Source organism: Clostridia bacterium (assembly GCA_034926675.1).
Taxonomy (GTDB): Bacteria; Bacillota; DTU025; order DTU025; family DTU025; genus JAYFQW01.
In genome coordinates, this window is sequence record JAYFQW010000002.1 from 1 (window position 1) to 98364 (window position 98364).

Sequence of the window (98364 nt, forward strand, 5' to 3'; positions counted from 1 at the left end):
GACGGCCCGTTCGTCGTAGTCAACTGCAGCGCCATTCCTGACACGCTGCTCGAAAGCGAGCTGTTCGGGTACGAGGAGGGCGCCTTCACAGGAGCGCGCAAGAAAGGCAAGCTAGGCCGGTTTGAACTTGCAGACAACGGCACGCTGTTTCTGGACGAGATCGGCGACATGCCCCTCCACTTGCAGGGGAAATTGCTGCGCGCGCTTGAGGACAGAATGATAGAACCGGTGGGAAGCGTCGAGTCGCGGCCCATAGATGTCCGCATAGTCGGGGCAACCAACAGAGACCTAGACGCAATGGTAGAGAGTCGCGAGTTTCGCAAAGACCTGTTCTATAGGCTTAACGTCGTCCCAATTTGGATGCCTCCTCTGAGAGAACGTAGAGAGGACATCCCAATGCTGGCGCGGTTCTTTCTAGACAAGCATTGCCGCACCACAGACAAGCGCATAACCGCCTTCAGTGACGAAGCACTCCGATGCATGTTAGCATATGAGTGGCCGGGCAACGTCCGCGAACTATCCAACAGCGTGGAGTACGCAGTGAACATCGAGTCTGAATCTACAGTGCAAACAACCAGCCTTCCGCAGAGAGTATGGGTCATCAGCAACACACCGCGACAAGGCGCCGTCGGCGACTCACAAGGCCTGGAAGAGCTGGAACGCAAGGCGATACTCGAAGCGCTCCAGCACCACGAGGGCGAACCGCACGCCAAGGAGAAGGCAGCCCGGGAACTCGGAATACATGTGACTACACTGTACAGAAAGCTTGCCAAGTACAGTCTGGCCTAGATATCATCCGCGGCCCGCGCCCGCAGCTCCTCAGCTCGCGTAGAGATCCTGAGCAACGTCTTCCATGCCCAGCTCCGAGAGCCTCTCCTTCGACGGGCGCCCGTCTTCATGCGACCAACGCATGGCATCGAGATACTCGGACAGGATCAAGTCTGAGTCGACCGAGAATCCGGCCGTGGGGCCTCCCTCCAGCGGAGGGGTTCCAAGGATCCGTGGCGGGAAATGCGTTTTTACCAGGTTCACTCCTTCACGGACATTGAAGGCTTGCCTCATGTTCGAGATACGCTCACCGATCTCAATCGCTTCCGGCACTCCCGTCGCCATCCCTGTGACGGCAGATAGGAACTCAGGCACGCAATCCACGTTGGTGGAGAGGTATCCGAACAGGCATACACCCGCGCAGTTGGCCACGTTGCAGAGGCATTCAAGAGACTTGAGCTGGGCGCCTCTACCTGCTTGGCGCTCGCGGTCGGCCCCATAGCCGGGGATCTCATCATCAAAGGCGGGCGGTTTGCAGAACTGAGACGCCTGTATGTGCTTGCCGGGAAACATCCGGTATATGACGCTCATAGCGGGCTCGTATCTCGGGTCATGCATGGCTATTGCCTCGCCTTGCACGTGAATCGCAAATGACTCGGCGCCCTTGCCTATGGCCTTCGCTGCCCTCTCAGGTCCCATAGACAGGACTTCACCCAGTCCGCGGCCCAGCGCAATGTCCTCTGTGAGTTTCACAACAGCGTCGGGGTTGCCCCATGATAGGTCAAGGCCTCCGGCATCCTCCGCGCTGATGAGGCCCTTTTCGTATGCCTCCATGGCAAACGCCACCATCGATCCAGTCCCAATCGTGTCCAGTCCGTACCGGTTACAGATGTCGTTTGCCTTGATGATAGATTCGGGGTTGCTGTTCATACAGTTGGATCCAAAGGCAGATATCGTCTCGTACTCCGGTTGATGACTGTCCTCTACAGCATAACGTCCCTCAGGGATGTTGAACGTGCCGCTGCATGCAATCGGGCAACCGAAGCAACCGTACTTCTTAGTCCTGAACTTGTAGAAGCTGTCCTGATGCAATGACTCGATCTGAGACTGGTCAAAATCAGCCAGACAGGCTCCAGCCCAATTCTTCACAGGGGCATCGCCGCCAAATGCGCACAGCGCAAACAGGGCAGGCGTTCCAACCATATAGAGCTGCGACGAGCCCACATGCTCAACTCTAATCTGTCTCATGTACTTGGTCCTCAGCTCGCTGGCCTTTCCGCTGTCTGCAACCGGAACAGGCTTATCTCCGCGGACCACAATGGCCTTGACCTTTTTCGAGCCGAGTACTGCCCCGAAACCGGATCGTGCGGCAGCCCGGCCTCTGTCGTGAATGATGCAGGAAATCAGGCTTCCTCTTTCCCCGGCTGGACCAATACAGGCTACCTGAGCGTCGCGGCCGTACAGCCCCTTTAGAGTGCTATCCGCTTCGTATGTCGTCATTCCCCAGAGTTCTGATGCATCCTTGAGTTCAACGCGTCCGTTATCGATGGAGAGATACACCGGAGCATCCGATGCTCCGGTAAAGAACACCATGTCGTATCCGGCACGCTTCAGTGCGGGACCAAAGTATCCTCCGGAGTTTGCGTCTCCCCAAGTATGCGAGATCGGCGATTTCCCCATTACGGTGAATCTGGAACCGACCACGGCCGGACTTCCGGTCAACGGTCCGGTTCCGAATGCTACTATGCTGTCGGGATCCAGCGGATCCAGGCCAGCCTTCTGATTGTCGTATATCATGCGCATCCCAATGCCATACCCACCGAGATAGTTGCGGCACATCTCATCGTCTAGGCACTGGTCTGTCAGCTTTCTTGCGGAAAGGTCTATCCATAGCGTCTTGCCCATGTATCCACCGAGCATAGCTAATCCCCCGTTCGCACTCTCATAGGACTCGTAGATACGTAAGTCGACCTCCTGGCACAACCTCTATCCCTTGACCGCTCCTCCAGTAAGCCCGCTGACCAGGTGCTTCTGGATGAACATGAATAACACTATCGGAGGAATGGTGAACAGCACTGCGGCCGCCATCATGTCGCTCCACTCAATGGTGAACTCCTCTCGGAAGGAACTCAGGCCCACCGATAGCACCCAGTTTGCCTGGCTGCTCACGAGCGTGCGCGCAAAGAAGAACTCGTCCCAGGCAAGGATGAAAGCGAATATCGATACAGCCACCATTCCCGGGAGCACAAGCGGCATTATCACCCGATATATCATCTGTCCAACGGTGCAGCCATCTATCATGGCTGCTTGATCCAGCTCCTTGGGAATCCCATCAAAGAAGCCTTTCAGTACCCATATGCTCATCGGCAACGTGAAAGCTGTGTTTGCAACTATCAGCCCGCCCAGCTTGTCGTGGAGCCCGGTCCGTCTGAACAGCACATATATCGGTATCGCCAAGAGCGATGCAGAGAGCATCTGAGTCCCCAAGATCGCGAGTCCAGTGATGGAATTGAGCCTTGTCTTGTAACGTGAAAGGCTGAATGCTGCGCCCGCAGCCAGCGGCATCGACAGGGCGACAGTGCCCACTGCAACAATGAGAGTGTTGATGAACCACTGCCCTATTGGCTTGGCTTCGCAGATCCTCCTGAATGCCTTAAGCGACGGGTCCCTGGGCAGGAGACTGGGTCTCTCGCTGAACATACTCTCACCCGTGATTGACTGCACGAGCATCCAGTATACCGGAAAGTTGAGGGCGAATACTACGATTATCGCAACCACTAGAACGGCGATTCTTCCTTTCGGCGTCCTCATGCTGCCCTCAAGCCTCCTCTCTCAGGAAAAGCCTTGAATAGACCAACGTGATCAAGAAGGTAAACGCCAGCGCCAGTATGCCGATGGCGGATGCGGAACCGAGGCGGAAGTACTTGAAGGCCTCCAGATAAGTGCTCACCGGGAGTATCTCGGTGGCTCGGGCAGGCCCGCCCCCCGTGAGAAGATAAATTATGGAGATCCTCTTGAATGTATAGAGTATCAACAGCATGACTAACACGGAGTTCACTGGTTTGAGCCCCGGCAAAGTAACATGGATAAACTGCTGTAGTCTACTTGCTCCATCCGCATTAGCAGCCTCGTACAGTTCCCGTGGAATGGCCTGCAGCCCCGCAAGCAACACGACCGTGGCCAGCGGAAACTGCTTCCATATGGTCACCATAGTCACAGTCCAGAGCGCCATAGCTGAATCAGTAACCCATCCTACCTGCGAGCCCAGAAGGCTGTTGACGACGCCGAACTGGTAATCAAGCATCCAGTTCCACGTCATTACGGCTGCGACCTCGGGGATGGCCCATGGCAACAGCACAAGTCCTCTCAGTATCGCTCTTCCCGGAAACTCCATATTCAGCAGCAGGGCAGTGATCAACCCGATCGCGTAGGAGCCAATGGTTACTCCAAACGTGTAGATAAGAGTGATCCACAGTGAGTGCCAGAAATCCGGATTGCTCAGCCAGTTGGCGTAGTTGGACAGCCCTGCGAATGATGGCGGTGAAAGCGAAATCAAGGGCGCATCCGTCAAGCTCAGCCCCATAGTCGTCAATATGGGGTAGATCACCACTGCACCCATTATTATTGCAGCAGGCAAGATCAGGGCAGCTGAGGCCCTGGTCATGGCGCTGTTGGAGCATATCATTCCCGTTGTAGCGGCGTTAGGCGACGCTTTTCGCATTCGGCTCACCAAGAATGGCCTCCTAACCTATGACTAGCTACGACTGATGATGATTGTGGGAGGGCGGGATGATCCGCCCTCTCCATGTGTCATCTCGCTACCGTTTCAGTGTGGCAGCCCACTTCACCATTTTCTGCTGTACATCGTTCATGGCCGCCTCCACGGTGGTCCGCCCGCCCCATACGCGAGCGATGCCGTCCACTGCCATGCGCTGGACTTCACCTGCATACTCCTCAAAACCAGGGGCAGAGTAGCCGAATCCAGCGGGATACTTGGCAGCCACATCCACCATGCCTGCGATCCACGGATGCTCTTTGAGAAGAGCAGGGCTTATGTCAGCCTTCTGCCCCGGGATCTGCAACAGATCCTCGAGCCATCTGCTCTGCCATTCGGGCTGGTTGTAGATGGAGAGGAGCGCAAACGCCTCCTGCTTGTGCTTGGCCCGAACAGGAATGGTGTAGAAAGCCCCACCTGTGATCGCAGCATGCGTCGGAGTTGGCGGAGCGCCGAATCCTATATACTTGTAGAGGTCTGGGGCTGCTTCCTTCACATACGTGATCGCCCATGGCCCGTCTATGAGCATGGCGATCTTCTCCTCGACGAACATCTTGCGGAGCATTGGGCCATCAAGGCCTTTAGGAGTCAGATCTTCATCGAAGAAGCGCTTCAGGAATGACAGACCCTGTATGGTCTTGGGATCGTTCGCGGTGGGCACGCCATCCTTGGAGAAATCGCCCCCGAAGCCGATAGCCCACTGCATGAGCGGGATATATGCCTCAAGGACATCAGCCGTTCTGGTAGTGAAACCGTACCCGAACGCGCCCGTAACCTGCTTCACTTTCCGTGCGGCAGCGAGCATCTCCTCAGGGGTGGTGGGGACCGCAACCCCAGCTTTGTCAAGCAGTCTCTTGTTGTAGATCAAGCCGTTGGGCGAGGCTGTCAGGACGACTCCGTACGTCTTCCCTTCATACTGGGCCACCTTCTGAACCGGAAGCAGGTTGTTCTTCCAGTTCGCCTTGGCGAGGTAGCTATCCAGGGGTTCCAGCAAACCCAGGCGCATCAGTTTGGGCATCATGTTGGTAAACACAGGCGCTAGGTCAGGGGCGCCTCCACCTGCCATATCGATGAGTAGTTTTTCCTCGTACTGACCCGCTGGAACGAGAGCGGGGATCACCTTCACTCCAGGGTTCTGGGATTCGAAAATGGCTACGCCGTCTTTAAACCAATCGCCGGTTCCAGCTTCGCCCCACATCCAGCTTGGGAACTGAATCTGCGTGTCTGCACCGCGAGCAACTCCAAGCGGCGCCATGACCAGAGCTATCAGGAGAGTGGCCAACATTATCCGTTTCATCGATCGAGAGCACCTCCTAAGTAGTCGTTTGGATCTGCATGCATTCGTCCCGCTGTCTTACCTAGAGCTCAGGTCGTGCTGTATGGCGCCTGCATCACCTCCATCTCTGGTCCTCGGCATCCACCGCTTCAGCCTGCCCACTCGTCTGAAGTGGTGAAAAATCGGATAGGCTCTCCAGGTCAATCTCTACAGCCATCAGGTGGGCTCGCATTGCTCTCTCAGCGCCTCTTGAATTTCTCTCCTTGACGTTTCTGAATACTTCGTTGTGTGTATCGTAATAGCCATCTTGCGGCCCCACAATCCCTACTGCGGGATAGTAGATTCTCTGCATCAGGTCGAGTATCTGCCCGAGCGTTTTGATAAGGATCCGGTTATGTGTCGCCTCAGCCATGCATATGTGAAACTGCTTGTCGGCCGTTGTTAGTGATTCGGCATCTCCTGATGCCACGTGCAGACGCTCCATCGCGCACGCGAGCCTGGCGATGTCCTGCGCGGTGGCCTTGCGCGCCGCAAGAGACGCTATGGCCGGTTCGATGATCTTCCTGGACTCCATGATCTCAAATGGGCTTCCCTCTTCCACTAGGAGCAAGTCAGACCTGGCAATTCCCCCGGGACTCATCTTGGCAAGATACGTTCCGGCGCCCGGCCGTCCCTGTATCACACCACTCAGTTTGAGTGCACCCAGAGCCTCACGCACGCAAGTCCGGCTCACTCCGAACTTCTCGGCGAGGACTCGCTCAGTGGGGATGCGCTCCCCCTCCCTAATCTCACCGCTCTCGATCATCTTGCGGAGACCTTCCAGCACCTCAGAGTAGAGGTTCCGGGGCTGCAGCACCATTTCTGAACACTGCCCTTCTCAATCTCGAGGCCAATTGGTCTGATTATCCTACCAAGACAATTCGACGCTGCAGACCCGAGTCCTGCCTCCGTCATCAAATTGACTCATTGATCATCCGACTGGTCCCTTGCAGAACTCCATGCATAGTCGCGCCATGACGGCGCATGCAATAGGCAGTGCATCCTCAGACGGGGAAAAGTGTCCATTGTGAAGTGGGTAAGCCGCGTCGCCCGCTGCTCGGCACCCAAAGAACAGATAGCATCCGGGCACTCTCTCGGCGTATAGAGAGAAATCGTCAGCAGCCATACTAGGCGTCATGTGTTCGATGCACTCGGGTCCGAGCACTCCCTGAGCTGAACTCGCAGCAATCCGGCACATCCGCTCATCATTTACGAGCGTGGGGAGGAGTCGGTCATATCTCAGCGTCGACTCCACGCCGTACGCTCCTGAGCACATCGCTGCTACTTTTTCAATCCGCGCCGCCACAAGCTCTCTGACTGGCTCTCCGAGCGTGCGGACGGTCCCGGTGAGAACGGCTCGGTCGGCGATGATGTTCCGCGCTTCGCCTGAGTGCAATGTGCCCACCGTGACTACCGCCGCTTCCATCGGGTCTACATTCCTCGAAGCAATCTGCTGCAAGCCGATTACCACCGCCGACGCTGCCAGAATGGCATCACGCCCCTGATGAGGCATCGCGCCATGCGCCGTAACACCAGCGAGCTCAATATCGAAACTATCGAGCGACGCCATGACGGGGCCTATGCCGATTCCGACCTTGCCCACCTCGAGATCAGGCCACATGTGCATCCCGAACACCGCATCAGGCTCGTGCTCAGTGAGTACGCCCGCATCGATGAAAGCCCTTGCCCCGCCATCTGTCTCCTCTGCAGGCTGAAACATGAAGACTACTGTCCCGGGCAGCTTGGAGACGTTTTCTTTGAGAAGTGCAGCTACACCCAGCAAAACCGCACAATGCATGTCATGGGCGCACGCATGCATCAAGCCCGGACGTTCGGACGAGTATGGCAGGCCAGTCTCCTCGGAAACCGGCAGGGCGTCCATGTCAGCCCGCAGCCCCACGACCGGACCAAGCTCGGCGCCTCTCAAGATCGCCAACACGCCTGTTCCACCCACTCCGGTTCTGACCTCGAACCCGAGATCTCGAAGCCTGTCCGCTATCAACCGGGCGGTCGCGCGCTCCTCAAACCCCAGTTCAGGATGGCGGTGTATGGCCCGCCTCGCTGTAACCATGGCTTCTCGCATGGCAATGGCTCTGTCGAGAATGTCCCCGGTCTCGCGCATCTTCATGTGACTCCATTCTCAAAGCATGATCTGCCTCGCACCCAGCTCAGTTGATATGCACAATCTTGCCGGGGTTGAGGATCAGGTTCGGATCCAGTGCTGTCTTGATGGACTTCAGCACCTGTATCTGGGCCTGGTCTACGAAGCGTTCCAGCGGCTTCAGCCGCTTCGCGCCTATCCCGTGCTCGCCCGACAGGTTTCCGCCATGTCGGTAGGTCGCACTGTACATCTCATGAAGCGCCTTTTCTTTAGTGGCCTCCCAGGTCGCATCGTCCATCCCCTCCCTCAGGAGAGTCGCATGGATGTTCCCATCTCCGGCGTGCCCGAAAGCTGGGATTTTGACGTCACATTCCTCCGCTATGCGGGAGATTATTGAAAGCAGTTGGGGTATCTCCGAAATCGGGACGGTGATGTCCTCCATGCAGTAGACCGGGCTGACCACGCGGAGAGCCTCTGCAACGCACTTGCGCGCCTTCCATATGCGGTCCTGCGTGGCAAGGTTGTCCGCCACATACACCTCGAGCGCTCCGCACTGCATGCACATGTTGCCAATTGCCTCGTATTCGGCTTCAATCTGCTGCTCGCTGCTGCCTTCGAGTTCGACTATAAGGTAGGCGGCGGCATCGCTGTGCGGAAGAGACGAATTGAGGTACAGCTCGGCCGCTTTAATGGACAAGCTGTCCATGAACTCCACTGCCGTGGGGACAATCCCGCTCTCGGTCATCACCCTCGGCGCCACTTCAATGGCCTTCTGCATGTCGTCGAACGGGGCCAAGAGATCCACTCGGAACTTGGGCAGTGGGAGGAGCTTGAGCCAGGCCTTTGTGATCACGCCGAGCGTTCCCTCCGACCCCACAAACAGATGCACCAGATCATAACCTGTAACATCCTTGACGCACTTTCCGCCCGCCGTTACGATTTCGCCAGTGGGCAACACCACCTCCAGCCCGTACACGTGCTTTGAGGTCGTGCCGTATTTCACCGCCTTGTTGCCGCCGGCGTTCTCTGCAAGGTTTCCGCCTATCTGCGAGCTCTCTGAGCTACACGGGTCTCCGGCATACAGCAACCCTTGCTCCCGCGCGATCCTCTGAATCTCGCCGGTAGTCACGCCGGGTTCCACAACCATGAAAAGGTTTCGCCGGTCGACCTCGATTACTCGGTTCATGTTCTCAAGGGAAAGGACTATGCCCCCGTGCATCGGCACACACCCTGCCGATAGCCCCGTCCCTGCTCCTCTCGGGGTAACCGGTATCGTCTCTCTGTTGGCCAGTCGCATGATCTCGGAAACCTCGGCCGTTGTGTTCGGCTTGACCACAACATCGGGCATGCGCACGTATGCTGCTTCCGACACCTCGTCGTGGGCATACGGAGCGAGTTTCTCCGGGTCCGTCATCACTCGAGCAGGGTCCAGAATCTGCACGAGTTCGTCGACTATCTTCCTTGTTACAGCTGCATATCGTCCCATCGTTTTTCACCTCGCTCCGGACAGACGCTCATTCTTCGCGTGCTTGATCTTGTCAATCAGCTCAGGCGCCACATCGAAGAGATCTCCTACGATGCCGTAATCGGCAACCTTGAAGATCTGGGCGTCTTTGTCTTTGTTGATCGCTACGATGGTTTCTGACGTTTGCATACCGGCAAGATGCTGTATGGCGCCGGATAGTCCGATCGCCACATAAAGGCGCGGCGACACCGTCTTGCCGCTCAGCCCTATCTGGTGCGGGTACCCGATCCATCCCAGGTCCACCGCGTCCCGCGTCGCGCCAACGGCCGCGCCGAGCAACCCGGCGAGCTCCTCCACCAGCTTGAAGCTGTCGCGGTTCTTCAGGCCCTTGCCGCCCGCCACGACAATCTCCGCGTCTTGCACGCTCACATCCTGCGATGTGTCGCGGACGAATTCCAAGAGACGCTCTCCAGCAAACTGCGCATTATCGCATACAGCCGTTCTGACCACAATATCGCCGTGTCGCCCGAGATCCCGGGGAAGGGGCCTCGCCGATTTCGGCCTGACCGTCGCCATCTGGGGTCTTGCAGAAGGCGTCTTGATTGTCGCCATGACATTTCCGCCTATGGCAGGCCTAGTTTGCAGGAGCAGTCTTTCCTTGTCGTCTATGTCAAGCCCAGTGCAGTCTGCCGTCAGCCCCGTGCCGAGTTTCGCGGCGACATGCGGCATCAGAGTCCTGCCGGCAGTGGTGGCAGCAGCCAGAACGATCTCTGGGCGAATCTGACCGATCAGAGCCGCCAGTTCGGCCGAGTAACGCCTGGGAATGAACCACTCGAGGCTGGGATCATCCACCAGATAGACGACGTCGGCGCCTCGTTCTACTATCTCACGCCCAGATGCCTCGAGGCGATGACCAATGACCACGCACGCGAGGCTGACTCCCAACTTGTCGGCGAGCGTCCGCCCCCTTGCCAGGAGTTCGTATGTCACAGAATGCACTGATTCGCCTCTTTGCTCACCTACGACTAACACACCTGAGTAATCCACGGACTCACCCTCTTTCGGGAAACGCAAGGACTAGATGACTTCTTTCTCTATCAGCAGATCGACAAGCAAGCCCACAGCGGCGCCTCCCGAGTCCTGCTGGCGAAGGACAGTATCACGCGTGAATTTCGGCCTGAAGACCTGTACTACGCGAGTGGGCGACCCCGAAAGGCCAACTATGTCTTGGGTCAACCCCAGATCATCAGGGGTCAGCAGCGGAATCGGAGCGGTCCTGGCGGCAAGCTTCCCTGAAAGCGTGGGAAAGCCGGGCTCGTTCATGTCCTTCACTACCGTGACGAGGGCAGGCAGCGGGATCCTAACACGCTCGAAGCCCTCTTCGACCACCCGTTCAACGACCGCATGGCCCTCCTTGACCCGAATCCCCCTCACATAGGTGGCAACCGCTATATCCAACATGGCAGAGATCATAGGACCAACCTGCCCGGTTTCGCCGTCAGTCGCCCTCTCTCCGCAAAGGACGAGGTCGCTCGGGCCCAGCTTCCTGCCTGCCACGTGCTCTATCGCCAGCGCCAGCGCTCGCGCTGTGGCCAGGGTGTCGGATCCGGCGAATCCCCGGTGACACAGGAGATGCGCCTCATCGGCCCCCATGGCTATGGCCTCTCTGAGGGCCCGGGACGCCGGAGGAGGTCCCATGCTCAGAACCGTGATCTTTGAGCCATCGATCGACCTCTTCAACTCAAGCGCCGCCTCAAGGGCATTCTCGTCTAGCGGGTTGATGACGTTTTCATGATCGGTTCTTACCATGGTCCCGGTCTTCTCGTCCATCTTGACGTTGGAGGTGCCGGGCACCTGCTTAAGCAGTACGAATAGATTCATATTGACCACGCGCCTCTTCAGTGTTCTCCGTCATCAGTGCTCGGAGCCGTGGACTGCTGTTTGCAGAGCATGCACAGCAGCCTCGAGATCCGGACGTTGCCATACGTTCCTCCCGAAGACTATGCCGCGCGCGCCAAGGTTCGCTGAGCGTCTGGCGCCTTCAACTACACTGTCAAACTCGGGTCGAGTCTGTCCTCCAAGAACTGTGACCGGCACAGGCGACCAGCGTACGACCTCCGCGAACTCGTCGTCAGTCCCAACGAGCGGGGCCTTGAGAATGTCGGCGCCCAGTTCGACGGCGATTCGCATCATGTGCCGTAGTACGTCTACGCTGGCCATCTCCTCCCGGGTGGAGGTCATGCCCCATAGGACCGTTTCAAGCATGACAGGCATGCCAAGCCTGTGCGCCTCCTGTATCGAGGCTGCAACGATCTCAAGATTGTAGGCATACAGATCCAGTTCGCGCTGGCCGAAGACCAGAACCATCTTTACGGCGTCCGCTCCAAGTCGAACAGCGTCCTCTACCTCAAGGATCTTCCGGTAGTCTTCTGTCTCCGCCTTCCGGCCGGGGACAGTGCTACCCATGAAGTAGTCAGCAGCCAGCACGACTCCAGGGGCGTTCCGGCGTTCCCAGAGCCCACATACCCGTTCGAACAGCCCTGGGTTGAGCAGCAGCGCATCTACTCCTGACTCGATCAGTGCTTGAACCTTCTGCCGCGGATCCTCAAGCCCGCGCGGAACGCCCTCGATTCCGTGATCGACCGCGACTATGACCGATTTCCCTGTGACGGCGTTGAATAGCCTGCTCATGCGGATCTGGACTCCAGTATTCATCCGCCGGCGCCCCCTCTCCATATGTGCACAGCGTCTACCTGTCGGTCAGCAGAATGACCTTCAGAGTGCCGCCGGCCTTAATCGTATTGTAAGCATCATGTATTTCGGTGAGCGGAAAACGATGCGAGATCAAGCGCCGCACAGGCGCCTTGCCGTCTGCTATCCACTCCGTGGATATGCGATACAGGTCCTTCTCTTCCTTGCCGCCCACCCCGATCCATTCGCTTCCGATTATCGATATCTCGTTGTAGTGAATCCAGTTGGGATCTATGGTGATGGCCTGCCCCGCACCGCCGCCGCCGAAGAGCACCACGCGGCCGCGTTCGCCGACAAGCGTCATGCATGATTCCATGACCTGGCTGATCCCAACAGTCGCCATGCATACGTTGGCTCTCCGACCACTGGTCCACTCGAGCACGGCTTCTTCCACTGATGCCGCATTCGGATCGATTGCTGCTTCAGCGCCGAACTCCAAGGCTAAGGCGCGTCTTTCGGGAATTGGCTCTACAGCCATGACATTGGCGCCCGATCGCGCGGCGGCTGCCGTGATTCCCAAACCCATCGGACCCGCGCCCACAACTACAACTCGGTCGCCCGCGATAACGTTTGCGCGCTCCCTGACGGCGTGTATGCAGTCTGACAGGGGTTCCACGAACGTGCCCTCTTCATAGCTGACATTGTCGGGCAGACGATAGGAGTATTGCAGGTTGGATGCAGAGATCTTCGCATACTCGGCGTATCCGCCCTCTCCCTCAGCCACAACGCGCCAACCGGCCTCAAACCGCTTGACCTTCGACCCCACGGCCACCACGTCGCCTGTCCATTCATGCCCCGGATTCACAGGGAAAGGAATCGGCTTGTAGTTTGGCACAGAGAACTTCCGCATCTCTGTTGGGCATATCCCGCAAGCACGCACCCGGACCAGTGCCTCATCGGGTTCGATGGTCGGAACGGGTGACTCAACTATGCGAAGATCTCCGATTCCGAACAGTTTCGCTTCCTTCATCGTTGATGGCAAACTCACGTCCAGAACACCCTCCTAGCAGCATCTGTTATTACTTAACCTACTGTTTTGGCGTCTGTGCATTCCCCGCGAGCAGACTTACATATCTCATGAAGCGGTCATAGTGATGATCGTACGCGTTCGCATAGTCCTCACGCACACTCACGATGCTCCGAAAACCGACCCATCTCTCCCGGAGATCGCGAGCGTCAACAATGCCCACAGCCCGCCCGGCCAGAAATGCCGAGCCTATGGGGGCTCTCACCGAGCCCGAAGTGAGCCTCTGGGCATGGCGGCACACATCTGTGACGATCTGCGTCCAAAGCTCGCTCTGGCTTCCGCCGCCCGCCGCCCTTATCTCGTATTTGTTGAGAAGCCCTTCGCGGGATAGCTCGGCCAAAGACGATCGAAGCGCGAACGCCACTCCCTCAAGGGCTGCGCGGTACACGTGACCAAGGGAGTGGCCCTGGTTGAGCCCCAGCAGAGCCCCTGACATGTCCGGACGGACCTCGGGGCTTCTCTGCCCGGTGAGGTAGGGGATGAACACCAGTCCATCGCTGCCCGCAGGCGCGCGGATCGCCTCACCCTCCAGGGTAGCGTGGTCCGGCGTAGATCCGTCCCACGCCAGCACTCCGCGGATCCATTCGATCAAGGCGGACCCCGTCCCGAGCACGCTGCTTACCAGGTAACTCCCTGGCAAGAGGCCCGGAGTGAGGATGAACCCAGGGTGAACCCACATCTTCGACACAGGAGACATAGTTGCCAGAGTGGAGCCGTAGAGCAACGCGAGTGATCCTTCATCTATTACGCCTGTGCCGACCATTTCGGCCGCGGCATCGCCCGTGCCCGCAATGACCGGTGTTCCTTCCGGCAGGCCCGTCTCGCGGGCCGCCTCGCTGTGTATAGTGCCTACTACATCGGTTGCCCACCTAAGAGGAGGGAGGATGGAGGGATCGATGCCCATCCTATTGAGGGCATCGATATCCCATCTGCAATCACTGAGTTGGTATCCATAGCCGCCATCGCCGGCGCAGAAATGGTCCCAGCACGCTTCCCCGGTCAAACGCCATACAACGTAACTCGTCGTACCGAGGACCCATTGCGTATTCTCATACACCTCAGGTTCGTGCCGTTTCAGCCATAACAGCTTGGGAGCAATACACTGTGTGGAGAGAACATTTCCACTGCGCGCCACAATCTCATGTTCGCCGACGTCGGACACGATCTCGTCGATTTCTGCAAGTGCGCGACGGTCGATGCTGTATAGAATGCCTCGACGAAGCGGCCTTCCATCATGGCCTACCGGCACCAGCGTAGGGCATGTGCCGCTCACTCCGATGCTTGCTACTTTCGAGCCTGCCGGCGCCTGCGACATGAGAGCGCGCGCGATCTCAACGAAGTCTCCCCACCATACTTGGTCAGCGTCTTGCTCCGCCCACGCGGGGTTTGGTCTGGCGACCGCGTGAGGTACAGTGTGTGATGCGATTATCTGCCCCGACTTGTCGACCAGAACGCCTTTAGTCGACGATGTGCCTATGTCTACCCCGACCAGAAGCACGTCTTCCATCCTCCAAACCAGATAGTGTCGCCTAGTCGGCGTGCGCCGGTATGGCCGGCTCGGCGAACCTATCACGCAGCAGCCCGACATCGCCAGCCACCGGAGTCCCCCATTTCACCCCGGTGTAGGCGCCCGGCTGCAGACCGAATATCGTTCCGTATTGGAATATGGCGACTCCCGGAGCGCCTGCCTCGCGGGCCATGTCAACGAGTTCCGCCACATACTTCATATCCGGAGCTCCCGGCAGGAAGTTGCAGTTCTCACCTGCCAACGGATGCGGCACGCCAAGTGCGGATATGCCTGGATACAGCTTGGTTCCTTCGCGCATGGCGCTCTGGAGTCTGCCAACGGTCTGTTTGTAGTACTCAGGCGAGTACCAGTAGACCATGGGGCATACGAAGTCCAAGAACTTCGAGAACCCTATCCAGTCGCAGTACACCTGGCTCGGGGCCGTCCTCGGATTCGGGAACACCGCCGCCGACAGTTTGGCCTTGGGCGAATGGCCTTTGACGATGCCATGAATGTATTCCACTGTGTCGTGCACGTTCTGGTTGTAGTAGTTGATCACTGCGCCAGCCCTGTCGAGGGCTGCCCCAAGATCTTCGTAGTTGAGCGAGTCGAAACCCTTGGCCGTGAGCAGGTCCACTACCTGATCGAGGGTGAAGCCGTAGCGCTCCCTGATGTTCTTCTGGCAGTTGTCGCAGAAACAAGCCGAACGCGGATAGCGGATGAAGTCGAGATTGATTCCGTCCACCGGGTACTTCTCAAGGACCTCTTTAACCAGCGAACCAAGGTATTCGCGGTACCCTACGTGGCTTGCGCACACGAATTCGCTGCGTTTGCCCAATCTATCCACAACGGCCCATTCAGGATGCTCAGCCAGCGGGGGTTTCTTGCCCTTTACGGCTTCCGCCTCTATGTCACCCTCGGTGAACACGGAGAAGTAGGCATGAACCTCAATCCCGGCCTCATGCGCCATCCTGACTACGTCTCCGAAGCTGTCGTATTCGTAGCAGTGCTCATGGCTCAAACCTATCTCGCTCGGATACCACAGAGCCGGCGCTGCGTCGGCCATGCGCGCCTTTACAAGCCAGAGGAGCATGTTAGCTCCGAGGCTCTTTGCATTGTCAACGATCTGCTTTACGTCTTCGGGGCCATAGTGCCCGCTCAGAATCCCATCCTGCTGCGATTCCACCCAGAGAGCGCGTCCTTCTCTGATTGCCATTTCGTTGCCATCCCCTTCCACAGTAGTCTGGTGCACTGCGCATCCGCATAATCTTCTGCGACGTTTTCCGTCTTGGTCGCTCACCCCTTTGCGGCTCTACCTGAACGTCTTGGAGCACCCTCAATCCGCCTAGAGCGATCTAATGATATGGAAGCTGATCACGTCACTCCGGTGGAACGTCCTGGAGTACCACATAGGACACCCTTCAGGAGTGTAGTGGGTATGCTCAAGGAGCATCAGTAGATGCCCCACAGGGACTCCGAGTTTCTCGCTGACTATGGCATCAGCGGTGTATGGGTACAAGTAGGCCAACGCCTGGCGTATCTGGCCGTGCCTCTCCGACAAGTAGTTCAGCAGTGACTCGCCGATGCTGTCCTCATCCTGTTCGGTGATGTACTTGGCGGGTATGAAGTTGATGTCGTAACAGAAACGAATTCCATTGGCAGTACGGACGCGCTCAATGACGGAAACTTGGTCTCCAATGGCAATGCCAAGTCTCTGGGCTATCAGGCTGTTTGCGGTCTCGCACCGCCAATCCCGAAACGCCGTCCCCGGCGTCATGCCGGCGCCCTGTACAATCTGAGTAACCGAGTTCAGCCTCTCGAGCCCAGCGTCCAGCTTGAGCCGGTTGGCCAGAACAATAGTGCCCACTCTACGCCGTCTCACAATGTAGCCTTCGGATTCCAAGCGCTGAAGCGCCTCTCGAAGAGCAGTCCGACTCACTGCGAGTTGCTCGGCCAGGACTGTTTCCGGAGGGAGTTTCCCGCCGACGATATCGCCTTCGGCGATGTACTCCATTATCCGCTCGTATGCGCGCGATGGGACCGATTGCCCACTTCCGACTGGCTCTAGAGTTCTCACCTTAGACCACCCTTTCACTTTTGGAGCGAAAGGTATTACGTAATACCATTTCGCTCTGTAATGACAATATCCTGCTGACCACGAATATTTTCTGCGGACATGCGATTTTGCAGCCATTTCCACTCCTGACGCCCCTCACTGAGTCCTCGGTGTGGAGATCCAGGAACTGCACGATGTCCTCACGGAGAACGATATTGACACACCGAATCGGTGTGATTGTACTCGACATCTCGGCATCTTTCTACTCAGAGACAATCAAAGGCATCAAGAATTAAGCTAGAGCCGCATCATCTCCGCGGAGACGAAAACGATATCAAAGGGAGGAATGACAGGGATGTCATAGGAGTGAATCCCCCTGCGATCTGTTGGTGGTGGGGCTTCGACCCTGATGGGATCAGGAAGAACGAGTGCGCAATGTCTCGAAGAGCGTGTACGCTGGCGCTGAGCACTTCCGAATAACCGAAAGCCCCTGCGGAGGCCCTTGCTCTAGCGCCCAGTAGTCCTAGACGCTGCTGGGTCCGGAAGGACTGCCCTGGGAGCAACCTAGGGAATTCCCGGCGGTTTCCTGGCGGACCTGCGAGAACACCCACAGGCTGCCGCTATCCTACCATACTCCCATCAGACGCCAACGACAACGGCGGACGCAATCGCCTTCGCCATGCCTTTCAGCGCCCTCGCCCTGGTGTCCCCGGACCTATCCTTGTTCACAAGATCGTCCCTCATCGCTCCAGCAGCAAGCATCTGGGCAGCAAGGAGTCGCCTAGGCATGCAGAATCCCCGATCTGCTGTGTCAGAGGCCTACACTACCCGTTTGCCAAACAGCGCAAGCGATAATGCGGTCAGCTTGAGAACCTGTATAGCGAAAGGCACTTCCATGATGGTTGCCGTAGGAGCACATTCTGCGTCGGTCGGATTGCTCCTGCCGGGCGCCTCGCGGGGAGCTGAATGCGGCCAAAGCCAGTATTCAGCTCCCTCATCCACGCCGCTCCCTGAGTTTGGGGCCTCCGAGCTCACTCTCTGCGGTTCGAGGCGGTAGTTTTGTGCGTACCGTGAGTACTGTACGTACTGTACGGAATCCGTACTGGTTCGCCGCGCAACCTGTACGGATTCCGTACAGCGCTTGGTCTAGTCCGCCGCCAGCGGGACCCAAGAGTGCTCGTTTCATCCCAAATTCTGTAATTCATGCCTCCTGCTGTTGGTATTTGGTGCTCTTATTGGTGGAATAGTTCGCGCTTCGAAGGCCATCCGCCGGTTTCGCCTTTGGCGTTGTACGAAATCCGTACAGGTACTCAGCGTTCCCGGTACGAAATCCGTACTGCCGCCCCATACGACTCACACTTCGATGTGAACTAGGCCTACACCGACATCGCATGGCACAGGTTGCACTGAAGGAAAGAGAGAGAGAGAGAGTCTTCTCCATTCGGTTTCATCTACAGCGCTACACTGCCTCAGGCAACAGGCTAATCGCATTCGCCACGAATGCCAAGAACAACCTGACCTGTGCGTTCTGCAGCATATCCCCGCAAAGCAAGTCACATTCGACGTAAGTTCAAACCCATATTCAGCACCCTGGCGGCACAGGATTGAAGGTTTTTCCAGCCGATTGGCAGGCCTGCAAATGGAGATTGCTTCCTTGTACTCTTGGCGTGATTATTGTATGCTCAACGTAAGAGCCGAGGATGATGTCACTAAGGGCTTTCTCGGCGGCCTGCAGGTTGTGGTCATCCCTGCGTACAGAGGCCGAGGACTCAGTTCGTCTATCATTCTGGAGATAATCTCGCTTGCCAGGCGGGATGGGCATAGCACACTGATACTGCCGGTGAGGCCAAGTCTGAAGAGCAGGTGTCCTCTGACATCTTCGCGATGAGAGCAAGGTCTTGATAGACGGTCTCGATGCCGAGGCTTCTCGCGTCCTTGGGAGACGCGAGGTCCACGCGCCTGCCACCGATCGCGTCATTGGGGCATGTTGACGATTGCGTCAAGATCCCCCGCCCTAAAGGACCCGCGTGGCAGCGCGTCACAACGTCAAACTGGGTTTGCGCATACGCGCATTCTTCGCGATTACGCTGCCGCTGGCAGTACCCGGACGCAGGGCGAGACCGGGAATCTCAGCGTCATCATCTACACGCGTGAGTAACCGGCTGAACCTATCTGGACAGGCGGCGCAGGTGTACACGCTGACTTGCTGAACGTCTCCACGCATACACATGTTGGAGGCGTGCAGTTCTATGTCAGAGAGCGTTTCCGAGCGCACTCGCAAGTTGCTCACCGACGTATACGCCCTTCTGCTGGCGCTGAAAGATCGCAGAGTACCGTGGTATGCCAAAGCCGTCGCAACCATGACAGTGGGCGACGCCTTCATGCCCTGGGGACCCGTCTGCCCATCCCTAGATTGGCAGTGCCCTAGACTGCCTTCGACATCACGGCGTTGAGGAGTGCATGTATGCGGGGGAGTACTCCAGATACGGAAATGGCCGTATAGATCAGAAGCAGCGCCATGGCGGTGTTCAACGACCTCCTGTGCTGGGCGAACAGCCTCTGGAGCCCCATGCCGAACATCGCCCAACAGGACGTTGACGCAAGAGAGACGGACCCGAGCAGGACCGAGAAAAGCAACAGACTTGCCGTAGAGTGGTAGTATGGCGTGATGAAGTTGGCCGTGACCGTGAGTCCGTAGAGGATGGCCTTAGGGTTGATGAACTGCAGCGCCACGCCTGTGGGGAAGGAGATTAGGTGGGCTTCTTCATTCGTCGCTTCCACATTACTCGCCAGTACGCGCGCGGCCAGATAGAGCATGTACGCCCCGCCGACGATCTGGGCGATAGGCTTCATCTTGGGCACAGCACTGAACAGGAACAGGTTGAGGTAGCTGGAAGCCACCATGACCACAGCGAAACCTACGGCTACGCCCAGACGGAATGGCCATGTGCGGCGAAAGCTGAATTCACTGCCCATGACGAAAGACATGATGTTGTTGGGCCCAGGAGTGAACGTGACGACTAGCACATATGACAGGAATGCAATCGGATTCGGCATTTAACACACCTCGAACCGGCCATATCCTTGGCTGATCTCATCCACCGTGTTAGGGGGCCCGAACATGCCCTCAGGTATGACCCGTATAATTCTACGAGGTGGATGAATTCCCTTTCTGCAACAAAGGAGCGCTCCGTACTGTCGCAAGTGTTGATCCATCTGGCAAACTCAGGGGGGCCTGCCATCGCAGGAATGCGTGAGGCAGCCCCGAATACTTAGCGCCAAGGGGTGATCCCATGGCCAATCGCAAACCCTTCGAGGAACTGCAGACTCAGATGTTCGATCTCTACGCTGCAAAGGACTTCGCTGGAGCATTCGCAGTAGCCGAGTCGGCGTCTCGATCCTACCCCGACCGGGCAACAAGGACAGCCTATTGGAAGGCATGCCTTCTCAGCCTGATGGGGAGACCTGAACAGGCCGTGTCTGCCCTGATCCAGGGGCTAGCCCATGGTGCGTGGTGGGCTCAACCTGCCCTCCTTCAGGACCCAGACCTCGAGGCAGCGCGAGCCCTGCCACGGATGGCAGAGGTTCTATCGGAAAGCGGCAGGCGGTGGCAGGAGGCGCAGGCAAACGCCAGGCTTGAGGTGTTCACACTCAGCCTTCCAAACCGGTCCGGCCCCCCAAACCGGTCCGGCGCCGCAGACGGGCACAACGCCGCAGACGGGCACAACGGCCCAACCGAGCAGGCAGCCCCGCCGCTGATGCTCGCGCTCCATTGGCGTAACGGGTCTGGACCCGAGTTTATCGAGCGATTCCGACCGGCAGCGGAAGATCTGGATTTTCTGCTGGCTTCGGCGCAGTCCTCGCAGATATGCGCAAGAGGCGAATACTGCTGGGACGACCAAGCCAAGGGCGAAGCGGAAGTGACGGAAGCCTTCGCCGAACTCCGCGCGTCGCACCTATTCGAGGCCAACCAGGTGGTGCTTGCAGGCGCCTCTCAGGGTGGAAGGCTGGCAATCGCCATGTCGCTGGCAGGTGGCCCCCGGGAGTCGTATCGTCCCGAACAGGCGTCCCTGCCTTCGCGTGGATTCGTCGCTGTGGTCCCCGCGGTGCGTGATATCGACATGTTCATCCCCTACATGAAAACCGCAGCCGAGCGCGGTGTTAGGGGATACATAATCACCGGCGAGCGAGATCAATTCCTCGCGAAAACGTCGGAGCTTCAGTGCATCCTGGACAACAACGGAGTGCCCTGTCGCATGGAAGTGGTAGAAGGCATGCCGCACACCTTCCCCAAGGACTTTCCTGAACGCCTTGCGCGAGCCGTGCGTTTCGTTATGGGCGAAGGCTGACTAGAACCCATCTTCGGCGCCCTTGACGGGATCGGGACGGAAATGCGCTCGGGCCACCTCGGGCTTCCGGGGAGCGCTCAGGTTTGCAGCCGTCGTGTGGCTCGCTTCGTCGTGATCGCCGCGGGCGTTGCTGCCAGACTGCCAGACTGCCAGGCCAGAGGCGTGTGCAGTGTTGCGCGCGGGCTGCAGCTGAGAGCTGAATATGGGGCTTCATGGCTGCGCGACCGAGTTCTGGGGCGATGATGTCGACGAATCCAGCAGTGAGACGAGCTCAATGTCGATGGAATCGACGTTGAAATGCGTGCAATGTCGACAGATCCAGCATTGAGGCCCTCCGAACGTGCGCCCAGGCGGGATCGGTGACAGAGAGCGTGACAAGGTGAGATCATGGCATAATGTGGCGCGGCTTACTCGCATGTAGACGCGTTTTCAGTGATGGGTCGAGCGCGCGATGCAGTTCACGTGAACCTCGACAGCTGGAGCCGGACCGTCAATGTCGACGAAATGGACACTGACCCCGTGGTCAATGTCGAATTGAGTGGCATTCAGCGCGCGACGATGCCGGTTTGGTCGGCATTGACCTCCCGTGAGACCGGAATCTCAGGAACCGCAGATTCGTTTCCGCGTCTATAAGCGACGAGCAGATGAGCGACGGGCGGGATGTTGCCCTCTGCGCAATCCCCTTCTCTGAATTCCCTGCCTGTCATCTGCTCAATGAGTATCTTCCCCATGCAGATCACCCTTTCCCCGTATTCGCTTGTCACTTCCTCTTGCCTGGCACGCCCCGTATGACCGGACGGCCTTGATGCCTTTGACCAATTGCTGCCGTAGTTGATCGACCTGTTACAGGAATACGTGCATCAACGTAGAATTGGCGACAGAAACCTCAATGAATCCGGGCTGGCAATAGGAGGCATTTGGCTTGGGGAAGTTACTAATCACACTTGTTGTAGCCGCAGTGGGCGGTCTAGTCGGGGTCAGGCTAAGAATTCCAGCGGGAGCCTTGCTAGGTGCAATGATAGCGGTAGGAGCGTACAACATCGCTTCCACCCAGGTTTACGTGCCTGCAGCTGTCAAGATCGTAGCCCAAATCCTTGCAGGAGCCGTAATCGGGGTCCAGATCAACAGAGACACTATAGTCGGCTTCAAGGACCTCGCGCTGCCCGCAATCATCCTGGTTCTTGGCATGTTCTTCGTTAATCTCGCCGTGGGACTACTGATAGCCCGAGTATCGAAGCTAGACCTCGTTACTTCTCTCTTCGCCAGTTCTCCAGGAGGGATAACGGAGATGACCCTGGCCGCGCAGGCCCTCGGTGCAGATACGCCTAAGGTTGCCCTTCTTCAATCGCTTCGGCTGATCAGCATAATATCGTTCATGCCCATCGTGCTTCGCTACTTCGTGCGTGTGTTTGGTAGGTAGGGGGCGGACACATCCAAGGTTCATCGGGCTCAGCTAGTCCCTCTTTGCCCGATGCAGACATGGCCCGAGCGAATACGGCTTGCTCGCGGCGATAGCCCAGCTGTAGCTTGAGCCTGGTTTCTTCGGTTTCCTCTGCCTCCGGTGGTCCTCAGGCCCCTACAGGCTCACTTCACCCTTCAGCAATGCATGACTCTCCGGCCCCGACTCATGTTCAGCACCATTGGCGCCATAGGGTTGAAGATGGGTTCTGCTGTAGCCACGAGCAGTATCCCGTGACAGATAACACGGCAAGGCGGCGCACTTGTCTTTGCTTATCATCACTTGCCTTTAGTTGAATTGTTCCATATACTTTACATGAAGGGAGGGTATCATCATGAATGAGCCGAAGCTGCTAACCGCTCAGGAGCTGGCTAGGATGCTTCAGCTATCGGTGGAGACCATATGGCGCTACACCCGCAACAGCACGATTCCGTTCGTGCAATTGTCCAGCAGAAAGTATCGTTATGATCCAGAGAAGGTCCTGCAGCATCTCGGCAAGAACACCAATGAGCAACCGGCCTCCTCGGTACGGGAAACCGGGCCCGAGTACATTACAGACAAGGCATATACCTATGATGACTACCTCCAGCTGCCAGAAGACGAATGCCATCACTATGAGATCCTAGACGGCGCGCTGATCAAGGAGCCTGCGCCATACGTCCACCATCAGCGGGTATCCAGGCGCCTGCAGCGCCTTCTGGAAGACTACTTCACCCCGCGCGATCCAGCCGGCGAGGTGTTCAATGCGCCGATCGACGTGACCTTGTCCGACACGAATGTAATCCAGCCGGACCTGGCCTACATACCCGGCGATAAGAGCGGAATTGTCGAGGAAAGGCGGATAAACGGCGCCCCGCATCTGGTTGTGGAGATCCTTTCGACCTGGACCCGCTCCAAAGACCGCCTGCGAAAGCGAAGCATATACGAACGCATGCACATACCGCATTACTGGATCGTTGACCCGCATGATGAGACCATCGAGGCGTATGCCTTGCACGACGACGCCTATGTCCTGCGAAGCTCCGCCCTTGACGCCGAAGACTTCGTCCATCCCGATTTCCCCGGCTTCGTAGTCGACCTCGCAGCACTGTGGAAGCAGAGCGCGTGCAACCACGAATCAACTCCTGATCCACAGCCGTGAGAATCGACGGGGCCCTTGTCCGCGGAATCGGGGATCTGGATTGAGCAGCCGAGTTGTGTGAGATGAGCTATGGATTTCGCGGCGCGGAGTCCGCAAAGATGTGTACGGGCATGAGGCTGGGTATCTGATCCTGAAGGAAATCGCCTCGCTGCGCGACCACATACTGGCGTAGACTGCCGGCGCCGCTAATCGATTGTTCTGAGAACGCTTAGCACCGCAACCGCTGTCGTGTCTCCCTCTCCTAGCGTGCACTCCAACGACAGAAAACTCTCCGCGATGCGCGGGGCCTTGATATCCGTCGACTCCTCGGGGGTAAACCCGCCGACAGCAAACTCATCCGCATCATCCGCGTTGTCCTGAACTGTCTTGATGCAGGCATCATAGTACTCGTGTCCAAGGAAATTCACACAGAACTCCCCGGTCCGCATGATGCTCCTGTATGTACGGGTATCCCGTCCGAGTCCGGGCATGATTGCAAAGAAGCCGCCTTCGTCCCCGGAAAATGAGCTCCACGAGTGGAAACATACATTGGGCTTGCCGTTTTCCTTCAGTCCAGCATTGTTGTTCCGCATTTCCAGGCGCATGCCTTCTCAGATAAGCAATGGCGGAAGGAGCCACGATGGCATTGGGCGAAATAGGGTCTATTCCATTCAGCGCCATTGGTCTTGGGCACATCACACATTCCGAATGGAGGAGGGTCCACATGGATCGAGTTGACCGCGCATTGGCCAAAGCCGCTGGCATGTACGACATCGACGGCCTGTTCCTCGTCAAGCATGAGGCGGTTGCCAGGAAGAATGTGCAGTACCTCACGGGTTTTTCGGGATCGTCGGCATACGTGATCGTTACCCCAAAGGCACGAGTCATCCTGACCGATGGCAGATACGCAGAGCAGGCTGGGAAACAGTGCCCTGGGTTCGAGGTGATCCAGCACAGCCCCGCTTTCGCCGAGGATGTGAGAGAGGTTGCAGCGAGGCTTGGGCTCAGGAGACTAGGGTTTGAGTCAGACGCCGTGCTTTTCAGCGTCATAGATGAGGTGCAGCGCAGCATTCCCCATGTTGATCTCGTCGCAACCATGAACGTTGTCGGAAGCGAGCGTGCTCTGAAAGAAGACCTGGAGATAGCGGCGATCAGACGCGCCGCCGACATAACGACTGATGGATTCGAGCATATCCTGGGCTTCATAGAGCCGGGCGTGACGGAGCAGGAAATTGCCATGGAGCTGGAATATCACATGCGACGGAACGGCGCTTCCGGCCTGGCTTTCGATATGATCGTAGCATCCGGCGCGCGTGGATCCATGCAGCATGGCGCGCCATCGACGAAGATCATCCAGACGGGCGAGTTCGTCCTGATGGACTTCGGCGTGCAAGCGGACGGCTATCTGTCGGACATGACAAGGACCGTGATGGTCGGTCGAGCCTCAGACGAGCAGCGAAAGGTGTACCACAGCGTAAGGCAGGCGCAGCAGCATGGTCTGGATATCATCAAAGCAGGGATGCGAGGCCATGACGTCTGGGACGAAATGCGCAAGGTCGTAGCTGATGCGGGTTTCGGGGAGTACGCCGGTCGCCGATTCGGGCACGCCTTCGGCCTTGAGATACATGAGTCGCCGTACCTCATCGAGGGCAGCCGCGATGTGCTCGCAGCGGGCAATGTGGTGACAGTTGAACCCGGCGCCTACATTCCGGGGTGGGGAGGAGTACGGATAGAGGACATGGCAGTCGTAACTGCGACAGGCTGCACAGTGCTGAACGGAGGAACCAAAGACCTGGTTGAGCTATAGTCTGTGCAGCAGGACGAGCCTCGGAACACGGAGCATGGGGTCTTCCGGCCGAGGAGTGCATGCATGACGACTGCGTTGCGGTCATCTCGCCAGGATCGTGGGTATTAGGGCAGACCATAATGACGCCGAGTAGGCGCTGCCGCAATTATGGAATTGCGCCCTTTGCCACAGTAAGCGCAAGGGGTTCAAGGTTATTCACCTAGCACACTCTCCGCCTGCGCCGCCCAGTATTGTGATGGCGTGGGGGAGTGCGGGCATCAACACTTCCAGGCATTCCTGAACAGCTCGGGGGCTGCCCGGCAGATTCACAATGAGGGTGCGGTCGCGTATGCCTGCAACAGCTCTGCTCAACATGGCGTGTGGGGTCTTGGCCAGGCTGGCCGCTCTCATGGCCTCGGGAATGCCAGGGGCCAGCTTGTCAAGAACCGAAAGAGTCGCCTCAGGGGTCACGTCGCGAGGGGCGAAGCCGGTGCCGCCGGTGGTCAGAATCAGATTCACCCCGAGCTTGTCGGCCATGCGGCGCAGTTCCTCGGCTATGATGTCGAACTCGTCGGGCACGATCTTCCGCTCAACTACAACTCCTATGCTCGACATGATCCTCTCTATCACGGCGCCGCTCAGGTCTTCTCTCTCGCCCCGGGAGCCCTTATCGCTCACAGTCAGCACTCCGACGTTAACAGCAGGTATGACGCAGATCCGGTCGCCGCTCGTGACGCCGCCGCCGCACAAGACCTTTGCAAATATGCCCTCCAGGGGCATTACGCACTCGCCCACTTGCTGGAAGATTGCGCACTTGGCGTGGCACTCCTTGCCGATTTGGGTTACCTCCAGCAGCACTTCTGAGCCCACCTCAAGACGGGTTCCGATGGGAAGGTTCGGAAGATCGAGCCCGCGCGTTGTGATGTTCTCTGCGAAAGCGCCTGGGCCCACGTCCAGGCCTTTGGCGCGCATCTTGGCGATGCTCTCTTCGGCCAGCAGGCTGACCTGCCTGTGCCACGGGCCGGCGTGGGCGTCGCCGTCAATGCCGTAGTCCTCTATGAACTTCGCGCAGCCCACGGCTTGCTTGGGCACTCCCTTTGTCTGACTGGTGCAAACTGCTGTGACTATGCCTTCCATTACTGCTCCTCCTCACGGCCGTCCTCGCGACAGAATGCGCCGCTCTTGCCGCCCGACTTGAACACCAGCCTGAGTGGGCCTATGGTCATTGACTTGTCAACCGCCTTGCACATGTCGTAAACGGTGAGGGCGGCCACTGCCGCTCCGCATAGGGCTTCCATCTCCGCGCCTGTTCGGCCCTGTGTGCGCACTGTGACCTGGATATCCACTGCGCTGGCCTCATCATCGGTCGCGAAATCCACATCTATACCTGTAAGGGCGATTGGATGGCACATGGGGATCAGTGAAGACGTGCCCTTTGCACCCATGATCGCTGCCACTCGGGCCACTCCGAATACCTCGCCCTTGGGACCTTCGCCTCGCTGGATCAATGCCAGTGTGTTTGGATCCATCATGATTCTGCACCTGGCCACGGCTTTGCGGGCGGTTTCAGGTTTGCCCGATATGTCGACCATGCGCGCCTTACCCGACTCGTCGACGTGGGTGAGGGCTGGGGCCGAGCCGCCGTTTTCTTCGTTCGAGATCATTGTGTAGTCTCCTTATTGATGCAACCTGAGTTGCCTCAGTCAGCCGCCTATCTGCGAGAGAGGGCGGGCCTTCCAGCCGCCGTCGGCGCCTCGTGTCCTGCCGCTCTCAGGTTTCGCTGCTACCGCCCTGCGGATGAGATCAGCTATAGTATCGTCGTCGGCGCCGCTGCGGAGGGCTGTTCTCACATCTATCGTTGTCTCTGAAAGCAGGCATGGTCTGAACATTCCGTCAGCAGTGAGACGGATTCTGTTGCACGAACCGCAGAATTCGTCTCCGTCTCGTGAGATGAAACCCACTTGGCCCAGCGCGCCGCGAAGCCTCAGATAGCTGGCAGGGCCGGCGTCGCCCTGCCCCGCTGTGCGCACGGCGCCAAGCGCCAGCACACGCCGTCTGATTTCGTTTATGGGGACTACGTATTCCTGCCCGTAGAGACCGCCGTTTCCCCAGAATGGCATGAATTCTATGAACCTAACATCCCATCGGTGCTTCTGAGTGAGGGCAGCAAGGCTCTCGATCTCGTCGGAATTGATGCCCCTGAGCACCACCGCGTTCAGCTTGATGGGGCGAAGGCCGGCGCGCTCCGCAGCGAGAATGCCGGCAAGAGCCGACGCCAAGTCGCCTCGCCGCGTCAGGCCAGCATATGTGTCGACCCTGAGCGAATCCAGGCTGATGTTGACCCTGGCAAGCCCTGCGCTGGCCAGTTCATCTGCCATCGGCTCAAGCATCGTCGCATTGGTTGTCATTGATACATCGCGTATCCCCGGAACCGCCGCGACAGCGCGCACCAGCGCGACTACGCCCTTCCTTGCCAGAGGTTCGCCGCCTGTGATCCGCACTCTGGATATGCCCAACATGGAGGCTATGCGCACCACTCGGGCGAACTCCTCCACGCTGAGCATCTCATCATGCGTCCTGGGCTTGATCCCCTCTTCGGGCATGCAATACACGCATCTCAGGTTGCACTTGTCGGTGACTGAGACTCGCATGTAAGTTATGGTGCGCCCGAACCCGTCAACTAGCTCGCCCAACCCTGCCACACAACCTTCCCGGTATCAGAGACATCATATCCGCCCAGCCCGAGCACTGTCTGCTTGAACTCATCGGATCTCACCACGGCCAGCAGCGCATTCATCATCTCAGACTCCAGGAACTCCCTGGTGGTAAGCAGATCGTATCGCTCAGTCGACACCGGGATGAAGTCGAGCCCTAAGGCAGAAGCCGCGCTGTGAATACCTAGCCCCACGTATGCCGCTCCATTGGCTACTGAAGCCGCTACTCCCATGTGGGTGTATTCCTCGTGGGAGTAGCCCTTCACCGCACCGGGGTCGATGCCGAGTTTGCCAAGCTCCATGTCGAGCAGAACCCTGGTGCCGGCGCCTCTCTGCCTGTTGACGAAGACAACGTCGGCCCGAGCAATGTCGCCGAACCCAGTGATGTTCTTGGGATTGCCCCCAGGCACGATGAAGCCCTGTTCACGGTGGACCAGGTTCACCAGGGCATAGTTCTCCGCATCAAGCATCCGCTTAACGTAAGGGACGTTGTAGTCGCCGGTCTCCTCGTCGATGAGGTGTGTGCCCGCTATGTGGGCCTCGCCCCTGCGCATCGCCATGAGCCCGCCCATGCTGCCCACATGTGCCGACGAAAGGCTCATGCCGGGGTACGCACGGGCCAGGAAAGTCGACAGGATGTCCAGAGCCAGATCATGGCTGCCGATGGCCACCACAGTGCGCCGTATCTCGTCTAGGCTGCGCAGCAGCTCCACCTGCACCGTGGCGCCTTCGTCGATGCCCTGGGCCGAAGGAGGCACTCGCACGATTCCATCTGCCTTCACAAGCGACATTATGGCGCCCGCCCCGCGCGCAAGCGGGGTCACTACCAACTTGCCGCCTACATCGCCCACCTTGACCCTGACGAATTCCTCAACGCCCGGCGTAGACAGTATGCGCCGCGTGGCAGTGGCGTTCACCCTGGGCAGGGGTTGCTCCGGGCGCGCTAGCAGCCTGGCCATGAGTGGCCTCAGAAACAGCTCACACGCAAGGGAGGCCGACACGGGGTAGCCTGGCACGCCAATGAAGGGCCGGCCATCCACCGTGCCCAGTATTGTGGGCTTGCCTGGCTTGATCGCCACGCCATGCACGATAACCTCGCCGAGCCTCTCCACGACGGCGCTTGTGTAGTCCTCGCTTCCCGCAGATGAACCGGCGTTCACGATTACGATATCGCCGTGCGCCGACGCCTGCTGCACGGCCTTGGTGATCTCGTCGAATTCGTCGTGCACGATCTCATTGAACACGGGCTCTCCGCCCCACTCGCTCACGAGCCCACCGATGATCCTGGAATTGAACTCGACAATGTCGCCGATTTGCAGTCTCGAGCCCGGAGCGACGAGCTCATCTCCGGTGGGGATGATCACGACTTTCGGGCGCCGTCGCACTTCTACATGGGTCACTCCAGAGGCAAGCATAGCGCCCACATCAGCCGCGCGGATTGCGTGATTCTCGGGAAGCACGAGTTCAGTGGCTACGATATCCTCTCCCACACTGCGCACGTTTTGCCAAGGCTTTGCCGGCGCGATGATAGTGACAGTGTGGTCAGTCGTTTCCACCAGGTCTTCAATCATGATGACCGCATCGAATCCGAAGGGGAGAGGATCGCCTGTGTCTACCATGATCGCGTTCTCGCCCAGGCTCAGCGTTACAGGCCGACGTTCGCTGGCCGCGAAGGTTGAGGCCGACTTTACGGCCACTCCGTCCATGGCGCATGCGTGGTAGTGAGGCGACGAAATCCTGGCGAACACTGGCTGCGCGGTGATGCGCCCCAGGGCTGCGATGTCTACGGCAATTGACTCTCCCGGGAGTGCTGCGGCTGCGCCCTGCTCCTCCAGCGCGTCAAAAAACTTGCGCACCGCTTCATCAAGCGGCACTTCACTCAAATAGACACTGCGTTTCGCAGCACTCACCTCCATGCCAGCACGGTGACGGTGTCACCCTTCTGGACCCCTTCTGTTGCCGCAGGTATTCTCACCACGCCGTCCGCTCTGACCAGACCTGATATGAGCGCAGACTTGCTGAATACCGGATCGGCCCATATCTGCCCGTCGCGCCATGATATCTTCACCGACACGTATTCCTCTCTGCCTGCGGCGCTGGCTACATTGGCTCCTATGCGCGCGGTCAATTCGCGCCTCTCAGGCTCGGCTCCCATCCACCTGGCAATGGTAGGCTCAACGAAGAGCCTGAAGATGGTGAGGCACGATACGGGGTGGCCCGGCAGGCCGAACACGGGCACGCCGTCGGCCACAGCTATGATCGTGGGCTTGCCCGGCTTTATGGCAACACCGTGCACCAGAACGCCCGGTTTGCCCAGGGCATCAATGGCCTGGCGGGCGAAATCCCGAGTTCCTATGGAGCTGCCTCCCGACACGATAAGCATGTCAACAGAGGACAGGTGTTCGCGCATTGCCTGCACGAGACCGTCGTAGTCATCACGGACGATGCCGAAGGCTTCGGGGCGCGCTCCTGCTAAACTGGCGGCGGCGTAGAGGGCGCAGGAGTTCATGTCGCGAATCTGGCCCTGTGCGGGCGTGTCGGCCACGTTCACCAGTTCATCGCCTGTGGATATGATGCCCACCCTTGGGCCCACCGCGACCTCGACTTCCGAAACCCCAATGGCGCCCAGTGCTGCGATGTCGTGCTCTCGCAGCCGGCGCCCGCGATGGAGAACGGTTTCGCCGCGGGCCACGTCCTCGTCCGAGGCAACCACGTTCTCGCCCGGGGCCACGGGGCGCAGAACTGCGATGGTGGTATCGTCTAGCTTCTCAGTGAGTTCCACCATTGCCACTGCATCGGCGCCGCCCGGGAGCATTGCGCCGGTAGCCACGCGTATGCACGAATGCCGGGGCAGCTCGATCTGGGGCATTTCGCCCATGTGAACCTCCCCGGCTACAGTGAGAAGCGCAGGCAATGCATCTGACGCGCCGAATGTATCGATGGCGCGCACGGCGCATCCGTCCATTGTCGACCTGGCAAACCCCGGCAGATCAGCAGGGGATGCCACATCGCGCGCCAGAACTCGGCCTGCTGCGTTCAGCAGGGATACCTTTTCAGTGGCATGCGGTCCTTCGTCCAGATGGTCGCAGAGCCTCCGCCATGCCTCATCGCCGGGTGTGATCGACAGAAAAAGCGACATCGACGTCACCATCACCATCACCGTACTTGCCAGAAAGCCATCTGGCGGAGCGCAACAAATCCGAGAGCGCGTTGCGCGTCTCATCTGCGAGCACGTCGCGGATGCTGCCGTCTGCCACGATGCGTCCTTCGTCCATGACAATCGTCCTATCGCCGAGGAATGGGATCTCTGTTACGTCGTGAGTCACGAAAACGGCAGCAGCGCCGGTAGCGCGCACCGCTTCGCCAACCTCGCGCAGAAGCGCTGTTCTGGTTCCCAAATCCAGCGCGTTGAAGGGCTCGTCCAGGAACAGTATCTCCGGCTCAAGCGCAAATGCTCTGGCCAGGCTGACCCTCTGGCTCTCGCCGCCTGAAAGCGCCCGGGCGGGTCGCCTGGCCAGATGCCCCACGCGGAACATCGCCAGGGCGCTGGCCACACGCTCGCGGATCTCGACCTCGGGCATCTTTCGGATCCTCATGCCCAATGCCACGTTTTCGTACACCGAGGTGTTGAGCAGGCATGCCCTCTGGAGCACCATCGCTGTGCGGCGTCTCACACCGATAAGGTCGGCGCCACGCCTGATATGCTCGCCGATAACTGTGAGTTCACCCGAATCAATTGGGAGCAAACAGGCCATGACCTGGAGCAACGTGCTCTTGCCGGCGCCGTTGGGGCCTATGACGGCGACGGATTCGCCTCGCCTTATCGTGAGGTCGGCAACATCGAGCACAAGCCGTCCGCCGCGTCGAAGCTCTACGTCTTTAAGGCTGATCATTGTGTCGTCGGTCGACCTTTCTGCTGTAGGTGCGTAAGCCAGGACGTTATGGCAAGCATGATGCCCATCAGTATCAGCGACAGCGCGATCGCTGTGCCAAAGTTGCCTCTCCCGACTTCCATAGACGTTGCCGTTGTGAGCACGCGGGTTTGCCCCACAACGTTTCCGCCTACCATCATCGAGGCCCCGACTTCAGCTATCACTCGGCCAAACCCTGCCATTACCGCCGCCAAGATCGCAAGCCTTGCTTCGCGCACGAGCAACCATACGAGTTGCCAGCGTGTAGCGCCAAGCGACAGGATTTGAATACGAATGCCCGGGTCGAGCTGCCCTATGCCCGACATAGTGAGACCGGTGATAATGGGTAGGGCTATGAGTGTCTGGGCGATCACCATGGCTGCAGGGGTGTACAGAAGGCGCAGCGAGCCGAGGGGCCCGTATCTCCAGAGCATGATGCTGACCCAGAGCCCCACAACCACCGGGGGCAGGCCCATGCCGGCGTTAACTACGCTGGCTACTGCGTTACGGCCGCGAAACCGCCCTAGGGCAAGGGCTGTACCTAGCGGAACGCCTGTTGCCAGGCTGATCAGGGTGGCCAGGCCTGACACCTTAAGGGTGAGAAGGGCGATCTGAGAAACATCGCGATCGCCCTTCAGCAGTAGCCAGAAGGCTTTTGCTACACCTTCGGCAATGAGGTCCAAAGTCGCCCTACTTTCCGAGATCGTCTATGTTCTTGCCGGCATCGGGGAAGAACAGAGGGTCTCCGTACTTGTCTATACCGAAAGCGCTGATGATCTTCTGCACTTCAGGCGATACCATGAACTCGACGAAGGCCAGCCCGCCAGGGCCGTTCACCTTGGAGAATTTCTCGGGGTTCACCTGCATCACGTGGTAGATGTTGAGCAGAATCGAATCGCCTTCAACTAGTATATCGAGGGCCAGGTTCTTCTTGAGCGCCAGGTAGGTTCCGCGGTCGGTCAGGGTGTAGCCTTCCTTCTCTGAGGCGATGTTGAGGGTTTGACCCATGCCGGCGCCAGCCTCCACGTACCACTTGCCGGAAGGCTTCAGGCCGAGCTTGGTCCAGATCTCCTTCTCCTTCTTGTGAGTACCGGAATCGTCGCCACGAGACACGAATACCGACTGCTTGCCGGAGATTCTGGAAAGCGCCTCAGCCGCCGACTTGAGCCCGCGGACACCGGCGGGGTCAGTGGCGGGACCTGCGATGACGAAATCGTTGTGCATGACCAGCTTGCGCTCGATCACGTCGCCATTTTTTACCAGCGCCAGTTCTGAAGCGGGGGCATGGCAGAGCAGCACGTCGGCCTCGCCGCGGCTGCCTAGAGCTAAGGCCTGTCCGGTTCCAACAGCGATAGTCTTCACCATGTATCCGGTTTTCTGCTGAAAGATCGGGATAAGCACGTCGAGCAGGCCGGTATCGGCCGTGCTGGTAGTCGTAGCCAGGATTACCTCACGAGCAGGGGCGGCGCCGACGGAAATGGTGAGGGCTGTAAGCAACAGAGCAGTAAGCAAGATGCGCAAGGTTGACTTGACATGTGACTTGGACGACATTAGTACATCTCCTTTCCAAACATGGGAGGCCTGCCAGTTTCCCGACAGACCCTTGAGTCGCCAGCCATGCCGGCGACTGCCGGTCAGGCGCCATCCCAGGCGGGTAAGGCACGCTGACTCGGAGGGCAACCCAATATGTAGTTAATGAGGAAGGCTGAGCATTGGCCGCGGCGGGCCGTGATTGGCCGCGGCGGGCCGTGATTGGCCGCGACGGGCCCGGGCAGGCCGCGGCGGAGCGCCTGCTAATGCCTCATCTCATAGTCTAGACGGGCTGAGGAGGTAAGTCAACTTGTGCCGCCCAATCGGCGATTTGTCTGTCGCTGACCGTTGCGTTTGCCTACGCGGCGTGGAGTTCGGGTATTCTCAAGCGTACGGAGCGTCGCCTAGGGAACACACTGGCGACGCCCCAACGAAGAAGGCCGCCCTGTGGAGGCGGGTTAGGCGCTGCGGGGTCGAGCAACTCCGGCATCTTTGCCCACACGGGCCAGAAGGTACACCAAAGCCAGAAGCGCTAGGCCTCCGAGGTCAGTGGCCCATCCGGGGACTATGAGCAGAATCGCCGCCGCAAAGGAGATGATCCGTTGCCACCAGGGAAGCTGCCTTCGGAGCCATCCTTCGATGGCGATGGCCAGGGCGAAGACGCCCAGTATTGACGTAGCTGTCGCCAACAACAGCTCATACCACTGCCCTTCCAGAAGCAAGGCCTGATTGTATACGAACATGAACGGAACAATGAACCCTGCCATGCCCAGTTTCCACGCACTCCAGCCAGTCTGCATCGGGTTGGCGTCCGCTATGCCGGCTGCAGCGTAGGCCGCCATGGCCACGGGAGGCGTGATGAACGACAGACACGCGAAGTAGAATACGAACAGGTGCGCGGCTAGGGGCTGAACGCCCAGTGAGATCAGGGCCGGCGCGCCGAGCACCGCGGTGATGATGTACGCCGCCGTCGTCGGCAGGCCCATTCCCAGGACTATGCAGGCCAGCATCGTGTAGAGAAGCGTCATCGGCAGCGATCCCCGTGCCAGGTCGATTACTACCTGAGAGAACCGAACGCCGATCCCCGTAAGAGACACAACTCCGATAACGATGCCCGCTGCGCCGCATGCCGTGGCGACAGGAACCAACGTCTTTCCGCCGACCTCGAGCGCCTCTACGAGTTCCTTCCATGGGAAACGCCGTTCGCGCAGGTAGTAGTTGAGGCAGCTCACGGCGACAGTGACAGCCACCGTCCAGATCCCGGCCTTCATAGGAGACCACTGCAATGCGACGAGCATGATGACCAGGCAGACCAGTGGCACTAGAAGGTACCAGCCCTGCTTGAGAGTGGGTCCAACTTTGGGCAGTTCCTCTTTGGGAAGGCCCTTGAGGCCAAGCCGGTCGGCGCGTAGATACACCTGAACTGATGCCGAGATATAGTAGAGTACGGCTGGGAGAAGTGCGGCAATGCATATCTTCCAGTATTGCACCTCGATCATCTCGGCCATGACGAAGGCCGCCGCACCCATAACCGGCGGCATGATCTGCCCACCTGTGGAGGCTACAGCCTCGACCGCCCCCGCAAAAGCAGGCTGGTATCCAAGGCTCTTCATCAGAGGAATGGTGAATGTGCCAGTGGTTACTACGTTCGCCACGGCTGAACCCGATATTGTGCCCATCGCCGCGCTGGAAATCACGGCTACCTGAGCCGGGCCGCCCTTACGGTGCCCCGCCACGGCAGATGAGAGGTCAAGAAAGAACTTGGCCCCGCCGAGTGTCTCCAGAAACGAGCCGAACAGTATGAAGACAGCGACGAATGTGGCCGACGCAGCCATTGGAGTGCCCAGTATTCCTTCTGTAGTCCATGACAGTGTCTCGACCAGGCGCCAGACATCGTAGCCCTTGTGGGCGATGACCTCTGGTAGGTAAGGGCCGAGAAGAGCATAGGCCAGGGCAACTAGAGCGACGATGACCAGAGGCCAACCCACGGTTCGGCGCGTTGCTTCGAGTACCAATACCATCAACAATAGGCCTGTCCACTGTTCCAGTCTGGTAATCCCCCAGATACCACGGTTCAGCACTAAGTCCGGGTTAAGTTGTGCGATGAAGTAGACTCCAAGAACTGCGGTCACTGCTGCAATGAGGAGATTCCACCGCGAAACCGCGGTGGAACCTCTGTGCTGTTTTCCATTGGCGCCATACAACAAGAACGTCAGCAGCAATGCTCCGAACAAGTGCACGAACCGCTGTATCATGGGGGAAAGGGTTCCGTAGAACGCTGTCAGCAGTTGAAACGCTGCAAGCGCCAGGGCTACTGCTGTTGCTGCGACTGCCGGATAGGTTCTAAGCCACGACTTGCCCGACGGACCCATCAGATTCCCCTCCGTTAAGACCTTTTCTTACCGCGCGTTCCGCTCCTTGTGCCCTTTGTGCTCACCTATTCGGTTTGAGCGCGTCGGGCACTTTCATACCCTTCGACTCAAAGAACTTGACAGCTCCAGGATGAAGCGGAACCGCTATTCCGTCGAGCGCGTCATCCAGGGTTACCTGCCTGTCTACCGAGGCGTGCGAGTTGCGCCATTCGTTTCGGTTGGAGAAGATCACGTCGAGAAGATGAAAAACGTCGTCATCGGAGAACTTGGCATTCTTGTGCGTGAACATGATGACCCGGCTATAGGGGGTGAAGACGTCGTAGTTCACGCCAGAGTAGGTCCCTGCCTCGATCTTGGCCTTCAAGAAGTACGGATGTTCTTTGTAGAACTTGTCATCGGCTATGGACAGCATCCGAACCTTGAACGAAGTGGTGAGATCGAGCAGGGCAGCCGATTTCAGCGGATGAGTGCATATCATAGCGTCGAGCGTGCCGTCCCGTAGTGCGCTGACCATCTCAGAGTCAGTGATGTACGACGGTTTGACATTCTTGTAGTCCAGGCCGTAGTAGGCCAGAACCATGCGGGCATCCACCTCGCCGCCGGAGCCTGGGGAGCCCACTCCGACCCGCCTGCCCTTAAGATCGGCCACCGATTTGACCGGGCTGCCGGCGGGAACGAAGATCTGAACCCATGACCCGACAGTTGCGAACAGCGCCTGGAGCCCTTCGGCTTTCTTTCCCTGGAATATCTCAGTGCCTGTGTAGGCGAAGCTTGCTATCTCGCTCTGGGATATTCCCCATTCAACCTTGCCCTCGTCCATGTTTCTGATGTTCGCAACAGATGCCGCGCTCGACTCCGCGCTTGCAACGAACCTGTCGGAATGCTTGTTGATTGTCTCCGCCATTGCAACGCCCATAGGATACAGCGCGCCCGCCGTGCCTGCAGTCGCGATCACGAACCGACGCTTCGGGGCCGCCATCGCAGCGGTTCCCAGCAGTGTCATGCTTGCGAGGACCATTACGCAGATGAGCCTTCTTGTCATGCCATTCATTCTCATGGAATTCCGCCTCCTACTAGTAGTGCATGTGGTGCATGCTTACTCCACTGTGGACTGACTACTGTAGACTGACTCCAGTATTGGCCTGCCTCAACATGGACTACCTTGCGTACTCCGGTTCCCCCTCAAGTTCAAACGGCGCTCCCAGGGAGGTCATGACCTCGAAGAATGTGGGGAAAGACACTCCTACATACTCAGCATTGCTAATGGTCGTAGTTCCGCTGGCGACCAGAGCCGCGCAGGCCGAGGCCATCACAATGCGATGATCATGCCTTCCATCTATCTGCGCGCCCTTCAGTTCGCTTCGCTCGATGACCAGCCTGTCATCAGCCTCCCAGTATAGCTTGCCGCCCATCTTGAGCAGCTCTTCGTAGATCGACCTTGGGCGGTCAGTCTCCTTCAGCCTTGAAGCGTGCAGGTTATAGAGCACGGTGCGCCCCTCGGCCTGGGCGCCCAGCACCGCCAGGATGGGGGGTGCATCTGGGATATCGCCACAGTCGATCTCCATGCCATGCAGGGTTTTGCCGCCGCGCACACGTATGCCGCCCTGGCCATCGTTCTTGACCTCTACATCGGCGCCCATATCTCTGAGAATGCGGATAATGTCCTTGTCTCCCTGTGCATCGAACATGTCCAGACCGTGCAGGGTGATATCCGAATCCGTGATCGCCGCCGACACCAGTGGGAAGCATGCCGATTCCCAGTCGGAGGGAACAGATCCTTCAAAGGCCTTGTATCTCTGGCCTCCAGGCACATTGAAGAGCTTCCAGTCGGTGTTGGTGAACTGCACGCCGAGACGATCAAGCCAGCGCAGGGTCATGTCAATGTATGGCTTTTCCTGCAGGTTGTCGACTTCGACAGTAATGCCCTTCTCGGTGAGCGGACCGATCATCAGCAGGGGAGTGAGCCACTGCGAGTTGACCCCGGGAAGACTGGTCGAGCCGCCCACTACAGGGCCGCTGCAGACGATAGGCGCCGTGCCCGAATTGGGTCGTGTCGTGAAGGATCTAGCGCCCAGATCATTCAGGGCCTTCACCAGTGGGCCCGAAGGTCTGCGCCTTATCTGATAGTCGCCGGTCACCACGGCCCAGCCGTTCCTGACGTGGCTTGCCACCGCAGTGATGATGTAGAGAGTGGTGCCGCTGTTGCCCACGTTCAGTATGTCGGACGGAGCATCGAGATCCGGGCCTACGCCGTCGACAACCCAGGCGTCGCTGCCAACTTCGATCTTGGCGCCCAGAGTGCGGCACACCTCAACCGTTGAATAGCAATCCACACTGTGTACCGGGTTATGGATCACAGATCTTCCTGGAGCAAGCGTTGCTAACACGACAGCCCTGGTGGTGTTGGACTTGGAGCCCGAAATGGTAGCCTCTCCGCGTAGGACTCCGGACCTTGCTGTACACTGCATTGCTGCGGACCCTCCTGTCTTCTGGACTGTGTTTGATGCCTTTTCGGTTGTGCGCCTATTCATGCAGTTGCCCGCGGACGAGCACTGCCCGGTACCCCATGAGCTTTGACAACTCCGCCGCGGAAGCACGGACCGCGTTCAGATCCCTGGCACAAACGTCATCATTCCACGTAGCGGTGGGCATGAGCACGGCGAGACCCGCGACCACTCTTCCGTCGACCCCCATGATCGGCGCAGCAACCCCTGCGACTCCATCGGTCGTCTCATCCACGGCGATGGCGTAGCCAGACTGACGCACCCTGGCCAGTTCTGCGATGAACTCCTCCTCCGAAACAAAGGCCCGGCGAGCGCGCTTCACCAGTGGGCTTGCCTTAAGCACCTCACGAACATGTTGTTCAGGCGTGTAGGCCAAGAGGAGTTTGCCGAGGATTCCGTAGTTGATGGGCCTCACCTGACCCACCTCGGATACTACTCGCAACGGGGCCCGACTGTCGCGTCGGTCCACATACACCAGTTCGCCATCTTCAATCACGCCAAGGAGAACAGTTCCAGAGGTGCTGGCTGCCAACGCGTCCAGCACTGGCTGTGCCTTTTCCCTGAGAGTAAAGCCCGATAGCACGATGGCTCCACGCTCCAGCACATGAAGGCCTAGGGAGTAGATTCCAGTTCGCTCGTCTTGCCTCAACCATCCTCGCCGCTGCAGCACCCTGATAAGTCGATGAGTGGTCGGCACAGGCAGATCAACAGCCCGCGCGATCTCAGTCAGTGTGAGTTCCCTCTGCTGGAAGCTGAAGCAATCCAATATGTCAAAAGCGCGTTCAACCGAGCGTACGGTCTTAGCGCCAGTTTCATCCGGAGATACGGCTACGCTTGATCGACATTCCGCTGTTCCCGATTCCCTGTCATCCCTGGCGGACATGCTCACCACCGACTTCCACTCTGTGAAATAGCCTTTCGCTCTGTGACATTCTGATATTTCGATTCGTCTTCTCAAACTCCTTCTATCCCCAGGAATTTTCGCATACTCACTCTTGGCCGGTTCTCTGGCAGCGCTGATGGGTTCCTGTAGGGCAGGCTGATTCCCGCGACGGCATCGGGGCAAATTGGCTGGATTCAGGAATGGAGAACACCCAGCCAGGCATGATAGGCATCCAACTCCGAGTGAACCCAACCAAGCTCGCGCGGTATGGAGTGAAGATAGCGACGCAGGGCATAGGCCGGAAGGCATGCACCTGGCCTTACTTCTATACTGTGAGTAATATAGAGAGTCAACTAGGTTCCGTAGGATGGGAACCAGATTGGAGTCTCCTGGTCCAAGTGGTCGAGGCAGCTCCGCCGAAACAGACAGACGATCAATTGGGGCAGCATTGCTCAAAGGCTGCCGTAGAGAAGCTGCAGACCAGGATGGCGAGTTGCCTGCTGGCTTACCCTACCATCTGTTCCTCACCTTCTCGGCAAATCCTAGGAAGTCCGCAACCTGAAGAACAGCGCCGTCATCCAAAACCGCCTTCCCGGTGAACCTCCCGAATACCTGATGCTGCGTGGACTCGATGAAGACCGCGTTCGTGCTCGCGAACCTATCCACGATAGGCAAGAAGTCCATTTCGAATCTGTGATCGTTCGATGTGAACGTCCACGGCGCCAGGTAATCATCGTGTGGAATCAGGAACTCCACCTGGTCAAGCTTGTGGGCCTTGTTCTTGTAGAAGATCATATTCTCCGACGCGGCGGACGTATCTCCGAACCCGTATCCAATGTTGAAGCCGAATGGTTCGCCGTCCAGGACTCCCGAGGCCGAACCCCAATACCAGGTGTTAGAGTATGTCCACACTCCTCTGCCCCAGTCTAGGACGCCGAAGGCCTTTCTTGCCTCAAACACCCTCTCCTCGCTGCCGATCGTGATGCGCCCCTGCGCCGGCATGCAGTTGATCTTCTGGTTATAGTAGAAGGCGCGCGGCGCTCCAGCGAACGGAGTCACGATCGCCATGGAATCCGATGGATCAGGTTGCGTCAGTTCGATGTGCGCAATCAGGGATCTGCCGTGGTCGAAATTCGGGAAGTCGGCATCTATCACCCTGCGCTGGCCGTCCTTCTCGAAGCGCACCTTCGCCGCCTTGTTCTCGAAGACGACATCTCCATCTGTCGATGTGGGCGGCATGTTGAATCTGCCGAGCGGAAACGCCGTGGTCACGGTCTTAGTGACATTGTACGGTCTATCAAAATCCAGATAGCTGGCTGATGCCGTGCCCATGAACCCGATGTCGGCAACCGTGAACGCCACGCCAAAGGAGTCAGAGAGAACGCAGTAGTAGTCCCACTCCTTGATCCGTAGCCCCGACGCCTTGATCCGTCGCCGATCATACCGCAAGAGCAAGTCCTTGGCCCAGCCCACCTGCATCAGACGTCCAGTATCGTCGTGCAAGTCAGACGCTTTGGTGATCTCCCTCTGCATGCGCCCACTCTCCCCCTCACTTGGATTCAGTTGTACAGCCGCCGAGCGCCGCCAGGCGAGGCAACTGCACCGCTAAGGAAAATACTATCATTGGCGCCGACGCAACGCCACTCACCATCTGGAGGCACGAGTAGATGCACATAGTAACCGATAGTGGGGCGGACTTCCTGCCCGAGCAGCTCGGCGGCAGCGAGATGAGCATGGCTTCTCTAACCCTCACTATTGCAGGGCGCACCTACAGAAGCGGTGTGGACATCACATCTGAGGAGTTCTACCGCCTGCTGCGCGACACCCAGAGTTTCGCAGCGACATCTCAACCGTCGCCAGGCGACTTCTCCGACATTTATCGGCGGTTGGCAGAGTCCGATAGGGAGATCCTCTCCATCCATATGTCATCAGGGTTGAGCGGCACGCTGAACGCTGCCCGGCTGGGCGCTGCGGCCGTGCCCAAAGCCGACGTTGCCTTCTACGACACGCGCACCCTCTCGGCAGGTTTGGGCTGGCACGTTGAAATGGCCCTCCGCGCAATGCGAGCCGGCTGGAGCAGAGAGCGCATCCTGTCGATGCTCGAGCAGGTCTCATCCGCCACGGAAACGCTTTTCACCCTCCCGACGCTCAGGTATCTGATCCATGGGGGACGCATCAGCCATCTCAAAGGCCTTCTAGCTCAGGTGCTCGACATCAAGCCCGTGATCGGCGTGGAGAAGAAGGGCGGAACCTACGTCACCCGGGGCCAGGCAAGGACCTTCGGCAGAGCATTGATTCGCCTTGTGGACATCGCAGCGGACATGGTTGAGAAAGAAGCCGAGATCAGAGCACAGATAGTGCACGGCTACAACCCCGAGGGCGTGGCCAAGCTCCGAGCGGAAGTTGAGAAGCGTTTCACCGTCAGGTGGGTTGGAACAACTCAGATCGCTCCCGTGCTCGGTGCGCATACAGGCCCGGGCGTAGTCGGGCTGATCTTCGCGCCCGAGAAGGCGCTGCCATTCATCCCATAGCAGGAGGCCAACAGCAAAGGCAGCAATGATTTGGGGATCTACTGCCTAGCATATAAGGCACATGGGCCATCGTTGTCTGCCCTACTCTGCGTCAAGTTGGTGTTCCAGGATCTCTCTGATTCGTCGTTCGAGCTCTTCCAGATCAAGAGCAGCCTCTTCTTTGATGCTCTTCCGTAACATTGGGCCAATCTGCTCAATGTCATCTAGGAGGTCCTGAATAAGCTCAAGGGCAGCCGTAGCTTCCAGGACTTCTGTTGGGGTCTTCACAATACTTGCGAGAATCGAAGTTTCGGTTCTTGAGGCGATAAGAGGGGTGGGCAGCTGTTCAACGTACACCTTGGTACGACGGCCGGGTCCTCGTTCGTCTTCTATGGGATCGAGGGCGATGATTCTGTCCGAACGTACATATTTGCCATAGCCCAAAGGAACGATAGCCTGTTCCCTGATTTCCACATAACTCACGCTCCCTGCCTGCTCCCGATTAGGCTTTCCAGGGCCCACATGCACTAATCGTCGCAATCCGTGTTCTTCGTCAGTGATAAGACAGCGCAGGTCATGTGCCATGGCAAAGTGGCGATGAGTCACATGGACTCACGTGGGTCAGCGCCGCTGCTTGGTTTCGACAAGTGCGTTCTCGACTGCCTTGAGAAAGGCCTTAGTTGTGATAGTCGCTCCACTGACCGTGTCCACCTGGAGAGACTGGGCTTCGATGACTTCGTTGATGGCCTTGCGCGTCACCTCGGACTGGTACTGGATGTCCCGAACGACATCAATTGCAGTCACCCTGCCCGACGCCACCGTAACCTTAACCTTGTTGGACCAGCGCCCACCCTTGTACTGCCCTGTGTATACGCCATCCCTGAGCCCTGAAAAGTCCACGGCACTAATGAGAAGGCTTTTGATCCCCCTCCTACCGACCATGTCGCGTATGACCGCTCCTCCGATTACGGCAACCAATCCAGTGACAATCCAGAACATTATCTTCAGCATCTTGTCCTCTCCCCTCTGTAAATGGATAGTGTTCAATCGCGCCCCTCTTACCAGCAGGAAAGCAACCTTTCAGGCATCTGTCCCGCCTCGGGCGCCCGCGCAAATGCCTTCAAGCTAAGCAGCATTTCGCTCGATCCCGGAGGAGCGTTCCTGTTCACTGTCTGCGTACTGCTATGCCACTATTCGATGTTCGTCGGTCTGCACCTTTCGTCAACCGCCCTCAAGAAGCGAAATTGACACACAATCCCTCCTGCCTCACTATAACCATGCTCCAGTAATCCAGCCTTTCGACTGTAAACTCGATGACGCGTCCATGTTCGTGAGGCCTCTCGTGATATGACACAGCCTTCAAGGATGCGTCCTGGAAATCGGGGGAGGCAAGGAGCACGTCTTGGATGCCCTCATCCAATAGCCATCTGATCGTCACATTGTGCAGAACTGTAGGCGGCTTCTTGGGCTCGTTCCATCTGGGATCATCCACTCCCACAAGGTTAACTAGCTGAAGCAATTTGTACCCGTGACCGTTCCTCACAGTGGCCCACACCTTGCCCGCCTCTCCCCAGGGGCCGTAAGGGTATCCCACCACCTCCAGACCCTGATCGGTTCCACCTACTTCAATGCCATGCGTGTCCCGTGCGTCCAAGTCGAACAGGAACTCCTCGTAGCGCACTGCGAACTCCCAGTAGTTCTTCATTGTCTGCATGAACTCATCACGCAGGCGCACATACTTCGGGTAGTACCCGTCGGTGAGCACCGCATTCCCCTCGCCCAGAACAAGGTGGAACCCTCCCGACGACATTATGGCGGCAGAAGTCAACCTCAACGCTATCTCTGCCGGCTCATTCGCAACGATCGTCGGATAACTCGCAGCTCCCAGCCTACCATCGCAGGCGCCGTCGCAGTGGTCAGCAGAAGCTGCCGCCGCAGCGAATGGCCTCATATAGGCTGCAAGGATCACCTGCTTGTGAAATCCAGCCTCCCGACGCCCACGGAGTACGAGTTCGCGCAGGTCACGGTAGGTATCGTGCGGCGGCCACACTTCAATGTACACTATGTCCTGCGGCGCCGCGGCGACCTCCTGCACAGGCCAGCTATTCACTGCGTTGAATATCAGTCCTGCATCATCGCCAAGTCGGTCTCTGCACACCTGGATGAAGGGAGCAAGCTCCTGCTCCGTGTGCACGCAGCGTCCATCGTAGGTGTAGTAGACCTTGGGAAACCCATACTGATCCACGTGAATGCCCTCGAAGCCTAACATGTCTATGGCATTCGCGTATTGCTCGATTATGTGGTCTTGCCACGCTGAGCCCCGTGCGATGTCCATGATCCAGATGAAGCCCGCAAGACTGTGCAGCGTTCCGTCCCTCTTGTAGGCGCCCATCTCGGGGTGTGTATCCAGGAACTCCTGCTCTGCACCGTACATGGCCCCGTAGGCTATTGGGGCAATACCCAGCGACCGAGCCAGTTCAACCTGCCTGCGCACCTGACCAAGGTCAAGGATCCTCCCGAGTGGATCGCAGAATACGTTGGACTCAGGGATGAGCTGATGATGTCGGTACATCCAATCGTAGAACTGCACCACATTGATGTGTATATCCGCCATACGCTGCCACTTCGCGGGGTCTGGCGCGACGCCGGGGCCGAACTCGCACACGAAGCCATATCTGGGAGCATACCGCCAATGGGGCGCCACATCGAAACCAGCGCTTACTCGCATGGCCGAGGCACGATCCGTCGATTCGTCGGAAGGCCCGGTCGCGGCTTCTGTGTCCAGCTTCGTCACAATCTCCACCCGAAGCCCGAAACCTATTGCCCGGTCGAGTCTGCCTGTGGCGGCAAGGCGCTCCTGTAGCACATGTCCTGGTATTCTAAGCTTCACCGATGAGGTTTCCGGCTGAAACGCTACGGAGTCCTGGAACACCGTAGTCACCACATCAGTGACAGTAACGCTGAGTACGGCAGAGTCCATGAGTAGATGGCATGCCTCATCTGTGTCAGCGGCGCGCTCCTCGACAGCGTTCGCACCGGGGCCGGCGGCGCTCAGACGCACCTCTAGCAATACGTCTTCACCTGGATGGTATTGCGCCTTATTGAAGTGTATCGCATCGATCTTGACCATGGTCCTCACCCCTTCAGGGCTCCGGAAGCCAGCCCCTTGATAAACTGCTTCTGGAACAGGATGAACACGGCAACCGCAGGTGCGGCCCCGATGGTCGCCGCTGCAGCCATCATGTTCCACCTAGCTCCGTATTGTTGAAAGAACATCGACACGGCGAGGGGAATAGTCCTTACTGCCGGCTTTTGCAGGAAGAACACGGCCTGCGCGTAGTTGTTCCAGATACCGAGGCCGTTGACTATCACAACTGCGGCCGTTACAGGCTTCAGGAGAGGGAAGGTGATTCGCCAGAAAGCCGAGAACCACGTGCATCCATCCACGATAGCTGATTCCTCTATCTCTCTGGACATGGACTTGATGAAGTTCGCGTAAAGGAACACTGAGAAAGGCAGTGCATTTGCCGCCAGAACTAGCGCCATGGCCCACCTCGAGTTGATCCCTCCAATTCGACGCATCAGGGTGTACAGAGGAACCGTGTTTATGATTCCAGGGATCATCATGGAGAACAGGAATACGTTCAGCACAGCGAGGTGGAACTTGCCGGGGAACCGGGCGATAGCATATCCTGCTGCCGCCGCGCACACTACCAGCGTGACTAGGGCGCTGGCCGTAATTGCGAGAGAATTCATGATGGCCACGCCCATGCGCGAAAGCTCCCAGGCGCGGGCGAAGTTGGCGATCTGGAACTCGGGCACAGCGAGGGCTCTTCCACTGGACATGCCCGCAGGCGTGCTCAGGGCAATACGAAGCAGCACAATGAACGGGACCGCTGATGTGATGCCCATCAGGGCTGCAGCCGCCCTAACGAGCACAGAATTCCTACGTTTCACGTCAAAACCCTCCTGAGCTACGCCTCAAATTCCGCGGAGCGGAAGAACCCAAGTGAGATTAGGACCGGGATGAGCACGATCACGAACAGGACGAGCGCGACTGCAGTTGAGTATCCGGTGAAACTGCCGTAACACATTCTCATTATGTATATGCTCAAAGACTCAGTGCCGTAGCCCGGCCCTCCTTCTGTGAGCGCCATTATCACATCGAACACTGAAAGCGATCCAATTATGTTAGTGATCACGTTGATCTTTACAGACGAGGAGAGCAAAATCGGCAGGACGACGTGGCGGAGTGTTTGGAAGTACCCGGCGCCATCGATGGCGCACGCTTCGATCACTTCAGACGAGATGGATTGCAGTCCCGCAAGGTACACCACCATGGTCATACCTACGTACTGCCAAACGTTCACCAGTATCAGCACCACCAAGGCTCCCCGTGGGCCTGCAAGCCAGTTGCCCCCGGAGAAAGCCGGGTTGACGCTGGTCGCAATCTGCCACAACACACCCCGCTGTGGCTGCAGGATGAAGTACCATATGTAGCCCATGATCAGCGGGCTGATGATGGCTGGAAGGTAGACTATGGTTCTTACTAGGTTTCTCCCGCGGAACTCGTGATCAAGCACTAGCGCATAGGCCAGGCCGAACAGGTTGAGCAAAGGAGCGCTTCCCAAGGCGAACAACACGGTAATCAGCACATCGTGTAATGCCCGAGGATCACGAAAGAAGTCAACGAAGTTCTGAAGACCCACAAAGCTTGCCTTCGATACTCCATTCCAATCAGTAAGGCTGAGCCAAATGCCCCTAGTAAGTGGAAGGATGAAAAAGAATCCGAACAGCAGTAACGCCGGAACGGCCATGAGTAAGTGCAGGTGCGAGCCTGCCTTTCGCAACATGGCTGGAGCTGACGCAGGTCTTTTCAATTCCCTCACCGTCCTGGGTCGATACTGAGCTGTGCCGGGTTGCACTGCGAGGAACGCCCGCGCCAGCCGACGCAGGCATTCCTCGCTTGCGGGCACGCATGCTGCTTACTTGTTTGCGGCCTTCCAGGCCTTATCCCAGGCAGCCTTGTAGGCCTTCGCGAACTCGATTGAGGTCCGGTACTTGCCCATATACAGCTCCTGAACCATCCTGCCGGCGTCGTCTCCCGAGAATCCGGACGGGCCCTCAGTGGTGAACCCGATGTTGATACCGTTCTTGAGTGCTTGCGCCACCGAGTCTTTGATCGGCCCCCAGTCGGCCTGTACATCAGTAAACGAGCTCGGCGCCTTGAGGAACTCACTGTAAGACTTGAGGTTCTCAGGCCTGAACAGATAGTCTAGGAACTTCTTGGCCTCATCCTTGTGCTTCGACTCCGCCATTATCAGATAGGCCGAGTCTTCGGCCGCCAGTACCACAGGCTTGGCGCCGTTGACGATGGGCGGATATGGCGAGAAGCCTATCTCCTTCATGTCGGGGTTCTTGTCAAGTACTCCGGAGAGCGCCCACATCCCCTGGCTTATCATGGCAGCTTTGCCTGTGGCGAATGCTTCAAGCTGGTTGTCGTAGGTTGCAGTCAGGAAGTCGCTGTTGAGCAGGCCCTCATTCTTGAGCTCCAGTATCCGACTGGCGAAGATGTCCATTGGGCCGCCTACGGCATCGAATCTCAGCTTGGAGTCGTCATTGGCGAGGAAGGCCTGTCTCGATCCCATAGCGCCGTACTGCTGCTTGATAACGCCATGAGCCATGAACTCGATGAGATGACCCAGCATCCACGATTCTTTTCCACCCATGAACAGCGGCGCGACGCCCGGTCGCTTCTGCTTGATGGTTTTGAGGTTTGCCTTGAACTCCTCCCAGGTGGTCGCTTCCTTCAGGCCTAGCTCGGCGAAGATGGCCTTGTTATAGAAGAGCCCGGCCATGGTCATATTCGTAGCGATTCGGTACTGTTTGCCAGAACGGAGATCCGTGCACATATCGCGGATCGCAGGCTGAATGCGCGACCACCATCTCGCCTCATTGGATAAGTCCAGATACTTGCCCATGTCCGCGAATCCCTGGTCCCACACTGTCGTGATATCCGGCACATCTCCCGAAGCCAGTTTTACCTTAATGACATTGGATGCGTCCTTCTGATACTCCTGCTCAACTACGATCCCTGGGTTCTCTTTGTTGAACCTCTTGATCAGGTCATCCATCCATTCAACTGTCTCCACTTTGCCGGTGAAGAGCTTAACAGCAGCCCTTTTCTCCGCGCCAACAGCCAATGATAGGCCTACGATGAGCAGCACTGCCATAGTGAACGTGGCTATCCTCTTGAGCATCCTTCCCCCTCCTTCTGTGTGTCCAGCCTGCCCCTGTGCTCGCCGCACCCTGAATGCCTCTTTGCCATCGACCTATCTCCCCGATTCACCTTCTCTCCCCAGGCTCCACCTCCATTGCGCATGACCTGGCTTCGCAAAGCTCCGCACATAGAACGAGGTACATCGCACTGGACCATAGTAGCGGCGTCGCCACTGGCCCCCAGCGTTTGCACCATGCCGAGTAGTGATCTGGATCGTTTACGTGGACGTTGATCTGCTCAGGGATTTCGCCAGCTTCATTTGCACAGCTCTCCACCCATTTCAGGATTGGCTCGGCTCGCCTGGGCTCTCCCGCGCGGCAGTAGTGCCATCCAAGCCAGCACGCAAGCAAAGGCCATTCTCCGCCTCCGTAGTATGTATCCTCGGGGTATCGGTGGACTCCGCCATGGTAGAGCCTGCGTTCTATCTCCGCGACTGTATTCCTAGCGATCGGGTTGTGGGGATCAACCACGCCAAACGGAACCGTAATCCATAGCAGACTGGCATCGATGCTGTCGTTGCCGATGGACTTGACGAACCTGCTCGAACACGAATTGTGAGTGCCCACACATCGGCTAAGTATGAAGTCCCGAATGGCACTGGCGGCGCTTCGCACGTCAGTGCGGTTTAGATACTGGTTGATAGCGGTCAGACCGCCCCATATGCAGGCGAGAGTCGCCGGGTGCACCCGGTCGCCGAATTCCTCCCAGCAATCGTAGTTGGGCATCTGCCAGCAATGAACGAGGTAGTCTATGGTCACGTCGATTGTCTTTTCCATGTCCGAAACGATGGAATCAGAACCTGTTATTCGGGCATGTTCAGCAAGGCCCCACAACCACGCTCCATATCCGTCCAGCTGGAAGTTCGTCCACTCATCATCGTTGACTGCACCGTCGAGCGTGTAGCGCGTTGGAGGCATCTCCCGATGATCGGGAACGTGACCCGATTTGACCAGCTCAATAATCCTCTCGATACGGCCTGCTTGCGAGAGTATCACACCATGGACCCACCTGTAGAAAGCCAGCGCAGACTCGTGAGCGCCTGACCTATCCATGGCATAGGCAATGAAAGTGCCGTCCCTGAGCCAGCAGTAACTGTACTGCTCGAAGTTAGGGCAGGCAACATATGCCCCATTGGGGGACTGATAACGGCGTATGATATCGATGCTCTTCTTCTGCAAGTCCTGCACTACAGATCCCCACTTCCCAGTTGATCGGCAAGGTTGCCATTTGGTTTCCCGGTAAACTGCCATTCTTACTTTAGCACCGGCTGAAGTCCGTGTCAACTCATAGCCCGCAGGCATGCATGAGGTGGACTGGGCCTGCACGACTTTGAGTTCTTGTTGTTTCCAGGTTGACAGTGGAAACCATGCGGTGTAACATGTGGCTGTGATCTCATGCAGGGTGAACTGATGTCCGCTTGATACACGGCCATCTGGAATCGGAGGAATGACGCGATGTCGGCCACTCTTCGCGATGTAGCACGCAGAGCGGGGGTATCCCACACCACTGTCTCGAACGTCTTGAACAATGTTCCAAAAGTTGGGGAAGAAACGCGCAAACGGGTGCTACAGGCCATGGCTGAACTTGAATTCGAGCCTAATCTGGCCGCGAAGAGCTTGTACACCAAGCGTTCCTACATCGTAGGCTACATGGTTCCCGCCATCACCAACGAGTTCTTCATGAACGTGGCAAGGGGAGCAGAGAGGGTGTTCTATCGCGAGGATATCGGCCTGTTTCTGTGCGATACAGGACTAGATCCTAAACGCGAAGCTGACTATGTGCGCCGGCTAGTCCGTCACCGAGCAGACGGCATTGTTGTGAACTACGCTGCAAGCAAAAAGACTATCCGAGACGCAGTTCGAGCCGGAATACCAGTCGTGGCAATTGAGTCGCCAGTGGACGAACCTTCCGCATCCCTGGTATCCATGGACAACCACAGTTCTGCAATGCTCGGAGTTGAGCACCTGTGTGGACTGGGGCATCGCCGTATCGCAGTGATGTCCCTGGACTTTGAGAGCAACGTAAATGAGGAGCGTTTGAGAGGATTCCGCAGTGGGCTCAAACTCCACGATATCGAGCCTGTACCTGAACTAGAGGTGTCGCTCGCCACTTCAGAGAGGGAGAATGGCTACTTCGATTACGGGGCTGAACTCGACAAGAGCCCGGTAACGGCGCATAGGCGGTTCTCCGAGATCGTGGGAGGGCTCATGGCCTCGGTCAGCCCTCCCACTGCCGTGTTCTGCTTCGACTACCATACTACACTTCTTCTCATTCAGAGCCTCATGAGTCTGGGCCTCACACCTGGACGGCAGGTATCAGTGGTAGGATTCGACGTCCCGAAGATTGCTTGCGTTCCCCGGGTAACAAGCGTCAACCAACCAGCTCTGGAGATGGGCGCCATCGCGGCGAACTTGCTCTTAGAGCGCATTAACGATCCCGCGATCCAACCACGCACGGTGCGTCTATCCGCCCAGCTTGAAGTGGGTGAGACCACAGGGCCGCCCTCGGCGCCCTAGCCTGCGCAGCATGTCAAATGCGCTCTTGCGATCCCTCCCGCCCTTGATCCACATGCCCCGTGGAGAATCGACTATCGTTGGCGGCAATCCACACCAACACCAGTGTGAGCTGCTCCTGCCCTACGTTCACCACATCGTATGGCCCCAGACGCGCCCAGCCAGACACCGCCGCGACGGGGAGCTTTCGCGGCGAGGTGATCGAACGCATCATTGTGCTGGTAAGGGCATCCCTCATTTCTTTGATCTTCCAGAAGGAATTCTCCGCACTGCATCGAATCAATGGGTCAATGATTCTAACAGTCAATCATTCTACCTTTGCTGAGCGATGCCCCGTCCCTCATTCCATGACAAGAGGTTGGTGTTCTATGAAGCCTGTAAAACGAGTCCGTGCTGGCGATGCCGTTGCTGACATGCTCTTTTCGGCAATAACAAATGGTGACTACAAACCAGGCGAAAAGCTTCCGCCCGAAAACCAGCTGGCGGCCATGGCCAACGTGAGCAGAAACGTGCTCCGCGAAGCCGTGCGCCAGCTTGAAGGCCTAGGCCTTCTCACCGTTCGCCAGGGCGACGGCACCTATGTTAACGACATGACAGTCCCTTCGCTCATAAACAAGGCTGCGGAGTACCTGGTTTTCGGAGACATAAGCCTCATTGATCTAGTGGAAGCGCGTCAGGCACTGGAGGTGAGGGCAGCCAGTTTAGCTGCTGAAAGGGCCAAGAGCCATGAAATTGACCGACTGCAAGAGCTGGTTGAGGCAATGGAGAGCTCACAAGATTCCAGGAGCGCCTACTTCCAGCTAGATCTGGAGTTCCATCGCACCGTAGTCGCTGCAGCGCACAACGTTGTTTTCGCAAGGTTATTTGCAACAGTGCAGCAATCCATAGTTGCACAGTTGGAGCGGCTCAGCGAAATTGAGGGGATAACTGGGGTGTCCAATGAGTACCATCGGCTGATAACCGACGCAATCGCCGCGCGTGATCCCAAAACCGCAGGTTGCCTCATGGATGAACATATAGCCCGTGCGCGCAGGCGGCTGTATGAGGAGACTGCCCGCCGGGCCACGCAACCCTAGGGCGCGGAGAAGGGGGGTGGACTAGCCACACAAAAGTAGAGCGCGCAATTGCCTGAGTAGTGCGCCCGACTCGATCCCTAAACCAAACTGAGAAAGAGGATGAAATCTACATGAAAAAGTCATCACTGCTACTAGTCGCCGCCCTGATCATGGCGCTAATCGTCAGCGGATGCGGCAAAAAGGAAGCCAAAGTAGAGAAGATAACGATCAGGATCAACAGCAGTTTCAATGATGCGGCTTTCAAAGAGCATCCAGCGGCCATGGCAATTGGCAGATTCATCGAGCTCATGGAAGAGAAGCTAGGCGACAGGGTCGAGATTAAGCTGTTCCCCGGCGGTCAGCTCGGCGGCACTCCCGATGACATCATTGGGGGCCTGCAGAATGGCTCATTCGAAATGGCGAACCTCGCTCTGGGGAGCTACGGCGAGTTCACCAAGGCTTTCATGCCCTTCGACATCCCGTACCTCTTCACCAATGCCGACGTGGTATACGCCTTCCTCGATGGGGAAATGGGCGACAAGATGGCAGCAGCGCTGCTTGAGCAGACCGGTGTGAAGCTTGTGGCGTATCTGGATATTGGTTTCAGGCAGACCACCAACAGCAAGAGGCCCATCACATCCCCTACTGATATGAAGGGCCTGAAGATCCGCACCATGACCAATCCTCTTCAGATGGCAGTCATGAAGCAGCTGGGCGCCGCTCCTACCCCTCTTGCCTACTCCGAACTGTTTACAGCGCTGCAACAAGGCACAGTCGACGGGCAGGAGAACCCGATTCTCAACATCTACGACATGAAGTTCTATGAAGTTCAGAAGTACATGACCATCACAAACCACAACTACACCTCCACCAGTTTCGTCATCGCCGGCAAGTTCTTCGATGAGCTGCCCGACGATGTCAAAGAAACCCTTCTGGAATGCGCCAGCTCTGCCGAGCTCTACTCCCGTGAGAAGCTAGCAGAGGTGGAAGCCGAGATCCTCAAGACCATCTCTGAGCGCATACAGATTACGTATCTCACTGATGACCAGGCTCGTGCATTTAATGAACAGTCTAAGGGTGCATGGAGCGAGGCTGCTGAAGCGATCGGCCAGGATTACTTCACCGAAATCGTCGCCGAGGTGGAGCGAATCAAGTCCGATCTCGGGTTGTAGGCCGTCATCTCGTAATCTTGGCAAGAGAAGGAGCCGTATACATGAAGTCAGTGCTGAAATGGCTGAATCAGGACCTGGAAGTATTTCTGGGCACTATATGCAGTGTCGTTATGTTCGCGCTACTGCTAGTTCAGGTCGTTTCCAGATATGTGTTCAAGTACGCAATCCCGTGGTCTGAAGAGATAGCGGTAATCCTGTTCATCGCATCTATATACTTCGGGTGCGCGGCAGCAGTTGTTAAGGACCAGCATCTCAAGATCGAACTGGTATCATTTCTGCCCAAGAAGGTCCAGCGTATTCTGCTGATCGTCGCCAATCTGATATTCATCGGTTTCTGCATCTACATGTGTTTCCCATTCGCGACTCTCATTCAGAATCTGCATCGTTCCGGCGCTGCCACAGCCGTGACCCGCATTCCCAAGTGGATGATCTACTGTGTAATGCCTCTTGGAATGCTGCTCACGTCCTTCAGGGTAGTCCAGGCAACCCTTAGGATCCTTGCTGATCCCCATATTCTCGACAAGCCAAAGAAGAAGGGGCTGCTGGAGCTGGACGCCTAGCACTGGATGATAAGGAGGGGGAAATCACTGTGGCTGCAACACTACTACTAGTATCATCCGCTGTGCTGCTATTCATAGGAGTTCCTATAGGAGTAGCTCTCGCCGTCGCCATGCTCGTCACCAACATGGCGTTCCCCGTGACCACGGCAGGATTTGTCGCACAGTCGATGTTCTCAGGGCTCAACTCATTCCCACTGCTTGCAATACCCGGTTTCATGATTGCGGGCAGCATAATGGAGACTGGTGGGCTATCAAAGCGCCTAGTTAAACTGGCAAACACCCTTGTCGGCAACTCCCCGGGAGGACTGGGAACTGTCACCGTGCTTGCATGCATGTTCTTTGGAGCGGTCTCTGGATCAGCGCCTGCCACGGTGGCGGCCATCGGAACCATCATGATTCCCGAAATGGTCAAGCATGGCTACGACAAGGTATATGCCACTGCTTTGGTGGCAGCCGCAGGCGGCCTGGGCATAATCGTGCCGCCCAGCATCCCCATGGTCGTCTACGGATGCACTAACAACGTTTCAGTAGGAAGCCTGTTCATGGCTGGCTTCGGCCCCGCCCTGGTAGTTGGCGTCGGCCTGATGATCGTGAACTGGATCATCGCCAAGAAAAAGGGCTACCGGGGATCAGGTGAAGCAACCGGAATCAAGGCAGTAGGAAGAGCGTTCTGGGACGCCAAATGGGCGCTTCTGATGCCCGCGATCATACTTGGGGGCATATACGGAGGCGTGTTCACTCCTACAGAGGCTGCAATTGTGTCGCTCTTCTACGGGTTGATCATTGGACTGTTCGTGTATAAGGAACTGTCGTGGAGAGAGTTCCTTGTCGCTCTCAAGAACAACACGTCACTGGTTGGCGGCATAATGCTCACCTTCGCCCCTGCATCCGCCCTAGGCGCGATGCTCTCGCTCATGGGTGTGCCTGCTAGGATCACTTCCGCCATGCTTTCCTTCACGAGCAGCCCGGGCGTCGTGCTGTTCCTGATTCTGGTGTTCCTGTTGCTAGTGGGAATGGTGATGACTACATCGCCAGCCATCATCATCTTCTCGCCGATGCTGCTCACCATCGTTAAGGCTTTCGGGATGAGCCCGGTTCAGTTTGGAATCATCATGACGGTGAGCCTGGCAATTGGCTTCGTCACACCGCCAGTTGCACTGAATCTATTCGTGGCGTCTGGCATGACCGGACTGGAGGTAGGCGCCATTGCCAAGAAGGCTACCCCGTTCATAGTGGCCCTCTTCGTGGCAATGGCAATCATCACGTATGTGCCAGGGATCAGCATCGGCCTTCTCAGGCTTGTTGGCGCCAGCCTGTAACCCCATAACCACTGGAGGTATGCATCTTGAAAATCACCAGCGTCGACATAATCGAAGTAGCAAACTCCCTCAGATCGGCCAATAGCAAGTGGCGGCCGGTTGTAGTGCGCATTAACACCGATGAAGGCATATATGGATATGGCGAGGTTGGCCTGGCTTACGGGGTGGGCGCATCTGCAGGCTTTGGCATGGCAAAGGATCTGGCCAGGACCATCATAGGCAAGAATCCCATGAACAACGAGGCAATCTGGCACGACATGTACAGCAAGACCTTCTGGGGCCAGGGCGGCGGCGCCGTGGTATACGCAGGCTTCAGCGGCATCGACGCCGCATTGTGGGACATAAAAGGCAAGGCCCTTGGGGTTCCCCTCAGTGTTCTGCTGGGAGGCAAGTGCCGCGAGAAGATCAGAGCCTACGCAAGCCAGCTGCAGTTCGGGTGGGGGCGCAGCAAGGAAAAGCAGACCCTCATTGAGCCAGAGCAGTATGCCGCGGCAGCTCTCACAGCCATGGCCGATGGCTACACAGCCATCAAAGTGGATCCGCTAGGAATGGATCTGAACGGCAAATGGATTGGCTGGAATCTCACGGGCGTTCTATCTGCACAGCAGGTGCGCACTGGCTATAATCGCATCAAGGCAATCAGAGAAGCTGCAGGCCCTGATCTCGACATCATCGTAGAGATGCACGCGTTTACCGACACGACCTCGGCAATCCAGTTTGGCAGGGCAATCGAGGAATTGGGCGTGTTCTACTACGAGGAGCCCGTTACGCCTCTCAGCGCTGAGCAGATGAAGAAGGTAGCCGAGAAAGTAGACATACCTTTGGCAGGTGGAGAGCGAGTCTTCACGCGCTGGGGTTATCGCCCATTCTTCGAGAATGGCTCAATCGATGTGATCCAGCCTGACCTCGGAACCTGTGGAGGTGTGACCGAGGGCAAGAAGCTATGCGACATGGCTCACACATACGACGTCACAGTGCAGGCGCACGTGTGCGGAGGCCCCATGGCCACCGCCATTGCACTGCAGCTTGAAGCGGCCATACCCAACTTCATCATCCATGAGGTCCATCGCTATTCACTGCTTGAAGACAACATCAAGTCGTGCATATACGACTACCAGCCTGTAGACGGCTACTACGATGTTCCCAACCTGCCCGGCATTGGTCAGGATCTATCGCAAGACGTGCTCAGAGAGTCAATCGTCGAGACAGTCAAATAGTCCACAATGCAAGCTCAAGGGCCGTGGAGTCCACCTCCGCGGCCCAAACAGCGGCTCAAAGAGATCTCCCGCGTCGCCTATGAAGCAGACATAGCATCCTTCACTCAGGGCCATGTCAGTCTGCCCGTCCATTAGGCTATCGTAGATGATCTCCCCTTCGTTGGAGGACACGAGCACTCTGCCTCGAGATGGGATTTCGGTGCTGAACACGCCCTCCGTTTCGATCTTCCGCCATTCGTTGTATCCGTCTTTTCCTATGGAGATCTTGTCGCCGCGGTGCAACGGTGTGGTTCCAGACGCATCCGAGAACACTAATCCGCCTGCCTTGAGCCACAGCTCCCCAGCGTGTTCGAACATCGTGGGCTCAACCAGATCTCGTGCGTGCGGGAGCGCCATGGACGCAGTATGTGAGGCTTCGCGGAAGCCACGTTCGGTTTCCGAACGCACTGCCAACAAATCCCGCATCGCTTCGTTTGAGCTCCTCTGCGCAGTCGGCAGCGCTCCCATTTGATGTTGACTGTATGTGAGTGGTGCAACAGACGGCCGAGGATTGCGCCTGCTGTCACCGGATCTCCAACACATTGGCGATCCGGCGCCCTGAGTCCTGGGCATCCTAAGCCATCTCATCATTCCCACAGCCAATCCTGTGTGTAGTACGGAATTCGTACAGGTTCGCCGTGCAACCAGTACGGAATTCGTACCACCCTAGGCCTCATTCGTCGAAAATCGGGATCTAGAGAGCGCGGCAACACCTATATAGCGGTAGTATATGCTTATAATGTATGCGGATAGGCTATATTTGGAATCACTGAGCAGCTTTTGAGGCTTGTCCGCCGGTTTTGCCTTCAGCGTTGTACGGAATCCGTACTGGTATCCGGTGTTGGCAGTACGAATTCCGTACAGGTCGCTCCATAAAGCTTGCCTAGGGAATTCTGTCCGGGTTTCGGTTAGCGCAGCACCCACGGCACGCCATGGCACGATGCAGTGTGGGGCGGAGAAGCAAAGCGCCAGCAGTTCAGCACAATGCGGCCCAGCCAGCACAGTGCGGCAAATCAGGTCTATTATGAGGTCTTCGTCTCATCGCAATCTCGCTTTGCAGATTTCGACTTTGAGGGCATCACTTACGGGTTCATTCCCTCGAAATTCGACGACGGAATGATTGAGCCAAACGGCACTGAAGGTATTCGCGTGATTGACCTGGAGCGTACAGTGGTTGATAGCACAGGCAAGAGTACGCGCTATCTTCAGCCGGAAACGTCAAGTGAGAGCACCTATAGCCGGAGGCGGAGATTGGCTGCCCCGAAGGATCCATTCCACATGTACGAGCAAGTAGGCGATGAACCTGTCTGGTTACAGCAAGAATCTCCTTGCCAAGCGCTCGGAGGACACTGGTTTCGTGCGTGACACCCTCATTCAACTTGCCTCGCCTACCTGTTGACATTTCTCGGCGCATTTTGGGTAGATGAACTGACTCACCACAGAATTCGCACCGACCTGCTCCCGGTCTTGCGGCGCACAGAACACTTCGCCGTGGACGCCGCCAAGGCTCGGGTGATCGGTTTCATAAAGGAGCTTATGGTGCTGACGCCGCAGGAACAGGGGTTCGTGACTTCTGACAGTCTCAGAATCACACCAGATGACACGCGACGGAGTGACCACCCTCGATCTCCCTTAGAACGGGCCGAACCTCCCGGCACACGGGCTTCGCTCTGCTGCATCTCTTCTCGAATCTGCAACAATCCGGAGGGTTGATGGGGCTCGGAACATCGCCTTCGAGCAGGAGCCGCTGCCGTGATCTCTCCGTTCGCGGATCCGGGGTAGGCGCCGCCGACAGGAGAGCCTGCGTATATGGGCGAAGCGCGTTCACGTACAGCTGATCAGAGTCGGCGATCTCCACTATGCTCCCAAGGTACATCACAGCCACCTGGTGCGATACATACTTCACCATTCTGAGATCGTGCGAAATGAACAGGTAGGTCAGGTTGAACTCCCTTTGAAGGTCCATCAGGAGGTTCACGATCTGTGACTGGATGGAAACGTCCAGGGCGGAGATAGGCTCGTCGCACACTAGGAACTCCGGTTCGACGGCGAGCGCTCGCGCGATGCCAATTCGCTGCCGCTGCCCGCCGCTGAACTCGTGAGGGAATCTCCCTGCATGATCCCTACTCAGGCCCACGAGGCTGAGGAGTTCGTTCACTTTATCCAGTCGTTCCCGTCGCCCGCCCATCCTGTGAATATCCATGCCCTCGCCGATGATGTCCCCAACGGTCATCCTTGGGTTGAGGGAGGCGTAGGGATTCTGAAAAATCATCTGCGCCCTCTTGCGGAACTCCTTAAGATCCTGCCCACGGAGGGAATGAATATCCTTGCCATCGAACATTACTCTGCCGCCTGTGGCCTCGTACAGCCTGACCGCCACCCTGCCGGTCGTGGTTTTCCCGCATCCGCTCTCGCCAACGAGACCCAGAGTCGACCCTTTATGGATTGAGAACGACACGTCATCTGCGGCTTTGAGGACCCTGTTCCTGCCGCAGCTGAAGTACTTCCTCAGGTTCACTGCTTCAACGAGAGGCCCTGATGCATCCATCACTTAACGAGCACCTCCCGCGGCGCCATCAGTGGCATTGCCTCTGGGTGCGCAAGCCAGCATGCCGCCTTGTGCGGCGTTGCATCCCCAGTTCCAGTTTCCACGCCATACTCACCTGGGTATCTATCGTAGCACACTCTCATGGCTTGCTCGCACCTTACCGCGAAGGCGCAGCCAGCCGGGGGCGCAAATAGATCCGGGGGGGTTCCGTCCACTGAGATTAGCCTCTGAGTCTTGTCCGAATCCAGTTTGGGCACCGACTTGAGGAGCCCCCAGGTGTAGGGGTGAGCAGGGTGATAGAACAGCTCGTCCGATGAGCCAGATTCGATGATCCTGCCAGCGTACATTACGAGGACTCTATCGGCGAGGTTCGCCACGATGCCCAGGTCGTGGGTGATAAGGATGATTGCAGTGCCGAATCTGTTCTGCAGATCCTTCATGAGTTCCAGGATCTGAGCCTGGATGGTGACATCAAGCGACGTTGTGGGCTCGTCTGCAATAAGCAGCTTGGGCCGGCACGCCAGCGCGAGAGCTATCATCACCCGCTGTCTCATGCCCCCGCTGAACTCGTGAGGGTACTGTCCGCCTCTGTGGGCAGGCTCTGGTATGCCAACCATCTCCAGCATCTCCACAGCGCGCATCTTCGCCTGCCTGCGCGAAAGGCGTTGATGCCTCGTGAGCACCTCCGCGATCTGATCGCCGATCCTCATCAAAGGATTGAGCGAGGTCATGGGGTCCTGAAAGATCATACCGATCTCGGAGCCGCGGTACTTCTCCATTTGCCTATCGGAGAGCGCAGTCAACTCCACCCCGTTGAACCTGATGGAACCGGCCCCGATCTTTCCGGGCGGGATCGGTATCAGGCTCATCAGGGTCTGCGCCGTGACCGTCTTGCCGCATGCGGATTCACCGACTATTGCTACGGACTCTCCGCAGTCTACATCGAACGATACTCCTCTTACCGCCCGCACTTCTCCGCCATATGTCCTGAAGGAGACCTCCAAGTCTCTAACTTCGAGCAATCGCTCCATTTGAACATCCCCAGTGCAATCGCAATGTTCTCACTCGATTGTCCCACGCAGAGTCGGATCGAGAGCGTCTCTGAGGCTATCTCCGAGTAGATTGAGGGACAGCATGGTCGTACTGATGAAGAAGGCCGGTATGAAGAGCTCCCACGGGTAGATGCGGAAACACTCGGCGCCGTATCTCGCAAGCTGACCCCAGCTGGGGTAGGGTGGCTGGACACCTAGGCCGATGAAGCTAAGGAAGGCCTCGGAGAAGATCGCCCGCGGGACTGCCATTGTGAGGTTCGTGATCAGCAGGCCGGATACGCTCGGCATCAAGTGCCTGAAGATGATCCGCATGTGCCCGGCGCCGAGGACCTCGGCGGCCAGGACGAACTCCTGTTCCTTCAGTTGGAGAATCTGACCTCTAACCATCCGAGCTGTGCCTATCCACCCGACAAGAACCATGGCCACGATCAGGCTTGTTATGCCGGGTCCGAGCACGAGCATGGCGAGGATTGCGATGATCATGTATGGGATGCCATACAGCACGTCGATCAACCTCATGATGATCATGTCGATGGCGCCGCCGAAATAGCCTGATACTCCCCCGATCACGACTCCCACCACTGAGTTGATGATAGCGGAGATGAACCCGATCGACAGCGAGACCCTTGCTCCGACCCACACCCGAGCCCACATGTCCCGTCCTAATGTGTCTGTTCCAAACCAGTGGGCGCGGGACGGAGGAAGGTCCATGTCCATGCTGTTGGTCCGGTAATCCCACTTCGCCATCACGGGGCCGATTAATGAAAGGACGACGTACAGGCATACGAGCACCAGCCCTGCCATCGCCACCTTATTGCCCCTCAGACGACGCCACGCGTCCTGGTAGTACGTGAGGCTCGGCCTTACTATTGCCTCCATGTTCTCCGCGTTCCTGCCCACTCGCGTCAGCATCTCCACGGTGATGGGCTCGGCCTGCTGTCGCATGTACATCACCGCCCTTCGCGCACGACTTTGATTCTGGGGTCTATGAACCCGTACAGGACGTCGACGATGAAGTTTGCGAAGATCAGGAAAATGCCGTAGAACACGGTCATGCCCAGGATCATTGAGTAATCGAGATTCTGAATGCCGAGGACGTACCACTTTCCCATGCCGGGAACGGCGAATATCAGTTCCACCACGAATGTGCCGGTGAGCACTGAGGCAGTGATCGGACCCAGCAGGGTCACCACCGGGAGAATGGCGTTTCGCACCTGGTGCCTCATTACGACCTGAAATGGGGACAAGCCCTTCGATTTCGCGGTCTTTACGTAATCTTGCGATACGACTTCGAGCATGCTTGACCGCATGATCCTGGATATCAGGGCCAGGGTGTAGAGGCTAAGAGCGAACACTGGAAGGATCGTGTGCCGGAAACTCTTCCACTGAGCTACCGGCAGAAGGTGCAGCTTGATCCCGAAGACGAACTGGAGCAGGTACCCGACCACGAAGTCTGGAACCGACACTCCAATGATGGCTATGATCATACACAGATAGTCCCATGCCTTGCCTCGGTTCAAAGCAGCGGCTATTCCCAGAATGAGTCCTATCGCAACTGCCAGAAGTATAGAGCGTATGCCGAGATCCGCAGAATATGGGAAAGCCTGAGCAATGATGTCGTTAATTCGCCGATTGGCGTATTTCATCGACGTTCCAAGGTCGCCTCTTGCCAGGTTGCCAAGGTACCGCAAGTACTGGATGTGAAGAGGTTTGTCCAGCCCATAGTAGTTCATCATGTTGTTCCTGACTTCGGGAGTCATCTTCTCACTGGTGAACGGATCGCCTGGCAAAAGCCTCACGAGAAGGAATACCAGCGTAACCAGGATGAGCAGTGTGAAGACTGACACGATGAACCTGTTGACGATGTACCTGAGCATGTGATCCCTCCAGTCAGGGCGGGCAGCGCCGCTCGGGAAGGGCGCTGCCCGCAGCTTACTGCCGCTCTCCACCGCTTGGCCGCCGCCTGCTTGGCCGCCGCCTGCTTGGCCGCCGGCTGAGCGCTACTTTACGGGGTCGAGATACGCATATACCAGGTCTGGGTCGGCGCCGATGTATGTCCTGACGACTCCCTTGAGGTTGTCGCTGCACAGCCACGCATCGCGACGGAACTGGAGGGGCACGAACACTGCCTCTTCGAGCAGGATCTTCTCTGCTTCGAACATGGCGTCGGCGCGCTTCTTTACGTCTGTAGTCGACCGGGCGAAATCCACCAGATCATCGTACTTCTTGTTGGACCAGCCAGCGTTGTACGTGGATGAGCTGATCCATAGTTCGAGGTAGGTCATGGGGTCATCGTAGTCGGGGCACCAGCCCTGGTAGACGCCTTGATAGTCGAAGGCTGTGTCCTGGGCCAGTTTCTGCTTATAGGGAACCTGCTTGATCGCGAAGTTGATGCCCAGGTTCTGCCTGTAGATGTCCTGCAATGCCTCAGCCATCAGTCTGGTGTAGGGGTCATCCTGGATCAGGAACTCTATCGTGATGTCCGATGCGTTCTTGATCCCCATCTCCTCCATGGCCTTCTTCAGATACTGCTGAGCCTTGGGAATGTCCCCCTTCTTCGGGTAGAAGTCAAGGGGGTATTCCTGCACGAACTTCTTCTCGATTCCAGAGACCACGGGGAGGATGTACCTGGTCGCCGGGTCATACACGCCCTTTGTGGCGCGATTGATGTAGGCCTCTCTATCGAGACCGCAGTTGAGGGCCTTGCGGAAGTTCTTGTTCTTGAGAATGGCCGGCCCGCTCTTGAGGTTGAGCTTGATCCAGTCATTCGCTCCGTTGTAGCGAAGTTGCGCCTTTCCCTTGGCCAGGTAGGTTGGTATCAGGTTGAGAGGTATGTTCACGATGTCGAGCTCGCCGTTCTCGAACATGTTGAATGCGGTGTTCGGATCGTTTATGATGGGGATCCTGATCTCGTCGAGCTTGATTGCATCCTTGTTCCAGTACTTCGGGTTTTTCACTAGGATCAGTTCCTCTTCGTGTTTCCACTCCTTCAGGATAAACGGGCCGTTGTACAGAAGCTTGTCGGCATCAGCTCCGTAGGCGTTGCCCCACTTAGCGACAAATTCACGTTTGGCGGGGTAGAAGAAGTAGAAATCCAGGTACCCGAGATAGTACGGGGCCGGGTTGATCAACCTTATCTGGAACGTCTTCTCGTCTATGGCCTTCACCCCCAGCTTGCTGGGGTCCTTCAGCTTGCCGGTGTTGAACTCCTCTGCGTTTTCAATATAATAGGCGGCCCATGCGTACTCGGCCGCGGTCTTCGGGTCGAGGAGCCGGATCATGCCATACTCGAAGTCGTACGCAGTAATCTTGGAGCCGTCGCTCCACGCCGCGTCCCTCAGATGGAATGTGTAGGTCTTGCCATCCGGCGAGATGTCCCAGCTCTTCGCGATGCCAGGCAGAATCTTGCCATCGTGCACTCTCACGAGGCCTTCCATGAAATGAGTGCCGATCGTGTTCGTAACGACCGACCAGGAATGCTGAGGATCGAGAGGCACCTCGGCCCCGATCGGCCACACAATCCGCTGCGCCTTTGGGGCGGCCCCCGCACTTGAGCCGCTCACGAGAGCGAGAAGGAGCATGCCCACGATGATCCAGAGAGATCTACCTTTCATCTGTCCGTCCTCCTTTCGATTCCGAGAGAGCCAGCCTGGTCCGGGTATCTGTGTGAGTCCTCACTTCCATTCGTTGCCTTAGTCTCGCCCCCTACCGCCTAGGTTGTGCCTAGAGCACTATGAGTTCCTTGGGCGAAAGCGTAAGCGGCTCACAGCCATCCTCCTTCACGACTACAGTGTCTTCTATCCTAACGCCTCCCCACTTTGGCAGGTACAGTCCGGGCTCCACGGTAATGACGTTTCCAGCTGCAAGCGTCTTGTCGCATTTGGGCGACATGAATGGCTCCTCATGGATCTCAAGCCCCACCCCGTGCCCCAGACCATGCCCGAAGAAGTCCCCAAAACCGGCAGCTATGATGACGTCCCTCGCGGAGCGGTCAGGATCCGTTCCCTTCACACCCGCACTAACATGGAGGAGCCCTTCCTCCTGCGCATTCCTCACAATCTCGTAGATCTGCTTCTGCGTGTCGTTGGCTCGCCCCATGACCACCGTTCTCGTCATGTCGGACCTGTAGCCGCCGTACAATGCCCCGAAGTCCATTGTGATGAAATCGCCGTATTCGATCTTGCGCCGGGATGGAACGGCGTGGGGCAGGGACGACCTGGGTCCAGACGCAATGATTGTAGGAAAGCCGACCGCAGAGGCGCCGGCCCTCCTCATGAAGTAGTCCAGTTCGACTTCTATCTCTTTCTCCTCAATTCCCACCTTTACGATCTCAAGGATATAACCGAACGCTTCGTCGGCAATCCTGGCCGCCTTCGCAATGAGCTCGATCTCATAGTCATCTTTCACGTACCGCAGATCCTCCACGATTCCGACCGTGGGGATGAGCTGCGCTTCAAGGCCTGCATTCACCAGCTTCTCATGGAAACCGAATGTGACTGAGCTTTTCTCAAAGCCGAGCCTATGCACCCCATGTTTTGCTGCCAACTCCTTCAGGATCTCCTCCAACGCAGGATACGGGAACCTGTGGCGCACGATCTCAAAACCTTCGCATTCATCCTCTGCCTGCTCTGTGAAACGGGAATCGGTTATGAACACCCTGGCCGCAGATGACAGGAAGACATATGACTCCGAACCCGTGAATCCGCTCACATATCTGATGTTTGGCTCACTCGTGATAAGCAGGGCGTCAACACTGTACGATTCCAGGCTGCTTGCTGCTTGTTCGCATCTCTTCATAGACGATCAATACTCCCCTTACGGCGTGTTTGCGACCGCGCCTGGCATCGGCGCGACCCTCACAAGACTGGGGCTGGGGCGCGAGCCTTTCCCGTTTTCCTATTGCAGGATCCGTGCCATCCCGGGGCAACTGCACACTTGTTGAGGAAGGAGCGGCAAGACGTGGCAAGAAGCGACGGCGAGGGAACGCGAAGCGGTCCACCGCAGCCGCATGTTTCTCACGTGAGACGAGATTCGGTCTCACACGAGAAACTGAGAAATCGGAGGGCGCTTGGGAACGGGGGATTACAGGTTGTACTCTCGGAGTTTGCGATAGAGCGTCGCTCTGCTTATTCCGAAGGCGGCCGCCATGGCCTCCTTCGCGTGAGTAGAGCGACCGTAGCGTGAAAGCGCCTCTTGCAGATCACTCCGGGTTATGGCGCACCTCGACGAACGGAGTCCGTTCGGGCATGCCGGAAGGCCTGGATCCAGTCTGGCGGCAGCGGCGGGGTCTGCGGAAGAGGAGCATAGGATCTGGGGCGGCAGGCAATCGACATCGATGACCGGTCCCGTCACAAGGTTTACAGCGTATTCCAGGGCATTTGACAGCTCTCTGATGTTGCCCGGCCAGCTGTAGCGCGCGAGCGCGGCCATGGCTGCGGGCGACACGGACATTGCCGCCTTACAGAGGGCGCGGGAGTACCTGGCGACAAAGTAAGCCGCGTACTCGCGGATATCCTCCTTATGCTCACGGAGCGGCGGCATGACTATTGGGATCACGGCCAGACGATAGAACAGGTCGGGCCGGAACTCGCCAAGCAACGACATCCGGCGCAGATCCCTGTTGCTGGCTGCGATGATCCTTATGTCGATGGGCACCGTCCTCCTGCTGCCAAGACGGTCCACTCCTCGCTCCTCAACGGCCCGGAGCAGCTTGACCTGAAGGTGAAGAGGCATGTCTCCGATCTCATCGAGAAACAGCACGCCCTCATGGGCCAGTTCAAACTTGCCGGGCTTCCCGCCGCGCTTTGCCCCGGTGAATGCGCCCTCCTCGTATCCAAAGAGCTCGCTTTCGAGGATCGACTCTGGGATAGCGGCGCAGTTCACAGCGACGAATGGGCCCTTCCGACGGGCGCTTTCAAAGTGAATGGCCCGGGCGAGCAGTTCCTTTCCAGTCCCGCTCTCTCCTTGAATCAGGACTGTTGAATCGCTCGAGGCGATGCGGGCGGCAATCTTCTTCACATGAGTGATCGCAGGGCTTGAGCCGAGGATGTCATCGAAAGTGGAGTGCCTTTCACTGCGAATGTAGTTTGCGACCATCCTGGGAATCTCCTCGATCCCGCGGAAGGTGAGAACATGTCCGTGGGGGTACGAGTCGTCCGCTATCGGCCTCACCGTCGCAAGCCAATACTCCTTCTCCCCCCGGATGCACGAATACGTCTCGCACTCGGACGAATTGGAGTCTCGCAGCGCATCGATGCCTAGCTGGGGAAAGACATCACTCACCGGGCACGAAACGAGCCGCTCTCGTGTAACCTTGAGAAAACGCGCGGCGGACTGGTTGGCGTGGAGCACCACTCCGGAGCTGTCGATAGTGAGCATGCCGTCGTTCACAGAGTTAATTACAGTGTCGAACTGCCTTGCCAGGCTCGCAGCCCTGTCCGCCTGTTGCCTCTCGTTGAACGCACGGGAGATCAGGTCGGTCATCCTCTCGAGGAAATTGACCCACCTTTGGATATCGCCCAGGAGGATCTCCTTCTGCGGCGTTGAGCAGGCCACGAGGATGACGCAGCCTGCCGGCCGACCCCCGATGATCATGGGACAGATGATGTCGGCGACGTCGGTGCATTTCTCCTTCTGTGTGCACGGGAGGCATATCTCGTCGTGAGGCGGATTCGCGATAACCATGGTCCGCCCCTGGGAGAGCGCCCGCGCCGACACGGTGCTCCTCTCGAGTGTCCGCCCTATGTGCCTGGCGTACTTGCCTGAGCCTACCACAGTCAGCAGGTTCTCATCGACCATGCCGACCTCTACTCCGATCACGGCGCCGATTGCGTCCGCAACCGCCTGCGCGAAGCCTTGCACCTCCATGAGAACGGTCATGGCCATCAGCCCTCTCTGGCAATGCAGGGAAATCAGTCCACCTGAATAGTATGGTGTTCCATGTGTATTGACTATTTCCTTCCGCTTCTATGTGAACAGGTGGTTCTTATGCCCGCCAGTGGATCCCTAACGCCCCAGCACCTCTGAAACCGCTCTCAACAGGCACTCATTCTCTGCCCTCGTGCGAACGGCAATACGCATGTGGTATTCGTTCAGAAACGGAAAATCGCTGCAATCGCGCACCAGAATGCCCCGGGCCGCCAGGGCTTCTCCTGCCTTCCGCGCCGTCATCCCGCTGATCTCGAGGTCAAGCAGTATGAAATTGGCAGCAGACGGGAATGCTCTGATGCCGAATCTCTTGCCCAGATCGTGCAGGCCATCCATGAAGAATGCCCGCTCCACCTCAACATATGCTCTGGTAAAATCGATGTATTCCTGGTCTCGCAACGAGGCTACAGCTGCAATCTGGGCTAAGCAGTTTACGCTCCACATCTGCTGCCTTAGTCGCAGTTCGCGAGCGACGCCTGGCTGGGTAATGGAGTATCCAACCCGAAGGCCTGGAAGGGCGAAGAACTTCGTGAGAGAGCCGATGATGGCTAACTTGCGTCTGGTAGAAACCTCTTGGCGCACCGAGTACATCTCGGGATTGTCGACAAAGTCCATGAAAGACTCATCCACTACAACGGTGACGTCGCGCTCGTCTGAAATATCCAGTAGTTGCTCAACGGCATCTCGTCTCACTATGTTTCCTGTAGGGTTGTTGGGGTTGCATAGAAAAATCATATCTATTGCTTTGCAGTCCAGGTGCGCCTCAATGTCCGACAGGCCCAGCGTGAACCCGCCGCCGTCTTGCTTCTTGCTGAGCGGAATTCTGGCCACAGATCCTCCAACTTCCTTGACGGCGACCTCATACTCTGAGAAAGTGGGCGCCAAGACTAGAGCTGTGCGTGGCTTCGCAATGTTGGTCAGGAGATGGATTATCTCAACCGCGCCGTTCCCCACAACCAGGCAATCCGGATCCACTTGGAGATGCCGCGAAAGCTCCTCCCTCAGCTCAACACAGTCGGGGTCAGGGTAATGGACTATGTTCTCAAGGCTGGCTCCTATGGCCTGCAACGCCTTTGGAGACGGGCCCAGGGGGTTGATGTTTGCACTGAAATCCATCAGTTCTCCAATAGAAACTCCCAAGCCTCGAGACTGCTTGTAGACGTTTCCTCCATGCACACTTGGGCCATCATTGCCCGTCGCGCCGCGAGTCTGACCCCACGTTTGACCCATTCTCAGCTCACCCCTCTCCGGTCCGAACACTAGCACTTCGTCACGCTAAAGCCGAAAGCCGCAATGCGGATGGCCACTCCCGTCAACATCGTCATGGCAGACGCGATATACATGAGCTTCACCGATTCCACGATGTGCTCGGGCTGCAGAGGTTCAGCTTCGTCTCCCATATATGAACGAAATGAGACTACACCCCTGTAGCTGTTGAACCCTCCCAAACGCACACCTAGGGCGCCTGCAACCGCTGCCTCTCCAATACCCGAGTTGGGGCTGGGGTGCTTTCTTCCGTCTCGGCGCATGACCCGCCATGCGCGTCGCCAGTCCTTCCCAGCAATCAAAGCTGCAGCAACCAGGAAAAGCCCTGTGATTCGGGCTGGAATGCAGTTCGCCACGTCGTCTAGCTTGGCTGACGCCCAGCCGAAGTCGATATAGCGTTCATCCTTGTATCCAACCATGGAATCCAAGGTGTTTACTGCCTTGTATGCCAAAGCCAGAGGCGCGCCGCCTATCAGGCCGAACACAAGGGGGGCGGCCACCCCGTCCGACGTGTTTTCCGCCACGGTCTCAACCGCTGCCCGGACAATCTCCGTGGTAGATAAGTCACAGGTGTCGCGTCCCACTATCATGCTCAGTGCTTTCCTAGCCTGAGGAATATCTCCGTCGGCCAATGGCGCATGCACCGCGCCTGCGGCGTCTGCCAGGCCCCGAGCCGCCAGGGTGGTGGAAAGCAGCCAAATGTGCAGAGCGCCGCCGGCGATGGGAGAGAGTGAATAGACTGCATCCAGCAGAGCTTTAGAGATGACATAGACCGCGGCGACGACGACAAATGCGAGCAGGGCCCCCATCAGCTTCTCCCTTCGGGGATTTACGGCATCATCGCGGCCATGACGCGGAGAAGAAGGCCGAAGGATCAGTTCAAGCTCGTGAATCGCCTGTCCCATCAGCACGACTGGATGTGTAGGCCTGCGCGGGTCTCCGATTAGCAGGTCTATCATGAACGCCACGACAACACGAGCGCCCAGGTTCATACGCGACCCTTCACATCCCCATTATTCGCATGAGCTCCGCCACATCAACACTCTCACTCACAACATCAGCCAGCCTATCACACGTTTTATCCAGCCCCGAAACATCACTGAAGGATCCTCCGCCATTGCCGCCCAGCGAATCCTCTTCTATCATTTTGAGATCGTGAACATATGGCAGCACTCCAAGGATCGGCTTGCCGGTCCGTTCCTCCAGAAACTCCAGTCCAGGCTGAAGCAGTGAGAAATCGCCTCTGAACTTGTTGATCACTAGCCCTCTGACCCGGTCCCTCTCATCGGGCTCTAGTAGATCAAGGGTGCCAACTATGGCAGCCAACACTCCTCCGGGGTCGATGTTTCCAACGAGTATCACTGGCGCGTTTGCCATCTTCGCAATTCTCATGTTGCAGATGTCCCTGTCTTTCAGGTTCACTTCGGCAGGGCTTCCGGCGCCCTCTATCACAACAATGTCATAAGCATCAACAAGCCGCCCAAGGGATTTCTGAATCTGCTCCAGAGCTGTCTTCACATATTTGTCCCTGTATTCCCTGGCTCCGGTTACTCCCACACTCCGACCTGCCAGTATTACCTCGCTGGTCATATCTCCCAGTGGTTTCAGCAACACAGGATTCATATCCACCGATGGCCGCACTCCTGCAGCAAGCGCCTGAAAAGCCTGAGCTGCGCTTATCTCACCGCCCCTGCCCTCCTCCTCAATCTCAATCACAACTGCACGTGTGGACATATTCTGGGATTTGAAAGGCGCCACGTTAAATCCTTCCCGGCGGAACACACGGCAGAGACCAGCGCACAGCGTGCTTTTCCCCGCCGATGACGTGGCGCCTTGAACCATAATGGTCACTGCAGGCAACGCTATCACCACTCTTTGATCTTATACTTACGAAGCAGATATATGAAAAACGGCCCACCAGCAAGTGATGTGATAATGCCCACTGGCAACTCCATCGGGGGAATGATGGATCTAGCCACAGTATCAGCTGACAGCATAAACACCGCACCCAGCAGGCAAGTGCTTGGGATGAGACGCCTATGGTCAGGTCCCACCAGCATCCTCATAAGGTGCGGAACTACCAGACCAACAAAGCCTATAATCCCGCCAGCCGCCACCGAAGAAGCTGTGAGGAGCGAGGCGGCCGCTACAAGCCATCTTGTGACTCTTGGCACATCAACCCCCAGGCCAAGCGCCTCTTCTTCTCCCAAAAGGATGGCATTGAGCTCCCGGGAGTAGAATAGGATAATCGCAAGCCCCACCACAAACCCTGGAAGCATCGAAAGAGTATGATCCCAATTTCTCCCTGAAAACCCGCCCATGAGCCAGAACACCAGCCCGTGGACTCCCTGCTGAGGCATGAGGAACATGAACAACGAAACCAGAGACGACAGAATCGAGCTGACCGCCACCCCGGCCAGGATCAGGTTCACCATCGAAGTCCTCTGGCTATTCCCTACCCTGGCCAGGTTTAACACCAGCGCCACAGCGGCTATAGAGCCGATGAAGGCAAAGAGCGGGATAGTCCCGGCTTTCAGAACATGGAAGGTCAGCGGCATCACCATGGCCACAGTCGCCCCGAAAGACGCGCCTGCCGAGGCCCCGATAACGTACGGATCTGCCATGGGGTTCCGGAAAAGCGCCTGATAGACGGTGCCTGATAGCGCCAGCGACGCGCCCACTAGGCCCGCCAGCACTATGCGGGGCATGCGGATCCTCAGTATGATCTCTTCTAAAGGGGTAGGATCGCCCCCAGACGCTCCACCGGTCATACCGGCACTGCCGATAGACGAGGTCAACCAACCCCATATCACATTGACAATCTCCCGTCCCGATATCTCCACCACTCCTATCCGCAAGGATAGCACGGAGACAAGGATCAAGGAGACTATCAACCCTGGCAGAAGCCATTTCCCCACATTCCTGCTGAGCCCGTCCCGCACTCGCCATCACCTCGCCATCACCGCGCGCTCGCCAAAGTCCCAGCCCAGTCTACCTAAAGAGATCAGGGTAAAGGGCCCTGGCAATCTCCAGAACGCCTTCGCCAACTCGCGGACCAGGCCTGGACACCAAGTTGTCGTCTACCAGGACAACATTCCCCTTCTTCACTGCGCTGATCGCCTGCCATCCCGGCTTGGCCTTGATTGTAACTGGATCTAACCCGCCTCCGCCATGCACCCGCGGCGCCATTATCACGTCGGGGTTCTTGGCAACTATGGCCTCAAGGCTGTAGGACGGATAATCCGAACTGGCGTCTTGGGTAATGCTGACTCCCCCAGCGCGGGAGATCATGTCGTTAAGCAGGGTTTTAGGGCCAATGCTCATGATTGGCTCATCCCAAACAAGGTAGAGAACCTTAAGCCGCTTGCCTTCAGGCAGCTTTGCAACGGCTTTCGTCACCTGGTCCATGGTCTTCTGAATCTGAGCAATCACCTTGTCAGCCTCGCCTTGAACTCCGGCGACTCTCGCAGCCATCCTGATGTCCTCCATCACGCCTTCCACAGACGACGCATTCTGGCACACGAACCTGATTCCGCGCTTCTCGAACTCCTGGGCAACCTTCATGTGCATCGTTGTGCCGAACACCACATCAGGAGCGAGCGACACGATCAGCTCCATGTTAGGGTCAGAAAACCCCCCGACCTTCGCCTTCTTAGCGGCCTCCGCAGGATAATCACAGAAAGTGGTTACGCCCACAACCTGATCTTCAAGGCCCAGCGAGTACAGGATCTCAGTCCAGCTAGGAGCGAGCGACACGAAACGCTGCGGTTTCTTGTCAATGACTACCTTCCGCCCCATATCGTCGGTAATCGAAAGTGGGTAGGGATCCGCAGCGCTGATCCTTGGCCCACCGACAACCGACATGGCGATAAGGACAATCAGGAGCGCCGATGCGAGTCTAGTCCATTTCTTCCCAGACATGTGAAACCACCCTTTCCTTCTTGCCTTTATGATCCTCGTGAGAAGACGTCAGTCCATTTGCCAGGCGGAATCGCGTTCACGTCTTCCACGACAACCACTCCCAAGACGAACCTCAGTGTATTGATGGCGCCCATAGCCTGCTGAATTGCTCCAAACTGCTCCAGGTTCCCGCTTAGATACATGGAAAGCGCAGCCCTTATGGGTCCTCCATGGGCAACAACCGCGCAAGACCCAGGTCTACTGGGCAACTCCCGTGCCAAGAGGTCGATGCATGGCAATACTCTGTCAGCGATCTGCTGCACCGACTCGCCTTGAGGAGGAACGAAGTCTACAGGATTCTCAAACCATCGTTCAACCTCTTCGGGGTAATTCGCCTGTATTTCGTCGAAGGTCAGCCTCTCCCAGAGCCCAAAAGAGCCTTCCCTCAAGTCAGGTTCGACTTTGAGCGCAACCCCAGCCCTTTCTGCGATTATCCTGGCAGTTTGGGCAGCCCTTAGCAGAGGGCTGGCATACACAATGGAAATCTCCTTACTTGCCAGGGCATTCGCAACCATCAACGCCTGGAACACTCCCTTGGATGTAAGCGGAGATCCCAATCCACTGACTAGGCCGGACCCCTCAAACTTCCTGAGCCTGGTTGCTTCAGTCTCGCCGTGACGTATCAGATAGATCTTGTGCATCATGTGCCTCAATCGACCTCAATCAGCCCAGATTAGCCCAAGTCAGCCCAGATTGGGCGAAGATCGCCAGTGATGCGAGCTCTGCAATCTCGCACAGAGTCCCATACACGTCGCCATTCACTCCGCCAAGGAATACGGAGATTCGGCAGCCCACAATCAGTGCCGCGCCTACTGCGCCTGCTGTGACTGCAATGGATATGGGACCTGCTGCCACATAGCACAGGGCAACAATGTACGCCGAGGCAACCCCGGCTTCTCCCAACCCCACCCTCTTGGCGAAGAGGCTCCCCATGCCTTGCCCGGGTGTGACAGGTGGAAAAGCAGTAAAGGCCCACACCAATGCCAGCCTTGACATGGCCGGCGAAAACACAAGCGACATCCAGCGCACACTGCCGCTCGTGGAGGCTATGAGGGCAATCTTGGCGGCGATCATGAACACGCAAGAGGCGGCCCCCATGGGCCCAACTCGGCTGTCATGCATGATCTCGATGGTCCGCTCACGCGTTCTGCCACTCATCATCCCATCGGCGGTATCCATCAAACCATCGATATGCATGCCCCCTGTGAGGAGAAACTCCACGAACAGTGCGACAATGGCAGAAAACCAAGGGCCCAAAGCACGCGCAGAGACTGCATCGGAGACCGCCATCAACAGCCCAATAGCAATTCCAACAGTGGGAAAGAAGATTGCGGAGCGGGCAATCTCATTCTCCGAAGGCAAGTCCCCCTGTCCCGCCGGCAACCTAGTCAAGAGAGAAAAGGCCATAACAAACCGGTTCGCAAGAATCCTCAAGGTCCTCATGGCCTAACCACCCGCCCCACATGGGCAACTGGCTTGCCAACACAGGCAGCCAGTTCCCGCCATTTTCGGTCTTCGCATGCAACCACGACGCACGTGGCTGGGCCAGCAGACTTGGTTACATCCACGCCAGCATCGTGCTCGAGTTCAGGTTCAGATTCCAGGCGAAACTCGAGGCCAGAGCCCTTCGCCAAGGCCTCCGCTTCAGCACGAATCCCCTGCGATCCCACGGGCACAATCTCATGAACCCAGTCGATCCCACCGAGAGCCCTGACTGCCTTGAGATCGGCAATCTCTGGATCATCCAGATTCACCTCGTCTCCTACCTTGGGCAGACCTACACAGACTACGGCATCGCCATCCATGGCGCGAGCAACCTTCAGTCTTGATCCTTCCGCGATTCCGATGGCAGTGATACCCATCCCAGTCTGGGATGTGGGCATGTTTTTCTCCATGCTTCCGATCACAGCGAGTTCAGGGTCGAGTCCGGCAATGGTTGCTTCCTCCCGAATCCCCCTCAGAATCTCGTCGCCCGTCGGCTCTTTCTCCACACATAAGGTATCTACCAGTAGCATCGCCTCTGCTCCACATGCCACGATCTCCATCAGGGGCACCCTGGCGGTGAACCGTCCTACGACGTACCCAGAGGCCTTGACCACATCCGCATCCTTGGGGCCGATGGCGCCGCACGAGTCACATGCCACAACAAGGGCCTGTCCACAAGGCATGTTGGATATCAGGAGGTCTCTGATCCGTTCCAGACTGGGAAGCACTCCTGCAGCAGCAGCCGAAGCGTTGCCGCAACCACCCCTCACCTTTATGGGGATCCCCGCTACACACATGTAGACCTCGTCGGCATGGGCAGAGACTATCTGGTTTGCCCACCCGAGAATGTCCCTGAACAGACGACCCAAGGGATATGCCGGCACAACTCCGCTGCCCACCTCGTTTGTGACCATCACAACATGCGAACCCGCCTTGGCAGCCGCTGAAGCCGCCTTTGCCAGCCTGGTGACTTCCTTCAGCACATTCTCCGTCTTGGCCGCATCAGACAGGTCTTCCGCCTGCCTCAGGAGGTGGTTGCTTGCAAATACTCCTAAGCAATCAATGAGGATAGCATCGTGCTCGCCCGTCTCAGCCTCTATAACACTCGCGACATCCAGGGGTTCCTCCACAGTAACCCACGACACAGGCCTTCGTTTCCTGTGCATCTCAACTCGGGCACGCATCTCGTCGTCTAGGGCCTCGCACGTAGCTGCGTAAAGCACCCTGTCCCCTGCGCATGCCGCCAGCTTCTCACCAAATGCGCTCTTTCCGCTTCGAGCGCCCCCGGTAACGAGAGTCAGTCTCCCATACTTGCCTTTTTCCACAGCACTTCTCCTTGTCTTAATGCCAGAACGCGGCGCCATCAACGGAGTCTTGTGGACGGGATGGTCGGTCACAAAGACCCTATCCCCGTACACACCAGTGACGTTCTCCTGGGTGAAGACGCTTCCGGGCGCGCCATGTGAATGGACTCCCCCATCTGTAATCATCAGGATTTCATCGCAATACATAGACGCGAGGCTCAGGTCGTGAAACACCCCGGCCACGGTTATTCCACACTCCGAACTCATCTTCTGCACCAAATCCAGGATCTCAACTTGATACCCCATATCAAGGTGTGATGTGGGTTCATCCAATAGCAGTATCTGCGGTTCCTGGGCAAGGGCGCGCGAAATGGCAGCACGTTGCCGCTCTCCTCCGCTAAGCGATGTAACGCGTCTTTGGGCCAAGTTGCCAATGCCAGTTGCTTTCATGGCCCACCCAACAGTCTCCCGATCGCCGTTGGTTTCACGCGCGAATCTGTTGAGATGGGGAAGCCTCCCCAGCATTACGAACTCCTCTAGCGTGAAGTCAAATTGTACCTGAGTGTCTTGGGGGACCACGGCAATGACCTTTGCGATCTGATCACGCTTCAGGCTTGCGATATCGCGTCCACTGGGCCCGCCCAGAAGAACCTGGCCACGCGATGGCTTGAAAAGCCCAGCCATACACTTCAGCAATGTGGTCTTTCCGGCCCCATTAGGACCCACGATTCCGAGGAAATGCCCGGATTCCAGGCTAAACGACACGTCGGAAAAGACACTTTGAGCGCCATATGAGAAGCTGAGACCGCGTACAACAATGCCCCCGTCCAATTGCCTCACTACCCGCTCACAAACTTTGCTAACCAAGGCCTCTCCGATATCTCGGATGAAAAGCAAAAGCCAAAAACCCCTGCCTCAAGAGAAGGCAGGGGTTGCGATCTTCATATGACAGACTCGTTACAGGAATGTCATAGAAAGTACCCACCTTTGCCCCGAAGGTCGATGGTACTTCCAACACAGGCAGGTCTCCTGACTTCCGGATCATGGCACTTGGCAGCGGCAGATGTCGACCCTCAGTTCTGCAGTTTCGTCAGACTGAGTCGCTGTAATGCTGCAACGCCGTGGCAACCTTCCCATCTCCCGCTTCTATCTCCCGTTTTCCATACCGCGCAAGACACCTACAGATCAGCGTGGACTTGGTTTTGGAGGTTGAAGCTTAAAGACAGTGGCTTATGCCGTCACTCCCCGGTTACAGTGGCGGGACCGTCCAGGACTTGCACCTGGTTCCCTATTATCCCACTTGGGGCGCCTAGTTGGCGCTTATTTACTTGTCCTCCAAAACTATACCCTAAGTGTACGAAACGCGCAAGGAGGGGTTTTTGATCTGGGTTCTCACCGATCATGCGCGAATCCGGTCTGGCTTCGCGCCGCCGTCGCGACTCGGTCTACCTCAGGAGTGACTTCTGGTAGTCGGAGAATACCTGCTCATTGTGGTTCGGGGGCGCCTCGGCCACGTTGGGTGACACAAACACCGAAAGCTTGTGCCCTCTCTCCACGAGCTTTCTCGCGGTCTCAGAGAGCAGGGACATGGTTATCGCCACTGCGGCGAGGGTTGACCCCGCTCCCACAGGCTCGATCTGCCCCTCGATGCGTACGAGGGCGTCCTCGAGGGGCACGCAGTTGTCGATCATCACGTCAGCGATATCGCCAAGCTTGTGACCGCTTGAGTGTATGGCCCTGGCCGACCTCTGGTTGTCGCCCGAGGTCACGGCAACGACGGAGAGCCCACGGTCTTTGGCGTAGAGCGCTGCTTCAACGGGAGCAGCGTTCACGCCGCCGTGGGAATACACCAGCATCACGTCACCCGCTCTGAACTCGAAGCTCTTCAGGAAGTTAGCCACATATCCCTCGCGCCGCTCGATCCACAGAAGCTCCGGGGCGCCGCCCGGGCCTATTACGTTAAACCACATAAGCCTAGGATCCATGAGCGGATGGACCCCTACGAAGCTCCCGTAGCGAGGGAATATGTCGAGAACTGGTATCACCGAGTGTCCACTGCCGAACACATGGACGAGGCCGCCGGAGGCTATCGCGCGCGCCATAAGCTCCGAGGCCTTCATGATAGTGTCACGTTGCGTGTTGTGGATCCTCTGCAGCACGTCGGTCGCCCGATCCATATAATCGACCCTGTTCGACTTGCCTGACATCTGCTGTACCCCCTTACACCCTTTCATCAGTGGCGCAGAATGTGTCTAGCGCTATCTTCGCTGCTCCTACTACCCCTGCCGCTGGTCCCAATGCAGCTGGCCCTACTCTCACGGCCGCGGCGGCCGCTGGCTGCGCGAGACCTGACACGCAGTTGAGAATCTCTTTGAACAGGTCATCATGGCGGCAGTACTCAAGCCCCACGCCGCCCCCTATTACCACGACATCGGGGTTAAGAGTGCTCACGATATTGGCCACTCCCATCCCAACGTATCTGGCAGCCTGCATGAGAACACAGGCGGCGTGCTCGTCCCCTGCCTCGTATGCAGAGAACAGCTGCCGTGCGTCGGAATACTCTGGCGTCGCAGGTTTGCAGCTACTGCCCAAGCCAGGCCCGCTCCTAGCTCTGGTGTTCGCGATCCTCACTATGCCTGGCCCTGCGCACATCGCCTCGAAGTGAGGGGTTCTGCGCTCCAAGGCCTCGCACACGGCGTCTGGATCAAGCGCGAACCATCCCACTCCGCCCGGCATTCCCGACGCTCCCCGGAACAACCGCCCGTTCAGTATCAAGCCCGCCCCCACGCCCGTGCCGATGATCAGGAATACCACATTCTCCTTGCCAGCAGCAGCTCCAATCCACGCTTCACCAGCAACGGCGGCGTTGCCGTCGAAGTCCATGGCTATCTGCTCCCTGCCCAGTAGCCCTTTCAGAGCGTCCACGAGCCCGAAACCCCGGAACCCGGGGATATTGGGCGCCCACACCACTTCTCGCCGCGTACTATCGAGCACCGCGGGGATGCCTATGCCAACCGGGAGCGTGGCGCGGCGCCGCATCCCGTCCGGGCGGACGCCGATGCCCATGGCCTGTTCCTCCGCAGACCGAATCAGGCCCGCTACCTGTTCCGTAGTGACGTTCGGATCTGCCTCCGAGGATGCTATGAGTGCTCGTGCGCGGCTCAGCATGTTGCCGTGAGAGTCCACCACACCTGCTGCGATTTTAGTGCCACCTATGTCAACGCCGACAGCCAGATCCGTCGCCATAGCCTTTGTGATCACTCCTTGACTCCTGACATGGTGATGCCTCGGACATAGTACCTCTGAAGGGATGCGAAAATGGCCATAACAGGGAGTATACCCAAGGTCAGGCCGGCCAGCACCAGGTGGGCATTCCTGTTGGGGTCAAACGAGGTCTCCAGCATCTTCAGTCCCACCGTGAGGGTAGAGAGTTCAGGCGCGGAGGTCGCCACCACCAGAGGCCAGAAGAGGTTGTTCCATTGGGAGATGAAGGTGTATATGCCCACGGTGACAAGGGCAGGCCTGGTGGCTGGCATTATGATGCTCCAGAGTATCCGGGCCTCTGAGGCCCCGTCTATCCTTGCGGCGTCGATTATACTATCCGGAATCCCAATCATGAACTGCCTCATCAGGAACACTCCCCAGGCGCTCACGGCAAACGGGAGTATGAGGGCCAAACGCGAATGAAGCAGGCCTCCGCCTCCCTGACCAAGCCAGTTGTTGCCCCCCGCAAAGGGCATGTGTCTCATCATGTAGTACACAGGTATTATGAAGAGGAACGAAGGCAGCATCATGGTTGCGAGAATGCCCCTGAAGATCAGATCGCGCCCGGGGAAACTGTACTTCGACAGGGCAAACCCCGCCATTGCGCTGGTGATGACCACAGATACGCTTATCCCTCCCGCCACGATGAAACTGTTGAGGTAGTACCTCCCGAGCGGAACCTCTGTTACGGCGGCCTTGAAGTTGCGCCACTGTGGCACTTTGGGAACCCATACAGGCGGCGCCGCCACCAACTCCGCGCGGGTCTTCAGTGCGGAAAGGGCAAGCCATGCAAAGGGGAGAACCATTGTGGCCGCAAGGAGCACCAGAAGTATGGTCCCTACCAGAGTCGGCTTACTGTATCGGTCCACAGGCAACACCCCCGAAAGATCAATAGCTCTCCACCCCGCCGCGCCCGAACGCACGGAGTTGCAGGAGGGAAATCCCCATCACGATGAAGAACAGGACGTACGCCATGGCAGACGCGCGTCCCATCTTCATGTACTCGAACGCAGTCTGATACATGTGCACCACCAGGGTCATCGTGCTGTTGACAGGGCCGCCGGCCTTGCCGAGAGTGGGAGCGGTCATGGCCACGATGAAGTCGAATACCTGCCAGGCTACGATCGTGTCGGTCACGAACACGAAGAGCAAGGCGATACTCAGAGGCACGCTCGTGACCACGAACACCAGGGTGTTCAGCAGTGTCTTCAGGAATACCGGATCCTCTCGGAATATGTGGGCGTAGTTGCCGAGCCCAACTGACTCCGCCCTAAATGGCGGAGTAAGCATGTTCCACTCGCGAAAGCTCAGATACAGGGAGCTAATAACCGGGAATATGAGGAACACGGCATAGAAGATCAGAGTAGGCAGGAGAAAGAGCCATGCCGCCTTTGTGCGTGATCTCACGTGGCGCCACCTCTCATTTCAGGAGCTCAGATCATCCTCGAATCCCCGAGAGGGGGCCAGCGGCCGCCTGATGGATTTGGAGCGCCTCGGCCGCTGGTCGTCTGGTCGTTCGAGCATCACTTGTAGTACTTGGCCAGGATGGAGTTGATCTGTGCTGCTGCAGAGTCGAGAGCCGACTTAGCGTCTTTCTTCCCATACCAGGCCGCCATGATCTCGTTCATGAGTATGATCTTGATCTCCGCGCCCTGCGCCACATTGGGCTCAGCAATGGAGTTCTTCAGTTCTTGCACGAAGGTGGATGTGTACTGGTCATTCAGTTCCTTCGGGTGATTCTCTAGGTCGATCTTCCGGCTTGGCATGGCTCCCACGCCCTGAACCAGATAATCACCCATGCGAGTGGTCTGATTCGGCCCCTGTACCTGGGCCGTCATCCAGGTGAGGAAATCCCAGGCTTCCTTCTTGTGCTGGCTGTCCTTCCCCACCCCGGCGAACCATGTGTAAAGGGCGGTTGCGGGCTTCTTCATCACGGGAATCGGGGCAACGCCCACGTCGGAATAGCGCTCACCCATCGTCGTCTTGAGGTTATTCTCATCCCAAGGCGCCATTATCATCATGGCTATGTTGCCGTTCGGGAAATCCCAAACGCTCCCGTTCACATCGCTGCCTTTCTCTCGGAACAGCCTCAGTTGGGCTTCGAGCGCCTGCACGCCCTCTGGGGAGTTAAACAGGGCCTTCTTGAAGTCGGCGCTGAGGAATTCCCCACCGTTCGACCAGAGCATGGCCAGGAACGGGTGGACCACCGCCGACTCCCATCCCGCCAGGAACGTGAACCCGTACTGCCTTATATTCCCCTTGCCGTCGAACTTGGTAAGCTTCTTGGCCATCTCCACTAGCTGATCCCATGTCTTCGGGGGCTCGGTGAACCCGCCTTCCTTGAGGAGCCGCTTGTTGTACACCAGGCAGTAGTTGTCTATCTCAGTCGGGATGCCCCGGATCTCGCCGTCAACCGTTGCGCCGTTCACAGCCACCGGCACGTAGTTCTTTCGAACGTCCTCCCTGATAGCTGCCGGAGGAGTGTCGAGTATCCCGGAGCGTACAAGCTCAACGCCCCATAGGGAGTACACATGGTATATGTCGGACGGCCGTCCGGAAACTGCGTCTATCTGTATCTTCTTCAGGTAGTCCTCAAAGGGCGTGACTTCCTTTGCAATCTCGATTTCGGGATGGAGCCTCTCATAGAGCTCTATGTATTGGTCAAGCCCTTCACGGTTGAAGTCAGTGTGGATGGACATGACAAGCTTGATCCTCTCACCGGCGAACACCGACGGAACGCATGTCGCCAGGAACATTAGGGAAACGAGAATGACGCTCAGCCATCTCTTCACTACTTGGCGCCCCCAATCAAATTGTGGTTCACTCACCCAATTACACTCCGACAGGGCATTTTCAGGCGCCGGCGCTTGCCGCTCCTCCACATCACCCCCACGGTCACCATGACCTCGAGCTTCTCGGAACCGCCACCATATCCCTACATATCAGGCGCTTGGAGTTCGACATCTAGGACGTACTTGTCGCCGCGCAGGATCGATTCTACGTATTCCACCGGGCGATTGTCTGGCAGATACGCAAGCCTCTTGACGGCGAACGCCGGAGAGCCCTCCGGCACGTCCAGAATTCCGGCTTCCGGCTCGCTCACACTCACCGCGCAGTATGATTCCTTCCCACGGAACGGGCAGAGCTCGAAATCCTCTGCGAGTATCCTGTACAGAGATCCTTCCAGCATATCGCCCTTCTCCGCAAGGGTGGGCGCCAGTGCAAGTGGAACATATGAGGTTTGGACTGCAAGAGCCCCCCCATCGGCTATCCTAAGACGCCGGATCAGTGTCACCTCGTCGCCTTCGCGTATGCCCAGAGCCTCGGCCACCATCCGCCTAGCTGGCACGACATCGATCTCCAGCACAGTGGTTGATGGCGCCATGCCCTTCTGCAGCATCTCGTCGTTGAAGCTGATCAGCCTGTTGAGCTTCCTATTGACCTTTGGCTGGCACACGAAAGTGCCCTTGCCTTGTATCCTGTAGAGCGCGCCCTCTGAAACGAGCTTCTTCACGGCCTGCTTCACGGTGATGCTGCTGACCGCGAAATTCCGGCTCAGTTCAGCCTCGGTAGGTATCTGATTGCCCGGAAGGTAGGCGCCGTTCTCGATGCGTTCACGCAGGGCGTCATATATCTGGCAGTACAGCGGTATCCTGCTCTCCCGCGACATAGTTGTAACCATCATGATCATCCTCCGAAAGCTCATGCAGTGCCTCATACCTTATATCGATATAATATTATATTCTATATGGATACGGGTTTCCCTTCTTTGAGTGAGACATGTGGGCCTTGAAATTCGCCGCCGCCCTGAGATCTCCTGCCGAGAGTCGGGGCGCACGGCGGTGGAGCGCACGGCGGCGAGGCGGCGCGGAGCCGTGGGGTCGTGGGGCATGCGCCGTCTCCGATCATGCCAGCCATCTACTTGGTAGGCCGATCCTTCAATGCGCTCTCCAGCACGTCCGCGACGTAGTCGATCTCATCCGATGAGAGGCTGTTATGGAACGGTATCGCGACGCTGGTGCGGCCTGCTTCTTCTGTTGCCGGGAACTCGCCGCCTTCATACCCAAACATGTCCCTATAGAAAGGCTGCAGGTGGATGGGTGTGAAGTATGGCCGGCAGCCAATCTCCGCCTTCTGGAACCGCTCCATGACGTGGTTTCTGACTCTCTCCTGCATCACGTGGGTTCTCTCGTCCCACCCCACGCGTATGACATACACGAACCAGCTCATCCTGGTGACCTCCGGCGCAACATACGGCAAACGCACGCCCGGGATACCGGAGAGCCTCTCCTTGTACATGTCGGCCACCCGGGCCCTTCTGGTGACGATTTCTTCAATCCGCCTAAGCTGCGTGACACCGAGAGCAGCCGACATCTCATCCATGCGGTAGTTGAACCCCAGCCGCTCGTGGGCAAGCCACACCCCTGCCTCACCTCGCCCCTGATTGCGCATGCTGCGGCAGAGGAACGCCACGTGCTCATCGTCGGTCACGATCATGCCGCCTTCACCCGTGGTGATCTGCTTGTTAGGGTAGAAGGCGAACACGGCCGCGTCGGCGAAATCCGGCCCGCCAGCTCTCTTGCCCTTGTACTCCGAGCCCAACGACTCACAGGAGTCCTCTATGAAAACAAGGCCATGGCGGTTCGCCATATCGCGGATCACATCCAGCTTAGCCGGCTGGCCAAAGGCATCGACAGCGAGGATCGCCTTGGTCTTGGGCGTGATCGCAGCCTCGATCAGATCGGGGTTGATGTTGGCCGTGTCGGGCTCGATATCTACAAACACCGGCTTTGCCCGCTCATACAGGATGCAGTTGCTAGACGCAATGAAGCTGAACGGGGTTGTGATCACCTCATCGCCATCGGCTATGCCGAACGAGCGAATAAGGAGGTGCAGGCCGCTCGTGCCGCTATTGACGGCTATTCCACACCGACGCTGAGTAAAGGACGCGCTTGATTCCTCAAATTCCACCAATTTCGGGCCAAGCGCGAGTGTGTACGATCTCAAAACGTCATTGACTGCGCCGATGTCGCTTGCCGATAGATCGGGGCGTGCGAGATCAACTCTCATTGATGTCCCTCCGAACGCGTTTTCATCTCAGGTGAATCACCTGCCTAGACATGAAACCTCGAGAAGACCCTTGGCGCGCCCCCGCAGGCGTACCCGCAGGCCTACCCGCAGGCATGCCCAAGGGCCACTGTGCGCACTGTGGCAAGTGGGCATGTTGCCAACGTGCAGCAATGTAGATAGTATTATGCGTTGGCGCCACGATCACCTTCAATCCTGATAGATGTCACATGAATCTGGGGGCTTGTCACGGCGGGCGTCGGCAACTTGCCTTGCAGCAACACCAGAACAGGAGGCTGCAGTATGTCCGCAGATGTGCGCGTGATGCGCCGAGACGAGCACTGCATCAGTACCTGGAGAAGCGGCGAAACGCCTATGATCAGCCATGGGCTAGCAACAGACTTCAACCTGATGCTGGCTGTAGGTTGGGCGGGACGTCTGACCCATATCGTCCTCGCGCCCGGAGAGCACCTTACTTGGCGACCGGAAGACACCGCGCAACGTGCCCTGGCCTACTGCTGGCAGGTGCAAGCTACATTCTCGCCGCCTAATGCATCAACGTGCAGCCTAGGAGCCGGAGATCTGCTGTGGGCGGCGCCCGACATAGCGCGTCTGGGGCCAAGTGAACTTCTCGATTGTCATTCATATAATGTCGACGAATCCAGCAATGAGACGAGCTCAATGTCGATGGAATCGACGTTGAGACACCCGCGATGTCGATGAATCCGGCATTGAAGCCATGCGAACGTGCGCCACGGCGAGATTGGAGGCAGGAAGCTTTCCCGGCGAGAGTTATGGCATAATGTGCCACAGGCCAGTCCGTGCTAGACGCATTTTCAAGAATGGCCCGGGCGCGTCAGGGAATTCGCGCGAACCTCGACTGATGGAGCCGGACCGTGAATGTCTACGGAATGGACACTGACTCCACGGTCAATGTCCAATTGAGTCGCATTGAGCGCGCGACACTGCTGGTTTGGTCGACATTGAGCGCCCGCGTTATCCGGAGAGTCACCCGCTCCGCTTGGAGACCCGCAGCACTCCTTATACCTCTTGCCGCTACCGCAGGGGCACGGTTGTTTCGACCTACCTTCACTTGCGGCCTAACTGCATCCAGCGGCCGTAGATGACACAGCAACCTGTCAGTCTGTGTCAGCACACTGTCACTTCTACGCCAGTGTCTCTCAGGCCGACGAGCGTCTCATCGCCAATGCCCTTATCAGTCAGGATCATGTCAAGGTCGGCGACACCGCACACAAAGGAAAGCCCGATCCTCTCGAACTTGGAGTGGTCGACCGCCAGGATCACGCGATGCCCAGCTCTCATCATAAGGCGCTTGATGGGGACTTCCTCCGGGTTGCTGTTCATGACGCCTTTAGCCGCGTCTACAGCATCGGCGCCCAGAAACACTTTGTCCACAGACAGCTGCCTCAGCATCTCCTCTGCGTATGGTCCAACGGTAGAGAATATGCCTGGCCGAATGCTGCCGCCGATGAGAAGCACTGAGATAGACGGGGTTTTGCTCAGGCTCGTGGCGATCACCAGATCGTTGGTGACTACAGTGAGATCACGCTTGCTCCTGAGAAGGGCAGCTATCTGGAATGTGGTGGAACCGGAATCCAGCACAATGGTCTCGCCGTCTTCAACCATGCCTGCGGCGGTCAGTCCGATCCGTCGTTTCTCCTCCACATTCACCCGGGCCTTGATCTCGTACCCCGGCTCGGATGCGGTGCTCTCCCTGGCGGAGACGGCGCCTCCGTGGGCCTTGATCACCCTTCCCTGCGAGGCGAGGTACGCGATATCCCGCCGTATCGTCATCGTAGATACGTTCATCGTCTCGCTCAGATCGGCCACGGCCGCTGAGCCGTGTTCGCTAATGAGCTGCATTATCCTGCTACGCCGTTCCTCAGCAAGCATTGCGAATCGCCGCCTCGCCATTACTACTCCGGATGGTCTTCTGGCTAGTATCAGGGCTGCAATTTCGACTGGCGCCCTGGCTGGCATCCTGAACAGTGCCCTGACCGGAAACCAAGTGCAGCATGCTTTGGTGAAGCACGCAATTGGCAGCCAGGACTTGCTTCCCGCCTACCCTGAAGGGGCCGCCGGCGAAGTTCGTCACAACGCCGCCCGCCTCCCCCACAATCACCGCCCCCGCTGCCATGTCCCACGGGGCAAGACCAGGCTCCCAGTACGCATCGAATCTTCCGCACGCAACATACGCAAGATCCAGGGAGGCCACACCGAATCTGCGGACCTCCTGAACTAATGGGATGACACGAGCGAATACGTCCATATTGTTGTTTCGGCAGTCCGCCATGTCGTAGGGAAAACCCGTAGCTACTAGCGCTTGAGCCATGGCTGACGTTGACGACACGTGTATTCTACTGCCGTTTAGGAACGCGCCGCGCCCCGAAGCCGCACTGTAGAGCTCCCCTGACACAGGTGAGTATACCACGCCCACTGCCGGCAAACCATCAACGAACAGGCCTATCGATACCGCGAAGAACGGCAGCCCGTGGGCGTAGTTGGTGGTTCCGTCCAGGGGATCGATGAACCACTCACACACCGCTCCGGGCCCCTGTCCCTCAATTTGCCCCTGCTCCTCGGCACAGATGGAATGGCTCGGAAACTCCGACCGTATGGCCAACAGTATGAGGCCTTCCGAGGCCTTGTCGGCGTCGGTCACCATATCTCGTTCACCCTTGAACTGCACAGTCCGGCGAGTCCCGATCATCGCTGTGAGCAGGTCTCCAGCGCTTCGGGCCGCGTCGCGTGCGACGTCGAGTGCTTTGCCCAGTGTTCTTTCGTCGATCAAACCTGTCTCACCTGCCTCTGCGCCGCCATCAGGCGTCCTGCTGACGCAGCATTGTCCTAAAAAGCACCACTACTATGCCCAGCACCACCAGAAGAAGCACCCACGACAACGCTGCAGCTTCAGCCAGGTTCAAGCCCGTGAATGTGCGCTTGTAAATGTAGTAGCTTATCACATCAGTAGCCACGCCAGGTCCGCCCTTAGTCATCACGTAGATCAGATCGTAGGTCCGGAAGGCAAATATGAGACGTATGAGGAGCGCTGTGACGATTACTGGGGACATCAGGGGAATCGTGATGCGGAACAGCGTCTGCACCGGACTAGCGCCATCTATCTTCGCAGCCTCGAACGGCTCCTTCGGAAGCGACACCAAGCCGGCTAGAAGCACCAGAATCATGAACGACACCTGTTGCCATATGTCTACCATCAGAATCGACCATATCGCCCCTCTTGGAGATCCGAGCCAGTCTATGGGGCGCCATCCCATAGCGGATATCAGGTAGTTCACAATACCCAGATCAGCGTGGAGAAGCATCTTCCATATGAGCCCTACTGCCACAGGAGACATGACCATTGGAATAGTAAGTATGGTATAGAAGACCGCTTTGAACTTGATATCGCGGCTCAGGAGCAGCGCAATCGAGAACCCCAGGACAGATTCGAGGGTGACCACAAAAAGCGCGAACTTGATAGTAACCCACAGCGAGTTCCAGAAGTACTCGTTGCTGAGGGCGCTCACGTAGTTCCTGATCCCCGCGAATGAGCCAAGCCGCGGCGATATGAACGTATAGTTCGAAAAACTGACAATAAGCGAAAACAGCAGCGGCACGGCGACAACTGCAGTAAGGATGATTAGCGTTGGAAGTATAAACGTCAATCCCCTGAGCCTAATCTGCCGCGCTCGATAGCTTCTGTAAGTGTTCATCACCGCAAGCAGCCTCCGCAATAGATTGAGTGTCGACCAGTTTGTGGGCGGGGAGCCGGCTGTGCGCCGACCCCCGCTCCTGATCGCCCGCGTGTTCTGGACTATGTACTGTGCGCTACTTCATTTTTGACTGCCGCGCCAGAGCATCCAGCTCCTTAGCAGCGCTGTCGAGAGCCGCCTTTATCTCCTTCTGCCCAGATGCTGCCAATGATAGCTCTCGACCCATTACTTCGATCATCTGTGCCGAGTATTGGAACTCCGGTACGGGGCGGGCATTCTCCAATATATCGAGGACCTGTGGATACCACGGATAGTTTCTGACGACTTCCTTGTCAGTGAACATGCTTCGCTTCGTAGGAGCGCCTCCTAGAAGCGCTCTCTTCCTTGCAGTCTCCTGCGACTCAACCCACTTGATGAACCGCCATGCCTCTTCCTTACGGGTCCCGTTGTGCGCGATAGCCCATCCCCAACCCCCGTTTAGGCCTATTCCGCCAGGCATCGCAGCTATGGCTACCTTGCCGGCGACCTTGGACTTGGAAGGATCGTTCAGCTGCGGCAGCATCCAATTGTAGCTTATCATTGAGAAGGCGCGACCTTGGGACATGACCCTGAACGCGTCGTCGAGGTTGAATGAAAGCGCTCCCTGCGGCGCACCGTGCTTGACGTTGTCGATGTACAGCTCTGTCGCCTTGATTGCCTCGGGCCTGTTCACTGTGGAATGCCAGCTCTTGTCGTAGTAGCTTCCACCACAGCTGAACAGGTAGTTAGACCACTCCATGACTATGGGATCGCCGCGTTGCGCCTGCATGGCCGATCCAGACACGCCGGCGTTCTTCTGCATGAACTTGCACAACGTCACATACTCTGCAACAGTAGTCGGAGCCAGCATCGGAGCCTTGTATTCGGCTTCAAATGCCTTCTGCAGTTTCGGATCCGACATGAGGTCAGTCCGATAGACTATGCACATTGCATAGTTGTACATTGGCAGCATGTACAACTTGCCGTCGTAGTAGCCGACCATGTCGACCATCGAGGGCACATAATCGGAGATATCGAACTTGTCTCGGCTTATGTACTTGTCCAGCGGTTCCAGCCACCTGGCCGCCGGGAATTCACCCGCCCAATAGTTGTCGACCTGAATCACATCGTAATGCGACTCAGGACTCATGAACTGAGTTACCAGCTTGGCATGCATGTCTCCATACTGCACGATCTCGAATTCCACGCCGATGCCCGTTGCTTTCTCGAATTCGGGCAATAGGGTTTCAATGATTCTGGTTTCGGGAACATCCTCCATCAGCATGACGAGGGCAACTTTGGGTGCGGCTGCCTGAACCCCGCTCGCAAGCATGACGGCAAGAATCAGACACACAGCAAGCAGCGATCTTCTCAATTGGATCTCCCCCTTCAGTGTTCTGTGGACACGTGTTCGCCTGACCATTCATCCGCTCAACCATGCAACACCAGATGAATGCGCCAATAGCCGGCACATCACCTCCGGATCCTACTTGATCGCTCCGAACGACAATCCTCTCACCAGGTACTTTTGCAGAGACAATGCGATGATTATCATGGGGACAATGCCTATTGTGGTAGCGGCGGCGAGTTTCCCTATGAGCACTCCCCTCTGTGTCTGCATCGCGGCTATGGCTACAGGTATTGTACCTGTCTTGCTTCCGGTCAGAATCAGCGCGAACAGAAACTCGTTCCAGCAGAGTATGAAGCTCAATACCGCAGCCGACATGATGCCAGGCGCCGAAATGGGGAATATGACATCGAAGAATGCTTGGAAAGGAGTACACCCGTCTATCATCGCCGCTTCTTCGAGTTCTATGGGAATTCCCTGGAAGAATCCCATCAGAAGCCACAGGAGAACCGGCAGGTTGAATGCAAGGTACGCAAGCGTGATTCCCTGTATGGTATTGACCATTCGGAGTCGCGTATAGATCGCAAAGATGGGCAGGATGAGCACAATGCCGGGAAGCATCTGCGTTCCTAGAACAGCAAACTGCAGCGTTCGCCCTCCCGAGCCATATCTGGCGAACCCATAACCGCCTAATGCGGCTATCGGGGTAGCGAGGGCAGTGGACAGCAGCGCAATCACAAGGCTGTTTCTCAGATGCACATCGAAGTGGCTGACTTTGAACAGCTCAATGTAGTTCTGGAGTGTTGGCTGAAATACCAGCCGAGGCGGTATTTCGTACGCCATCACATCAGGCGCGAGTGAAGTCCGCACGACCCACAAGATGGGCAGTAGAATCGCAAGCGAGAACACGCTCAAAGCCAAATAGGTTCCGACATCTGCCCATACCTTGGCGCGTCTGGCTTTCATGGGCGCCACCCCCCCCGCTAGGCTACTGAACACAGTTGCCATCTCAGACGTAGTCTCATCAGTGGGAACAAGTTCCACCGGTCACGTTTATGCCCTGCCCCGTCATGAAATCGGCGTCATCGGAAGCCAGGAACAGCACGACCCGGGCCACATCCTCGGGCTGACAGAGTCGTCCGAGTGGGGTCTGCCTGATGTAGTCCGCTCGAACCTCTTCGGATGACATGCCCCTCAGCTTGCCTTCCCATACGACCTCGCGGTCCTGCATGCTGGTGGCCACGAACCCCGGGCACACCGCGTTAACATTGATGTTGTACTGCGCTGCCTCGCGCGCGAACGCCTGCGTGAAACCGAGCACCGCGAATTTGGATGCTGAGTAGTGGGCCAGGAAAGGAGCGCCGATCTTAGACGCCATGGACGCCGTATTGACTATCTTGCCGCCGCCCTGAGCGATCATCGCTGGAAGCGCCGCCTTCGAACACAGGAACACTCCTTTGGCGTTGACGTTCATGTTGAAGTCCCATTCCTCTTCGGTGAGATCGAGCACACTGGCCATGCTTGACACCCCAGCGTTGTTGGCAAGCACGTCGATCCTGCCCAGACTTGCGACAACCCCATTGATGACCTCATTCACATGACCCGCCCGGGTGACATCCATGACCTGCCCCTCGGCTCGGCCCCCACTCTTGACGATCACGGCCACCATATCGTCAAGAGCGCCCCGGTTGATATCAGTACAAACGACGTATGCCCCCTCGGACGCAAACGCCTCCGAAATCGCCTTTCCAATACCTGAAGCGGCGCCCGTCACCAGAACGTTCTTCCCCTCAAACCTTCTCAAACAGACCACCCTCTCATTAGCTGCCTTCCATTGCCGCGAGGCGCTATGCGAAGCGCAATGCCGGACGCGCTCTCACGAGACTCCCGCAAGGTCTCGGAAGTCCTGCTTCAGATGACGGTACAAATTGCGGTACACATCGAAGTAAGCCATATATGTCTCGTGCTTCGCCATGTCGGGTTCCATTAGGGTTCGGTCGGGTATGTACGCGAGGATGTCGTCCCATGACCCAAACGCGCCGATGCCCATTCCAGCAACGAATGCCGCTCCCAACGATGATCCTGGATGGTGCGTGATGTACTCAACAGGCGAGCCCACGGCATCGGTCACAATCTGCCGCCACAGAACGCTTTTCGCCCCGCCGTTGCTCATGAAGAAACGCTTCGGGTTGAGCCCCATGTCCTGGAATACTCGGATGTGGTCCATGAACCCGTAGCCCACGGCTTCGAGGATAGCCCGGTATATGTGCGCAGCCGTGTGGTAGGTGGACAGGCCGAAAAACACCCCCCTGGCCAGCGGATCCATGAGCGGCGTCTTCTCTCCCACGAAATACGGCAATACCACGAGTCCTTCGGAACCGGCAGGTATCCCAGCAGCCAACTCATCGAGGCATGCGTAGAAGTTGTGGCCCTCCGATTCGCTCTTCTCCCTCTCTTCACGGAAGAAGCTGTTCACGAACCATTTGACAAGCGAACCCGAGGAGGCCATGCACCCGTTGGGCAGGAACTTGCCGGGGATCAGATGGTAATCGATGAAGACCCGCCGATCATACTTGAGCGCGCCGCTGCAGGCGAGTATGTCGCCAGCCCCTCCTAACTTGATGAGCACGTCCCCATCGCTTCTGACTCCGGATGAAAATGCGGACGCCACATGATCGCCGGACCCTATTGTCACAATCACATCGTCGCCAAGGCCCACCTCGTCAGCCACGCTTTTCAGCATCGGACCGACGATCTGTCCGGGCGACATCACCGCCGGCAGCATGTCCCTGTGGATGCGGGCAGCATCAAGTGTGGCTGGAATCCACTCCTCCAACCTGACATCGAACATGCCGCTCTCGAGTGCCCAGTTGCGTTCCAGCGTGAGTCGGCCCGTCAGGCGGTAGGTTATGTAGTCGTACGACCCGACGATGTGTCTGGCAGCCCCAAACACATCGGGTTCATGCTTTTGCAGCCAGAGGAGCTTGGGCGGGATTGTCTGCTGGTTAATCCCGCCCCCGGTCAGCTTGAACACCTCTTGCTCGTCAAGAGCATCGCGCAGATGCGCAATCTCGTCATGGGTCCGGGCATCATTCTGCTGAATCGAACGGCGCAGGGGATTGCCACGCTCGTCCAGAAGGATCAGGGCAGGAACCATACCGCTGACCGCGAGAGCCCTCACCTTTCTCCCGTCCGCCGAGGCAAGCATCGCCAGTCTCCTCAGGACATCCAGGGTCCCGTCCCACCAGATCCCCGGATCCTCCTCGGCCCATCCGGCCTGCAGAGAAATGAGATCGTGTTCCCGTGACGCATCGCCAACTAGTCGGCCCTGGTCGTCAATGAGGACGCCCTTCACCGATGTGGTGCCTATGTCGATACCTATCAGCAGCATTGGTCAATCGCACCCCTAACCTGGGTTTTACTCTCGCGCAGCCTTCATGAAGGCGATCACTCGTTCTACGTCGACAGAATTCCACGTGCAACCGTCCTTCTTGAGCGCTGTACCTACAATGGCGCCGTCTGCAATACTGAGAATCCGCTGGACGTTCTCCTGTCGAACCCCGGTGTTAGCAATAACCGGAGTGTCTGGAACAGCTCTCTTCGCCAGTTCCAGATTCTCCTCATCCACCGATACGCCCGTCATCGGGCCCGACACGCACACTGCGTCCGCAAGCGACGAGAAGACCACGCTCTTCGCCAGGGGCCCTATTGAGCGCTCACCTATGGGAGCAGCGAATTCCGCGTTTATTACGAAAAACAGTTTCACGTCGTCAGCGCCCACGTGCTTCCTGTAGCGCACCGCATCGGCGCAAGCGGTGTTCCAAAGCCCCATATCGCTCGCGTAGGCCCCTGTGAACACTTCTCTTACGAACCGCGCTTCCGTAGCCTTTGCAAGGGCGATGGCGCCGATCGGGTCCCACAGGATATCCACCCCGAACGGGATGGACAAATGCTCCGTAGCTCTGGACACCACGCTCGCCATAACCGCCAGCGACTCGGGTCGGGTCCCCACGTAGTACGGCCTGTCGCCTTCATTGCAGAACATGATCGCGTCCGCGCCCCCCTTCTCCAGCGCGGCCACATCTGCCTTGACCCACTTCAATATCCCGGCGACGCCAACGGAGGCATCATACAGCGGTGAGCCTGGCATGGGCGGGAAATGGGCCATAGCGATCACGGGTTTTTCAACGTTGAAGATGTCTTTCAGCCGGAAACTCATGAGAGACCCCTCCATAGCCGACCACGAGAAACGTGGTCGATTATTATTGCACCGATCTGTGATGGTCTGTGGCAGGATCATGCAGCCCATTGCCAAGTTGTCGCTCCCACCGCGTCCAGAACCGACCCGCCCCTGCGCCATTCGTACGATTCTCCTCAGCCGCCTCGGGCCATGCTCACAGGCGACCTATTGCCGCAGTCCGGACCGAACGTGGTAAACTCTCCTAGACAAGAAAATGATGCCGGCAAAAGCCGCAAGCGAGATGTAGACTAGAACCGCAGAAATCGCGCTGGCCATGCGTATGTCATCCATGAGACTGCGGAACAGCAGCAGGGGCAGAGTATTCCAGCCAAACCCCGCAACCATGCTCGTAACCTCAAACTCGCCTATTGAAATGGAGAACACCAAGAGAGCTCCAGACACGATTCCTGGCAACACATTCGGAACAAGCACGTACCTGAAGCGCTGCCACGTATTGGCGCCAAGGCTTTGCGCCGCCTCCGACAGCGTGACTTCGTCTATGGTCTGAAATGTCACCAAGACGTTTCTCAGCATGAACGGGAACCCAATCAGCGCATGCGCGATTATCACCATCCAGATGGTCCCTGTCAGTGCCAGCGGCGCACGGCTGAATCCCTGAAGCAGGGCAACGCCAATGACAAGTGGGGGAATGACCAGGGGCAACACCTGGGCAAGCTGGCTTATGATTTCCTCGCTCCTGCTGCCTCTCTGCATCAGTCGGTTCAGGGAGTATGCGGCGGGAACGCAGAGCGCCACATCTACGGTCACTGCCAGAAGCGCAACACTGAGTGACACCATGGCCCCTGAACGGTATCTGGGATCGCTGATCAGCTTGTGATACCACTTCACGGTCATGCCCTCCGGCAGCAGGTCGTACCATACTGTGCTGAACGAGTAGATGATGGGCATGAGCAAGGGCGCCACGATGAACAGGATGGCCACGGTCATCAGGACCTTCTGAGCGATGCTGCCACGTCTTGACATGACTCTACTCCTCCACCGCAGGCGTCGTCCTCGGCTGACGTTGGCGTCCCAACCTCCTGCCCAGGATACCGAACAGCCACAGAATCAGCGCCGTAGTGGCAGCAAGCATCACCGCAAGCGCGCTGGCCTGAGGTAGATTGTATGATGCCTCAGACGTATGGGAGTATATCTGGAGTGCAAACAAGTTCCTGGCCATTCCTGTCAACGCAACAGCTGTGCCGAAGGCTCCCATCATCCCGGCGAATACGATAGATATGCCCGCCACGAAGCCCGGCGCAAGCACCGGTATTACTATGTATATCCACGTCTGCCACGGCCTTGCACCCGCGTTGCGTGCAGCCTCCACAAGACTGTGATCGAGGTTTCCGAATACAGCAGCCATTGTCAATGCCATCTGTGGCACATTGAAGAAAGAGTATACGAAAAGCAGACCCCGCCAGCTGTACAGATCGAACAACATGAAACCCGAGCTTCCGGAGGTCCTCCGAATCAGCAGATTCACCACGCCGTTGCGTCCGAGCAACACGATGAACGAAAAGGCAACTACAAGGCCGGATAGGGTTAGGGGCAATGAGAGAATGGAGAGCACTATGCTCTTCTGGCGCTCTGGAAGACCACTAGCCACGAATCCAACGAACGTTCCAGCGACCGCTGCAACCAGCGTGCAGACTGTGGAGAACAGCAGGCTATTGCGCATAGCGCTCGCATAGCGTACTGATGTCAACGCGCGTGTATAGTTGCTCGCTGTGTAGGCCAACGACACGTTGTCCACGAAACTGCGACGAATCACCGTAGTTAGCGGATAACCCAGGAATAGCAGAAGAAAACCAGCTGCAGGCATAAGAAAATAGTACTCCTGCCTGAAGGAAAGATGTGCATCCGAATGTGGCAGCGTGCGTATCGGAGATCTGCTCATGGATGATCACCTAGCCTCTCTATCGGAGCGACTGGGGCGCCGCCGCATACATGAACACCGCCGACGCCCCACTGCGCGCATACTGTACCCTACTGCCCGGTCGCCTCCGCCCAAGCCTTGGCCAGGTTTTCGGATATCTCTGCCTCTCGTGCGTAATCAATGAACGCGGCCGCCCTGTACGCAGACGCCGACGGCATCTTCGCCGCTACGGCGTTGGGCATCGCAACGTCCTGTCGAATGGGCAGAACAAACGCCTCAGCATAGAGCTGCTGTCCCGCGTCAGACATGAGAAACTCAAGGAACAACCGAGCCGTATATGGGTGCGGTGCACTCTTGGCTATGACCACTGAGTGTCCTGAGCTCACGGTTCCGTCCTCCGGGATGACCACCCTAGATGGTATTCCCAGCTCATCACTCCACTTCAGAAGGTTGTAATCGACGTTGATGAGGATTCCGACTTCTCCTCGCTGGTACTTGGCCACTGTAACCTTCGGGTCAACTATCGCAACTTGCCCGAGTTTGTGGAGTTTACCCAAGAACTCCGCACCGGCCTTGTAGTTGTAAGGATCCCCGCACATGGCTGTTGACACGGCTTCTACGGTGCAAATGCCTGTTCCCGTCGCTCGGGGGTCCATGTAGCTGATGATTCCTTTGTACTCGGGCCGGGTCAGATCGGACCACTTCGTCGGCACGTTCTTCACCATGCGGGTGTTGACAATCCACCCCATCGTGCCCTTGTAAGCTGCGTTCCACACCGAGCCTGAAGGACCGATCCCTTTCTGACTTGCCGGGATGCTGTCCCATACGGTCACTTTGTAGTCAGCAGTCAAGCCGCGTTCGGCCAGCGAAATTGCAAATGATGGCCTCAGATCCGCAATGTCGTTCTTAGCCGCGTTCTCCTCGCTCATGCGGCTGAGAACCACCGCACTTCCCATATCAATGTCTTGATGCTTGATACCGTACATGCGCTCAAACTCAGCGAAGATTTTCTCGTAGTTCGCCCATGTGTCAGGCATTCCATAGGTGTAAATGACGCCGCCTTCACGTACTGCCTTTGCCTTGAGTTCCTCAATGCGTGATCCTAGTGAAGTCGCTGTGACGCACGAGGTTCTTGCCATCATGGCCAAGCAAAGCACCAGTCCGAAAACGACTGCCATCCTGCTTGTTCGCCTATTCATCGCTGTTGGCGCCTCCTTCTGATTCGTCTCCGCATCTCCGAGTTGAACTGATCGAGAGCTAGATGTCGAATCACGCTCCTGTGGCCGCCTCCGCGTCCTTTCGCCTCGTTCTTTCAGTCATCACCATCCTTTTGAGCATTTCCATGCTCCTGATGCACTCGCCGGCATCACAGGTCGGAACCTCCATCACCAAGGGGGGAATTGCATCCAATCCCGCCAGAGCAACGGCCCATTCACTGCTCTGCCCAGGCACGCGAACGGGGGCCCAATGGCAGTCAATCAACCCATCATTCACGTGAATGTGAGCGTGCTTAATGCGATCGGCTAGGAAAGTGGGATACTCCAGCGGCTTGTTCCCTGCAATGGATGCATGACCGATATCGAGGGCGCATGCCACATCCGGGCCCGCCGCATTGAGAAAGGCAGCCATGTCTGATGGCGTGCAAAGCAGTTCCCACGGAGCGTACAGATTCTCAACAGCCAAAAGGATTCCCATGGTCCTGGCTTCACCCGCCAGTTCGACGATGCTCTCAGAGGCAGCATGTAGGTGCTCGCGCCGCAACCTCGATATTGTTCTGGTGAAGTCCGCCCGGCAGGGGTGACCCTCGGGAGGGAAATCATACCAGTACATCTCGCCCGCATGAATAACAAGAGTGCTCGCCCCAATACTTGCCGCCCAGTGCAGATCGTCCATTGCATAGTCGACCGCGGCCTCGCGCACTCTTGGCGTAAGCGACGCAAGGTTGATGCCGTAGAACCTGGAGTGTACGGAACGGTTGATTTGTGACGGCAGAGCAATTCTGGACAGTATCGGCTCCATCGAGGCCCCTGAATCGTTAGGCGCCTGGACTTCCACCCAACTGAACCCCGCATCCAATAGCTGCTCCGCCCATTCTAGGCATCCATCGAGTTCTTGATGAAGACGGAATCCGAACCTAATGTCATCGCTTGGCAAATTGCTCACCTGCCCTCATCCGGAACTAGCCAGGCGTTCTCAGGAGCGAAAGCCACCCACACACTAGTTCCCGGGGGAAGCTCGCTCAGTCTGGCCGGCTCCACAATCGCCTCAACCTTCGTGTTTCGATTCACGCGCACATGCACTGTTGCTGAGTTACCGTGAAAAGTCACAACCTCCACCAAGCCTTCAAATGAGTTCGAGAACGGCGGTAGGCTCTCCGAAGAGCTCAACACCTTCACATTCTCAGGGCGCACTACAACTGCCGCTCCGCTGCCCTCGATAATGCGCCTTGCACTCCCATTGGACGCATTCGTTAAGCCCGGGCTGACTACTACGCGAGACCCTCCAATGTCCACTTCAAAGGCGCCATCAGCTCGGTGTACTGCCACCTGACCGTGGAAGACAGCTGACGAACCAACAAAGGTCGCCACGAAAAGGGTGCTCGGATGGGCGTACAAGTCTGTGGGCGAGCCCTCTTGTTCAATCCTGCCGTGCCGCATCACCACTACGCGGTCGGAAATCGACAGCGCCTCCTCTTGGTCATGGGTCACGTATATCGTGGCTATTCCAAGTGAGGTCTGGAGCCTTCGAATTTCGGCCCTAAGCTGGACGCGGATCTTCGCATCGAGAGCGGAAAGCGGCTCATCAAGGAGCAGCACTCTTGGCCCTTTGGCAAGGGCTCTAGCCAGCGCTACCCTCTGCCGCTGCCCTCCAGACAGCTGACTGGGATAGCGATTTTCCAATCCCTCTAGCTGCACCATTGCCAGCAGTTGCGTAACCGTATCGTCGACATCCTTGCGAGGTCGGCGAGCTATCATCATCGGAAATGCCACATTCGCAGCAACGGTCATGTGCGGGAACAGTGCGTACGACTGAAAAACCAGCCCCACATCGCGTCTCTCCGGAGAAACCGAAGTCACCTCGGAATCGCCCAGATAGACGGAGCCGGAATCTGGCTGCTCAAGGCCAGCTACCACCCTCAGGGCAGTGCTCTTGCCGCATCCGGATGGGCCAAGAAGAGACACCAACTCTCCATCTGCTACTCGCAGAGAATATCCCGCCAGTGCTTGCACATTTCCATACGCCTTGTTGACCGCATCAAGCTCCAATGCCGCAGTAGAACAGGCCATTCTGCTCCTCCTTTCACATCAAGCATCTCAGGCGTGCAACGGGACAGAACTACCCACGCCTTCATGCGATAGCGAACCTCAGAGGGGTGTCTCGGAAGCACGGATCTCGCGCAGAAGCTGCCATCCCGAAACCACAGCCATGTGTGGCAGCCCGTCCCCATAGTTCATATATGTTCGATTGTGTTCGCTTATGCTATTTGACACCCAACCGGGAACTCCTTCTCCTAATGCGACTATTTCGCCGATATATTTGCTGCGCTGCATAATCTGTATGCTTCAGCCGATTGGCACAGCCTAGAGCCTAGATGGGCTGGCCAAATGCCGCATCGCCGTACGTAACCGTTGCTCATCTATGAGCGGGATTTCGGCATCATGAATAGGTGTCCGACGCGTAGTTATCACAAATGGGCACGTATAAGCTCAATAAGCAACAACTAGCAACACATGGTGAGTGGATCCGGATTCCGCCCGGGAGATAGCCAGCCAACTCCAACACAGTGTACGAGGACGCGGCCATAGGCAACCGCAGGTCTGAGCTGTTGAACGCACAGGGCACTATAGCTCACGTTCCGCATGTAACATATGGCAAGCAGGCATTTGGAGAGTGACCAGCTAAAGGCTTATTTGCTCGCTAGCCGGATGGGCCACATACACCAGTTCCGTCAGATTGTCGGTGAGTTGACTTACCAGTTGCTCGATCACTCGCCCGTTCCAGACCTTATCCGACTCATTCAGGCCGTAAAGGAATCACTTTCCATTCGCAGGCCTGCTAATCGGCTGAAAAAGCCTTCAACCCTGTGCCGTCAGGGTGCCGAATATGGGACACAGACGCATGTGGGACATCGGCGTAAGCTCGGACAAACGTGCCCTCTGGAATGCAAGCGAAGGTCTGTTCATCTGTTCGGGCGACCACAAAATCGTATATGG

88 protein-coding genes, 1 pseudogene and 2 riboswitches are annotated in these 98364 nt (G+C 57.4%); of the genes and pseudogenes, 13 read left to right on the forward strand and 76 right to left on the reverse strand.

Features of this window, described 5'->3' with window-relative positions; genetic code table 11:
• The coding region (locus tag VB144_01165) for a sigma 54-interacting transcriptional regulator (GenBank protein ID MEA4882264.1) at positions 1 to 789 on the forward strand (789 nt) is incomplete at its 5' end.
• 30 nt (positions 790 to 819) lie between these two features.
• On the opposite strand, the gene VB144_01170 is transcribed toward VB144_01165, so the two are convergent.
• The 15 genes from VB144_01170 to VB144_01240 all read right to left on the reverse strand — a co-directional run bounded on the left by VB144_01170 (position 820) and on the right by VB144_01240 (position 17554).
• Entirely contained in the window at positions 820 to 2688 is a 1869-nt protein-coding gene (locus VB144_01170) for an aldehyde ferredoxin oxidoreductase family protein (GenBank protein ID MEA4882265.1), read from the reverse strand.
• Positions 2689 to 2754: 66 nt separating this feature from the next.
• Positions 2755 to 3579, reverse strand: coding sequence for a carbohydrate ABC transporter permease (locus VB144_01175; protein ID MEA4882266.1), 825 nt, complete (start codon positions 3577 to 3579; stop codon positions 2755 to 2757).
• 7 nt (positions 3580 to 3586) lie between these two features.
• Positions 3587 to 4489, reverse strand: coding sequence for a sugar ABC transporter permease (locus tag VB144_01180; protein ID MEA4882267.1), 903 nt, complete (start codon positions 4487 to 4489; stop codon positions 3587 to 3589).
• 97 nt (positions 4490 to 4586) lie between these two features.
• Positions 4587 to 5840 (reverse strand): sugar ABC transporter substrate-binding protein, encoded by a 1254-nt coding sequence (locus VB144_01185; protein ID MEA4882268.1) that lies wholly within the window; start codon positions 5838 to 5840, stop codon positions 4587 to 4589.
• Positions 5841 to 5934: 94 nt separating this feature from the next.
• Positions 5935 to 6678 (reverse strand): FadR/GntR family transcriptional regulator, encoded by a 744-nt coding sequence (locus VB144_01190; protein MEA4882269.1) that lies wholly within the window; start codon positions 6676 to 6678, stop codon positions 5935 to 5937.
• A 111-nt stretch (positions 6679 to 6789) separates the two neighbouring features.
• Positions 6790 to 7980 carry a M20 family metallopeptidase gene (locus VB144_01195; GenBank protein ID MEA4882270.1) on the reverse strand — a complete coding sequence of 397 codons (1191 nt, stop codon included), beginning with the start codon at positions 7978 to 7980 and terminating at the stop codon, positions 6790 to 6792.
• A 46-nt stretch (positions 7981 to 8026) separates the two neighbouring features.
• Positions 8027 to 9445, reverse strand: a complete 1419-nt coding sequence (locus tag VB144_01200) for an FAD-linked oxidase C-terminal domain-containing protein (GenBank protein MEA4882271.1) — start codon at positions 9443 to 9445, stop codon at positions 8027 to 8029.
• Positions 9446 to 9451: 6 nt separating this feature from the next.
• Positions 9452 to 10471, reverse strand: a complete 1020-nt coding sequence (locus tag VB144_01205; protein MEA4882272.1) for an electron transfer flavoprotein subunit alpha/FixB family protein — start codon at positions 10469 to 10471, stop codon at positions 9452 to 9454.
• 30 nt (positions 10472 to 10501) lie between these two features.
• A complete protein-coding gene (locus tag VB144_01210) occupies positions 10502 to 11305 on the reverse strand; it encodes an electron transfer flavoprotein subunit beta/FixA family protein (GenBank protein ID MEA4882273.1) in 804 nt (267 codons plus the stop codon).
• 33 nt (positions 11306 to 11338) lie between these two features.
• Complete coding sequence (locus VB144_01215; GenBank protein MEA4882274.1) at positions 11339 to 12139, reverse strand: hypothetical protein; 801 nt, start codon at positions 12137 to 12139, stop codon at positions 11339 to 11341.
• Positions 12140 to 12173: 34 nt separating this feature from the next.
• Positions 12174 to 13163, reverse strand: a complete 990-nt coding sequence (locus tag VB144_01220; protein ID MEA4882275.1) for a zinc-binding dehydrogenase — start codon at positions 13161 to 13163, stop codon at positions 12174 to 12176.
• Positions 13164 to 13203: 40 nt separating this feature from the next.
• Positions 13204 to 14700 carry an FGGY family carbohydrate kinase gene (locus VB144_01225; protein ID MEA4882276.1) on the reverse strand — a complete coding sequence of 499 codons (1497 nt, stop codon included), beginning with the start codon at positions 14698 to 14700 and terminating at the stop codon, positions 13204 to 13206.
• Positions 14701 to 14731: 31 nt separating this feature from the next.
• Entirely contained in the window at positions 14732 to 15925 is a 1194-nt protein-coding gene (locus tag VB144_01230; GenBank protein MEA4882277.1) for a family 10 glycosylhydrolase, read from the reverse strand.
• A gap of 129 nt (positions 15926 to 16054) precedes the next feature.
• Entirely contained in the window at positions 16055 to 16786 is a 732-nt protein-coding gene (locus VB144_01235) for a GntR family transcriptional regulator (GenBank protein ID MEA4882278.1), read from the reverse strand.
• 618 nt (positions 16787 to 17404) lie between these two features.
• Positions 17405 to 17554, reverse strand: coding sequence for a hypothetical protein (locus tag VB144_01240; GenBank protein MEA4882279.1), 150 nt, complete (start codon positions 17552 to 17554; stop codon positions 17405 to 17407).
• 889 nt (positions 17555 to 18443) lie between these two features.
• Between VB144_01240 and VB144_01245 the strand changes: the two genes are divergently transcribed.
• A complete protein-coding gene (locus VB144_01245) occupies positions 18444 to 18653 on the forward strand; it encodes a hypothetical protein (GenBank protein ID MEA4882280.1) in 210 nt (69 codons plus the stop codon).
• Positions 18654 to 19189: 536 nt separating this feature from the next.
• Here VB144_01245 and VB144_01250 read toward each other — a convergent pair.
• Positions 19190 to 19822 (reverse strand): LysE family transporter, encoded by a 633-nt coding sequence (locus VB144_01250; protein MEA4882281.1) that lies wholly within the window; start codon positions 19820 to 19822, stop codon positions 19190 to 19192.
• Between the two features lie 236 nt (positions 19823 to 20058).
• Here VB144_01250 and VB144_01255 point away from each other — a divergent pair, with 236 nt between their 5' ends.
• Positions 20059 to 21114 carry a hypothetical protein gene (locus tag VB144_01255; protein ID MEA4882282.1) on the forward strand — a complete coding sequence of 352 codons (1056 nt, stop codon included), beginning with the start codon at positions 20059 to 20061 and terminating at the stop codon, positions 21112 to 21114.
• A gap of 545 nt (positions 21115 to 21659) precedes the next feature.
• On the opposite strand, the gene VB144_01260 is transcribed toward VB144_01255, so the two are convergent.
• Positions 21660 to 21878, reverse strand: a complete 219-nt coding sequence (locus tag VB144_01260; GenBank protein MEA4882283.1) for a hypothetical protein — start codon at positions 21876 to 21878, stop codon at positions 21660 to 21662.
• 158 nt (positions 21879 to 22036) lie between these two features.
• Here VB144_01260 and VB144_01265 point away from each other — a divergent pair, with 158 nt between their 5' ends.
• Together VB144_01265 and VB144_01270 are read left to right on the forward strand one after the other, a co-directional pair.
• Positions 22037 to 22534, forward strand: a complete 498-nt coding sequence (locus VB144_01265) for an AbrB family transcriptional regulator (protein MEA4882284.1) — start codon at positions 22037 to 22039, stop codon at positions 22532 to 22534.
• A gap of 373 nt (positions 22535 to 22907) precedes the next feature.
• A complete protein-coding gene (locus VB144_01270; GenBank protein MEA4882285.1) occupies positions 22908 to 23714 on the forward strand; it encodes a Uma2 family endonuclease in 807 nt (268 codons plus the stop codon).
• Between the two features lie 185 nt (positions 23715 to 23899).
• Here VB144_01270 and VB144_01275 read toward each other — a convergent pair whose 3' ends face one another.
• Positions 23900 to 24286, reverse strand: a complete 387-nt coding sequence (locus VB144_01275; protein ID MEA4882286.1) for a flavin reductase — start codon at positions 24284 to 24286, stop codon at positions 23900 to 23902.
• Between the two features lie 131 nt (positions 24287 to 24417).
• On the opposite strand from VB144_01275, the gene VB144_01280 reads away from it, so the two are divergent.
• On the forward strand, positions 24418 to 25500 hold the full coding sequence (locus tag VB144_01280) for an aminopeptidase P family protein (protein MEA4882287.1): 1083 nt from the start codon (positions 24418 to 24420) through the stop codon (positions 25498 to 25500).
• Positions 25501 to 25695: 195 nt separating this feature from the next.
• Here VB144_01280 and VB144_01285 read toward each other — a convergent pair whose 3' ends face one another.
• From VB144_01285 to VB144_01345, 13 genes are all read right to left on the reverse strand, one after another.
• The gene (locus tag VB144_01285; GenBank protein MEA4882288.1) at positions 25696 to 26616 is read right to left on the reverse strand and encodes a molybdenum cofactor synthesis domain-containing protein; all 921 of its coding nucleotides are present in this window, start codon (positions 26614 to 26616) and stop codon (positions 25696 to 25698) included.
• Positions 26616 to 27143, reverse strand: a complete 528-nt coding sequence (moaC, locus tag VB144_01290; protein MEA4882289.1) for a cyclic pyranopterin monophosphate synthase MoaC — start codon at positions 27141 to 27143, stop codon at positions 26616 to 26618. The genes VB144_01285 and moaC overlap by 1 nt, the downstream gene beginning before the upstream one ends.
• 39 nt (positions 27144 to 27182) lie before the next feature.
• Complete coding sequence (gene moaA, locus VB144_01295) at positions 27183 to 28172, reverse strand: GTP 3',8-cyclase MoaA (protein ID MEA4882290.1); 990 nt, start codon at positions 28170 to 28172, stop codon at positions 27183 to 27185.
• Positions 28160 to 30109 (reverse strand): molybdopterin biosynthesis protein, encoded by a 1950-nt coding sequence (locus VB144_01300; GenBank protein ID MEA4882291.1) that lies wholly within the window; start codon positions 30107 to 30109, stop codon positions 28160 to 28162. The genes moaA and VB144_01300 overlap by 13 nt, the downstream gene beginning before the upstream one ends.
• Positions 30100 to 31350: a gephyrin-like molybdotransferase Glp gene (gene glp, locus VB144_01305; GenBank protein MEA4882292.1), complete on the reverse strand. Its 1251-nt coding sequence runs from the start codon at positions 31348 to 31350 to the stop codon at positions 30100 to 30102. Before glp ends, VB144_01300 begins: the two co-directional genes overlap by 10 nt.
• Entirely contained in the window at positions 31298 to 32086 is a 789-nt protein-coding gene (locus VB144_01310; protein MEA4882293.1) for an ATP-binding cassette domain-containing protein, read from the reverse strand. The genes glp and VB144_01310 overlap by 53 nt, the downstream gene beginning before the upstream one ends.
• Positions 32083 to 32787, reverse strand: coding sequence for an ABC transporter permease (locus tag VB144_01315; GenBank protein ID MEA4882294.1), 705 nt, complete (start codon positions 32785 to 32787; stop codon positions 32083 to 32085). The genes VB144_01310 and VB144_01315 overlap by 4 nt, the downstream gene beginning before the upstream one ends.
• Before the next feature lie 7 nt (positions 32788 to 32794).
• The gene (locus VB144_01320) at positions 32795 to 33655 is read right to left on the reverse strand and encodes a substrate-binding domain-containing protein (GenBank protein MEA4882295.1); all 861 of its coding nucleotides are present in this window, start codon (positions 33653 to 33655) and stop codon (positions 32795 to 32797) included.
• Positions 33648 to 33791, reverse strand: a riboswitch (molybdenum cofactor riboswitch). (Overlaps the previous gene by 8 nt.)
• Positions 33792 to 34092: 301 nt before the next feature.
• Positions 34093 to 36006, reverse strand: a complete 1914-nt coding sequence (locus VB144_01325) for a TRAP transporter permease (GenBank protein MEA4882296.1) — start codon at positions 36004 to 36006, stop codon at positions 34093 to 34095.
• 61 nt (positions 36007 to 36067) lie between these two features.
• Positions 36068 to 37063 carry a TAXI family TRAP transporter solute-binding subunit gene (locus VB144_01330; protein MEA4882297.1) on the reverse strand — a complete coding sequence of 332 codons (996 nt, stop codon included), beginning with the start codon at positions 37061 to 37063 and terminating at the stop codon, positions 36068 to 36070.
• Between the two features lie 100 nt (positions 37064 to 37163).
• Entirely contained in the window at positions 37164 to 38474 is a 1311-nt protein-coding gene (aroA, locus tag VB144_01335) for a 3-phosphoshikimate 1-carboxyvinyltransferase (GenBank protein ID MEA4882298.1), read from the reverse strand.
• A gap of 55 nt (positions 38475 to 38529) precedes the next feature.
• The gene (locus VB144_01340; GenBank protein ID MEA4882299.1) at positions 38530 to 39468 is read right to left on the reverse strand and encodes an IclR family transcriptional regulator; all 939 of its coding nucleotides are present in this window, start codon (positions 39466 to 39468) and stop codon (positions 38530 to 38532) included.
• Between the two features lie 435 nt (positions 39469 to 39903).
• Entirely contained in the window at positions 39904 to 40926 is a 1023-nt protein-coding gene (locus tag VB144_01345) for a DUF2804 domain-containing protein (protein MEA4882300.1), read from the reverse strand.
• A gap of 134 nt (positions 40927 to 41060) precedes the next feature.
• On the opposite strand from VB144_01345, the gene VB144_01350 reads away from it, so the two are divergent.
• Positions 41061 to 41924, forward strand: coding sequence for a DegV family protein (locus tag VB144_01350; GenBank protein ID MEA4882301.1), 864 nt, complete (start codon positions 41061 to 41063; stop codon positions 41922 to 41924).
• Positions 41925 to 42005: 81 nt separating this feature from the next.
• Here VB144_01350 and VB144_01355 read toward each other — a convergent pair whose 3' ends face one another.
• The 7 genes from VB144_01355 to VB144_01385 all read right to left on the reverse strand — a co-directional run bounded on the left by VB144_01355 (position 42006) and on the right by VB144_01385 (position 49370).
• On the reverse strand, positions 42006 to 42386 hold the full coding sequence (locus tag VB144_01355; protein ID MEA4882302.1) for a hypothetical protein: 381 nt from the start codon (positions 42384 to 42386) through the stop codon (positions 42006 to 42008).
• 138 nt (positions 42387 to 42524) lie between these two features.
• Positions 42525 to 42950 carry an FMN-binding protein gene (locus VB144_01360; GenBank protein ID MEA4882303.1) on the reverse strand — a complete coding sequence of 142 codons (426 nt, stop codon included), beginning with the start codon at positions 42948 to 42950 and terminating at the stop codon, positions 42525 to 42527.
• A 184-nt stretch (positions 42951 to 43134) separates the two neighbouring features.
• Positions 43135 to 45033 (reverse strand): glycoside hydrolase family 66 protein, encoded by a 1899-nt coding sequence (locus tag VB144_01365; GenBank protein ID MEA4882304.1) that lies wholly within the window; start codon positions 45031 to 45033, stop codon positions 43135 to 43137.
• Between the two features lie 5 nt (positions 45034 to 45038).
• A complete protein-coding gene (locus VB144_01370; GenBank protein MEA4882305.1) occupies positions 45039 to 45860 on the reverse strand; it encodes a carbohydrate ABC transporter permease in 822 nt (273 codons plus the stop codon).
• Positions 45861 to 45877: 17 nt separating this feature from the next.
• Positions 45878 to 46783, reverse strand: a complete 906-nt coding sequence (locus VB144_01375; protein ID MEA4882306.1) for a sugar ABC transporter permease — start codon at positions 46781 to 46783, stop codon at positions 45878 to 45880.
• Between the two features lie 105 nt (positions 46784 to 46888).
• Positions 46889 to 48163, reverse strand: coding sequence for an extracellular solute-binding protein (locus tag VB144_01380; protein MEA4882307.1), 1275 nt, complete (start codon positions 48161 to 48163; stop codon positions 46889 to 46891).
• Positions 48164 to 48248: 85 nt separating this feature from the next.
• Positions 48249 to 49370, reverse strand: a complete 1122-nt coding sequence (locus tag VB144_01385; protein MEA4882308.1) for a glycoside hydrolase family 15 protein — start codon at positions 49368 to 49370, stop codon at positions 48249 to 48251.
• Positions 49371 to 49637: 267 nt separating this feature from the next.
• Between VB144_01385 and VB144_01390 the strand changes: the two genes are divergently transcribed.
• On the forward strand, positions 49638 to 50699 hold the full coding sequence (locus tag VB144_01390) for a LacI family DNA-binding transcriptional regulator (protein ID MEA4882309.1): 1062 nt from the start codon (positions 49638 to 49640) through the stop codon (positions 50697 to 50699).
• A 13-nt stretch (positions 50700 to 50712) separates the two neighbouring features.
• Here VB144_01390 and VB144_01395 read toward each other — a convergent pair whose 3' ends face one another.
• The gene (locus VB144_01395; GenBank protein ID MEA4882310.1) at positions 50713 to 50934 is read right to left on the reverse strand and encodes a hypothetical protein; all 222 of its coding nucleotides are present in this window, start codon (positions 50932 to 50934) and stop codon (positions 50713 to 50715) included.
• 130 nt (positions 50935 to 51064) lie between these two features.
• Here VB144_01395 and VB144_01400 point away from each other — a divergent pair, with 130 nt between their 5' ends.
• The 5 genes from VB144_01400 (at position 51065) to VB144_01420 (ending at position 56019) form a co-directional block, all read left to right on the forward strand.
• A complete protein-coding gene (locus tag VB144_01400) occupies positions 51065 to 51772 on the forward strand; it encodes a FadR/GntR family transcriptional regulator (GenBank protein MEA4882311.1) in 708 nt (235 codons plus the stop codon).
• A gap of 110 nt (positions 51773 to 51882) precedes the next feature.
• Positions 51883 to 52923 (forward strand): TRAP transporter substrate-binding protein, encoded by a 1041-nt coding sequence (locus VB144_01405; protein MEA4882312.1) that lies wholly within the window; start codon positions 51883 to 51885, stop codon positions 52921 to 52923.
• Positions 52924 to 52964: 41 nt separating this feature from the next.
• On the forward strand, positions 52965 to 53483 hold the full coding sequence (locus VB144_01410; GenBank protein ID MEA4882313.1) for a TRAP transporter small permease: 519 nt from the start codon (positions 52965 to 52967) through the stop codon (positions 53481 to 53483).
• Between the two features lie 29 nt (positions 53484 to 53512).
• Entirely contained in the window at positions 53513 to 54802 is a 1290-nt protein-coding gene (locus VB144_01415; GenBank protein ID MEA4882314.1) for a TRAP transporter large permease, read from the forward strand.
• A 26-nt stretch (positions 54803 to 54828) separates the two neighbouring features.
• Positions 54829 to 56019, forward strand: a complete 1191-nt coding sequence (locus VB144_01420; protein MEA4882315.1) for a mandelate racemase/muconate lactonizing enzyme family protein — start codon at positions 54829 to 54831, stop codon at positions 56017 to 56019.
• Here VB144_01420 and VB144_01425 read toward each other — a convergent pair.
• The 37 genes and pseudogenes from VB144_01425 to VB144_01605 form a co-directional block, all read right to left on the reverse strand.
• On the reverse strand, positions 55996 to 56484 hold the full coding sequence (locus VB144_01425; protein MEA4882316.1) for a hypothetical protein: 489 nt from the start codon (positions 56482 to 56484) through the stop codon (positions 55996 to 55998). The two genes, VB144_01420 and VB144_01425, sit on opposite strands and share 24 nt — an antisense overlap.
• 29 nt (positions 56485 to 56513) lie before the next feature.
• A pseudogene (locus VB144_01430) lies at positions 56514 to 56591 on the reverse strand (transposase).
• 1055 nt (positions 56592 to 57646) lie between these two features.
• On the reverse strand, positions 57647 to 58606 hold the full coding sequence (locus tag VB144_01435; GenBank protein MEA4882317.1) for an ABC transporter ATP-binding protein: 960 nt from the start codon (positions 58604 to 58606) through the stop codon (positions 57647 to 57649).
• Positions 58606 to 59637 (reverse strand): ABC transporter ATP-binding protein, encoded by a 1032-nt coding sequence (locus VB144_01440; protein MEA4882318.1) that lies wholly within the window; start codon positions 59635 to 59637, stop codon positions 58606 to 58608. The genes VB144_01435 and VB144_01440 overlap by 1 nt, the downstream gene beginning before the upstream one ends.
• Positions 59638 to 59667: 30 nt before the next feature.
• The gene (locus tag VB144_01445) at positions 59668 to 60603 is read right to left on the reverse strand and encodes an ABC transporter permease (GenBank protein MEA4882319.1); all 936 of its coding nucleotides are present in this window, start codon (positions 60601 to 60603) and stop codon (positions 59668 to 59670) included.
• A 5-nt stretch (positions 60604 to 60608) separates the two neighbouring features.
• Positions 60609 to 61535, reverse strand: coding sequence for an ABC transporter permease (locus tag VB144_01450; GenBank protein ID MEA4882320.1), 927 nt, complete (start codon positions 61533 to 61535; stop codon positions 60609 to 60611).
• A 123-nt stretch (positions 61536 to 61658) separates the two neighbouring features.
• Positions 61659 to 63272: a peptide ABC transporter substrate-binding protein gene (locus VB144_01455; protein ID MEA4882321.1), complete on the reverse strand. Its 1614-nt coding sequence runs from the start codon at positions 63270 to 63272 to the stop codon at positions 61659 to 61661.
• 109 nt (positions 63273 to 63381) lie between these two features.
• Positions 63382 to 64455 carry a Xaa-Pro peptidase family protein gene (locus VB144_01460; protein MEA4882322.1) on the reverse strand — a complete coding sequence of 358 codons (1074 nt, stop codon included), beginning with the start codon at positions 64453 to 64455 and terminating at the stop codon, positions 63382 to 63384.
• Positions 64456 to 64740: 285 nt separating this feature from the next.
• A complete protein-coding gene (locus VB144_01465; protein ID MEA4882323.1) occupies positions 64741 to 66537 on the reverse strand; it encodes a sigma 54-interacting transcriptional regulator in 1797 nt (598 codons plus the stop codon).
• A gap of 126 nt (positions 66538 to 66663) precedes the next feature.
• Positions 66664 to 67815, reverse strand: a complete 1152-nt coding sequence (gene cobD, locus VB144_01470) for a threonine-phosphate decarboxylase CobD (GenBank protein ID MEA4882324.1) — start codon at positions 67813 to 67815, stop codon at positions 66664 to 66666.
• Between the two features lie 29 nt (positions 67816 to 67844).
• A complete protein-coding gene (gene cbiB / locus VB144_01475) occupies positions 67845 to 68843 on the reverse strand; it encodes an adenosylcobinamide-phosphate synthase CbiB (protein MEA4882325.1) in 999 nt (332 codons plus the stop codon).
• A 10-nt stretch (positions 68844 to 68853) separates the two neighbouring features.
• Positions 68854 to 69693, reverse strand: a complete 840-nt coding sequence (locus tag VB144_01480) for a cobyric acid synthase (protein MEA4882326.1) — start codon at positions 69691 to 69693, stop codon at positions 68854 to 68856.
• Between the two features lie 23 nt (positions 69694 to 69716).
• Positions 69717 to 70793 (reverse strand): iron ABC transporter permease, encoded by a 1077-nt coding sequence (locus VB144_01485; protein ID MEA4882327.1) that lies wholly within the window; start codon positions 70791 to 70793, stop codon positions 69717 to 69719.
• 49 nt (positions 70794 to 70842) lie between these two features.
• Positions 70843 to 71772 carry a cobalamin-binding protein gene (locus VB144_01490; protein ID MEA4882328.1) on the reverse strand — a complete coding sequence of 310 codons (930 nt, stop codon included), beginning with the start codon at positions 71770 to 71772 and terminating at the stop codon, positions 70843 to 70845.
• Between the two features lie 26 nt (positions 71773 to 71798).
• Complete coding sequence (locus VB144_01495; protein ID MEA4882329.1) at positions 71799 to 72452, reverse strand: histidine phosphatase family protein; 654 nt, start codon at positions 72450 to 72452, stop codon at positions 71799 to 71801.
• A 22-nt stretch (positions 72453 to 72474) separates the two neighbouring features.
• Positions 72475 to 73254 (reverse strand): adenosylcobinamide-GDP ribazoletransferase, encoded by a 780-nt coding sequence (cobS, locus tag VB144_01500; GenBank protein MEA4882330.1) that lies wholly within the window; start codon positions 73252 to 73254, stop codon positions 72475 to 72477.
• Positions 73251 to 75497 (reverse strand): bifunctional adenosylcobinamide kinase/adenosylcobinamide-phosphate guanylyltransferase, encoded by a 2247-nt coding sequence (gene cobU / locus VB144_01505; protein MEA4882331.1) that lies wholly within the window; start codon positions 75495 to 75497, stop codon positions 73251 to 73253. Before cobU ends, cobS begins: the two co-directional genes overlap by 4 nt.
• 104 nt (positions 75498 to 75601) lie before the next feature.
• A riboswitch (cobalamin riboswitch) is annotated at positions 75602 to 75928 on the reverse strand.
• A gap of 117 nt (positions 75929 to 76045) precedes the next feature.
• Positions 76046 to 76807, reverse strand: a complete 762-nt coding sequence (locus tag VB144_01510) for an SIS domain-containing protein (protein MEA4882332.1) — start codon at positions 76805 to 76807, stop codon at positions 76046 to 76048.
• Positions 76808 to 76820: 13 nt separating this feature from the next.
• Complete coding sequence (locus VB144_01515; GenBank protein MEA4882333.1) at positions 76821 to 77861, reverse strand: ROK family protein; 1041 nt, start codon at positions 77859 to 77861, stop codon at positions 76821 to 76823.
• On the reverse strand, positions 77858 to 78733 hold the full coding sequence (locus VB144_01520; protein ID MEA4882334.1) for a carbohydrate ABC transporter permease: 876 nt from the start codon (positions 78731 to 78733) through the stop codon (positions 77858 to 77860). The genes VB144_01515 and VB144_01520 overlap by 4 nt, the downstream gene beginning before the upstream one ends.
• A 19-nt stretch (positions 78734 to 78752) precedes the next feature.
• Complete coding sequence (locus VB144_01525) at positions 78753 to 79271, reverse strand: hypothetical protein (protein MEA4882335.1); 519 nt, start codon at positions 79269 to 79271, stop codon at positions 78753 to 78755.
• A gap of 116 nt (positions 79272 to 79387) precedes the next feature.
• Positions 79388 to 80656: an ABC transporter substrate-binding protein gene (locus tag VB144_01530; protein MEA4882336.1), complete on the reverse strand. Its 1269-nt coding sequence runs from the start codon at positions 80654 to 80656 to the stop codon at positions 79388 to 79390.
• Between the two features lie 143 nt (positions 80657 to 80799).
• Positions 80800 to 81546 (reverse strand): GntR family transcriptional regulator, encoded by a 747-nt coding sequence (locus VB144_01535; protein ID MEA4882337.1) that lies wholly within the window; start codon positions 81544 to 81546, stop codon positions 80800 to 80802.
• A gap of 236 nt (positions 81547 to 81782) precedes the next feature.
• Positions 81783 to 82934: a DegT/DnrJ/EryC1/StrS family aminotransferase gene (locus VB144_01540; protein MEA4882338.1), complete on the reverse strand. Its 1152-nt coding sequence runs from the start codon at positions 82932 to 82934 to the stop codon at positions 81783 to 81785.
• Between the two features lie 1146 nt (positions 82935 to 84080).
• Positions 84081 to 84845, reverse strand: a complete 765-nt coding sequence (locus VB144_01545) for a DeoR/GlpR family DNA-binding transcription regulator (GenBank protein MEA4882339.1) — start codon at positions 84843 to 84845, stop codon at positions 84081 to 84083.
• Positions 84835 to 85743 carry an inositol monophosphatase family protein gene (locus VB144_01550; protein ID MEA4882340.1) on the reverse strand — a complete coding sequence of 303 codons (909 nt, stop codon included), beginning with the start codon at positions 85741 to 85743 and terminating at the stop codon, positions 84835 to 84837. The genes VB144_01545 and VB144_01550 overlap by 11 nt, the downstream gene beginning before the upstream one ends.
• Positions 85744 to 85771: 28 nt before the next feature.
• On the reverse strand, positions 85772 to 86665 hold the full coding sequence (locus VB144_01555; GenBank protein ID MEA4882341.1) for a sugar ABC transporter permease: 894 nt from the start codon (positions 86663 to 86665) through the stop codon (positions 85772 to 85774).
• A 115-nt stretch (positions 86666 to 86780) separates the two neighbouring features.
• Complete coding sequence (locus VB144_01560; protein ID MEA4882342.1) at positions 86781 to 88058, reverse strand: extracellular solute-binding protein; 1278 nt, start codon at positions 88056 to 88058, stop codon at positions 86781 to 86783.
• Between the two features lie 111 nt (positions 88059 to 88169).
• Complete coding sequence (locus tag VB144_01565) at positions 88170 to 88997, reverse strand: carbohydrate ABC transporter permease (protein MEA4882343.1); 828 nt, start codon at positions 88995 to 88997, stop codon at positions 88170 to 88172.
• A gap of 58 nt (positions 88998 to 89055) precedes the next feature.
• Positions 89056 to 89844, reverse strand: coding sequence for an SDR family NAD(P)-dependent oxidoreductase (locus VB144_01570; GenBank protein ID MEA4882344.1), 789 nt, complete (start codon positions 89842 to 89844; stop codon positions 89056 to 89058).
• Between the two features lie 63 nt (positions 89845 to 89907).
• Positions 89908 to 91422 (reverse strand): FGGY-family carbohydrate kinase, encoded by a 1515-nt coding sequence (locus VB144_01575; protein MEA4882345.1) that lies wholly within the window; start codon positions 91420 to 91422, stop codon positions 89908 to 89910.
• 27 nt (positions 91423 to 91449) lie between these two features.
• Positions 91450 to 92250 carry a BtpA/SgcQ family protein gene (locus VB144_01580; protein MEA4882346.1) on the reverse strand — a complete coding sequence of 267 codons (801 nt, stop codon included), beginning with the start codon at positions 92248 to 92250 and terminating at the stop codon, positions 91450 to 91452.
• 186 nt (positions 92251 to 92436) lie between these two features.
• Entirely contained in the window at positions 92437 to 93255 is an 819-nt protein-coding gene (locus VB144_01585) for an ABC transporter permease (GenBank protein ID MEA4882347.1), read from the reverse strand.
• A 4-nt stretch (positions 93256 to 93259) separates the two neighbouring features.
• Positions 93260 to 94096, reverse strand: coding sequence for an ABC transporter permease subunit (locus tag VB144_01590; GenBank protein MEA4882348.1), 837 nt, complete (start codon positions 94094 to 94096; stop codon positions 93260 to 93262).
• A 164-nt stretch (positions 94097 to 94260) separates the two neighbouring features.
• Complete coding sequence (locus VB144_01595; protein ID MEA4882349.1) at positions 94261 to 95349, reverse strand: extracellular solute-binding protein; 1089 nt, start codon at positions 95347 to 95349, stop codon at positions 94261 to 94263.
• A 70-nt stretch (positions 95350 to 95419) separates the two neighbouring features.
• Positions 95420 to 96313: a sugar phosphate isomerase/epimerase family protein gene (locus tag VB144_01600; GenBank protein MEA4882350.1), complete on the reverse strand. Its 894-nt coding sequence runs from the start codon at positions 96311 to 96313 to the stop codon at positions 95420 to 95422.
• A complete protein-coding gene (locus VB144_01605) occupies positions 96310 to 97437 on the reverse strand; it encodes an ABC transporter ATP-binding protein (protein MEA4882351.1) in 1128 nt (375 codons plus the stop codon). The genes VB144_01600 and VB144_01605 overlap by 4 nt, the downstream gene beginning before the upstream one ends.
• Between the last annotated feature and the right edge of the window lie 927 nt (positions 97438 to 98364).

Bases quoted from the DNA above. Each gene is read 5' to 3' on its own strand.
- VB144_01575 (MEA4882345.1), bottom strand. From the start codon at position 91,422: ATGCTGCTGATAGGTATCGACATAGGCACCACATCGGTGAAGGGCGTC.
- VB144_01460 (MEA4882322.1), bottom strand. From the start codon at position 64,455: ATGAAGAGATGCGAACAAGCAGCAAGCAGCCTGGAATCGTACAGTGTT.
- VB144_01170 (MEA4882265.1), bottom strand. From the start codon at position 2,688: ATGCTCGGTGGATACATGGGCAAGACGCTATGGATAGACCTTTCCGCA.
- VB144_01455 (MEA4882321.1), bottom strand. From the start codon at position 63,272: ATGAAAGGTAGATCTCTCTGGATCATCGTGGGCATGCTCCTTCTCGCT.
- VB144_01595 (MEA4882349.1), bottom strand. From the start codon at position 95,349: ATGAATAGGCGAACAAGCAGGATGGCAGTCGTTTTCGGACTGGTGCTT.
- VB144_01565 (MEA4882343.1), bottom strand. From the start codon at position 88,997: ATGAAAGCCAGACGCGCCAAGGTATGGGCAGATGTCGGAACCTATTTG.
- VB144_01190 (MEA4882269.1), bottom strand. From the start codon at position 6,678: ATGGTGCTGCAGCCCCGGAACCTCTACTCTGAGGTGCTGGAAGGTCTC.
- VB144_01480 (MEA4882326.1), bottom strand. From the start codon at position 69,693: ATGGTTCAAGGCGCCACGTCATCGGCGGGGAAAAGCACGCTGTGCGCT.
- VB144_01545 (MEA4882339.1), bottom strand. From the start codon at position 84,845: ATGCTTGCTGAGGAACGGCGTAGCAGGATAATGCAGCTCATTAGCGAA.
- VB144_01585 (MEA4882347.1), bottom strand. From the start codon at position 93,255: ATGTCAAGACGTGGCAGCATCGCTCAGAAGGTCCTGATGACCGTGGCC.
- VB144_01310 (MEA4882293.1), bottom strand. From the start codon at position 32,086: ATGATCAGCCTTAAAGACGTAGAGCTTCGACGCGGCGGACGGCTTGTG.
- VB144_01330 (MEA4882297.1), bottom strand. From the start codon at position 37,063: ATGAGAATGAATGGCATGACAAGAAGGCTCATCTGCGTAATGGTCCTC.
- VB144_01495 (MEA4882329.1), bottom strand. From the start codon at position 72,452: ATGCACAAGATCTATCTGATACGTCACGGCGAGACTGAAGCAACCAGG.
- VB144_01450 (MEA4882320.1), bottom strand. From the start codon at position 61,535: ATGCTCAGGTACATCGTCAACAGGTTCATCGTGTCAGTCTTCACACTG.
- VB144_01555 (MEA4882341.1), bottom strand. From the start codon at position 86,665: ATGAACACTTACAGAAGCTATCGAGCGCGGCAGATTAGGCTCAGGGGA.
- VB144_01230 (MEA4882277.1), bottom strand. From the start codon at position 15,925: ATGGCAATCAGAGAAGGACGCGCTCTCTGGGTGGAATCGCAGCAGGAT.
- aroA (MEA4882298.1), bottom strand. From the start codon at position 38,474: ATGCAGTGTACAGCAAGGTCCGGAGTCCTACGCGGAGAGGCTACCATT.
- cobD (MEA4882324.1), bottom strand. From the start codon at position 67,815: ATGGGTCAAACGTGGGGTCAGACTCGCGGCGCGACGGGCAATGATGGC.
- VB144_01400 (MEA4882311.1), top strand. From the start codon at position 51,065: ATGAAGCCTGTAAAACGAGTCCGTGCTGGCGATGCCGTTGCTGACATG.
- glp (MEA4882292.1), bottom strand. From the start codon at position 31,350: ATGGTGATGGTGACGTCGATGTCGCTTTTTCTGTCGATCACACCCGGC.
- VB144_01275 (MEA4882286.1), bottom strand. From the start codon at position 24,286: ATGCGGAACAACAATGCTGGACTGAAGGAAAACGGCAAGCCCAATGTA.
- VB144_01490 (MEA4882328.1), bottom strand. From the start codon at position 71,772: ATGTCTGGGAAGAAATGGACTAGACTCGCATCGGCGCTCCTGATTGTC.
- VB144_01325 (MEA4882296.1), bottom strand. From the start codon at position 36,006: ATGGGTCCGTCGGGCAAGTCGTGGCTTAGAACCTATCCGGCAGTCGCA.
- VB144_01185 (MEA4882268.1), bottom strand. From the start codon at position 5,840: ATGAAACGGATAATGTTGGCCACTCTCCTGATAGCTCTGGTCATGGCG.
- VB144_01210 (MEA4882273.1), bottom strand. From the start codon at position 11,305: ATGAATCTATTCGTACTGCTTAAGCAGGTGCCCGGCACCTCCAACGTC.
- VB144_01410 (MEA4882313.1), top strand. From the start codon at position 52,965: ATGAAGTCAGTGCTGAAATGGCTGAATCAGGACCTGGAAGTATTTCTG.
- VB144_01605 (MEA4882351.1), bottom strand. From the start codon at position 97,437: ATGGCCTGTTCTACTGCGGCATTGGAGCTTGATGCGGTCAACAAGGCG.
- VB144_01350 (MEA4882301.1), top strand. From the start codon at position 41,061: ATGCACATAGTAACCGATAGTGGGGCGGACTTCCTGCCCGAGCAGCTC.
- VB144_01440 (MEA4882318.1), bottom strand. From the start codon at position 59,637: ATGGAGCGATTGCTCGAAGTTAGAGACTTGGAGGTCTCCTTCAGGACA.
- VB144_01365 (MEA4882304.1), bottom strand. From the start codon at position 45,033: ATGGTCAAGATCGATGCGATACACTTCAATAAGGCGCAATACCATCCA.
- cbiB (MEA4882325.1), bottom strand. From the start codon at position 68,843: ATGAACCTGGGCGCTCGTGTTGTCGTGGCGTTCATGATAGACCTGCTA.
- VB144_01405 (MEA4882312.1), top strand. From the start codon at position 51,883: ATGAAAAAGTCATCACTGCTACTAGTCGCCGCCCTGATCATGGCGCTA.
- VB144_01425 (MEA4882316.1), bottom strand. From the start codon at position 56,484: ATGCGGGATTTGTTGGCAGTGCGTTCGGAAACCGAACGTGGCTTCCGC.
- VB144_01510 (MEA4882332.1), bottom strand. From the start codon at position 76,807: ATGTCAGGCAAGTCGAACAGGGTCGATTATATGGATCGGGCGACCGAC.
- VB144_01580 (MEA4882346.1), bottom strand. From the start codon at position 92,250: ATGAGTTTCCGGCTGAAAGACATCTTCAACGTTGAAAAACCCGTGATC.
- VB144_01215 (MEA4882274.1), bottom strand. From the start codon at position 12,139: ATGAATACTGGAGTCCAGATCCGCATGAGCAGGCTATTCAACGCCGTC.
- VB144_01445 (MEA4882319.1), bottom strand. From the start codon at position 60,603: ATGCGACAGCAGGCCGAGCCCATCACCGTGGAGATGCTGACGCGAGTG.
- VB144_01535 (MEA4882337.1), bottom strand. From the start codon at position 81,546: ATGGTTACAACTATGTCGCGGGAGAGCAGGATACCGCTGTACTGCCAG.
- VB144_01285 (MEA4882288.1), bottom strand. From the start codon at position 26,616: ATGGAAGGCATAGTCACAGCAGTTTGCACCAGTCAGACAAAGGGAGTG.
- VB144_01465 (MEA4882323.1), bottom strand. From the start codon at position 66,537: ATGACCGTTCTCATGGAGGTGCAAGGCTTCGCGCAGGCGGTTGCGGAC.
- VB144_01240 (MEA4882279.1), bottom strand. From the start codon at position 17,554: ATGCCTAGGCGACTCCTTGCTGCCCAGATGCTTGCTGCTGGAGCGATG.
- VB144_01280 (MEA4882287.1), top strand. From the start codon at position 24,418: ATGGATCGAGTTGACCGCGCATTGGCCAAAGCCGCTGGCATGTACGAC.
- VB144_01200 (MEA4882271.1), bottom strand. From the start codon at position 9,445: ATGGGACGATATGCAGCTGTAACAAGGAAGATAGTCGACGAACTCGTG.
- moaC (MEA4882289.1), bottom strand. From the start codon at position 27,143: ATGATCTCGAACGAAGAAAACGGCGGCTCGGCCCCAGCCCTCACCCAC.
- VB144_01380 (MEA4882307.1), bottom strand. From the start codon at position 48,163: ATGCTCAAGAGGATAGCCACGTTCACTATGGCAGTGCTGCTCATCGTA.
- VB144_01175 (MEA4882266.1), bottom strand. From the start codon at position 3,579: ATGAGGACGCCGAAAGGAAGAATCGCCGTTCTAGTGGTTGCGATAATC.
- VB144_01540 (MEA4882338.1), bottom strand. From the start codon at position 82,934: ATGAGAGTTGATCTCGCACGCCCCGATCTATCGGCAAGCGACATCGGC.
- VB144_01300 (MEA4882291.1), bottom strand. From the start codon at position 30,109: ATGGAGGTGAGTGCTGCGAAACGCAGTGTCTATTTGAGTGAAGTGCCG.
- VB144_01320 (MEA4882295.1), bottom strand. From the start codon at position 33,655: ATGTCGTCCAAGTCACATGTCAAGTCAACCTTGCGCATCTTGCTTACT.
- VB144_01590 (MEA4882348.1), bottom strand. From the start codon at position 94,096: ATGCCTGCAGCTGGTTTTCTTCTGCTATTCCTGGGTTATCCGCTAACT.
- VB144_01180 (MEA4882267.1), bottom strand. From the start codon at position 4,489: ATGCGAAAAGCGTCGCCTAACGCCGCTACAACGGGAATGATATGCTCC.
- VB144_01395 (MEA4882310.1), bottom strand. From the start codon at position 50,934: ATGAGGGATGCCCTTACCAGCACAATGATGCGTTCGATCACCTCGCCG.
- VB144_01435 (MEA4882317.1), bottom strand. From the start codon at position 58,606: ATGGATGCATCAGGGCCTCTCGTTGAAGCAGTGAACCTGAGGAAGTAC.
- VB144_01245 (MEA4882280.1), top strand. From the start codon at position 18,444: ATGCTCAACGTAAGAGCCGAGGATGATGTCACTAAGGGCTTTCTCGGC.
- VB144_01255 (MEA4882282.1), top strand. From the start codon at position 20,059: ATGGCCAATCGCAAACCCTTCGAGGAACTGCAGACTCAGATGTTCGAT.
- VB144_01195 (MEA4882270.1), bottom strand. From the start codon at position 7,980: ATGCGCGAGACCGGGGACATTCTCGACAGAGCCATTGCCATGCGAGAA.
- VB144_01390 (MEA4882309.1), top strand. From the start codon at position 49,638: ATGTCGGCCACTCTTCGCGATGTAGCACGCAGAGCGGGGGTATCCCAC.
- cobS (MEA4882330.1), bottom strand. From the start codon at position 73,254: ATGAGGACCTTGAGGATTCTTGCGAACCGGTTTGTTATGGCCTTTTCT.
- VB144_01345 (MEA4882300.1), bottom strand. From the start codon at position 40,926: ATGCAGAGGGAGATCACCAAAGCGTCTGACTTGCACGACGATACTGGA.
- VB144_01250 (MEA4882281.1), bottom strand. From the start codon at position 19,822: ATGCCGAATCCGATTGCATTCCTGTCATATGTGCTAGTCGTCACGTTC.
- VB144_01270 (MEA4882285.1), top strand. From the start codon at position 22,908: ATGAATGAGCCGAAGCTGCTAACCGCTCAGGAGCTGGCTAGGATGCTT.